This is a genomic window from Rhodococcus sp. MTM3W5.2, assembly GCF_001984015.1.
Lineage (GTDB): Bacteria > Actinomycetota > Actinomycetes > Mycobacteriales > Mycobacteriaceae > Rhodococcus_G > Rhodococcus_G oryzae.
Window position 1 is genome coordinate 4,373,449 of sequence record NZ_CP019572.1, and the last position, 115,058, is coordinate 4,488,506.

The 115,058-nt window shown below is 70.1% G+C and carries 97 protein-coding genes, 2 tRNA genes and 13 pseudogenes (1 of these 112 running past the window's edge); 57 read left to right on the plus strand and 55 right to left on the minus strand.

Annotated features, from left to right (window positions below; genetic code table 11):
- Nucleotides 1–36 precede the first annotated feature (36 nt).
- The gene (locus BTZ20_RS19770; protein WP_077042529.1) at nt 37–324 is read right to left on the minus strand and encodes a transcriptional regulator; all 288 of its coding nucleotides are present in this window, start codon (nt 322–324) and stop codon (nt 37–39) included.
- Nucleotides 324–881: a hypothetical protein gene (locus BTZ20_RS19775; protein WP_077042530.1), complete on the minus strand. Its 558-nt coding sequence runs from the start codon at nt 879–881 to the stop codon at nt 324–326. The genes BTZ20_RS19770 and BTZ20_RS19775 overlap by 1 nt, the downstream gene beginning before the upstream one ends.
- Before the next feature lie 137 nt (nt 882–1,018).
- Between BTZ20_RS19775 and BTZ20_RS19780 the strand changes: the two genes are divergently transcribed.
- From BTZ20_RS19780 to BTZ20_RS19795, 4 genes and pseudogenes are all read left to right on the plus strand, one after another.
- Nucleotides 1,019–3,409, plus strand: a complete 2,391-nt coding sequence (locus BTZ20_RS19780; protein WP_145982363.1) for a cellulase family glycosylhydrolase — start codon at nt 1,019–1,021, stop codon at nt 3,407–3,409.
- A gap of 60 nt (nt 3,410–3,469) precedes the next feature.
- A pseudogene (locus BTZ20_RS19785) lies at nt 3,470–4,912 on the plus strand (DNA-3-methyladenine glycosylase 2 family protein); the annotation flags it as partial.
- A 46-nt stretch (nt 4,913–4,958) separates the two neighbouring features.
- Entirely contained in the window at nt 4,959–5,459 is a 501-nt protein-coding gene (locus tag BTZ20_RS19790) for a methylated-DNA--[protein]-cysteine S-methyltransferase (RefSeq protein WP_077042531.1), read from the plus strand.
- A 106-nt stretch (nt 5,460–5,565) separates the two neighbouring features.
- Nucleotides 5,566–6,696, plus strand: coding sequence for an AI-2E family transporter (locus tag BTZ20_RS19795; protein ID WP_083742763.1), 1,131 nt, complete (start codon nt 5,566–5,568; stop codon nt 6,694–6,696).
- Nucleotides 6,697–6,704: 8 nt separating this feature from the next.
- Here BTZ20_RS19795 and BTZ20_RS19800 read toward each other — a convergent pair whose 3' ends face one another.
- The 3 genes from BTZ20_RS19800 to BTZ20_RS19810 form a co-directional block, all read right to left on the minus strand.
- Nucleotides 6,705–7,547, minus strand: coding sequence for an NmrA family NAD(P)-binding protein (locus BTZ20_RS19800; protein WP_077042533.1), 843 nt, complete (start codon nt 7,545–7,547; stop codon nt 6,705–6,707).
- A 144-nt stretch (nt 7,548–7,691) separates the two neighbouring features.
- On the minus strand, nt 7,692–10,673 hold the full coding sequence (locus BTZ20_RS19805) for an AAA family ATPase (RefSeq protein WP_077042534.1): 2,982 nt from the start codon (nt 10,671–10,673) through the stop codon (nt 7,692–7,694).
- Nucleotides 10,670–11,851, minus strand: a complete 1,182-nt coding sequence (locus tag BTZ20_RS19810) for an exonuclease SbcCD subunit D (RefSeq protein ID WP_077043848.1) — start codon at nt 11,849–11,851, stop codon at nt 10,670–10,672. The genes BTZ20_RS19805 and BTZ20_RS19810 overlap by 4 nt, the downstream gene beginning before the upstream one ends.
- A gap of 119 nt (nt 11,852–11,970) precedes the next feature.
- Between BTZ20_RS19810 and BTZ20_RS19815 the strand changes: the two genes are divergently transcribed.
- Nucleotides 11,971–13,140: a DNA recombination protein RmuC gene (locus tag BTZ20_RS19815; protein WP_077042535.1), complete on the plus strand. Its 1,170-nt coding sequence runs from the start codon at nt 11,971–11,973 to the stop codon at nt 13,138–13,140.
- A gap of 59 nt (nt 13,141–13,199) precedes the next feature.
- Nucleotides 13,200–13,520, plus strand: a pseudogene (locus BTZ20_RS29540) (DUF6542 domain-containing protein); the annotation flags it as partial.
- A gap of 532 nt (nt 13,521–14,052) precedes the next feature.
- Here the strand turns inward: BTZ20_RS29540 and BTZ20_RS19825 are convergent.
- The gene (locus BTZ20_RS19825; protein WP_077042536.1) at nt 14,053–15,066 is read right to left on the minus strand and encodes a 4-hydroxy-3-methylbut-2-enyl diphosphate reductase; all 1,014 of its coding nucleotides are present in this window, start codon (nt 15,064–15,066) and stop codon (nt 14,053–14,055) included.
- A 95-nt stretch (nt 15,067–15,161) separates the two neighbouring features.
- On the opposite strand from BTZ20_RS19825, the gene BTZ20_RS19830 reads away from it, so the two are divergent.
- From BTZ20_RS19830 to BTZ20_RS19840, 3 genes and pseudogenes are all read left to right on the plus strand, one after another.
- The gene (locus tag BTZ20_RS19830) at nt 15,162–15,788 is read left to right on the plus strand and encodes a lipid droplet-associated protein (protein ID WP_077042537.1); all 627 of its coding nucleotides are present in this window, start codon (nt 15,162–15,164) and stop codon (nt 15,786–15,788) included.
- On the plus strand, nt 15,785–17,059 hold the full coding sequence (xseA, locus tag BTZ20_RS19835) for an exodeoxyribonuclease VII large subunit (RefSeq protein ID WP_077042538.1): 1,275 nt from the start codon (nt 15,785–15,787) through the stop codon (nt 17,057–17,059). Before BTZ20_RS19830 ends, xseA begins: the two co-directional genes overlap by 4 nt.
- Nucleotides 17,056–17,276, plus strand: a pseudogene (locus tag BTZ20_RS19840) (exodeoxyribonuclease VII small subunit). Before xseA ends, BTZ20_RS19840 begins: the two are co-directional and overlap by 4 nt.
- Nucleotides 17,277–17,289: 13 nt before the next feature.
- Here the strand turns inward: BTZ20_RS19840 and BTZ20_RS19845 are convergent.
- Nucleotides 17,290–18,908 (minus strand): annotated as a pseudogene (locus BTZ20_RS19845) (amidohydrolase).
- 247 nt (nt 18,909–19,155) lie between these two features.
- On the opposite strand from BTZ20_RS19845, the gene BTZ20_RS19850 reads away from it, so the two are divergent.
- Nucleotides 19,156–19,503, plus strand: a complete 348-nt coding sequence (locus BTZ20_RS19850) for a hypothetical protein (RefSeq protein ID WP_077042539.1) — start codon at nt 19,156–19,158, stop codon at nt 19,501–19,503.
- Nucleotides 19,496–20,137: a Dabb family protein gene (locus tag BTZ20_RS19855; RefSeq protein WP_077042540.1), complete on the plus strand. Its 642-nt coding sequence runs from the start codon at nt 19,496–19,498 to the stop codon at nt 20,135–20,137. Before BTZ20_RS19850 ends, BTZ20_RS19855 begins: the two co-directional genes overlap by 8 nt.
- A gap of 22 nt (nt 20,138–20,159) precedes the next feature.
- Here BTZ20_RS19855 and BTZ20_RS19860 read toward each other — a convergent pair whose 3' ends face one another.
- Entirely contained in the window at nt 20,160–20,729 is a 570-nt protein-coding gene (locus tag BTZ20_RS19860) for a DUF4245 domain-containing protein (protein WP_077042541.1), read from the minus strand.
- A gap of 99 nt (nt 20,730–20,828) precedes the next feature.
- On the opposite strand from BTZ20_RS19860, the gene BTZ20_RS19865 reads away from it, so the two are divergent.
- The 3 genes from BTZ20_RS19865 to BTZ20_RS19875 all read left to right on the plus strand — a co-directional run bounded on the left by BTZ20_RS19865 (nt 20,829) and on the right by BTZ20_RS19875 (nt 24,757).
- Nucleotides 20,829–22,106, plus strand: a complete 1,278-nt coding sequence (locus BTZ20_RS19865; protein WP_077043849.1) for a hypothetical protein — start codon at nt 20,829–20,831, stop codon at nt 22,104–22,106.
- Nucleotides 22,107–22,222: 116 nt separating this feature from the next.
- The gene (gene glpX / locus BTZ20_RS19870) at nt 22,223–23,263 is read left to right on the plus strand and encodes a class II fructose-bisphosphatase (RefSeq protein ID WP_027501030.1); all 1,041 of its coding nucleotides are present in this window, start codon (nt 22,223–22,225) and stop codon (nt 23,261–23,263) included.
- A gap of 90 nt (nt 23,264–23,353) precedes the next feature.
- A complete protein-coding gene (locus BTZ20_RS19875; RefSeq protein WP_077042542.1) occupies nt 23,354–24,757 on the plus strand; it encodes a class II fumarate hydratase in 1,404 nt (467 codons plus the stop codon).
- A gap of 4 nt (nt 24,758–24,761) precedes the next feature.
- Here BTZ20_RS19875 and BTZ20_RS19880 read toward each other — a convergent pair whose 3' ends face one another.
- Together BTZ20_RS19880 and BTZ20_RS19885 are read right to left on the minus strand one after the other, a co-directional pair.
- Nucleotides 24,762–25,298, minus strand: a complete 537-nt coding sequence (locus BTZ20_RS19880) for an ester cyclase (protein WP_077042543.1) — start codon at nt 25,296–25,298, stop codon at nt 24,762–24,764.
- 30 nt (nt 25,299–25,328) lie between these two features.
- Entirely contained in the window at nt 25,329–25,982 is a 654-nt protein-coding gene (locus BTZ20_RS19885) for a L,D-transpeptidase (RefSeq protein WP_077042544.1), read from the minus strand.
- Between the two features lie 94 nt (nt 25,983–26,076).
- Here BTZ20_RS19885 and BTZ20_RS19890 point away from each other — a divergent pair.
- A pseudogene (locus BTZ20_RS19890) lies at nt 26,077–26,561 on the plus strand (limonene-1,2-epoxide hydrolase family protein).
- A 41-nt stretch (nt 26,562–26,602) separates the two neighbouring features.
- Here the strand turns inward: BTZ20_RS19890 and BTZ20_RS19895 are convergent.
- Together BTZ20_RS19895 and BTZ20_RS19900 are read right to left on the minus strand one after the other, a co-directional pair.
- Nucleotides 26,603–27,181: a hypothetical protein gene (locus BTZ20_RS19895; protein WP_077042545.1), complete on the minus strand. Its 579-nt coding sequence runs from the start codon at nt 27,179–27,181 to the stop codon at nt 26,603–26,605.
- A complete protein-coding gene (locus tag BTZ20_RS19900) occupies nt 27,178–29,079 on the minus strand; it encodes a DEAD/DEAH box helicase (RefSeq protein WP_223263427.1) in 1,902 nt (633 codons plus the stop codon). The genes BTZ20_RS19895 and BTZ20_RS19900 overlap by 4 nt, the downstream gene beginning before the upstream one ends.
- A gap of 164 nt (nt 29,080–29,243) precedes the next feature.
- On the opposite strand from BTZ20_RS19900, the gene BTZ20_RS29250 reads away from it, so the two are divergent.
- Nucleotides 29,244–29,369 carry a hypothetical protein gene (locus BTZ20_RS29250; protein WP_257017522.1) on the plus strand — a complete coding sequence of 42 codons (126 nt, stop codon included), beginning with the start codon at nt 29,244–29,246 and terminating at the stop codon, nt 29,367–29,369.
- 40 nt (nt 29,370–29,409) lie between these two features.
- On the opposite strand, the gene BTZ20_RS19905 is transcribed toward BTZ20_RS29250, so the two are convergent.
- The 3 genes from BTZ20_RS19905 to BTZ20_RS19915 all read right to left on the minus strand — a co-directional run bounded on the left by BTZ20_RS19905 (nt 29,410) and on the right by BTZ20_RS19915 (nt 33,607).
- On the minus strand, nt 29,410–30,789 hold the full coding sequence (locus tag BTZ20_RS19905; protein ID WP_077042546.1) for a PhoH family protein: 1,380 nt from the start codon (nt 30,787–30,789) through the stop codon (nt 29,410–29,412).
- 250 nt (nt 30,790–31,039) lie between these two features.
- Nucleotides 31,040–32,353 (minus strand): serine hydroxymethyltransferase, encoded by a 1,314-nt coding sequence (gene glyA / locus BTZ20_RS19910; RefSeq protein WP_077042547.1) that lies wholly within the window; start codon nt 32,351–32,353, stop codon nt 31,040–31,042.
- 57 nt (nt 32,354–32,410) lie between these two features.
- A complete protein-coding gene (locus BTZ20_RS19915; RefSeq protein WP_077042548.1) occupies nt 32,411–33,607 on the minus strand; it encodes a DUF885 domain-containing protein in 1,197 nt (398 codons plus the stop codon).
- Between the two features lie 102 nt (nt 33,608–33,709).
- Here BTZ20_RS19915 and coaA point away from each other — a divergent pair, with 102 nt between their 5' ends.
- The gene (gene coaA, locus BTZ20_RS19920; protein ID WP_072749537.1) at nt 33,710–34,642 is read left to right on the plus strand and encodes a type I pantothenate kinase; all 933 of its coding nucleotides are present in this window, start codon (nt 33,710–33,712) and stop codon (nt 34,640–34,642) included.
- A gap of 69 nt (nt 34,643–34,711) precedes the next feature.
- On the opposite strand, the gene BTZ20_RS19925 is transcribed toward coaA, so the two are convergent.
- The gene (locus BTZ20_RS19925; RefSeq protein WP_077042549.1) at nt 34,712–35,479 is read right to left on the minus strand and encodes an isoprenyl transferase; all 768 of its coding nucleotides are present in this window, start codon (nt 35,477–35,479) and stop codon (nt 34,712–34,714) included.
- Nucleotides 35,480–35,644: 165 nt separating this feature from the next.
- Here BTZ20_RS19925 and trhA point away from each other — a divergent pair, with 165 nt between their 5' ends.
- From trhA to BTZ20_RS19945, 5 genes are all read left to right on the plus strand, one after another.
- Nucleotides 35,645–36,310: a PAQR family membrane homeostasis protein TrhA gene (gene trhA / locus BTZ20_RS19930; protein WP_077042550.1), complete on the plus strand. Its 666-nt coding sequence runs from the start codon at nt 35,645–35,647 to the stop codon at nt 36,308–36,310.
- A 170-nt stretch (nt 36,311–36,480) separates the two neighbouring features.
- Complete coding sequence (locus BTZ20_RS19935; protein WP_189636516.1) at nt 36,481–37,956, plus strand: wax ester/triacylglycerol synthase domain-containing protein; 1,476 nt, start codon at nt 36,481–36,483, stop codon at nt 37,954–37,956.
- Nucleotides 37,957–38,144: 188 nt separating this feature from the next.
- On the plus strand, nt 38,145–38,270 hold the full coding sequence (locus tag BTZ20_RS29255) for a hypothetical protein (protein ID WP_257017520.1): 126 nt from the start codon (nt 38,145–38,147) through the stop codon (nt 38,268–38,270).
- Nucleotides 38,271–38,604: 334 nt separating this feature from the next.
- Nucleotides 38,605–39,651 (plus strand): alpha/beta hydrolase, encoded by a 1,047-nt coding sequence (locus BTZ20_RS19940; protein ID WP_223263428.1) that lies wholly within the window; start codon nt 38,605–38,607, stop codon nt 39,649–39,651.
- Between the two features lie 6 nt (nt 39,652–39,657).
- Nucleotides 39,658–40,656, plus strand: coding sequence for an alpha/beta hydrolase (locus BTZ20_RS19945; RefSeq protein WP_077042552.1), 999 nt, complete (start codon nt 39,658–39,660; stop codon nt 40,654–40,656).
- 16 nt (nt 40,657–40,672) lie between these two features.
- On the opposite strand, the gene BTZ20_RS19950 is transcribed toward BTZ20_RS19945, so the two are convergent.
- The 3 genes from BTZ20_RS19950 to mca are packed head-to-tail and all read right to left on the minus strand — an operon-like array spanning nt 40,673 to nt 43,894.
- Entirely contained in the window at nt 40,673–42,700 is a 2,028-nt protein-coding gene (locus tag BTZ20_RS19950; RefSeq protein ID WP_077042553.1) for a thioredoxin domain-containing protein, read from the minus strand.
- Nucleotides 42,701–42,710: 10 nt separating this feature from the next.
- Nucleotides 42,711–43,001, minus strand: a complete 291-nt coding sequence (locus BTZ20_RS19955; RefSeq protein ID WP_077042554.1) for a hypothetical protein — start codon at nt 42,999–43,001, stop codon at nt 42,711–42,713.
- Entirely contained in the window at nt 42,998–43,894 is an 897-nt protein-coding gene (mca, locus tag BTZ20_RS19960; RefSeq protein ID WP_077042555.1) for a mycothiol conjugate amidase Mca, read from the minus strand. Before mca ends, BTZ20_RS19955 begins: the two co-directional genes overlap by 4 nt.
- 196 nt (nt 43,895–44,090) lie before the next feature.
- Here mca and BTZ20_RS19965 point away from each other — a divergent pair, with 196 nt between their 5' ends.
- Both BTZ20_RS19965 and greA read left to right on the plus strand, forming a co-directional pair.
- Entirely contained in the window at nt 44,091–44,516 is a 426-nt protein-coding gene (locus BTZ20_RS19965) for a DUF4307 domain-containing protein (RefSeq protein ID WP_077042556.1), read from the plus strand.
- Between the two features lie 276 nt (nt 44,517–44,792).
- On the plus strand, nt 44,793–45,287 hold the full coding sequence (gene greA, locus BTZ20_RS19970; RefSeq protein ID WP_077042557.1) for a transcription elongation factor GreA: 495 nt from the start codon (nt 44,793–44,795) through the stop codon (nt 45,285–45,287).
- Between the two features lie 76 nt (nt 45,288–45,363).
- Here the strand turns inward: greA and BTZ20_RS19975 are convergent, their stop codons facing one another.
- On the minus strand, nt 45,364–46,686 hold the full coding sequence (locus tag BTZ20_RS19975) for a bifunctional lytic transglycosylase/C40 family peptidase (protein WP_077042558.1): 1,323 nt from the start codon (nt 46,684–46,686) through the stop codon (nt 45,364–45,366).
- A 306-nt stretch (nt 46,687–46,992) separates the two neighbouring features.
- Between BTZ20_RS19975 and BTZ20_RS19980 the strand changes: the two genes are divergently transcribed.
- Nucleotides 46,993–47,235: a hypothetical protein gene (locus BTZ20_RS19980; protein WP_077042559.1), complete on the plus strand. Its 243-nt coding sequence runs from the start codon at nt 46,993–46,995 to the stop codon at nt 47,233–47,235.
- Complete coding sequence (locus tag BTZ20_RS19985) at nt 47,232–48,020, plus strand: FAD:protein FMN transferase (protein ID WP_223263429.1); 789 nt, start codon at nt 47,232–47,234, stop codon at nt 48,018–48,020. Before BTZ20_RS19980 ends, BTZ20_RS19985 begins: the two co-directional genes overlap by 4 nt.
- 218 nt (nt 48,021–48,238) lie before the next feature.
- On the opposite strand, the pseudogene ilvA reads toward BTZ20_RS19985, so the two are convergent.
- The 4 genes and pseudogenes from ilvA to BTZ20_RS20005 form a co-directional block, all read right to left on the minus strand.
- Nucleotides 48,239–49,401: pseudogene (ilvA, locus tag BTZ20_RS19990) on the minus strand (threonine ammonia-lyase).
- Between the two features lie 141 nt (nt 49,402–49,542).
- Nucleotides 49,543–50,700, minus strand: coding sequence for a cystathionine gamma-synthase (locus BTZ20_RS19995; protein WP_077042560.1), 1,158 nt, complete (start codon nt 50,698–50,700; stop codon nt 49,543–49,545).
- Between the two features lie 21 nt (nt 50,701–50,721).
- Entirely contained in the window at nt 50,722–51,264 is a 543-nt protein-coding gene (locus BTZ20_RS20000; protein ID WP_145982364.1) for a hypothetical protein, read from the minus strand.
- Between the two features lie 43 nt (nt 51,265–51,307).
- Complete coding sequence (locus tag BTZ20_RS20005; RefSeq protein ID WP_077042562.1) at nt 51,308–52,690, minus strand: cystathionine beta-synthase; 1,383 nt, start codon at nt 52,688–52,690, stop codon at nt 51,308–51,310.
- A 172-nt stretch (nt 52,691–52,862) separates the two neighbouring features.
- Here BTZ20_RS20005 and BTZ20_RS20010 point away from each other — a divergent pair, with 172 nt between their 5' ends.
- From BTZ20_RS20010 to BTZ20_RS20020, 3 genes are all read left to right on the plus strand, one after another.
- Nucleotides 52,863–53,921, plus strand: coding sequence for an SGNH/GDSL hydrolase family protein (locus BTZ20_RS20010; RefSeq protein ID WP_083742972.1), 1,059 nt, complete (start codon nt 52,863–52,865; stop codon nt 53,919–53,921).
- Nucleotides 53,922–53,985: 64 nt separating this feature from the next.
- Nucleotides 53,986–55,203: an acetyl-CoA C-acetyltransferase gene (locus BTZ20_RS20015; RefSeq protein WP_077042563.1), complete on the plus strand. Its 1,218-nt coding sequence runs from the start codon at nt 53,986–53,988 to the stop codon at nt 55,201–55,203.
- Between the two features lie 154 nt (nt 55,204–55,357).
- On the plus strand, nt 55,358–56,227 hold the full coding sequence (locus BTZ20_RS20020) for a hypothetical protein (RefSeq protein ID WP_077042564.1): 870 nt from the start codon (nt 55,358–55,360) through the stop codon (nt 56,225–56,227).
- Nucleotides 56,228–56,305: 78 nt separating this feature from the next.
- On the opposite strand, the gene BTZ20_RS20025 is transcribed toward BTZ20_RS20020, so the two are convergent.
- Nucleotides 56,306–57,157 carry a Bax inhibitor-1/YccA family protein gene (locus BTZ20_RS20025; protein ID WP_077042565.1) on the minus strand — a complete coding sequence of 284 codons (852 nt, stop codon included), beginning with the start codon at nt 57,155–57,157 and terminating at the stop codon, nt 56,306–56,308.
- Nucleotides 57,158–57,404: 247 nt separating this feature from the next.
- On the opposite strand from BTZ20_RS20025, the gene BTZ20_RS20030 reads away from it, so the two are divergent.
- Complete coding sequence (locus tag BTZ20_RS20030; protein WP_077042566.1) at nt 57,405–57,746, plus strand: hypothetical protein; 342 nt, start codon at nt 57,405–57,407, stop codon at nt 57,744–57,746.
- A gap of 12 nt (nt 57,747–57,758) precedes the next feature.
- Here BTZ20_RS20030 and BTZ20_RS20035 read toward each other — a convergent pair.
- Nucleotides 57,759–58,894 (minus strand): annotated as a pseudogene (locus tag BTZ20_RS20035) (class I SAM-dependent methyltransferase).
- A 171-nt stretch (nt 58,895–59,065) separates the two neighbouring features.
- Between BTZ20_RS20035 and BTZ20_RS20040 the strand changes: the two are divergent.
- A pseudogene (locus BTZ20_RS20040) lies at nt 59,066–60,477 on the plus strand (WS/DGAT/MGAT family O-acyltransferase).
- 87 nt (nt 60,478–60,564) lie between these two features.
- Here the strand turns inward: BTZ20_RS20040 and BTZ20_RS20045 are convergent.
- A complete protein-coding gene (locus tag BTZ20_RS20045; RefSeq protein WP_077042567.1) occupies nt 60,565–61,278 on the minus strand; it encodes a M23 family metallopeptidase in 714 nt (237 codons plus the stop codon).
- Between the two features lie 529 nt (nt 61,279–61,807).
- Between BTZ20_RS20045 and BTZ20_RS20050 the strand changes: the two genes are divergently transcribed.
- On the plus strand, nt 61,808–63,193 hold the full coding sequence (locus tag BTZ20_RS20050) for a wax ester/triacylglycerol synthase domain-containing protein (RefSeq protein WP_077042568.1): 1,386 nt from the start codon (nt 61,808–61,810) through the stop codon (nt 63,191–63,193).
- Here BTZ20_RS20050 and BTZ20_RS20055 read toward each other — a convergent pair.
- The gene (locus BTZ20_RS20055; RefSeq protein ID WP_189636517.1) at nt 63,184–64,710 is read right to left on the minus strand and encodes a glycoside hydrolase family 30 protein; all 1,527 of its coding nucleotides are present in this window, start codon (nt 64,708–64,710) and stop codon (nt 63,184–63,186) included. The genes BTZ20_RS20050 and BTZ20_RS20055 overlap by 10 nt on opposite strands.
- Before the next feature lie 201 nt (nt 64,711–64,911).
- Here BTZ20_RS20055 and BTZ20_RS20060 point away from each other — a divergent pair, with 201 nt between their 5' ends.
- Together BTZ20_RS20060 and BTZ20_RS20065 are read left to right on the plus strand one after the other, a co-directional pair.
- Nucleotides 64,912–65,178 carry a hypothetical protein gene (locus tag BTZ20_RS20060; protein ID WP_145982365.1) on the plus strand — a complete coding sequence of 89 codons (267 nt, stop codon included), beginning with the start codon at nt 64,912–64,914 and terminating at the stop codon, nt 65,176–65,178.
- 348 nt (nt 65,179–65,526) lie between these two features.
- Entirely contained in the window at nt 65,527–65,898 is a 372-nt protein-coding gene (locus tag BTZ20_RS20065) for a hypothetical protein (RefSeq protein ID WP_145982366.1), read from the plus strand.
- Between the two features lie 10 nt (nt 65,899–65,908).
- Here BTZ20_RS20065 and BTZ20_RS29930 read toward each other — a convergent pair whose 3' ends face one another.
- Complete coding sequence (locus tag BTZ20_RS29930) at nt 65,909–66,418, minus strand: DUF1214 domain-containing protein (protein ID WP_411269160.1); 510 nt, start codon at nt 66,416–66,418, stop codon at nt 65,909–65,911.
- Nucleotides 66,419–66,476: 58 nt separating this feature from the next.
- Complete coding sequence (locus tag BTZ20_RS29545) at nt 66,477–67,508, minus strand: DUF1254 domain-containing protein (RefSeq protein WP_411269087.1); 1,032 nt, start codon at nt 67,506–67,508, stop codon at nt 66,477–66,479.
- 6 nt (nt 67,509–67,514) lie between these two features.
- Between BTZ20_RS29545 and BTZ20_RS26905 the strand changes: the two genes are divergently transcribed.
- Nucleotides 67,515–67,814, plus strand: a complete 300-nt coding sequence (locus tag BTZ20_RS26905) for a hypothetical protein (RefSeq protein WP_145982367.1) — start codon at nt 67,515–67,517, stop codon at nt 67,812–67,814.
- A 65-nt stretch (nt 67,815–67,879) separates the two neighbouring features.
- Here the strand turns inward: BTZ20_RS26905 and BTZ20_RS26910 are convergent, their stop codons facing one another.
- Nucleotides 67,880–68,077, minus strand: a complete 198-nt coding sequence (locus tag BTZ20_RS26910; RefSeq protein WP_145982368.1) for a hypothetical protein — start codon at nt 68,075–68,077, stop codon at nt 67,880–67,882.
- A 400-nt stretch (nt 68,078–68,477) separates the two neighbouring features.
- Between BTZ20_RS26910 and BTZ20_RS20085 the strand changes: the two genes are divergently transcribed.
- A complete protein-coding gene (locus BTZ20_RS20085; protein WP_411269088.1) occupies nt 68,478–68,846 on the plus strand; it encodes a hypothetical protein in 369 nt (122 codons plus the stop codon).
- A 588-nt stretch (nt 68,847–69,434) separates the two neighbouring features.
- Here BTZ20_RS20085 and BTZ20_RS20095 read toward each other — a convergent pair.
- The 8 genes and pseudogenes from BTZ20_RS20095 to BTZ20_RS20130 form a co-directional block, all read right to left on the minus strand.
- Nucleotides 69,435–69,508 (minus strand) — tRNA-Leu (locus tag BTZ20_RS20095).
- 147 nt (nt 69,509–69,655) lie between these two features.
- Nucleotides 69,656–70,449: pseudogene (locus tag BTZ20_RS20100) on the minus strand (M23 family metallopeptidase).
- A gap of 382 nt (nt 70,450–70,831) precedes the next feature.
- The gene (locus BTZ20_RS20105; RefSeq protein ID WP_077042574.1) at nt 70,832–71,776 is read right to left on the minus strand and encodes a Ppx/GppA phosphatase family protein; all 945 of its coding nucleotides are present in this window, start codon (nt 71,774–71,776) and stop codon (nt 70,832–70,834) included.
- On the minus strand, nt 71,773–72,330 hold the full coding sequence (locus tag BTZ20_RS20110; protein ID WP_077042575.1) for a DUF501 domain-containing protein: 558 nt from the start codon (nt 72,328–72,330) through the stop codon (nt 71,773–71,775). The genes BTZ20_RS20105 and BTZ20_RS20110 overlap by 4 nt, the downstream gene beginning before the upstream one ends.
- On the minus strand, nt 72,327–73,064 hold the full coding sequence (locus tag BTZ20_RS20115; protein WP_077042576.1) for a septum formation initiator family protein: 738 nt from the start codon (nt 73,062–73,064) through the stop codon (nt 72,327–72,329). The genes BTZ20_RS20110 and BTZ20_RS20115 overlap by 4 nt, the downstream gene beginning before the upstream one ends.
- Before the next feature lie 22 nt (nt 73,065–73,086).
- Nucleotides 73,087–74,382, minus strand: coding sequence for a phosphopyruvate hydratase (eno, locus tag BTZ20_RS20120; protein ID WP_077042577.1), 1,296 nt, complete (start codon nt 74,380–74,382; stop codon nt 73,087–73,089).
- Between the two features lie 102 nt (nt 74,383–74,484).
- Nucleotides 74,485–75,160: pseudogene (locus BTZ20_RS20125) on the minus strand (lytic transglycosylase domain-containing protein).
- A gap of 116 nt (nt 75,161–75,276) precedes the next feature.
- Nucleotides 75,277–76,194, minus strand: coding sequence for an acyl-CoA dehydrogenase family protein (locus tag BTZ20_RS20130; RefSeq protein WP_223263430.1), 918 nt, complete (start codon nt 76,192–76,194; stop codon nt 75,277–75,279).
- Nucleotides 76,195–76,436: 242 nt separating this feature from the next.
- Here BTZ20_RS20130 and efeU point away from each other — a divergent pair.
- The 3 genes and pseudogenes from efeU to efeB all read left to right on the plus strand — a co-directional run bounded on the left by efeU (nt 76,437) and on the right by efeB (nt 79,771).
- A pseudogene (gene efeU, locus BTZ20_RS20135) lies at nt 76,437–77,338 on the plus strand (iron uptake transporter permease EfeU).
- 11 nt (nt 77,339–77,349) lie between these two features.
- Nucleotides 77,350–78,483, plus strand: a complete 1,134-nt coding sequence (gene efeO / locus BTZ20_RS20140) for an iron uptake system protein EfeO (protein WP_189636518.1) — start codon at nt 77,350–77,352, stop codon at nt 78,481–78,483.
- Nucleotides 78,464–79,771, plus strand: a complete 1,308-nt coding sequence (efeB, locus tag BTZ20_RS20145; RefSeq protein ID WP_077042579.1) for an iron uptake transporter deferrochelatase/peroxidase subunit — start codon at nt 78,464–78,466, stop codon at nt 79,769–79,771. Before efeO ends, efeB begins: the two co-directional genes overlap by 20 nt.
- Before the next feature lie 19 nt (nt 79,772–79,790).
- Here efeB and BTZ20_RS20150 read toward each other — a convergent pair whose 3' ends face one another.
- The 3 genes from BTZ20_RS20150 to BTZ20_RS20160 form a co-directional block, all read right to left on the minus strand.
- A complete protein-coding gene (locus BTZ20_RS20150) occupies nt 79,791–80,561 on the minus strand; it encodes a MazG nucleotide pyrophosphohydrolase domain-containing protein (protein ID WP_411269089.1) in 771 nt (256 codons plus the stop codon).
- Between the two features lie 4 nt (nt 80,562–80,565).
- Nucleotides 80,566–84,231: a transcription-repair coupling factor gene (gene mfd / locus BTZ20_RS20155; RefSeq protein WP_077042580.1), complete on the minus strand. Its 3,666-nt coding sequence runs from the start codon at nt 84,229–84,231 to the stop codon at nt 80,566–80,568.
- Nucleotides 84,232–84,377: 146 nt separating this feature from the next.
- Nucleotides 84,378–85,019, minus strand: a complete 642-nt coding sequence (locus BTZ20_RS20160; protein WP_077042581.1) for a TetR/AcrR family transcriptional regulator — start codon at nt 85,017–85,019, stop codon at nt 84,378–84,380.
- Nucleotides 85,020–85,158: 139 nt separating this feature from the next.
- Between BTZ20_RS20160 and BTZ20_RS20165 the strand changes: the two genes are divergently transcribed.
- The 8 genes from BTZ20_RS20165 to BTZ20_RS20200 all read left to right on the plus strand — a co-directional run bounded on the left by BTZ20_RS20165 (nt 85,159) and on the right by BTZ20_RS20200 (nt 92,912).
- A tRNA-Gln gene (locus tag BTZ20_RS20165) sits at nt 85,159–85,229 on the plus strand.
- Nucleotides 85,230–85,287: 58 nt separating this feature from the next.
- Complete coding sequence (gene glmU, locus BTZ20_RS20170; protein WP_077042582.1) at nt 85,288–86,763, plus strand: bifunctional UDP-N-acetylglucosamine diphosphorylase/glucosamine-1-phosphate N-acetyltransferase GlmU; 1,476 nt, start codon at nt 85,288–85,290, stop codon at nt 86,761–86,763.
- Complete coding sequence (locus BTZ20_RS20175) at nt 86,760–87,743, plus strand: ribose-phosphate diphosphokinase (RefSeq protein ID WP_077042583.1); 984 nt, start codon at nt 86,760–86,762, stop codon at nt 87,741–87,743. The genes glmU and BTZ20_RS20175 overlap by 4 nt, the downstream gene beginning before the upstream one ends.
- A gap of 71 nt (nt 87,744–87,814) precedes the next feature.
- Nucleotides 87,815–88,456 (plus strand): DUF2461 domain-containing protein, encoded by a 642-nt coding sequence (locus tag BTZ20_RS20180; RefSeq protein ID WP_077042584.1) that lies wholly within the window; start codon nt 87,815–87,817, stop codon nt 88,454–88,456.
- A gap of 40 nt (nt 88,457–88,496) precedes the next feature.
- The gene (locus BTZ20_RS20185) at nt 88,497–89,726 is read left to right on the plus strand and encodes a serine hydrolase domain-containing protein (protein ID WP_077042585.1); all 1,230 of its coding nucleotides are present in this window, start codon (nt 88,497–88,499) and stop codon (nt 89,724–89,726) included.
- Nucleotides 89,727–89,920: 194 nt separating this feature from the next.
- A complete protein-coding gene (locus BTZ20_RS20190) occupies nt 89,921–90,571 on the plus strand; it encodes a hypothetical protein (RefSeq protein ID WP_077042586.1) in 651 nt (216 codons plus the stop codon).
- Nucleotides 90,572–90,626: 55 nt separating this feature from the next.
- Entirely contained in the window at nt 90,627–91,115 is a 489-nt protein-coding gene (locus BTZ20_RS20195; protein ID WP_077043856.1) for a GNAT family N-acetyltransferase, read from the plus strand.
- Between the two features lie 123 nt (nt 91,116–91,238).
- Complete coding sequence (locus BTZ20_RS20200) at nt 91,239–92,912, plus strand: cutinase family protein (protein WP_077042587.1); 1,674 nt, start codon at nt 91,239–91,241, stop codon at nt 92,910–92,912.
- Between the two features lie 50 nt (nt 92,913–92,962).
- Here BTZ20_RS20200 and egtD read toward each other — a convergent pair whose 3' ends face one another.
- The 4 genes from egtD to egtA are packed head-to-tail and all read right to left on the minus strand — an operon-like array spanning nt 92,963 to nt 97,277.
- A complete protein-coding gene (gene egtD / locus BTZ20_RS20205; protein WP_077042588.1) occupies nt 92,963–93,934 on the minus strand; it encodes an L-histidine N(alpha)-methyltransferase in 972 nt (323 codons plus the stop codon).
- Nucleotides 93,931–94,689, minus strand: a complete 759-nt coding sequence (gene egtC / locus BTZ20_RS20210; RefSeq protein ID WP_077042589.1) for an ergothioneine biosynthesis protein EgtC — start codon at nt 94,687–94,689, stop codon at nt 93,931–93,933. Before egtC ends, egtD begins: the two co-directional genes overlap by 4 nt.
- Nucleotides 94,690–96,045, minus strand: a complete 1,356-nt coding sequence (egtB, locus tag BTZ20_RS20215) for an ergothioneine biosynthesis protein EgtB (protein WP_077042590.1) — start codon at nt 96,043–96,045, stop codon at nt 94,690–94,692.
- Nucleotides 96,042–97,277, minus strand: coding sequence for an ergothioneine biosynthesis glutamate--cysteine ligase EgtA (gene egtA, locus BTZ20_RS20220; protein ID WP_077043857.1), 1,236 nt, complete (start codon nt 97,275–97,277; stop codon nt 96,042–96,044). Before egtA ends, egtB begins: the two co-directional genes overlap by 4 nt.
- 167 nt (nt 97,278–97,444) lie before the next feature.
- On the opposite strand from egtA, the pseudogene BTZ20_RS20225 reads away from it, so the two are divergent.
- Nucleotides 97,445–98,613 (plus strand): annotated as a pseudogene (locus tag BTZ20_RS20225) (aminotransferase class V-fold PLP-dependent enzyme).
- Here the strand turns inward: BTZ20_RS20225 and BTZ20_RS20230 are convergent.
- Nucleotides 98,610–99,098: an FABP family protein gene (locus BTZ20_RS20230; RefSeq protein ID WP_077042591.1), complete on the minus strand. Its 489-nt coding sequence runs from the start codon at nt 99,096–99,098 to the stop codon at nt 98,610–98,612. The pseudogene BTZ20_RS20225 and the gene BTZ20_RS20230 overlap by 4 nt on opposite strands.
- Nucleotides 99,099–99,404: 306 nt before the next feature.
- Here BTZ20_RS20230 and BTZ20_RS20235 point away from each other — a divergent pair, with 306 nt between their 5' ends.
- From BTZ20_RS20235 to BTZ20_RS20245, 3 genes are all read left to right on the plus strand, one after another.
- The gene (locus BTZ20_RS20235; protein WP_077042592.1) at nt 99,405–100,046 is read left to right on the plus strand and encodes a 50S ribosomal protein L25/general stress protein Ctc; all 642 of its coding nucleotides are present in this window, start codon (nt 99,405–99,407) and stop codon (nt 100,044–100,046) included.
- A 114-nt stretch (nt 100,047–100,160) separates the two neighbouring features.
- The gene (gene pth, locus BTZ20_RS20240) at nt 100,161–100,742 is read left to right on the plus strand and encodes an aminoacyl-tRNA hydrolase (RefSeq protein WP_077042593.1); all 582 of its coding nucleotides are present in this window, start codon (nt 100,161–100,163) and stop codon (nt 100,740–100,742) included.
- An 80-nt stretch (nt 100,743–100,822) separates the two neighbouring features.
- Nucleotides 100,823–101,335 carry a hypothetical protein gene (locus BTZ20_RS20245; protein ID WP_077042594.1) on the plus strand — a complete coding sequence of 171 codons (513 nt, stop codon included), beginning with the start codon at nt 100,823–100,825 and terminating at the stop codon, nt 101,333–101,335.
- A 25-nt stretch (nt 101,336–101,360) separates the two neighbouring features.
- Here the strand turns inward: BTZ20_RS20245 and BTZ20_RS20250 are convergent.
- Nucleotides 101,361–102,997, minus strand: a pseudogene (locus BTZ20_RS20250) (fatty acyl-AMP ligase).
- A gap of 319 nt (nt 102,998–103,316) precedes the next feature.
- On the opposite strand from BTZ20_RS20250, the gene BTZ20_RS20255 reads away from it, so the two are divergent.
- The 5 genes from BTZ20_RS20255 to BTZ20_RS20275 all read left to right on the plus strand — a co-directional run bounded on the left by BTZ20_RS20255 (nt 103,317) and on the right by BTZ20_RS20275 (nt 108,225).
- Nucleotides 103,317–104,924, plus strand: a complete 1,608-nt coding sequence (locus tag BTZ20_RS20255; RefSeq protein WP_077043858.1) for a peptide chain release factor 3 — start codon at nt 103,317–103,319, stop codon at nt 104,922–104,924.
- A gap of 4 nt (nt 104,925–104,928) precedes the next feature.
- On the plus strand, nt 104,929–105,582 hold the full coding sequence (gene pnuC, locus BTZ20_RS20260) for a nicotinamide riboside transporter PnuC (RefSeq protein WP_077042595.1): 654 nt from the start codon (nt 104,929–104,931) through the stop codon (nt 105,580–105,582).
- Between the two features lie 102 nt (nt 105,583–105,684).
- Entirely contained in the window at nt 105,685–106,140 is a 456-nt protein-coding gene (locus BTZ20_RS20265) for a hypothetical protein (RefSeq protein ID WP_077042596.1), read from the plus strand.
- A gap of 43 nt (nt 106,141–106,183) precedes the next feature.
- Nucleotides 106,184–106,885, plus strand: coding sequence for a response regulator transcription factor (locus BTZ20_RS20270; RefSeq protein WP_077042597.1), 702 nt, complete (start codon nt 106,184–106,186; stop codon nt 106,883–106,885).
- The gene (locus BTZ20_RS20275; protein WP_077042598.1) at nt 106,882–108,225 is read left to right on the plus strand and encodes a sensor histidine kinase; all 1,344 of its coding nucleotides are present in this window, start codon (nt 106,882–106,884) and stop codon (nt 108,223–108,225) included. The genes BTZ20_RS20270 and BTZ20_RS20275 overlap by 4 nt, the downstream gene beginning before the upstream one ends.
- A gap of 22 nt (nt 108,226–108,247) precedes the next feature.
- Here the strand turns inward: BTZ20_RS20275 and BTZ20_RS20280 are convergent, their stop codons facing one another.
- From BTZ20_RS20280 to BTZ20_RS20305, 6 genes are all read right to left on the minus strand, one after another.
- Nucleotides 108,248–109,105, minus strand: coding sequence for an SDR family oxidoreductase (locus BTZ20_RS20280; protein ID WP_411269161.1), 858 nt, complete (start codon nt 109,103–109,105; stop codon nt 108,248–108,250).
- A gap of 130 nt (nt 109,106–109,235) precedes the next feature.
- Nucleotides 109,236–110,240 carry an enoyl-CoA hydratase/isomerase family protein gene (locus BTZ20_RS20285; protein ID WP_145982369.1) on the minus strand — a complete coding sequence of 335 codons (1,005 nt, stop codon included), beginning with the start codon at nt 110,238–110,240 and terminating at the stop codon, nt 109,236–109,238.
- A gap of 19 nt (nt 110,241–110,259) precedes the next feature.
- A complete protein-coding gene (locus BTZ20_RS20290; protein WP_077042600.1) occupies nt 110,260–110,961 on the minus strand; it encodes a pyridoxal 5'-phosphate synthase in 702 nt (233 codons plus the stop codon).
- Between the two features lie 100 nt (nt 110,962–111,061).
- The gene (locus tag BTZ20_RS20295) at nt 111,062–111,550 is read right to left on the minus strand and encodes a nuclear transport factor 2 family protein (protein WP_077042601.1); all 489 of its coding nucleotides are present in this window, start codon (nt 111,548–111,550) and stop codon (nt 111,062–111,064) included.
- Nucleotides 111,551–111,650: 100 nt separating this feature from the next.
- Nucleotides 111,651–113,432, minus strand: coding sequence for an ABC-F family ATP-binding cassette domain-containing protein (locus tag BTZ20_RS20300; RefSeq protein ID WP_077042602.1), 1,782 nt, complete (start codon nt 113,430–113,432; stop codon nt 111,651–111,653).
- Complete coding sequence (locus tag BTZ20_RS20305) at nt 113,432–114,361, minus strand: 4-(cytidine 5'-diphospho)-2-C-methyl-D-erythritol kinase (RefSeq protein ID WP_077042603.1); 930 nt, start codon at nt 114,359–114,361, stop codon at nt 113,432–113,434. Before BTZ20_RS20305 ends, BTZ20_RS20300 begins: the two co-directional genes overlap by 1 nt.
- Nucleotides 114,362–114,454: 93 nt before the next feature.
- Between BTZ20_RS20305 and BTZ20_RS20310 the strand changes: the two genes are divergently transcribed.
- On the plus strand, nt 114,455–114,880 hold the full coding sequence (locus tag BTZ20_RS20310; RefSeq protein WP_077042604.1) for a VOC family protein: 426 nt from the start codon (nt 114,455–114,457) through the stop codon (nt 114,878–114,880).
- Nucleotides 114,881–114,980: 100 nt separating this feature from the next.
- Here the strand turns inward: BTZ20_RS20310 and BTZ20_RS26920 are convergent, their stop codons facing one another.
- Nucleotides 114,981–115,058, minus strand: partial view of a hypothetical protein gene (locus BTZ20_RS26920; RefSeq protein WP_145982370.1) — the final stretch only. The gene runs 123 nt beyond the window's last position; 78 of the gene's 201 nt are visible here — the last part of the coding sequence; its start codon lies off the right edge, out of view — the gene reads right to left on this strand; it ends in the stop codon at nt 114,981–114,983.

A 115,058-nucleotide genomic window follows, 5' to 3' on the forward strand; every position in this document is an offset into this window, starting at 1 on the left:
TCTGGGCGTTTTCGGCGGACCGACCCCTCGGCAGCCCTACTCCACGCCTGCGATGATCTCGCGCAGCGCAGCGACGTGTGCCTGCAGCGACTTACGACCCGTCGCGGACAACGAGAGCCAGGTGGTCCGGCGGCCCAGGTGCACGCCCTTGCGGCTGCGGACATACCCGGCGGCGGCGAGCGCCGACACATGCTTGGAGAGCACCGAGTCACTGACCTCGAGCCGATCCCGCACCGTCGCGAACTCCGCCTCCGTGACCGCGGTCAGCATCGACATCAGCCGTAGCCGGGCCGGCTGCTGGAGGTGCGCGTCGAGCTCCGGCATCAGTGGCCGATCACCAACAGCACCAGACCGCCAAGGGCGAGGACCCCGAGCACGACCAGCCACGCGACGCTCTCGGCGGTGGCCAGGCGCGCAGGCTCTCGCCGGTATGAGGCGACCCAGTGCCGGCCGCTCACGGCGTAGGCGACTCCCCCGGCGGCCGCCGCCGGTGCGGCCAGCCACCACCAGCCGTGCGTCATCGCGGCGTACGCCGCCACCAGTCCGGCCAGGTAACCGACAGTGGCCATCGCCGCGGCGCCGAACACGACGCGACTGGCGAAGCCCTCGAGCCGGACGCCGTTGGCGCGGCGGAACCGGCGCAGCTGCCACCACGCCACGACGCCGAAGACCACGACGCCGACCGCGATCCACCAGGGCGCCGACCCCTGCCCCCACGTGAGGCCGACAGCTGCTGTCGCGATCTGCACCGCGACCGCCGCACCCAGCCACGCATGCGTCCACGGCGGAATGACCACGCCCCTGGCAAGCCTGGATCGCGACGCCTCGGCGGCCTCGAGGGCGTCGGCGGCCTCGCTCGGCCCTACTCCCGGAGTTTCCATAATGGAAAGCGTGCCCCATACTTTCCAGATTGGCAAGCTAGATGGTCCCGCGATTCGGACAATCGTCCAGTTCCGGGCGCGAGCGGGAGCGGCTGCATTTAGGATCCGAGAACTCCTTAGTGAACGGAATGTGTCGGATGTCTTCGAATCGCCTTGCCTGGATCGCGACCCTCGCCTTGGGTCTGCTGGTGATCGTCCAGGCCGCCGCGGATCCGAGCGGCCTGCTGAGCCTGCTCGGCTGGACGGGCGCGGACCTGTGGCCGATCCGGGCGCCCTGGCAGATCGCGCCGTTCGTCGTCTACCTGCCGGTGCTGCTCGGCGTCACGTGGTGGGCCGTGCGGTCGATCGCCGGGTCCCGCTGGCTGTTCGCGGCCACCACCGGAAGCGTCGTGCTCGCGGTGCTGCTTGCGAAGTTCGCGATGTCGTTGGTGGCGGCAGGCGACCTCGGGACCGCGGCGTGGGGCAGCGGATTCGCCCTCGCCAAGGCTATTCCGGCCGGACTGATCGTCGCGGGCGTCGTCGCGATCGCGGGCCGCAGCCGCAGCGTGGCCGACGCACCGGACGACGCGCCGTCGGTGTGGGCCGGGGCGCTGCTCTTCGGCGCCATCGCCCCGCTCCTGGCGGGACAGTGGTGGGCAGGCGCCCCCTACGACCGGTGGATGCCCGCACCGAATGTCCTCAACGGCGTGCTCGCGACAGTCGGCGGGATCGTCGTGCTCGCCCTCGGCGCCATCGGCTGCCAGCGGGTGCTCGGCCGCCGGGTGGCGGGCGGGACCGCGGCGACCTTCCTCGCCGGATGGTTCGCGGCCATGGGCGCCGGCGCGCTGCTCGCCCTCGCCGCATCGATCGTCGGAATGGTCTCCGACGACGGTTTCGCGGGCGACCTCTGGCCGCTGATGGGCGGGTACATCCGGCTCGCGGACGGCGTCGCCTACGGCGCATGCACGGGATGGATCGTCGGACTCGCGGCCGTCTGGTCGCGGCGGCAGTCGACTCAGCCGTCGCCGATCCCCCGCCCGGCCCTGCGGGCAGGAGCGGTGACCTTGGCCGCCGTCGCGGTGGCCGTCCCGTTCCTGGCCCGCCCCGACGCGCAGCCGGCGTCGCCTGCTCCCATCGACTCCGTCGAGGCGGGAACCCTTCTGCCCCTGCGCGTCTCGGGCGAGGTCATCGCCGACGCGGCCGGCCGCGAGGTCCTGCTGCGCGGCGTCAACGTCAACCAGCTCGTCGACTTCTATGCGCCGCGGCCCGAGGTCCCCTCGACCCTGCCGCTGACCGACGCGGACTTCGCAGGCATCGCCGATCACGGATTCAACGTGGTCCGGCTCGCGTTGTCCTGGTCGGCCCTCGAGCCCGAACGCGGGCGCTACGACGAGGCCTATGTCGACCAGATCCGGGTCGCCGTCGCGCAGGCCAAGGCGCACGGCCTCTACACCGTGCTCGACATGCATCAGGACGGCTGGTCGAACGCCCCGTCACCCGACGACGTCAGCTGCAGGCCGGGCACCTCGCCCATGTGGGGCTACGACGGCGCACCCGAGTGGGCCACGATCACCGACGGCGCACCGCGCTGCCAGTTCACCGGGCGCGACATCTCGCCCGCGGGCGGCCGCGCCTTCAACAACTTCTACTACGACACCGACGGCGTGCAGGAGCAGCTGGTCCAGGCCTGGGCGATGCTCGCGGGCGAGTTCAAGGACGAGGATGCGGTCGCCGGGTACGACCTGCTGAACGAGCCGAACTTCGGCGAGTCCGCGCCGCTCACCTCGTCGCTGCTGCTCGGCCGCTTCTACGACCGGACCATCGACGCCATCCGCGAGGCGGGCGCCGAGCAGATCGTCTACTTCGAGCCGAGCATCCTGTGGTCCGGGCTCGGGTTCGACAGTGGCCCCCCGGCCGGCTTCACGGACGACACCAACATCGTCTTCTCCCCGCACCTCTATGCCGAGTCCATCACGATGGACGCCTCACTGGGCCTACCCACGATCGTCAGCATCGAACGGGGCTTCACCCTCGCCGACCGGGTGGCGCACAAGTACGGCGACATCCCGGTCTGGACCGGTGAGTACGGCTACTGGGGCGATGGGCTCGTCGACAAGGCCGCCCGCTTCGCACAGGAGCAGGACGCGCACATCCAGGGCGGCACCTACTGGGTGTGGAAGCAGGCCTGCGGGGACCCGCAGAACGGCATCCAGGAACTGGGCAACGGACTGATGCCGGTGCTGTGCAGCACCGGGGAGGACGCCCCGAGGAACACCGCGCTGCTCGACGTACTCACCCGCGCCTACCCGCGATACGCGCCAGGACGGATCACTCATCTCGCGGCCGAGGGTGACCGGCTGGAGCTGACCGGCACCGCGGGCGAGGGCAGCTGCCGGCTCGAAGTCTGGTTCCCCAGTCCGATCGGCACGGATCCCTCGGCCGTCGACACGGTCGGGGTCGAGGACGTCGCGTTCACCCCGCTCGGCGAGGGCTCGCTGATGACCGGGTGCGCCACCGGCGACTACGAGGTCCGTACCGGCGGCGCCTGATCCGTCGAGACGGTGATGTCCGATTCCCGCTAGCGTGGCCGCGGGCGCGCTGCCACAGTGGTGACTGTGACCGCACCGCATCTCGACTTCGACCGCTGCTACCGCGCCGTGTCCTCCCGCGATGCCCGCTTCGACGGGCAGTTCATCACCGCGGTGCGGACCACGGGCATCTACTGCAGGCCCTCGTGCCCGGCGATCACGCCGAAGCCGGGCAACGTCAGCTTTCTGCCGACCGCGGCCGCCGCCCAGCAGGCCGGGTACCGCGCCTGCCGCCGGTGCCTGCCCGACGCCGCGCCCGGCTCGCCGCTGTGGAACGTGCGCTCGGATCTCGCCGCCCGCGCCATGCGGCTGATCTCCGACGGCGCCGTCGAGCGCGGCGGGGTGGAATCGCTGTCCGCCTCGCTCGGATACTCGTCGCGGCACCTCACCAGGGCGTTGACCGCGGAACTCGGCGCAGGACCGCTCGCCCTCGCCCGGGCACATCGCGCGCACACCGCCCGGCTGCTGATCCAGACCACGGCGATGTCGATGTCGGACATCGCGTTCGCCGCGGGATTCTCGAGCATCCGGCAGTTCAACGACACGGTCCGCGAGGTGTTCGCGGTGGCCCCCTCGACGATGCGCGCCGAGGCCGCCAAGCGCGCCGACGTGCCGCCCGCCAAGGGCACGGTGTCGTTGCGACTGCCGTACCGCAAACCCCTCGACGCCGGCTGGCTGGCCTGGTTCCTGTCCGGGCACGCCGTCGCGGGCATGGAGCGCTGGTCCGACGGCGAGTACCGCCGAACGCTCCGACTCCCCCGCGGCTGCGGGGTGGTCGCGCTGCGCGTCCTGCCCGAGTACGTGCGGGCCGAACTCACCCTGCGGGACATGCGCGACCTCGCGCCCGCCGTCGCCCGGCTGCGACATCTCCTGGACCTGGACGCGGACCCCGAGGCGGTCGACGGTGCCCTCGCCGCTGATCCCGCGCTGGCGACGAGCGTCCGCGCGGCCCCCGGCATCCGGGTACCGGGCAGCCTCGACGCGGACGAACTCCTGCTGCGCACGATGATCGGGCAACAGATCTCGCTGGCCGCGGCGTCCACCCAGACCGCCCGCCTGGTGGCCGCGCTCGGCGCCCCGGTCGACGACCCGCAGCTGACCCACAGCTTCCCCGGCGCCGATGTCATCGCGGCGCGCGGGCGCGAGGTGCTCGCCGGTCCTGCCCGCCGGATCGACGCCGTCATCGGGGTCGCGGAGGCGCTCGCCTCTGGCACCCTGACCCTGCACGCCGGCCGCACCGCCGAGGATCTTCGCGCGGATCTGTTGTCGTACAAGGGCATCGGACCATGGACGGCCGACTATGTGGTGATGCGCACCCTCGCGGACCCCGACGTGCTGCTCGACACGGACCTCGTCGTCCGCCAGGGCGCGCAAGCGGTGGGCGCCGATCTGACCGACTCCGCGCGCTGGACACCCTGGCGCTCGTACGCATCAATGCACTTGTGGCGCAGCGCACTTGCCGCGCGCGGTGCGCTCGATCCCACCCCGACCCCGATACGGAGGACCAGAAATGATCGCCCAGTACGCCACCACCACGACCCCGATCGGCCCGTTCACCGCCCTCGTCGACGGCGACGGCGCGGTCCTGGCGTCGGGATGGACGGACGACGCCGAGGGACTGCGGGCGCTGATCCACCCGAGCCTGCGCCCCAACGAACTCACCCGGCTCTGCGATCTCGGGGCCGTCACCCGCGCCATCGCCGATTACCATCGCGGCGATCTGACCAGCATCGATTCGATCGCCGTCCGGCAGCAGTCGGGCGAATTCCTGGTGCACGCCTGGGATGTGCTGCGCACTGTGCCAGCCGGGGACCCGATCACCTACACCGAGTTCGCCGGCCGCTCGGGACGTCCCGCCGCGGTGCGCGGAGCAGCGTCGGCCTGCGCCCGCAACGCCGCCGCGCTGTTCGTGCCCTGCCACCGGGTGCTGCGCACCGACGGCACGCTCGGTGGGTTCCGCTGGGGCCTGCCTGCCAAGCGCTGGCTGATCTCGCACGAGCACGCACGGTAGATTCGGTCCATCACCGCCAGGAAGGACCGACCGTGAGCGATCAGCCCACCGCGCCGCCGACCGAGCCGCGTCAGCACCACCCCGCGACCGCGGCGAGATACTCGGCATGGGCGGCATGTGGCTCGCCAAGTGGTCGCTGTGCCTGGTGCTCATCGCCGCCGGCGGCTGGGTGGTGTGGACCCTGCTCGGCGTCCTGTGGGTCGCGGTCCTGCCGGTCCTGCTCGCGATCGTGGTCTCGACGGTGTTGTGGCCGCCCACCCGCGCGATGACCTCTCGCGGCGTTCCCCCTGGGGCGGCGGCCGGCATCACCCTGATCGCGTTCCTCGGCTTCTTCGGCGGGATCATCGCGCTGATCGTGCCCTCGGTGGTCGACCAGGCGCCCGAGCTCGCAAACAAGGCCAGCCAGGGCATCACGCAGGTGCAGGAGTGGATCAAGGGCCCGCCGATCAACCTGCAGGACGATCAGATCGACTCCGCGGTCCAGGCGATCATCCACAAATTGCAGACCAGTGCTCAGGCCATCGCCACCGGCGTGTTCAGCGGCGTCAGCGCGGCCGGCTCCATGCTCGTGACGCTCACGCTGGTGCTGGTGCTCGCGTTCTTCTTCATCAAGGACGGGCCGCGCTTCCTGCCGTGGCTGCACAGCGTCACCGGCGGTCGCGCCGGACGGCACTTCGAGGCGGTGTCCGTCCGGATCTGGGACACCCTCGGCGGCTTCATCCGCACCCAGGCGCTTGTCAGCTTCGTCGACGCCTTCTTCATCGGCCTCGGCCTGATCATCCTGGGTGTGCCGCTGGCCCCGATGCTCGCCCTGCTCACCTTCATCGCCGGCTTCATCCCGATCGTCGGCGCCTTCGTCGCGGGCGCCCTCGCCGTCCTGGTCGCGCTCGTCGCGAAGGGCTGGACGACCGCGCTGATCGTCCTGGTCATCGTGATCGCGGTCCAGCAGCTCGAGGGCAACGTGCTCCAGCCGGTGCTGCAGAGCCGCACCATGAAGCTGCACGCGGTGATCGTGCTGCTCGCGGTGACCGCGGGCGGCTCCATGTTCGGGATCGTCGGAGCGTTCCTCGCCGTCCCGGTCGCGGCCGTGGTGGCCGTGGTGATCCGCTACATCGGCGAACAGGTGGACCTGAAACTCGACGAGGGTGCCAGCGCCGAGCCCGGGCCCGCCGTCGCGGACGACGAACCCGGGTCGACCGGACTGGTGACGGTTGAGGCGGAGGCCGGCTCCGTCTGATCGCCGGACTAGGTGGCCCTTGCGCGGTCGGGCACCGAGTGCCCGACGAAGCGGTCCGCATGGTCGGCCATCCACTGGGCGAAAGTCCGTGCGGGACGGCCGGTCACCCGCTCGACGGTGTCCACGACGGTCGTGGAGTCGTCGGTGGGGGTGGAATACCAACCGATGACATACTCGGCGTCCGCCCGCGGGACTCCGGTGGCAATCAGCCGGTCGACGGCCTGTTCGTGAGTGATCGGGACGAACGCGATGTCGCGACCGATAGCCCGCGACAGGATCGCGATCCGCTCCCGCGGTGTCAGCGTCTCCGGCCCAGTGAGGTTGTAGGCAAGTCCCACGTGGCCGTCGTCGAGCAGTGCGGCCGCTGCGACGGCCCCGATGTCGGCCTCGTGCACCAGCGCGCTGGGGAAATCGTACGGTTCGCGCACGACACCCTCGGCCCGGATCGACTCGGCCCAGGTCAGTGTGTTGGACATGAACTCCTGCGGCTCCAGCCGTGTCCACTCCACGCCCGAATCCGCCACGGCCTGCTCCACCGGCCCGACTCCCCCGCCCCACAGCACGGTGATGCGCCGCACCCCCGCGCCGACCGCGCGCCGCACCAGCTCGGGACCGACGTCGGCGAGCCCCGCCGTCACGGTGATGTGCAGTCGACTGACGCCGTCGAGGGCGATGCCCAGCGTCTCCGGCGCGGTGTGTGTGCCGGCCACCAACTCCACCCCCGCCGGCAGCACCCTCGCTGCCGCACCGGGATTGCGAGTCAGCGCCCGGACATGCTCGCCGCGGCGCACCAGCTCTGCCACCACATGGCGGCCGGTGTTTCCGGTGGCGCCTGTAACCAGTGTTGTCATCATCGAACTCCTCTCGTCCTCGACGACGCTAAAATCTCAACCACACTTGAGGTCAAGGGCGCCACCGGAGTCCGGCGGATCTCGTGATCAACGGCCCGACCCGCGCCGGCCAAGGCGGCTGCGCGGGTCGCGGCGGCGGCCCGATCAGCCCGCGACGACCTCCACGCTCGACCCGGCACGCCCGCGGATCACGTGCAGCCGGCTCGGGATCCGCTGCCGCATCTCGTCGACATGGCTGACGATGCCGACCACCCGTCCGCCCGCACGCAGCTCGTCGAGAACTCCCATCACCGACTCCAGCGCGTCCGAGTCGAGGGTGCCGAATCCCTCGTCGATGAACATGGTGTCGAGCACCAGCCCGCCCGACTCCGCGGCGACGACGTCGGCCAGACCCAGCGCCAGCGACAGCGACGCGAGGAACGATTCGCCGCCAGAGAGGGTCTTCGCCGAGCGCACCACCCCGGTGTAGTCGTCGCGGATGTCCAGGCCGAGTCCGCCCCGCTTGCCGCGCGGCCCTGCCCCGTCCGCGTGCACGAATTCGTAACGGCCACCTGACATCCGGCGCAGCCTGGTCGAGGCGGCAATCGCGACCTCCTCGAGCCTGGCGGCGAGGACATAGGACCGCAGCGACATCTTACGGGCATTCTGTCCCCGCCCGGCGATCACCTCGGCCAGGCCCGCCAGTTCCGCGTGCCGCTCCTGCATCGGGGCCAGCGCGCCGACCTCCTTCGCCAGCTGCGCGACCAGCCTCTCGAGGTCCGCCAGCCTGCGGTCGGCCTCTGACGCGACGGCGATCGCCGAGTTCGCCACCGCGTTCGCGCCCTCGACCTCGGACTCGGCGACCGACGGGTCGACGGGGTCCATCCCGGCGACGGCGGCCACCTCCGCCTCCGCAAGGACTGATTCGGCCCGCACCCGCTGATCCCGCGCCTGCTCGAGCGCGGCCTCGATGGCCGCCACCCGACGCTCGTCCCTGGTGGCAGCGACCGCCTCGTCCACCGACTCGAACCCGGCCTCGGCCGCCGCCAGGGCGACCTTCACGGACAACGCCTCCGCGCTCTCCTGCGCGGCGGTGACCTGCGCGCGCAGATCTCGCAGTCGCGACACCGCCGCCGCGAGCGCGTCGAGCCGGTCGCGGCGCGCCTGCGGGCTCTCGTCGACGCCCGAGGCCTCCGCGATCCGCTTCCTGATGGTCTCCAGCTGATGCACCGACCCCGCGATCCGCTCATCGAGGGTCGCGAGCTCGGCAGTGGCGACGCGTGAACGTTCCTGCAGGCCTTCCTGTTCGGCGCGCAGTCCGGACAGGCGATCGGCGAGCGCCTGCTCTCGCGCTGCCGACGTCTGCGCGGCCGCGTGCGCCTCGGTGGCCGCCGACAGTTCTGCCGCGAGCTGATCTCGGTCGCGGTCGCCGCCCCGCTCGAGCAGGACCTCGATGGCCTGATCGATCTTCGCGAGGCGATCGGTCGCGACATCGACCTCCTGGGCGAATCGCTGCTCCGCCACCCGGGCGGCGTCCTCGTCGGACCTGGTCACCATCGTCTCCGACGCCTCGGCCGGGTTCGGGTGTTCCGCCGAACCGCACACCACGCATGGTTCGCCGTCGGCGAGTCCGGCCGCGAGCTCGGCCGCCATGCCCGCGAGGCGGCGTTCGCGAAGGTCGAGCAGCTCGCCCCGCGCGTCCTGATGTCGGCCCCGCGCCGCCGACAGCTGGTCCGCGGCGTCCGCCCGGAGCTGTCGCTGCTGCGCGAGGGCGACGGCGGCGCCCTGCACGTCGGCCGCCCTGCCCCGCGCCTCGTCGAGGGCGGGCAGCGCCGCGACCGCCTGCCGCGCGGCGGCGAGATCGTCCTCGGCGGCGCGCAGCTGCTCGGGCAGCGCGGTTCGACGGAGCTCGAGTTCCGCTGCGGCGGAGGCGAGCTCGCGGCGCCGCTCGCCGTGCCGGTCCACGGTCTCCTGCAGGGCGTCGGCGACCAACGATTCGGCGATGAGGTCGTCGAGCCGCGCGACCTCATCGGTCCAGCCGCGGATCGTCGCGGCGATGACGTCGCGGTCCTCGGCGGCCTCGGGCCAGGACAGCCGCTCCAGCAGCGCCCTGCCCTCGTCGACCGCGCCGATGCCTCCGGCCAGGGTGTCCATCAACTTCAGTTCCCGCGCAGCGGTTTCCGCCGCCGCGGCTGCCTCGACACGGATCTCGGCGATCGGCGCGGCCCGCACCGCCCTTGCGAGTTCCTCGGTCTGCGCTGCCCGCGCGTCCGCGCCCCCGGCGTGGGCGCGCAGCTCCGCCTCTGCCTTGGCTGCGCGCTGCTGGAGGCCCCGGATCCGGGTCACCTCGGCGAGCGTCGCGGTGGCCCGCGCGGCGGCCGCCTTTGCCGCGACGAGTTCCGCGGTTGCGGTGTCCCTGGCCTCCTCCGCGTCGGCCCGCAACTTGTGTGCCCAAGTCAGTGGATCGGCGTCGGCGCCCGCCTCGATGCCCGCCGCCGTGGAGACACGTGCGAGCATCAGGTCCACGGACTTGCGTCCGGATTCCAGCGTCGCCGCGCTCTCGCGCCTGCGTTCTGCGAACCAGTCCTCGACCGTGCCGAACCGGGTGGTGTCGAACAGCCGCTCCAGCAGGTCGCCCCGCTCGTCGGTGTCCGCACGCAGGAATCGCGCGAACTCCCCCTGCGGGAGCAGTACCACCTGGAAGAACTGGTCCGCGCTCATGCCGAGCAGCCGGCCGATCTCCTCGCCGATCTCGTCGAGGCGGGTCAGGTTCTGACCGTGACCGTCCAGCCAGGTGAGCGTCGCCTTTGCGTTCTCCTTGGTGGTGCCGGTGCCGCGGAGTTTTGCCCGTTCGTATTCGGGGCTACGGGTCAGGCGGAGCCTGCGGCCGCCGATTGTCGCCTCCAGCACCACCTTCGGCACCGAACCCACGGCGGCGTGATCCGAGAGCAGTCGCTTGCCCTGCTGCCTGGCACCAGGGACCGTGCCGTACAGCGCGAAGGCCACCGCGTCGAGGATCGTGGTCTTCCCCGCCCCGGTCTGTCCGTGCAGCAGGAACAAGCCGTCCGCGCCGAGGGCGTCGAAGTCCACCGCCGCGGTGTCGCCGAACGGACCGAACGCCGAGACCTCCAGACTGTGCAGCCTCACGCGATCTCTTCCAGGGCCGCCGGTTCGCCGAGCTCGTTCTCGTGGACCGCGGCGCTCAGCGCGCGCTCGACCAGGCGCAGTTCGCTCGCCGTCGGTTCGCCGCGCATGTCGGTGAGGAAGCTGGTGGCGATCTGCAGGTCGCTGCGCCCGCGAACGCGCTCCCCGTAGTGCAGGTCCGCGCTGCCCTCGGGTCGCTGCCATTCGAGGTGCACCATGTGCGGGAACCGGGTCTGCAGGGTGCGCATCGGATCCTGTGGCCGGACCGGATCGGTGAGGATCGCCGAGATGTAGTTGGCCTCGTCCGCGGTGAACCGTTCGTCGTCGAGCAGCTCGTCCACGGTGCCGGTCAGCTGGCTCAGCCCGCGCACAACCGGCAGGTCGACGCGGCGCACCTCCGCGAGGCCCGTGGCATCCAGATCGGCTATCCACACCGCCTTGCGGTGGGTCCGCTCGCCGAACGAATACGGCAGCGGCGAACCGGAATAGCGCACCCGATCGGTGAGGGTCTGCGGCGAGTGCAGGTGCCCGAGCGCCACATAGTCGACGCCGTCGAACGCGGAGGCCGAGACCGTCTCGACCCCGCCGACCGAGATGGATCGTTCCGAGCCGGTCGCCTCGGCCCCGACTACGAAGGCGTGCGCGAGCAGGACCGCGCGCGGCCGGGTGCCGTCGACGGCGCGGCCCCCGAGATCCACACGGACGCGCGCCATCGCCGCATCCAGGATCTCGGCGTGCGAGCGCGCGGTCGGCACGCCCAGCTCCGCCCTCGTGGTCTCGGGCTCGAGGTACGGCAGGCCGTAGAAGGCGACCTCGCCGTGCTCGTCCTCGAGCAGCACCGGGCGGTCCACCTCGGACACCCGTGTCATCAGGTGCAGTCCGCCCGCGGCCGAGAACGCCGAGCCCGCACCGAGCCGCGCAGGGGAGTCGTGATTGCCGGAGGTCGCGACGATCACCGCTCCCGCCGCACGGATCGACTCGAAACCCTTGTTGCACACCGTCACCGCGTCCGCGCTCGGGATCGCACGGTCGTACACGTCGCCGGGGACGACGACCACGTCCACCTCGTTCTCCGCGACAAGAGCCGCGATGGCCTCGAGCGCGCTCGCCTGATCGGCGAGCAGGTCCACGCCGTGGAAGGTGCGCCCGATGTGCCAATCGGAGGTGTGCAGGATTCGCATGCGCCGACCGTAGATCACGGCGCCGACACGATCGGTGACGCGCGCCGGGCACGGCGCGAGGGGCGCCCAAGGTCACTCCGTACCGGAGCGTGTCGGTGCCCTCGTGCACCATCTGCCCCATGGACCCCGTCACCGCACTCGGACTGCTCGTCGCGCTCGGCCTCGGCATCGCCGTCGGCTGGCTCTGGCACGCATCCCGGTCCGGCCAGCACGCGGCACGGGCCGAGGCCCAGCTCGCGGCACTGCGCGAGAACGAGAAGACGCTGCGACAGTCCCTCGCCGCGGTCAACGAGGACTCGGCCCGCCGCACGTCGGGCGCGGTCAGCGAACAGGTCTCCCACCTGGTCGGCCCGCTGCACGACGCTGTCGACGCGCTCGCAAACCAGGTCCACCAGGTCGAACGCAGCCGGGTGCACGCGTACGCCGGGCTGTCCGAACAGGTTGCCGGCATGCATCGCGCCTCCCAGTTGCTCACCACCCAGACCAGCCAGCTCGTCACCGCGCTGCGCGCCCCGCAGATCCGTGGCCGTTGGGGTGAGATCCAGCTCGAGCGGGTGGTCGAGCTTGCGGGCATGGTCAAGCACTGCGACTTCGACACCCAGGTCAGTGGCGAGGGCGTCCGGCCGGACCTGCTGGTCCGGCTGGCAGGCGGCAAGCAGATCGTGGTCGACGCCAAGGTTCCCCTCGCCGCATACCTGGACGCCGCGCAGGAAGAGGATCCCCGCGTCAGGGACGGTCACCTCACCCGGCACGCCCGACAGCTGCGTACCCACGTCGACCAGCTCTCCGCCAAGGCCTACTGGGCCTCGTTCGATCCGAGCCCGGAGTTCGTGGTGCTGTTCGTCCCCGGTGACCCGTTCCTGGACGCCGCGCTCACCGCCGACGCCGAGCTGCTCGAGCACGCGTTCGCGAAGAACGTGATCCTGGCCACCCCGACCACCCTCGTCGCACTGCTGCGCACCATCGCGCACACCTGGCGGCAGGAGACGCTCTCCCGTGAGGCCGCGACCATTCACCGCCTCGGCCGCGAGCTGTACACCCGGCTCGGGGTGGTCGGCAGCCACCTCGACCGGCTCGGATCCCAATTGGGCAAGGCCGTCGACTCGTTCAATCTGACGGCCGCCTCCATGGAGTCGCGGGTCATCGTGACCGCCCGCAAGCTCCACGAACTGGAGGTCGGGGACGGGGAGGTCGCCGAGATCGGGCGGATCGACTCGTGGCCGAGGGCGGTCGGCCTCGGCGAGAACTTGCCCACTAACGGTCGCGCCAACGAGGCGATCGGATCGTGAACGGCTAGTGTCTAAGGGTGTCTGCAACCCAACGTGCTCGCTCTGGGGTGCCGCTCGAGATGCGGTCTGTTCTCCCCACTGTGCCCGGCGTGCCCGCAGCGGCCGCCGTTCTCATCGCGGTGGCGACGACCTTCGTTGGATTCGCCATTGACGCGGTCCGTGGCAACGAACTGACGTCCGCGTTCTCCGTCTTCTACTTCCTCGGCTGTGTCGGCGCTGTCCTCGCGGTCCGCAGCCGCGGCCTGTTCGCCGCGATGGTCCAGCCGCCGCTGATCCTGTTCGCGGCCGTGCCGCTGGCCTACCAGTTCCTGACCACGGGATCCAAGGGCGGACTCAAGGATCTGATGTTCAACGTGGCGATCCCGCTGGTCAACCGCTTTCCGCTGATGTTGACCACCACCCTCGCCGTCCTCATCATCGGCGGGGTCCGGCTCTACCTCGGCCAGCAGGCGGTCCGCACCCCTGCCCGCGCGAAGAGCAGGTCCGCAGAGGCAGGCTCCGCCCGCCGCACCGATCGCCCCGCGACCCGGCCGCAACAGGCGGCACGACGGACCGACCAGCCGCGCACGGCGGCGCAGCGCACCGCACCGGCACCGCGCCCGCAGGGCGCTCCGCAGACCCAGCCCGGACGCGCGGTGTACCGGGACCCGGCGCCGACCCAGGTCCAGCGCCGTCCGGTCCCCCGCCGCCCGCGCCGGGGAATCTCGGCCGGAGGCCGGAACGCACGCCCAGCGCCGCGACCGCGCGGGTGCAGCCCCACGTGGCGCCGCCGACCCGTACACCCCCGTGCACCCGATCCCGCAGGTCCGATACCGGGACCGCGAGGACTCGGCTCACGATCAGCCGCGCGGCAGGTACTGACGCCCGCGGACCGGCTCCGTATGGGCCGGGACCGGGGCGTCACCGCCCGCGCTAGGAACCGGTGTTGCTCGGCTTGCGCAGCTCGCGCGGCAGCGAGAAGACGAGAGTCTCGTTCGCGGTGGTCACCGGCTGCACATCGTGGAATCCATGCTCGGCGAGAAGCTCGATCACGCCGCTGACCAGGATCTCCGGCACCGAGGCACCCGAGGTGAGACCGACGGTGGTGACGCCGTCGAGCCATGCGGTGTCGATCTCGCGCGCGTAGTCGACCAGGTAGCTCGCCCGCGCGCCCGCGCCGAGGGCCACCTCGACCAGTCGCACCGAGTTCGACGAGTTCCGCGACCCGACCACGATCACCAGGTCGCACTCAGGGGCCATCGCCTTCACCGCGACCTGCCGGTTCTGGGTGGCGTAGCAGATGTCGTCGCTGGGCGGGTCCTGCAGCAGCGGGAACTTCTCGCGGAGCCGGGCCACCGTCGCCATCGTCTCGTCGACGCTGAGCGTGGTCTGCGACAGCCAGATCACCTTCGTCTCGTCGCGCACGGTGACGGCGTCGACCGACTCGGGTCCGTCCACCAACTGGACGTGATCAGGGGCCTCGCCCGCGGTGCCCTCGACCTCCTCGTGGCCCTCGTGCCCGATCAGCAGGATGTCGAAGTCGTCCCGCGCGAAGCGCTTGGCCTCCTGGTGCACCTTCGTCACCAGCGGACAGGTCGCGTCGATGGTCTTGAGGTTGCGCTCGGCCGCCGACTCGTGCACGGCAGGCGACACCCCGTGGGCGGAGAACACCAGCAGCGAGCCCTCCGGCACCTCGTCGGTCTCGTCGACGAAGACGACACCGCGGTCCGACAGCGTCTCGACCACGTGCCGGTTGTGCACGATCTCCTTGCGCACGTAGATCGGCGCGCCGTGCTTCTCGAGGGCCCGCTCGACGGTCTCGACTGCACGGTCGACACCCGCGCAGTATCCACGTGGTTCGGCGAGCAGGACGCGCTTGCCGGAGCCGCCCGGAGCAGGGGCGCTGGAACGGGCGATGCCCAGGTTCAGGGGGACTGCGGAAGACATGACACCAGGGTACGGGCAGCCATGACGGGGCGCCCGATCAGGCACGCCGCGCGCCCAGCTACCAAAAGGGGCATTCGTCAGGCAGTCTTAGTGCCATGATTCGTCCCCCTTTCGCTGCGCGGGTCGCTGCCGGGATCGCCGTCACGGTTGTCGAAGAGGTGCAGAAGCTGCCGAACACCGCGGTCGCGCTCCCCATGACCACCATCAGCCACATGCTGCAGACGACGATGCGCGTCCAGCAGTCCATGACGGCGCTGGCGATCAAGGGCGATCAGGCGTTCTCGATGCTCTTCCATCAGGACGAGGAGCAGCCGGAGTGGGCGGTCTTCGACGAGGACGCCGCGCCCGCGCCGTCGGGCGGCGACGGGGCCGCGGCCAAGCCCGCGAACCAGGGCCGGTTCGCGCTGTACTCGATGCAGCCGGAGTCCGAGCCGGACGCGCCCGCCGCGACGCCTGCGACCGGCGCACCCGAGAAGGCGGCCGCGAACAAGTCCGCCAACGGCACCCCCGCGTCGACACAGACAAAGACGGCGGCGACACGGCCCGAGATCGCCGAGTACCTCGACTACGACAACCTGACGCTCGCCCAGCTCCGGGCGCGGCTGCGGACGCTGTCGGTCGAGGAGCTCGATGCCCTGCTGGCCTACGAGAACGCCGCCCGCGCCCGCGCTCCGTTCCAGACCATGCTCGGTAACCGGATCACCAGCGCCAAGGCCAAGTGAGCTCCGTCCAGCCGAGCCAGACGGGCGCGCCGACCTCGAACTCGCCCGAGCACCCGTGGCCGGTCCGATCCGTCGCGACCAAGGTCTCGCAGTGGATCGATCGCCTCGGCAGCATCTGGGTCGAAGGCCAGATCACCCAGATCAACGTCCGTCCCGGCACCCGCACCGCGTTCCTGGTGCTGCGCGACGCCTCCGTGGACATGTCGCTGTCGGTCACCTGCTCCCCCGCGCTGATCCGCGACTCCCCTGTTCCGCTGACCGAGGGCAGCCGGGTCGTGATGTTCGGCAAGCTGTCCTTCTACACGGGGCGCGGCACCGTGTCCCTGCGCGTCACCGAGATCCGGGCCGTCGGGATCGGCGAACTGCTCGCCCGGATCGAGCGGCTGCGCGCGCTGCTCGCGGCTGAGGGCCTGTTCGATCCGCGGCTCAAGCGGCCGCTGCCGTTCCTCCCGCACACCGTCGGCCTGATCACCGGGCGGGCAAGTGCCGCCGAGCGTGACGTGCTCAGCGTCGCCGGAAAGCGTTGGCCCGCTGTCCAGTTCGAGATCCGCAACACCGCGGTACAGGGCCCGACGGCGACCGCGCAGATCGTCGCGGCGCTGGCCGAACTGGATTCGAACCCGGCGGTGGAGGTGATCGTCCTGGCGCGCGGTGGCGGCAGCGTCGAGGACCTGCTGCCGTTCTCCGACGAGACCCTGTGCCGCGCGATCGCCGCGTGCACCACCCCGGTGGTCAGCGCGATCGGCCACGAACCGGACAACCCGCTGTGTGATCACGTCGCGGATGTGCGCGCCGCGACGCCGACCGACGCCGCCAAGCGGGTGGTGCCCGACGCGGTTGCCGAGCAGGCCCTGGTCGCCGAATTCCGGGCGCGCGGCGCGGCCGCACTGCGGAACTGGGTGGCACGCGAGGCGCGGTCGCTGGCCGACCTGCGCAGCAGGCCGGTGCTCGCCGACCCGCTTGCCGCCGTCGAGCGGCGGGCCGAGGAGATCGCGCGGCTGCGCGAGGCGGGCAGGCGCGACGTCAACCGGCTGGTCGCCGGTCAGGCCACCGTCGTCGAGCACCTTGCGGCCCGGCTGACCACCCTCGGACCGGCGGCGACGCTCGCCCGCGGGTACTCGGTCGTGCAGAAGGTGGTGCCCGGGTCGGATCCGGAGGTGCTGCGCTCGGTGGAAGACGCCCCGCCCGGCACCCAGTTGCGGGTGCGGGTCGCCGACGGCGCGGTCATCGCCGCCGTCATGGGCAAGGACAAGTCAGGAGAAGCACAGTGAGCCAACCGGTATCGGAGCTCGGCTACGAGGCCGCGCGCGACGAGCTGGCCGACGTGGTCAAGATGCTCGAGCAGGGCGGCCTCGACCTCGACCACTCCCTCGCGCTGTGGGAGCGCGGCGAGGCGCTGGCCAAGCGCTGCGAGGAGCACCTCGCGGGGCGCGGGCACGGGTCGAGAAGGCGCTCTCGCACGCCGAGGACGAGGGCGACCCGCGCTAGCGCGGAGCCGGCCTCAGCTGCTCGCCGAGTAGGTCGGGCGGCCGGACAGGTAGGTCGCCTCCACCGTGAGATCGGCTATCGCGGCGGGATCCACGGCGCGGGGGTCGGCGGACAGCACCACGAGGTCGGCGTACTTACCGGGGCCAGCGTCCCGATGATCTCGTCGGCGAAGAGCTGGTTCGCCGGCCAGATCGTCTGGGCGCGCAGTGCCTCCTCGACGGTGATGCGCTCCTCCGGCGCGAGGACCCGTCCGGTGCGGCTGGTCCTGGTCACCGCGACGGAGATGTTGCGCAGCGGCTCGACCGGTGTGACCGGCGAATCGTTGTGCAGGGAGATCCGGATGCCCGCGTCGAGGGCGGAGCGCGCGCGCATCCAGTGCGCGCCGATCTCCTCGCCGAACAGCCCGTCGACGAGCACATCGCCCCAGTAGTAGAGGTGGTCGATGAGCAGGCTGCAGGTCACGCCCAGCCGGGCGGCCCGCCGAAACTGGGCCGCGGTCATCGCCCCGCAGTGTTCCAAGCGCAACCGGTGATCGGCCCGGGGATGCTCGGTCAGCGCGGCCTCGTACACGTCGAGGATCGTGTCCACGCCGCGGTCGCCGAGGACGTGGCACGCCATCTGCCACCCCAGCGGGAAATACGCGCCGACGATCGCCGCGAGCTGTTCGCCCGTGTAGTTCGCCTGGCCACGGTGGTCGTGCCCGAGGCCGATCACGTTGAGCGTGGCGTCGGTGTTGAGGTACGGGAACGAGGTGTCGATGTTGCCCACCCATGGCGACCCGTCGACCCACAGCTTGATGCCGATCTGCCGGAACACGTCGTCACCGTCGTCCGGCGAAGACTCGGAACGCATTTCGGCGGTGGACATCTCGTACGTCCGCAGCCGGACGAGGGGGTGATCGCCCGCGTAGTGGGCGCGCATCAGCGACAGTTGGTGCGGCGAGAACGCGAGGTCCGCGATGGTGGTGATGCCACGCGCGGCCAGCCCCTGCAACTCGGCACGCCACAGGGCCGCCGGGTCGACGTCCCGGCTCTGCATGGGGCCCGCGAGAGCGAAGATCGCCGGGACCTCGTACGCCTTGCCTGTCAGTTTCCCGTCGGCGTCACGCTCGAAATGCGCGCCGGTCGGATCCGGTGCGTCCGCAGGCAGACCCGACAGCCTCAGCGCCGCCGTGTTCGCCCATGCGAGGTGACCCGAGTTGTGCATCACCAGAACCGGCCGCTCCCCGGCGAGTTCGTCGAGCCAGGGCCTTGTCGGTTCGGGGAACCCCGATTGGAGCAACGGATCGAGCCCGCTGAAGATGAGCGGCGTGGTCGCGGGCGCACTCGCCAGCGTGTCCCGCATGAGGGCGATCACCGCGTCCGCGTCCGGAACGATGACGGGACGGATGTCGACGACGGTGTCCGCGTAGCGGGTCATGTCCATGGTGGGGTGGCCGTGCGCCTCCACGAAGCCGGGCAGCACGGCCCGTCCGCCGAGATCGACGACCTCCGTGTCGACGGTCCGCAGCGCGAGGATCTCCTCGGCCGTCCCCACCGCCGCGATCCGCCCGTCGCGCACCGCGAGCGCTTCCGCAAGGGGCAGAACCTCATCCATCGTGACAACGATTCCGTTGGTGAAGATCAGGTCCATGTCGCCTCCGAGGAAATTGACACTTCCGGATTCCCCTCACAGTCTGCGGCGTCGATGCGCGAATCCTGTCGGATTGCGCGAAGTGTGTGGGCTCGAGCCGGTCTGGCGCGCTCGGACTCGTGCTGATCGCCGGGTGGTCCGGGTCGCCGGCCGATGAGGACGATGGCGCGTGTCGTCCGCTGAGCGCACTCCCGATGAGCGGGATCGCCCGCTGCCCCCGTCACCGGCGACTCCCTAGCCTCGGCGCATGGCAGGCGAAAAGGTGTACGTCATCGACCGGGTGGTCACCAGGCCAGGGCGCGCACGAGAATTCGTCGACGCGTACCTGGCCGAGTACGCCCCAGGAGCGCGCGGGCGGGGCATGGCCCTCGAACACGTGCTGGTGAGTCCGCCGATCTGGTTCGACGACGAGTCGAACACGATCACCGCCACCTGGACGCTCGATGGCGCGGAGGGCTGGTGGCAGATGACGTGGCAGGGACGCCCGGACCCCACTCTCGGGCAATGGTGGACGCGGATGGACGAGCTGGTGCTCGAGCGCACCCGCACGATGGCCTCCGCCGCGCAGGACGTGGACGGGTTGACCGATGTTTAAGATCACCAAGCTCTTTCACCACCGCCCCGGTGTCGATGACGGTGCCCGGGCCCGGCTGGCCGACGACCTGCGCCGCACCGCGGCCCTTGCGGGTGCGCACCGCGCGCTGATCCAGCCGACGCTGCCCGGTGTCCGCAACGGCGGCGACCTGCTCGCGCACCTCCAATTCGACGCCGAGGATCGGTGGCGCGCCGCCGAACCGGCCGTCGATGCGCTCCTCGATCCCTCGGTCGTCGACCACGTCGACGGCGCCGAATACCGCGGCGAGCCCCGCGGACAGCTCGGCGTCGGCGCCGAGGGCGGGGTCTACCGGGCGCTGCTGTTACGGGTGGATCCCAGCGCGGCGGACACCGTGGTGGAGCGATTCGAGGCCGAGCTGCTCCGGATGCCCCGCCACGTCCCCGCGATCCGAGCCTGGCAGCTCAGCCGGGTGTCACGGGCGGAGGGCGCCTCGCCGTGGACGCACGTGTGGGAACAGGAGTTCACGGACCTACAGGGACTGATGGGCCCCTATCTCGCACACCCGGTGCACTGGGCGTACATCGACCGGTGGTTCGACCCCGAGTGCCCGGACGTGATCGTCCGCGACCGGGTCTGCCACAGCTTCTGCGCGCTCGACGGTTCGGTCGTCTAGAGGACCGGGCGCAGGGCCCTGGTCAGGGCGTCAGCGGCTGGGCCGCGTCGACGGCCGTGGCGAGCTCGGTGAACTCCTCGGTCGTGCCGCTGCCCTTGATGAGGACCCGGACATCGCCGAGATCGGTCACCCAGATCGGCTCGCTGCCCTCCTCGGCGTACTCCACCCACCGATCACCCGCGACCGGGGCGACACCCGTGGGGCTACGCAGGTCGCCTGCGACCCAGGGCACCAGCGCCTCCTCGGTCGCCGCGCTCTGACTCAGCTGCAGGTAGCGACCCTTCGGGGTGATGTAGCCGACGGTGGTCACGTCGCCGCCACTGTCACCGCCCACCACTCCGCGGCTGCCGGAGTTCGGCTGCCAGTCCTCGGGCACGGCGGGGTCACGGACCGGGAACCCGAGCACCCCGGCGTCGTATTTGAGCGACGCGTCGACGTCGAACTGCGGCACCGGCCCGGAGGTGGGACCGCCAGGGCTGAACGAGCAGCGACTCGCGACCCCGGCGACGATCAGGCACAACAGGACCAGCGGGATGATCGACCACATCATGTCTTTGTTGTTCTGCAGAATCCGGGGTTTCTTCTCGGCCACGCAGCTAGTATCCCAGCCGCGCATCCGCCGAGGTCCGGCGGTTCCCACCGCGGGCGCAATCGCCGCCGGAAATCAAATATATGTTGTTAGATGTCCGGCATGCGTACGAGGATCTTCATCCGCCCGCCTGCCATTCGTACCGCCGCGATCCGCGGGGTGCTCCTCGTGCTCGGAATCGCCGCGGTAGCCACGGCCGCGCCTGCAGCGGCAGTCGCCCAGCCCGCCGGCTACGCCGCTCTGCTCGACATCGCGCCTGCCAACGCGAAGGCGGAGCGGGCGGGCGGGCTCGACCCCCGGCTGCCGACCGACCCCGCCGTCCTCGGCGACGCGCTCGGCGAGGCCAGGGCGGCCGGCCTGCCGACCGGCCGCTATTCCGCACTGCTGCACCAGTACTGGCTCGCCCGCGGCGCCCGGTCGGCCGGCATCGACCTGGCCACCTGGGACCCGAACACCGGCCTCGCCGCCAACGCCACACTGGTGGACCGGGTGTACGAGAACTACGGCCGGTACCAACGCGCCCGCGCCGAGCTGTACTGGGCCGGGATGGCGGGGATGGCAGGCGCGTCCTTCACCGGCGGCTTCTGGGACCTCGACATGGGCCGCGCGGCGCTCGGTGTCGACGCCGTCCGCGGCCTCGGCGGCGCGGTGGCCGCGGCCACCGGCGCGCTGCCCGAGGCGGCAACGGCGCTGCTGCCGCCGGACGCCCGGGTGCTCGCGACCGTCGGCCCGACCGTGACGGCGCAGGATCTGGACTGGTACCAGAAGCGCCTGCTGATCATGCAGAAGCACATCTTCTTCGACATGGTCCCGATGCACGAGGCGTACCTCGCGGGCGGGCGGGCCGCGGTCGACGAACTCGACGAGGCGGGCCTGCTCGACGACAACGCCAGGGCCGCGTGGGCGGGCATCTACTCCGGTACCCCCGCCGGCTACGCCGATGCGATGGTCCGGATGGCGGACCGGGAACAGAACCAGGTCGTCGCCGACCAGTGGGATGCCACGTCGGCGGCGCGCGGTGGCATCGGGCGGGCACTGACCTATGTGACGACCATCGCCGCGAAGCCCTCGGTCCCCGGCTCGATGGCCCCGGGGGTGTTCGCCCCGGTCTCGGTCACCGGCGAGGTCGCAGGCGCCACCTACCGGCTGCGGGCGCCGCTGCCCGACTTCAACTGGGCGGATCGCGGACCGCGCTGGACGTACATCGCCGGAGACATCGCTGTCGCCTATCGGCGCCTCGCCGAGGATCGACCGGGGGTGGCCGCCGCACTGCTCACCCAGCCGTTCCGTCAGTTCGCCGACCAGCAGCGAGCCGTGCACCGCGCCCCCGACCTGCTCCGCGACCTGAGCACGGGGTGGTCGCTCGAGAGGCAGCCGTAGCCCAGCCTCATCAGCCGGCCACCGGTGATGAGACAATCACGCTCGAGTCGAACCCTGACTTCCCCGACGGAATCTATGGCGGCGCCGCATGCGCCGACCACTAGGAGGCACCGCACATGACGGCCAGCACCCCATCGAGTCGCCGCGAGGCGCCGGACCGCAACCTGGCGATGGAGCTGGTCCGCGTCACCGAGGCGGGCGCGCTGGCCGCGGGCCGCTGGGTCGGCAAGGGCGACAAGGAGGGCGGTGACGGTGCCGCCGTCGACGCCATGCGTCAGCTCGTGAGCAGCGTGTCCATGCGCGGCGTCGTGGTCATCGGCGAGGGCGAGAAGGACGAGGCGCCCATGCTCTACAACGGCGAAGAGGTCGGCAACGGCGACGGCCCGGACTGTGACTTCGCGGTCGACCCCGTCGACGGCACCACGCTGATGTCCAAGGGCATGCCGAACGCGATCTCCGTCCTCGCGGTCGCCGAGCGGGGCGCCATGTTCGACCCGTCGGCCGTCTTCTACATGGAGAAGATCGCCGTCGGCCCCGACGCCGCCGACGTCATCGACATCACGGCCCCTGTCGCGGAGAACATCAAGCGCATCGCGAAGGTCCGCAAGTCCTCCGTCTCCGACGTCACCGTCTGCATCCTGGACAGGCCCCGGCACGCGCAGCTGATCTCCGACGTCCGCGCGACCGGCGCCAGGATCCGGCTGATCTCCGACGGCGACGTCGCAGGCGCCATCGCCGCGGCGCGCCCCGACTCCGGCACCGACATGCTGATCGGCATCGGCGGCACCCCCGAGGGCATCATCGCCGCCGCCGCCATGCGCTGCATGGGCGGCGCGCTGCAGGGCCGGCTCGCCCCGACCGACGACGCCGAGCGCCAGAAGGCCATCGACGCGGGCCACGACCTGGATCGGGTGCTGCTCACCGAGGACCTGGTCTCCGGCGAGAACGTCTTCTTCACCGCCACCGGCGTCACCGACGGTGACCTGCTGCGCGGCGTCCGCTACAGCGGCGGCGGCGCGCACACCCAGTCGATCGTGATGCGCAGCAAGTCCGGCACCGTCCGGATGATCGACGCGTACCACCGCCTGTCGAAGCTGCGCGAGTACTCCTCGGTCGACTTCGACGGCGACCCGGACGCCCAGTTCCCCATGCCGTAAGGCGCTCCGCGCCTGTGAGTCCTTTTGGTCCGTATAGGGGCCAAAAGGACTCACAGGCGGCGCAGCCGCTTCAGTGGCAAGCTGCTAGGTATGACTGAGAACGCCGAATCGCAGTTCCGCATCGAGCACGACACCATGGGCGAGGTCCGGGTCCCGATCGACGCGCTGTGGCGGGCCCAGACCCAGCGCGCGGTGGAGAATTTCCCGATCAGCGGCCGCGGCCTCGAACGCGCGCAGATCCGGGCGATGGGCCTGCTCAAGGCCGCCTGCGCGCAGGTCAACAAGGACCTCGGCCTGCTCGACGCCGTCAAGGCAGACGCGATCATCGCGGCCGCCGACGAGATCGCCGAGGGCAAGCACGACGACCAGTTCCCGATCGACGTGTTCCAGACGGGCTCGGGCACCAGCTCCAACATGAACGCCAACGAGGTCATCGCGTCGATCGCAAAGGCGAACGGCGTCGAGGTACACCCCAACGATCACGTCAACATGTCGCAATCGTCGAACGACACCTTCCCGACGGCAACCCACCTCGCGGCGACGGAATCCGCGGTGAAGGCGCTGATCCCCGCGCTCGACCATCTGCGGCTGGCGCTGTTCGACAAGGCCGCCGAATGGAAGTCCGTCGTCAAGTCCGGCCGGACCCATCTCATGGACGCCGTGCCGGTCACCCTCGGGCAGGAATTCGGCGGCTACGCCCGGCAGGTCGAGGCAGGCATCGAGCGGATCATGTCTGCCCTCCCCCGGCTCGGCGAGCTGCCTATCGGCGGCACCGCGGTCGGCACCGGACTCAACGCCCCCGACGGGTTCGGGCCGTTGGTGGTCGCCGAGCTCGTCCGGGCCACCGGGATCGACGCACTCTCCCCGGCGCGCAACAGCTTTGAGGCTCAGGCCGCCCGCGACGGATTGGTCGAGGCATCGGGCGCACTGCGGACGATCGCGGTCTCGCTCACCAAGATCGCGAACGACATCCGCTGGATGGGATCGGGACCGCTGACCGGACTCGGCGAGATCCGGCTCCCCGACCTGCAGCCCGGCTCGTCGATCATGCCCGGCAAGGTGAATCCCGTTCTGCCGGAAGCGGTCACGCAGGTGGCCGCGCAGGTCGTGGGCAACGATGCGGCCGTCGCATGGGGTGGCGCGGCCGGCGCCTTCGAGCTCAACGTGTACATCCCGATGATGGCCCGAAACCTGCTCGAGTCATTTCGCTTGCTCGCCAACGTCTCCCGGCTGTTCGCCGACAAATGCGTCTCGGGCCTTGTCGCCAACACCGATCACCTCAAGACGCTCGCGGAGTCGTCGCCGTCGATCGTGACGCCACTGAACTCCGCTATCGGTTACGAGGAGGCCGCCGCCGTCGCGAAGGAGGCGCTCAAGGAGCGCAAGACGATCCGCCAGACGGTGATCGACCGCGGGCTGGTTCCCGAGAAGCTGACCGAGGCCGAGCTCGACCGCCGTCTCGACGTCCTCGCGATGGCGAAGGTCCAGGAGTAGTGGTTCAGGCCGGCGGCGCCTTCCGCGCTCGACTCTTGGCCCACAGCATCCGCGCCAGGTAGGCCGGGCTCGGCTGCAACCAGCCGAGTTGCTCAGCCATGCCCAGATCGTCGCGGTTCGCCCAGTGCTCGATCACGAGTCCGTCCTCGATTCGAACCCAATGTGATTGGGTGACAGCGAAACTCCGGCCGGTCGGCGGGAAGGCCCCGGCGACGGCGCCGCTCTCGTCGAAGTTCACGAACAGCCCAACGTGGCGACCGCTCATGGTCACCTCGACCGCGACGAGATCACCGTCCGCCACCACGTTCCGGATCTCGAAATGCAGGTCCGCGAACGGCCGGCGCAGCCACAGTGCGGTCGCATGCCAGGATCCCGGTCCGCGGACCCGGGTGTGCGGCGGCTCGGTCTTGGTCTCGTGGTTGACGGCATCCGGATGGATGATGGCGTCGAAGTCCTCGCGGCTGCCCGCGGCCACGAACTCGATGCTGCGCACGGCGATCGACTTCGCGTCCGCCGAGGGGGTGGATCGATCGCTGTTCACTCCGGCCTCCCGGCAGTCGACGAGCCTTGCTCAGTCCGCGATGGCGATGACCGCACCCGGCTGCAGCCACCGGATCAGCCAGACCAGTGCGCCCTCGCTCACCGCGACGCAGCCCAACGTGGGCTCACCGTTCGAGACGTGCAGGAAGAAGGCGCCGCCACCGCCGGGCACCCGCTCCTTGTTGACGCCCATCACCACCGCGTAGCGGTAGGCGGGGATCTCCAGCTCCTCGCTGGCCGACTCGTCGAAGGCGCAGGACCCGGGGGCACAGACCTGATGCGTGTTGTATGTCGCGCTGTCCGGGTCGCCATCCCACCAGTCGTTCGGACCCACCTTCCGGTACGGCAGGCCGCCGCCGGGGTTCCCTGCGGTGCCGAACGCCGCGTCCAGGCTGAACACGCCCTCCGGGGTCGCGGGCACGCCGTCCGCGGCCGCATCCGTGAACCCGTCCGCCCCGACCTGCGCGGGCAGGCTCGGGGAGATCCGGTGCCAGCCGAGCGGGGAGCGCTGCCAGGCCTCCAGAGTGGCATTCGAGCCGCCCGCCCCGCGGACGGCGATGACTTGAGTGGCCCCTCCGACGGCCCCGTCGAACCAGGGCCCCTGAGCAAGGGCGTGCGGCGCACAGAGCAGCGCCAGCACCGTTGCGATGACGGTCGATAGGATCGCGCTCGCCAGTTTGCGCACACCACATGGTGTCCCGCGAGGCCCGCGCGGTCAAGCACCTGGCCGGTACGGTCGGGATACCGTCATCCCCGGCCACACGAGCGATCGGACCGACATGAGCCTTGCAACCATCGAACCGGGTTCCGTGGACACACCCGCCGACGTCCTGGTGGTGCGCGCGTTCCTGGCCGCCCTGGCCAGGGCCGATGTCGACACCGCGGCCGGGCACCTGCACCCCGAGATCGCCTGGCACAACGTCTCGCTGCCGATCCTGCGTGGATACCCCTGGTGACCCGGGTGCTGCGGCAGCTCGCCCGCCCCGGCCTGCGGTTCGACGTGATCGTGCATCACGCAGCGGGCGAGAACGGCGTGGTCCTCACCGAGCGCACCGACCTGCTCGGCGCGGGGCCGATCAACACCGAGTTCTGGGTGTGCGGCACGTTCGAGCTGCGCGACGGCAAGATCGCGGTGTGGCGGGACTACTTCAGCGTCCGTGACGTCGTCCGCGGCATCGTGGTCGGCGTTGCCAGGGCCGCGACCGGCAGGCGCGGCGGACGCGGTACGGGCTACCTCAGCGAGGCTGCTGCGCTGGACGCGTGAGAAGCGAACGCCTGGTGAGCGAACGGACGAGCACCGTCTCGTCAGCCGTAGAACGACGCCGGGTCCACCTCGGACAGGGTGATCCAGTCCGGCCGTTCCGGCGACCCTGGACCCGCTGAGACGACGGCGACCGAGTCGTCGGACCGCAGCCGGACGGCCAGCGCCGGTTCCTCGTCGATCAGCTGGACGAGGGCGTACACGGTCGCCAGGTGGTGCAGGCATGGCGTCCGGCGACTCGTGCAGGTACACGTCGCCCCGCACTCCGCCGGTGTTGCCGCCACCGCGATGCCCGCGCCCTGCAGCTCCGCCACCGGCGCATCCGGGAGATCACCGGATGCGCCTGCGTCGCCGAGCCCTGCCGAGCCGAGCACCTCGCGCACCCGTGCCAGCGCGGCATCGTCCCAGCGCGGCACCTCGATCGTGACCGCGTGGGCCTTCTGCTTCGCCGCTACCTCCGCGTCGACCCGGCCCACCGACACGCCCGTGAAAGTCACCGCGCCGCCCCTGGCGATTCTCCTGGCCTGTGGCAGCTGCGCATTCGGCGCCGAGGCGGCCGTCGACTCGATCGTGCGCAGCCACGCCCGCCCCCACGCCGTCGCTCCGAACTCTGCCGCCGTCATCGAACCTCCACCGTGTCGAGATCGAGCAGCGAGCGCAGCTCGCCGTCGGCCAGCTCGGCAAGCGCGGCCTCAGAGTTCCCCGAAATCGACTCCGCCAGAGCACGCTTCGATTCGTGCATCGAGGCGATGTGGTCCTCGATGGTGCCGCCGGTGACGAGGGTGTACACGTTCACCGTTCGGCGTTGGCCGATCCGGTGCGCCCGGTCCGTGGCCTGGTCCTCGACCGCGGGATTCCACCATCGGTCGTAGTGCACGACGTTGCTGGCCCGGGTCAGGTTCAGGCCGAATCCCGCCGCGCGGAGACTGAGAACGAGAACGGGGGCCGCGTCGGGGCCGTCCTGGAATTCCTCGACCATCCGGTCGCGCGATCGTGCGCTCAGGCCACCGTGCAGGAAGGGGATCTCGCCGACCCCGAGCTCGGTGGTCAGGTGCGTCGACAGCAGCTCCCCCATCGTGCGGTACTGCGTGAACACCAGGGCCCGGTCGCCGTCTTCGACTATCTCCGAGAGCATTTCGGTGGCCCGGTCGAACTTGCCCGACCTGCCGCGCAACGCGCCGCCGTCGCCCAGGAGCTGTTCGGGATGGTTGCAGACCTGCTTGAGGGTGGTCAGCAACGCGAGCACGTTGCCGCGCCTGGTGATTCCACTACCGAGCCCCGCGTCGAACGCGCGCTCCACCGCCTGGCGGTACAGCCTCGTCTGCTCCTCGGACAGCGTGCACGCGACGGTCGAGTACTGCTTGTCCGGCAGCTCGGTGGCCACCTCGGCCTTGGTACGCCGCAGCACGTGTGGCGCGATGAGGGCGCCGAGCCTGGCCGCGGCCGTCGCCGATCGTCGGGACTCGATCGGCACCACGAACCGCTGACGGAAGCGCGCCCTGGTGCCCAAAAGAGCCGGATTGGCCGCGCGGAAGATCGACCACAGCTCGTCGAGCCGGTTCTCGACCGGGGTGCCGGTCATGGCGACCCGAATCCGCGCGGTCAGCCGTGCCGCCGCCCTGGCCGCGAGGGAATCGGGGTTCTTGATCTGTTGCGCCTCATCGAATATGACTACGTCCCAGGACGCTTCGCACAATCGGTCGACGTCCGAGCGCAGCAGGCCGTAACTGGTCAGCACCACGGTCCCCGGGCTCATCGTCGCCGGCAGCGCCCTGCCCGCGCCGTGATGGACGATCACCGGGACGTCGGGGGCGAACCGTGCCAGCTCGCGACGCCAGTTCCCGACCACCGAGGTCGGGCACACCACGAGGTGGGGCCCCAACTCGTTTCGGGTGGCGAGCACGCAGATGGCCTGCAGCGTCTTGCCGAGCCCCATCTCGTCGGCGAGGATGCCGCCGCCAACCTCGTCGAGCGCCAGGAGCCAGGCGACACCCTGGACCTGGTACGGCCGCAGCGTGGCGCGGATGCGCGCCGTCGCCAGGTCGTCGGTGGTCCGCGCCGCCGAGATGAAGCTGCTCAGCAGGGCGGCGGCGGTCTGGATCGCCGATTCGTCCTCGTCGAGCACGGCGTGGGCGGCGGCGGGCATCCGCGCCGCGAGCTCCGCGCACAACTCCCCACTCGCCGCCCGGTTCCCACCCGCGAGATGCGCTGCCGCGCACCATGACCGGACGGATCTCCCCGCGCCCGGGCCCGGGTCCATCGCCCGCAGCGCGGGCAGCACATCCACCAGATCGATCAGTCGCGCATCGACCGTGCGAGGCGCGACGGCACCGCCGACCGGAACCGCGAACCGGCAGCTCGCCGCCCGCCCCTGAGGTAGGCCCACCCGAGCCAGCTCGGCGGCCACATCGTCTGTGCCCCACCACGCCATCGCCCCGAGAACCGGGATGAAGGTCGCCTGCAGCAGGCCAGGGCGAACCCAGCCCGAATCCGCGTCGATCACTTCGCTCTCACCGTGCACGTCCGCCGATGGTACGGAGGCCCCTGCGGTATGCGCCATCGACAAGGGCCTCGAAAAGCCCTGGTGAGGTGTGTTCATCCCGACATTGACGGGTGTCGATCCGGCGTGTCTGTCGCCCCATAGAATTCACCGGATCGACTTACGATCCGGTACCGAAGGGACCCATGATGGAAAAGCTCCGCAACTACGGCCTGCTCATCAAGTACGTCGCCACCACCCAGTGGCGCAAGCTCCGCGGCACGGACAAGACGGCCCAGACGCCGGCCCAGGACCAGGCTCCGCAGCAGTAGCAGATGGGGAGGCCCGAGACCGGGCCTCCCCACCCGCGCGTCAGGCGGTCGGGCCGAACTCCTCGAGCATCTCGGTCACCAGCGCCGCGATCGGCGACCGCTCGCTGCGGGTGAGCGTGATGTGGGCGAAGAGCGGGTGCCCCTTGAGCTTCTCGATCACCGCGGCGACGCCGTCGTGCCTGCCGACCCTGAGGTTGTCGCGCTGGGCGACGTCATGGGTGAGCACCACCCGCGACCCCGTGCCCAACCGGGACAACACCGTGAGCAGCACGTTGCGCTCGAGGGACTGCGCCTCGTCCACGATCACGAACGAGTCGTGCAGCGACCGGCCGCGAATGTGGGTGAGCGGCAACACTTCCAGCATCCCGCGGTTGATCACCTCGTCCATCACCTCGGGGCTCGCCAGGCCGTCGAGGGTGTCGAACACCGCCTGCGCCCACGGACCCATCTTCTCGCTCTCGCTGCCCGGGAGGTAGCCGAGCTCCTGTCCACCGACCGCGTACAGCGGCCGGAAGACGACCACCTTCCTGTGGGTGCGACGCTCGAGCACCGCCTCCAGCCCGGCGGTCAGGGCCAGCGCCGACTTGCCGGTACCGGCCTTGCCGCCGAGCGAGATGATGCCGATGCTCTCGTCGAGCAACAGATCGAGGGCGATCCGCTGCTCGGCCGAGCGGCCGTGCAGGCCGAAGGCCTCCCGTTCGCCGCGGACCAGCTGCACCCGCTTGTCCGGGGTCACCCGGCCCAGCGCGCTGGAGCTGCCACCCATCAGCCGGATTCCGGTGTGACAGGGCAGTTCTCGCGCCTCGTCGAGATCGATGACCCCCTCCGAGAACATCTCGTCGATCCGGGTCGACGCGACGTCGAGTTCGGTCATCCCCGTCCATCCCGACGGGACCACATCGTGCGCGTGGTACTCGTCGGCGGGCAGGCCCACAGCGCCGGCCTTGACCCGCAGGGGGATGTCCTTGCTGACCAGAACCACCTCTTTGCCCTCGGCGGCGAGGTTGAGGGCGCAGGCCAGGATCCTGGAATCGTTTGAGTCGGTGCGGAATCCGATCGGGAGGACCGAGGGGTCCGTGTGATTGAGCTCCACCTGGAGCGTGCCGTTCTCGGAGCCGATCGGAACCGGCTGATCCAGCCGTCCGTGCTCGATCCGCAGGTCGTCGAGCATCCGAAGTGCCTCGCGGGCAAACCATCCCAGCTCGTGGTGGTGGCGTTTGCCCTCCAACTCCCCGATGACCACCAGGGGCAGCACCACCTCGTGCTCCGCGAAACGCGTGACGGCCCACGGATCCGAGAGCAGAACCGAGGTGTCGAGTACGTAGGTGCGAACTGACCGTTCGGGAGACTTCGTGGATGCGGACCTCGGGGAATTCCCGGCATGTCCGGAATGGGCAGATACGGAGCGAGTTGCGGTCACGTGAGGCTCCTACGTCTGCGCGGCACCCGCGCAAACTTCAGTTCGCTGGGCCGGTCCGTCCCTGGTGCGTCAATCCGCACGAGGGCCGGGCGCCGGCCCCCTCGCACTGAATACTTCAGCCACGATCAGAACCTCCCGGACAGGCAACTCGTCCGCTGCCTGTTACCGGGGACGCTACTGCGATCGGCGCCCTGCTGCACTCGCAACACGCAGGGCGCCGATGAACGCGTCGTTAACTCCAGCTCAGGCGCTAGACGGTCTTGGAGAGCAGGCCCCAGTCCTCGAGGCCCTCGTACAGCGGCAGGTCGAGGGCAAGCTTCGAGACCCGGGCGCGCAGCGCGGCGAAATCGGTGTCCGAGCCCTGGGCCAGCGCGGTCGCGATGATGTCCGCGACCTCGGTGAACTCGGCGTCGCCGAACCCGCGGGTCGCCAGCGCGGCGGTGCCGATGCGCAGGCCGGAGGTGACCATCGGCGGACGCGGGTCGAAGGGCACCGCGTTGCGGTTGACGGTGATGCCGACCTCGTGCAGCAGATCCTCGCCCTGCTGGCCGTCCAGTGCCGAGTTGCGCAGGTCCACCAGGACCAGGTGCACGTCGGTGCCGCCCGTGAGCACGGAGATGCCCTTGTCCGCGACGTCGGCGCCGGTGAGGCGCTCGGCCAGGATCCGGGCGCCGGACAGGGTGCGGGCCTGACGGTCCTTGAACTCCTCGGTGCCCGCGATCTTGAGCGAGACGGCCTTCGCGGCGATGGCGTGCATGAGCGGCCCGCCCTGCTGGCCGGGGAACACCGCGGAGTTGATCTTCTTGGCCCACTCCTGCTTGGCCAGGATCAGGCCGGAGCGGGGGCCGCCGAGGGTCTTGTGCACGGTGGTGGACACGACGTCCGCGTAGGGCACCGGCGACGGGTGCAGTCCGGCCGCGACCAGCCCGGCGAAGTGCGCCATGTCGACCCACAGGTAGGCGCCGACCTCGTCCGCGATGGACCGGAACTCGGCGAAGTCCTCGTGCCGCGGGTACGCGGACCAGCCGGCGACGATCACCTTCGGCTTCTCGGCCACCGCGATCTTGCGGACCTCGTCCATGTCGATGCGGTGGTCTTCCTTGCTGACCCCGTAGGACGCCACGTCGTAGAGCTTGCCGGAGAAGTTGAGCTTCATCCCGTGCGTCAGGTGGCCGCCGTGCGCCAGGTCCAGGCCGAGCAGCTTCTCGCCCGGGTTCATCAGCGCCATCAGCACCGCGGCGTTCGCCTGCGCGCCGGAGTGCGGCTGGACGTTCGCGAACTCGGCGCCGAAGAGCTCCTTGGCACGGTTGCGCGCCAGGTCCTCGATGACGTCGACGTGCTCGCAGCCGCCGTAGTAGCGGCGGCCCGGGTAACCCTCGGCGTACTTGTTGGTCAGCACGCTGCCCTGGGCCTGCAGCACCGCGCGCGGCACGAAGTTCTCGGACGCGATCATCTCGAGGGTGTCGCGCTGACGGGCCAGCTCGCCGTTCATCGCGGCCGCGACCTCGGGATCGAGTTCGGCGAGCGAGGCATTGTTGACGTCGGTGCTGGGCACAGCGGTCATCGAGGAATCTCCAAGCGGGAGCTACGGCAGGGGCACGCTCAGTCTAGGCAATGGCTGTCAGCGCAGCGCAGACGGGATCAACGGCTCGTCCAGCAACCGCCGGAACAACTCGGACCGGCCTGCCGCGTCGGCCCCGCGGTCGAGCCAGCTCCCGAGCAGCCGGTACCCCTCGACGTAGGTGCTGATGTAGGCGCGCCACAGCGGGTCGGACAGGAATCGCAGCGTCTGCCTGGCCCGCTCCGGCGTGGACAGGGTCCACCGCTGCAGGAACGCGGCGACGTCGTCCTGGCTGCGGCCGCGGTCGTGCAGCAGCAGCGCCGCGTCCTGCCGGACCCCGAGCAGCGAGGCCGACGCGTTCGCCAGCCGCTCCGCGCGTTCGCCGTCGAAGCGCAGCCCCAGGTCCGCGTAGATCTCCTGGGCCCACGGCCCCCAGCCCGGCCCCACGATCGAGCCGAGCGCGTGGTCCGCCAGACCCTCCGCCATCAGGCACTGCGGCGTGTTGACCAGGAACAGGGTCTGCTCGGCCTGCCCCGCTCCGACCAGTCCCGCCTCCTTGCGGCAGTGCTCGGTGTGGTGGCCGGGATACGACTCGTGGGCGATCAGGTGCGGCAGGTTCGCCATGTGCTGCTTGAGGTCGGAGTTGATCGCCACCTTCGACCGGTAGTCACCGAGGTAGTAGTTGAACCCGGACCAGGGCTTGTCCCCGACCACCTCGTACTCGACCCGCTCCGTCTCGGGCAGCGCGTACTCCGCCCGCACCCGGTCGCGCAGCGCGCTGGAGAAGGCCTCGACGCATTCCGGGAGCCGCTCCGGCGGGATCTCGTCGGCGGCGCGGTGCGCCTGCAGCCGCTCGGCCAGCGGGCGCGCGGCGTCGCCCGCCAGCACCTCGTCCATCGCCAGGTGCGCCGCCCGGTACTCGTCCTCGGAGCCCGGCTCGATGCGCACGTCGAAGTAGGCCTGCACCTCGTCGACGAAGCCGATCTGCTCGCCGGCGAACTTCCGCGCGGAGCACTCCAGCGCGCGCAGGTGCACGTCGAGAAACGCCGCCCGTTCGGCCGGCAACCCGGAACCGGCCACCTCGTCACGCAATTCGGCGGCGCGGCGCGCGAGCAGGCGCGGATCGGGCGGCGGCGCGTTCTCCACCTGCCTGCGCAGCGCCTGGTCGCCGGTGAAGGCATCGACGAAGCCCTCCTCCAGCCGGTCGAAACCGAGTCCGAGCAGCAGGTATTCGCGGACAAGTGCGACGGGGTCCATGGTCGTCCACCCTAACCATCGGTGAGTTGTCCGACCCGCCGCCGCCGCGCACAGTGGTGTCGAGCACAATCCGACTATGCAGAGCGAGATCCAGGTGCGCGCATGGCACGAGTGAGCGAGAGCAGCCCCTACGTCGAGTTCGACCGCAAGCAATGGCGAACCCTGCGTAAGTCGACACCGCTCGTGCTCACCGAGGAAGAGCTCCTCGGCCTGCGCGGCCTCGGCGAACAGATCGACCTCGACGAGGTCGCCGAGGTCTACCTGCCGCTCTCCAGGCTCATCCACCTCCAGGTGGCCGCCCGGCAGCGCCTGTTCGCCGCCACCGCGACGTTCCTCGGCGAGAAGCACCCGGATCGGCAGGTGCCCTTCGTGATCGGTGTCGCAGGCAGTGTCGCGGTGGGCAAGTCCACCACCGCCCGCGTGCTGCAGGCCCTGCTCGCGCGCTGGGATCACCACCCGCGCGTCGACCTGGTCACCACCGACGGCTTCCTGTACTCGACGGCCGAGCTGACGCGCCGGGGCCTCATGCACCGCAAGGGTTTTCCCGAGAGCTACGACCGCCGCAAGCTGCTGCGCTTCGTCACCGAGGTCAAGTCCGGCGCGGAAGAGGTCGCGGCGCCGGTGTACTCACACGTCTCGTACGACGTGCTGCCCGGCCAGTACCACCTGGTGCGCCAGCCCGACATCCTGATCATCGAGGGCCTCAACGTCCTGCAGACCGGACCGCGGCTGATGGTCTCGGACCTGTTCGACTTCTCCATCTACGTCGACGCGCGGATCGAGGACATCGAGCGCTGGTACATCAAGCGATTCCTGGCGCTGCGCAAGACGTCGTTCGCGGACCCGACGTCGCACTTCCACCACTACTCCGGGCTGTCCGACGAGCACGCCACCCTGGCCGCGGACGACATCTGGAACTCGATCAACCGGCCGAACCTGGTCGAGAACATCCTGCCGACCCGCCCGCGCGCCACGCTGGTGTTGCGCAAGGACGCCGACCACTCCATCAACCGTCTCCGGCTGCGCAAGCTGTAGGGCGGCTACGCCGCCCGTGCGCGGTCGACGAGTCTCAGGACTCGTCAACCGCGCACGGGCGCGAAGCGCCTATGCGCCGAATCGGCGATGCCGGGCCGCGTAGTCACGCAGCGCGCGCAGGAAGTCGACGTGCCGGAACTCCGGCCAGTACGCCTCGGTGAACCAGATCTCGGAGTACGCGCTCTGCCACAGCAGGAAGCCGGACAGTCGCTGCTCCCCCGAGGTGCGGATCACCAGATCCGGGTCCGGCTGCCCCGAGGTGTAGAGGTGGCCGTCGATGCCCTTCACGGACATCGCCCGGACCAGTGCGTCCCCGGACAGCCCCTCGTCGAGCTTCTCGCGCAGCAGCGACTGCACGGCGTCGGCGATCTCCTGCCGGCCGCCGTAGCCGACGGCGACGTTGACGTGCGTGCCCGTGCGACCCGCGGTGCGCTCGGCGGCCTCCCGCAAACGCCGCGCCTGCTCCTCCGGGAGCAGGTCGAGGGTGCCGACTATCTTGACGCTCCAGTTCTGCCCGGGACCCGAGATCTCCTCCACCACATCGGTGATGATCTCGAGGAGGGTGTCGAGCTCCTCCGGTTCGCGCCGCAGGTTCTCGGTGGAGAGCAGGTAGATGGTGGCCATCTCGATGCCCGCCTGATCGCACCAGCCGAGCATCTCGGCGATCTTCAGCGCACCCATTCGGTGACCGTGGCTGACGTCGGTGAAACCGTTCTCCCTTGCCCACCGACGATTGCCATCACACATCACCGCGACGTGTCGCGGGTGCTGGAGCCCCTCGAGCTGACGGTGCAGGCGTCGCTCGTAGATGCTGTACAGCAGGTTCGGGACCTTCACCTGGACATCACCACGAGAGCCCACATTACGCGGCTCACGCGGGCCCCGACGGCCGCCGCTGTAATCGTCGTCTCACCCCGTTTCCGGCGGTTCCTGCGGCCGCTACAGTGGCGACCGACGCCCGAACCTACGCAACCGTAGGTTCACGACCGCCCGGGAGCAGCAATGTCCGAACTCGACCTCGCAGCGCCGCCGGCGAAGCCGCGGATGCGGGGCTGGATCCACCTGTGGGCATTCGTGGCCGCGGTGATCGCGTGCGCCGTGCTCGTCGCCGCCGCAGCGCAGGAATCCGGCCGGGCCGCAGTCGCGACCGCGATCTACTCCGTAACGGTCTGTGGGGTGTTCGGCGTGAGTGCCACGTACCACCGGGTGCACTGGGCGACCACGCGCGGCCGGATCTGGATGAAGCGCGCCGACCACTCGATGATCTTCCTGTTCATCGCGGGCAGCTATACCCCGTTCGCGCTGCTCGCGCTTCCGCCCGAGACCGGCCGGACGCTGCTGGCCGTTGTGTGGACCGGCGCACTGGCAGGGGTGGCCATGAAGATGCTGTGGCCCACCGCGCCACGCTGGGTCGGCGTCCCGCTCTACCTGATCCTCGGCTGGGCGATCGTGCCGGTCGCGGGACAACTCGTCGACGAGGTCGGCTGGCTACCGCTGATCCTGCTCGCGGTCGGCGGGGTGCTCTACAGCGTCGGCGCCATCCTCTACGCCACCAAGTGGCCGAACCCCTGGCCCGACACCTTCGGCCACCACGAGTTCTTCCACGCGGGCACGGTGATCGCGGCGCTGTGCCACTACATCGCGGTATGGCTCGTCGTCCTCGGCTGAGCACGCCCGACGACACCCCAGGCCCGGATCGGGCACCGGCGACCCGTCGAATCCAGTGATCCGGATTGCGGCAATGTGACCCCGGGACGGCGCGATGTGCTTAGCCTGGGACACGAACCGCGGCGGGCCCTGCGCCGGTCCGTCGCTCTGCACGCATGGGAGGGAGAGCGGTGAGGGCATCGGGGGCCGGGGTCACGCAGTTGGCGCCGCAGGATGCCGAGTTCGTGTACAGCGAGTCGTCACGTCACCGCTCGAACATCGTCGTGGTGTACCTGTTCGACACGTCCGCCGAGCCAGCGCCGCTGACCGAACCCGAGGCGATCGCCTGGATGCGGGAGCGCCTCGGCCACGCCGGGATGTTCACGCGCCGGCTACGACGGGTGCCGCTCGACCTCGACCTGCCGTACTGGGCGCCCGACCCCCGGATGAACCTGCGCGACCACGTCCACGTGTCGCCGGTCGAGGACCCGGGCTGGGATCCGTTGCGGCGAAAGATCTCCCGCATCGCAGACGCCCCGATCGACCTGACGCGTCCCCCGTGGGAGTTGCACTTCATCACCGGTGTCACCACGCGGGAGCGGAGCCTTCGCTGTGACCCGACGTCTGCCGGGGACCCTGACCGCATGACGGCGGCCGTGCTCAAGTTCCATCACAGCGCCGGTGACGGGATCGCCACGCGAGACCTCGGGCGGCGGCTGTTCGGGCCGGACACCGCGCACCCGCCCGTCCCCACCCGGCCGCGCGGCTGGTCGACCACCACCGCGGTGACGCGCGCGCTCGCCTCACTCCCGTTGCAGTGCCTGCGCTTTCGCCGCGGCCTCGCGGCAGCCGGCGCCGCCGATGAGCGCATCCGGGCCGAGGTGGCCGACGGGACCATCGTCGAACCGGCATTGTCGCGCCCGTCCTGCCGCTTCAACCGCCCGATCTCAGCCGAGCTGACCTTCGACCTGGTGATCCTTCCCGGCGACCAGATCAGGGCGGCACAGGCGGCGGCCGACGGCGCGACGGTCAACGACGTGATGCTGGCGACGATCTCGGGCGCACTCCGCACCTACCTGGCCGAGCAGGACGAGTCACCGGGCGGTTCGCTGGCCGCCATGGTCCCGATGTCCTTGCGCGGCACCGGAAAGGGCGTCGCAGACGGCCCCGAGGGCACCCGCGCGACCCACCTCGCGTTGATGGCGGTGGATCTGCACACCGACATCGGCGACCCGCTCGAGCGGCTGCGGGCGATCGGCGCCTCCGTGCGCATGGAGAAGCTGCGCAGCCGCAACGAGCACGTGCGACGCTCGGCGCGGCGGATCGAGTCCTCGCCTGCGCTCCTGCTGCGGCTCGCCGGCCGGGCCAAGGCCTTCAAGAACCATTCCGGCCCCACCGTCGAGCGGTACAACACCATGATCAGCAACGTCCCGTGGGCAGGGGATGACCTGCTGCTGCGCTCGGCCCCGCTGGTCCGGACGTTCGGCATCCTCGAGATCCTCGACGGCTCGGGCCTTCGGCACCTGATCGTGTCCTCCCGCGGCGACGGGGTCGCGCTGTCCTTCAGCACGGACGCCGCGATGATGCCCGACACGGACCGCTACCGGGACCTCCTGCGTGACTCGCTCCGCGACCTCGCGGAGCGGGCACGCGAAGTCGGCATCTGAGCCCCGCCGCGACCTATCCGTTACCCAAGGTCACGAAACTTTGCGAATTCACTACACAATCATTAGCTCGTTGTTACCGTTCTGACGTCACGAACCAACCGGTCGTGACGATCCGAACGGTGCATGAGCCCGCGGAATCACTGGCGAGATCACGCACCGCATCCGAGGTATGACTTGAGGAGGCACACGTGGGGTCTTTGGGAGACATCATCGGGGCGATCATCCCCGGGCTGGGGTCGATGATGGCCGCTGACGGGTTGTTCGAGGTCTTCATGGGATCGGTGGAGGGCAGCGTGGGGACGCCGCCCGCCTGATACACGGGGCGGTCTCCGCGACCGCGCGAATTCGTTGTAACACCAACTGCGACACCACTTTCGACCACGCGGGGTGGATGTGACGACCCTCGTCCTACCTTGAGGAGAGAAATGGGATCGATCGGTGAAGTGCTCGGACCCATCGTGACGAGCATGAACGACAACGGCCAAAAGGTGATCAACGCGCTGATCGCGCTCAGCGGCGGCACGCCGGGAGCCGGTAAGTAGCCTCGTTCGACATCGAGTGTGACCTCGGGCCCGCGCGGGTTCTCCCCACGCGGGCCCGAGCCGGGCAAGACCCCGCCGCCTTCCCTGCGTGATCAGGAGGAGCCAGATGGACAGCCACAGCGAGATGCCCGCGCGGCGCCGACGCGGTGTTTCCGCGACCCTGATCCTCGGGGTGTGCACGGCGATCGCCGTCGCCGGTGCGCCGACCGCAGCCGCCCAGCCAGCCGGGGCCGCGATCGTCAGCGAGCACCAGGGCCCCGACCGGCGCGTCGACATCGAGGTCTATTCGCCCTCGATGGACCGGAACATCCCGCTTCAGGTGCTGCGCCCGAAGGACATGGACCGCCCGGCGCCGACGCTGTACCTGCTCAACGGGGCTGGCGGCGGCGAGGACGGCGCGTCCTGGCAGGCGCAGACCGACGTCGCCCAGTTCTTCGCGGACAAGCACGTCACCGTGGTGACCCCGATGGAGGGCGCGTTCAGCTACTACACCGACTGGCGTAACCCGGATCCCGGTCTGGCGAAGACCAACGACAACAACGGCAGGAACATGTGGACCACGTTCCTGACGCGGGAGCTCCCGCCGGTGATCGACTCCGCTTTCGCCACCACCGGCGAGAACTCGCTGGCGGGCCTGTCCATGACGGGCACCGCCGTGCTCGACCTCGCCATCCAGGCTCCGACGCTCTATCGCAGCGTCGCCTCCTACAGTGGCTGCGCGATGACCAGCGAGATGCCGGGGCGCCAGTTCGTGACGATGGTGGTCGGGGCGGGCAGCGGGAAGGCGGAGAACATGTGGGGGCCGCCCGGCGATCCCGAGTGGACCGCCCGCGACCCCTACGTGAACGCGGCCAGGCTGCCGCGCATCCCCATCTACGTCTCCAACGGCAGCGGGTTGCCTGGCCCGCACGACACGTTGGGCAACCCGAGGCTGAAGGGCAACCCACTCACCCTTGGCAGTCAGATCGTGGTCGGCGGCGTGATCGAGTCCGCCACCAACTACTGCACCCACAGGCTCGCCGACCGCACCCGCGAACTCGGCATGGACAACGTGGTCTTCGACTTCCGGCCCGCCGGAACCCACTCGTGGGGCTACTGGCAGGACGACCTCCACGGGTCGTGGCCGATGATCGCCCGTTCGCTCGGGATCTGAGGCGGCATGCGAAAAACATCGACAGCGATCGCGGCGATCGCGGTTGCGGTCCTGGCCGCGCCTGCTGCCGCGACGCAGACCGCGGTCCCGGCTTACGTCCCGGTGGCTGCGGACGCCACACCCGCCGTCACCAGCGCCACCGAGCTGAGCGGTGGCGTGATGTTGCTACAGGTCGCCTCCCCCGCGATGCGACGCGAGGTGCCGGTGAAGGTGCTTCCCGCCGCCGACCGCAGCCGACCCCACGGCGTCTACTACCTGCTCGACGGCAATTCCGGACAGGTCGACGACAACAACTGGCTCGACCCCGCTCGGGGCGATGCGGCGGCGTTCTTCGCCGACAAGGACGTCAACGTCGTCTTCCCGATCGGCGGCACCGGCAGCATGTACACCGACTGGGTACAGGACCACCCGAAATTCGGTCGCACCCAATGGGAGTCGTTCTTGTCCCGGGAACTGCCGCCGCTGATCGACGCCCGGTTCGGCACCAACGGCCGCAACGCGATCGGCGGGATCTCGATGGGTGCCACCGCGGCGATGATGCTCGCCGAGCGGGCGCCCGAGGTCTACGACGGCGCCGTCGGATACAGCGGCTGCTATCTCACCGAGGGACCGGCGGGCAAGGCACTGACCGATCTCGTGGTCATCAACGGCAACGGGACCTCCGACCAGATGTGGGGGCCACCCGGCAGCGAGGCGTGGCGCTCGCACGACGTGTTTCTCGGAGCCCCACGGCTGGCGGGCAAGCCCGTGTACCTGTCCTCCGGTTCCGGGCTGCCCGGACCGCACGAGAACCCGAACGCCCCCGGCTTCGCACAGTCGCTCGTGGTCGGCGGCGTGATGGAATTCGCCGTCTCGCTGTGCACCGACCAGCTCGCCCAGACCCTGCGCGAGGCAGGCGCCCACGTCACCCGCGGCGCCTCCCCCGTGGGGCTGCACGCATGGCCCTACTGGCGGGACGAACTCGGCAGGTCGTGGCCCACGATTCGCGCGGCCACCGGCGGCTGAACCCTCCTAGCGGCCGCTACGGCGCGGGGAAGCCCAGCAGTCCACGCAACTCCTCGGCGTCGGACACCGGCCGGTCGCAGACGAACCCTCGACACACGTAGGCGGCCGGTTCGCCGTCGACCAGCGGGCGGTCGACGAGCAGCGGCGACGTGTCCGGTGCACCGCCGATCACCACCGCGCCACCCGGCGCCTCGCGACGGGCCGCGTCCAGCAGGTCGGCGCCGTCGCCGGTCATCGACACCGCCACCTGGATCGGTCCGCGCACCGAGGCCTCGGCCACGGCCAGCCAGTGCCCCGCAGACCTGGCCGCCCGCGCGAGCAACAGTGCCCCTCGGTCCAGGCTGTCCGCGGCCGCCGCGGCGTACCGGGCGGAACGCTCGGGACCGGCCAGCGCGGCGGCGGCCAGCAACGCCTCCGCCATCGTGGATGCCCCCGACGGCGTCGCCCCGTCGAAGGGGTCGCGCGGGCGGGTGATCAGGGCCTCGGCGTCGTCGGCAGTGTCGAACCAACTGCCCGGCTCGTCGGGATCGGCGAAGTGGTCGATCGCCAGGTCGATGAGTTCCTCTGCGCGGGTGAGCCATTCGAGGTCGCCGGTCGCCTGGTGCAGGGCGAGCAGCCCGACCGCCATGGCGCTGTGATCGTCGAGCACCGCGGCCGCGTCGCCGACCACCCCGCCGAGCGAGGCCCGGCGCAGCCGACCGTCGACCAGATGCTCGCCGAGGAGCGTCCTGGCGCAGTGCGCCGCGGCCTCGACCCACTCGGGGCGACCGAGCCCGGCGCCCGCCTCGGCCAGGGCCGTGACCACGAGACCGTTCCAGGCGGTGACGACCTTGTCGTCGCGCCCCGGCTGCGGGCGACCCGACCGCGCCTCGAACAGCCTCGACCGCACCGAATCCCAGCGCGCGGGGTCCTCGGGATCCGCCGGCAGCTGCAGCACTGAGGTGCCCGCCTCGAAGGTGCCCGCGGAGCTCACGGCCAGCAGCCCGGCGGCCCACACACCGTCCTCGAAGCCCAGGACCGAGAGCAGCTCGTCCGGGGTCCACGCGTAGGTCAGGCCCTCGATGCCGTCGGTGTCGGCGTCCAGCGCCGAGGCGAAACAGCCGGACTCGGTGCGCAGATCCCGCAGCAGGAACTCGACCGTCTCCTCGGCCACCCGGATCGCCAGCGCCGACCCAGTCCGCCGGCCCAGGTGGGCATACGCCCGCAACAGCTGGGCGTTGTCGTAGAGCATCTTCTCGAAGTGAGGGACCACCCAGTCGGCATCCACCGAGTAGCGCGCGAACCCACCGCCCAGCTGGTCGTAGATCCCGCCGCGCGCCATCGCCTCCGCGGTACGTTCCACCGCGGCAAGCACTCTCGCGTCCCCGCTGCGCTCGTAGCCGCGCAGCAGCCCCTCCATCAGCGCGGACGGCGGAAACTTGGGCGCCGCCCCGAATCCGCCCCTGTCCTGGTCCTCGTCGCGCAGTGCGGCGACGATCGCTGCGTCCAGCAGGTTCGCGTCGAGGACCACCTGCCCCCCTGGAACCCCGGCTGCGTTGGCGGTCAGCTGCGCCGTGATCGCGGCGGACGCCTCCTCCACCTCCCCGCGCCTGCCCCGCCAGGTGTCCGCGATGGCCTCGAGCAGCTGAGTGAACGACGGCATCCCACCGCGCGGCACCGTCGGGTAGTAGGTGCCGCAGTAGAACGGCTCCGCCGAGGGGGTCAGGAAGCAGGTCATCGGCCAGCCGCCCTGGCCGGTCATCGCGACCGTCGCGTTCATGTAGACCGCGTCGAGGTCCGGCCGCTCCTCGCGGTCCACCTTGATGCAGACGAAGTTCTCGTTCATCAGCGCCGCGGTCGCCTCGTCCTCGAAGGACTCGTGGGCCATCACGTGACACCAATGGCAGGCGGAGTAGCCGACAGAGAGCAGGATCGGCACGTCGCGCTCGCGCGCCCACTCCAGCGCCTCCTGGCCCCACTGCTGCCAGTGCACGGGATTGTCGGCGTGCTGACGCAGGTAGGGGCTCGTCGCCCCGCCGAGAGTGTTTCGGGCCAGGGCCGACATGGCGCGCTGCCTAGCTCGCCGAGCCGGTCGGCGGTTCGGCGTTCTTCCCGTCGGTGGGCGCCTCGCCCGCCGCGCCCCGATCGGTGCCCTCGTCCGCGGCCTGGTCGGCCTCGGGATGCTCCGGCTCGAAGGTGTCGGGCAGCTTGCGGAGCTGCTTGTTCATCGAGCGGACCAGCAGCACCGTGCCGACGAGCAGGGCGACGATGATGACGAAGCCGATCGGTGACGCCTTGCCGAACTCCGGCCCGACCGGGTTACTGGGGGTCTGTGCCAGCCAGCCGGCCGCACTTGCCAAGATCACTTCTTCTCCTCAGGGTGGCCGTAGCCGACGTGGTCGATGCCTGCGAACAGGTCCGACTCCGGGATCGCGGTGCGCACCCTCGTCTTCGCGAGCTCGAACTCCTCGGTCGGCCAGATCTTCTGCTGAATGTCCAGCGGCACCGCGAAGAACGACCCGTTGGGGTCGATCTGGGTGGCGTGCGCCCGCAGGGCGTCGTCACGCTGCGGAAAGTAGTCACCGCAGACGATCTGGGTGGTCACCCGCGCCATCAAGTCGCCCTGCTCGGTCCGCCACTTCTTGAGCCACTCCGCCATCGGGAACTCCTCGCCGCGGCGGTCGTACTCGTCCTGGAACAGCAGCAGGCGCTTACGGATGAATCCGTGCGAGTAGTAGAGCTTCAGCGGCTCCCACGGCTCCCCCGCCCCCGGAAAACGCTCGGGGTCGCCCGCGGCCTCGAACGCGGCCATCGACACCTCGTGACAGCGGATGTGATCGGGGTGCGGGTATCCGCCGTTCTCGTCGTAGGTGGTGATGACGTGCGGGCGGAACTCGCGGATCACCTTGACCAGCGCCTCGGTGGACTCCTCCAGCGGCACCAACGCGAAGCAGCCCTCGGGCAGCGGCGGCAGCGGGTCGCCCTCGGGCAGCCCGGAGTCGACGAAGCCGAGCCAGAGCTGCTGGACGCCGAGGATGCGAGCGGCCTCGGCCATCTCCTCCTTGCGCACCTCGCTGATCCGGTCGCGCACGCCTGGCACATCCATCGCGGGGTTGAGGATGTCGCCGCGCTCGCCACCGGTCAGCGTCACCACAAGAACCTCGTTGCCCTCGGCCGAGTACCGGGCCGTGGTGGCGGCGCCCTTGCTCGACTCGTCGTCGGGATGGGCGTGCACGGCCATGAGACGCAATCCGCTCACAGTGCTCCTTCACCTCAGCTTCGCCTGTAGCGACGTGGTGGTCCGACGCCGACGTCCGCCGACAACGCACCGTTGTCCTTCCCCTATAGTTCCACCCGGTACTTCTGCCGTCAGCCGTGGCCCCGCCCCAGCAGCGCGCGAGGTACACCGACCGGGCCGCCGCAGGCCCGGTGCCGCTGTACGAGAGCTGAGCGATATGACCGAGACGCCTCCCGCCGACCGTTACCCGACGCCAACGCGCGATCTGCGCGGATCCCGGGTGGTGGCGATCATCCTGAGCATCGGCGTCGTGCTCCTCGGGCTCGCTCTGGCCTTCTTTGCGTACAACAAGTTCGCAGGCGACGACGTCGAGGGCCAGTCGATCGCGTACAACCTGGTGGACGAGTCGACGATCAGCATCCGGTTCACCGTGACCCGCGAGGACCCGTCCGAGCCCGCCGTCTGCATCGTGCGGGCCAGGTCGAGGGACGGCTCCGAGACCGGTCGCCGCGAGGTGTACCTGGGACCGTCGGACAGCGGAACCGTCGACGTGACCACGCTGATCAGAACGTCTCAGCGCCCCGCCATCGCCGACATCTACGGCTGCGGGACGACCGTCCCGGAGTACCTGACCACCGGCTGATCCGGCGAGTCCGCCCCGGGCCGGCACCAGCGCGATTTTCATGGAGAAATCCCTGCTCGTGCTAGAATCCTCGGGTACACGGTTCCGGCTTTGGAACCGTGTATTGCTGCATTTGCGTACAGATGCATAGCGGCAGGGTGCACCGCTCACATGACTGAGCGAACCGGGGGGAGCCAACCACCGGGGGTAGGCGCGCTCTCGTCGCCGAAGGCCACTGGAGTTCAGTGGTCCGCCCAGGGGACCCGGATGGGTTCCGACTACGAGGAGTGATCGAGCATGACCGAGACCCAGGTGACCTGGCTTACCCAGGAGTCACACGACCGGCTCAAGAGCGAACTCGACCAGCTCATTGCCAACCGCCCGGTCATCGCGGCCGAGATCAACGAGCGACGCGAGGAAGGCGACCTCAAGGAGAACGGCGGCTACCACGCGGCACGCGAGGAGCAGGGCCAGCAGGAGGCCCGCATCCGCCAGCTCCAGGAGCTGCTCAACAGCGCGAAGGTCGGCGAGGCGCCGACCCAGTCCGGTGTGGCACTGCCCGGTTCCGTGGTCAAGGTCTACTACGACGGCGACAAGTCCGACACCGAGACGTTCCTGATCGCCACCCGCGAAGAGGGTGCCCGCGACAACAAGCTCGAGGTCTACTCCCCCAACTCCCCGCTGGGCAGCGCGCTGCTCGAGGCGAAGGTCGGCGAGACCCGCAAGTACACGCTCCCCAACGGCAACACCATGCAGGTGACGCTCGTCAGCGCGGAGCCGTACCACAGCTGATCCGCGGTCTCACCGCACAGATGAACCCCGGTCCGAGCAACTCGGACCGGGGTTCGTTCGTCTGTGGCGAGCTCCGTCACACCATCCGGCGGACCTTCATCCCGTCGAACACCGGCCCGACCCGGACCACATCACCGGTCTGCGGGGCGTGCACCATCTGCCCGTTGCCGATGTAGATCGCGACGTGCCCCGGCCCACCCGACTGCCAGTTGCCGAACAGCAGGTCACCCGGCCTGGCCTCGGCCAGCGGGATCTCCTCACCGACGTTCCACTGGGTTTCCGAGGTCCGCGGCAGCTTCAGCAGGTCACCGGTCGCGGCGTATACCGCGTAGGACGTCAGCCCGGAGCAGTCGAAGCCACCGCCGGAGGGTCCGTTGATGTTGCCGCCGCCCCAGACGTAGGGCAGGCCCAGGTAGCGGAGCGCGGCCTCGACGATCTTGCCGCCGATCCCGTCGCCGAAGTTGCCGCCGACGAACGGGGTGAGGATCCCCGCGAATCGAGCCTCGGTTGCCCGGATCTTCTTCACGTACGGCTTGGTCTGGTTCTCGTAGTCGGGCAGCCCGGACGGCATCCCGCCGGACCGCCGAACGGCCCCGACCCCCGCGTTGTACCCGGCGATGGCCAGATCGAGGGTGTCGCCCTTGACCAGGCCCTGCTTCTGCCAGCCCTCGATCTCGGTGTACATGTCGCAGAGTAGGTGCCCTGACGCCATCACCGAGTCCGCGACGCCGAGGATGTCCGCCTTACCGTCGCCGTCGGCGTCCTTGCCGTACTTGGCCCAGGTGCCCGGCATGAACTGACCCGGCCCGCGCGCTCCGTCCCTGGACACCGGCGCCGTCGGGCCGTACCGGAAACCGTTCTCCGCCGAATAGAGCGCGGCGAGGACCGGCGGCTTGATGCCCTCGCAGATCTCACCCGCCTTCTTCAGCCACGGCACGAAGACCGCGATCGCGCCGATCGGGGCCATCACCATCTCGGGGAGGTCGGTCAACGCGCCCGGCAGCATTCGGCTCGGGTCGCCGCCGATGGGGGTCGCCTGCAGCGCGGGCGGCGCCGTGTAGCGCGGCGCCTCCTGCACCGGTGGCGCGACCACCGCGGGCGGCGGAACTGCAGGCGCCCCCGGGGCGATCTGCGGGGCAGGCGGGAGGTACGGCTGGAGCGAATCCTCCACTGCGGCAGCCGCATCCGTGACGGCCTGTTGTGCCTGACCCTGCATCTGCTGGGGCAGCATCCCGATGATGTCGTTGATCTGCTGCGACGCCGCGGGAGCCGACGCCTCGAAAGACTGAATCGCTTGTGCTGCTTGATCCTTCACCGGTAAGGGGATGTCGGCTCCCTGAACGAAGCCGCCGAGGGCAGTGGCAACCGCCACGATCACCGCCGTTGGATCAACCGGCATTCGCAACTCCAAACTTCGAGCGGGTTATCAGGTGCAACGCTAGGTCCCCCGACCCGGCCGCGGGGCGATTTCGATCACATCGATCGAACCGTGTTTCCCGAACCCACACGCCGCCTGTATCGCGGCGTGCAGGTCCGGCGTTAGCGGCCGCCGACTGTGCATCTGCCGGCGAATCGGCCCACTTCGGGCGGGGAAAACTGCGCACTCACGGAGCGTATGCCCGCGCGCCGCGACATTTCAGGCCAAGAACCAGAATTTCAGCAGACCCTCAGGTCTCTCTCAGGCTCGCGGTGGATCCTGGTCGTCATGAGCGAGCGCCCCGCAGAGCAACCCCACCGAACGTCCCGATTCCGCCGCGCCGTCGCGGCGTCCGGCATCGTCGGTGCGCTCAGCGTCGGATCCCTCACCGGCACATCGTTCGCGCTCGGAGACGCCCCCTCCTCGGATTCGGGGACGGTCATCGCCGCCGATTCGAACCGCTCGAACGGCGCAGGCCCGATCGTCACCAGGGGAGCCGGGCAGTTCGACGTGATCTCGGGCGGGTCGTGACCCTCGCGGCGGACAAGGCCGCGAAGAGCTGGTCGATGTGGGGCGTGCGCGCGACGGTGGTCGTGGCCGACCCCGACATGCTGGAGTCCGCCTGGAACATGGTCCGCGGCCACCTGGCCGCCGCCGATGTCGCGACCAGTGCCACCCGAGAAGACTCCGAGATCGCGGCGCTCAACCGGTCCGCGGGCACCACGACCCGGGTGAGTGTCCTGCTCGCCGAGCAGGTCAGCAGGGCCCTCCTGGCCGCCGAGCTGACCGCGGGCGTCCTCGACCCCACCGTCGGCGGCACTCAACCGGACCAGTGGCGCTCCGTGACCGTCCGCGGACCCGACGTCACCCTCCCCGCAGGGCTGACCCTCGACGTGTCCGCGACCGCCCGCTCCGTCACGGCCGACCGGTGCGCCACCGCCGTCGCCGAGCTGCTCGGCTGCGGGGTGCTGGTCAGCCTCGGCGGCGACGTGGCGACCGCGGGTCCTGAGCCGCTCAGCGGCTGGCAGATCAAGGTCGAGGACCTGCCCGGCGACCCGTCGTGTCAGGTCTCGATCCCGTCCGGCTCCGGCCTCGCGACCGCCAGCACGGTCAGCCCGCTGCACCCCGATCCCGCCGGGGCGCCGCACTGGCGCACCGTGTCCGTGGTCGCCGGCTCCGCCCTGGCCGCCGCCGCGGCGAGCAGGGCGGCGGTCCTCGGGGGCGAGGAGACGCTCGCCTGGCTCGAGGAGCTCGGGATGCCCGCCCGGCTGGTGGACCAGGACTTCCGGGTCACCCGGCTCTGCGGCTGGCCGTGATCGACCGCGTCATCACGCAGGAGAACAACGCCACCGGGGCGAGCGCCCGGGCCTACGCTTGACGACATGGCGATTCGATCCGGGCCCGAGATCGGCGCCGCAGACTTCGTCGGAATCGACCACGACGCAACGGGTTCCGCCCGGCTACTGGCGGCTGCGCCGCCTGTGCGCGGTTGACGAGTGTGAAGACTCGTTGACCGCGCACGGGCGCGGAGCGCCTACTCCTGCACCCGCGCGGCGAAGCCGGCGGTGTCGAGGGCGCCCAGCACCTCGTCCCGGTGGTCGGGCCCCTGGTCTCCAGGGTCAGCAGCACCTCCACCTCGTCCAGGCCGAGGTCGCGGGCCGTCCGCGAGTGCACCACGTCCACCACGCTGGCGCCGCGCGCACTCACCACACCGAGCAACCGCACCAGCCCGCCGGGCCGATCCGGGATGGTGACGCGCACCACCAGGTAGCGTCCGGCGGCCCGCAGACCGTGGGTGATCACGTGGGTGAGCAGCAACGGGTCGATGTTGCCGCCGGACAGCACCGCGCACACGGGCCCCTCCAGCCGCAGTTGCTCCGCCGCGCAGGTCATCAGGGCGGCCACCGCCGCAGCCCCCGCCGGCTCGACGATCAGCTTGGCCCGCTCGCTGCACAGCAACAGGGCCCGGGACAGCGCGTCCTCGCTGACCGTGACCACCTCGTCCACCAGGGCGTTGACATGTGCGAACGGCACCGCACCCGGGAGCCCGATGGCGATCCCGTCGGCCATGGTGGACAGGGCCTCCGCCTCGACGGGGGCGCCCTCGGCGAGCGACCTCGGCCAGGCCGCCGCCTGCTCGGCCTGCACGCCGACGAGGCGCACGCGGCGGCCCGAGTCCCGGACCGCCGCCGCGATCCCGGCGAGCAGCCCGCCGCCACCGGTCGGCACAACGATGGTCCCGACCGCTGGCAGCTGCTCGAGGATTTCCAGCCCGACGGTGGCCTGGCCCGCGACCACGTCGACGTGATCGAACGGGTGGATGAGCACGGCGCCCGTCGCGGCGGCGAACTCCTTGGCGGACACGAGCGCCTCGTCGACGGTGTGCCCGCGCAGGTGGACCGTCGCGCCGTACGCCTTGGTCGCGACGAGCTTCGGCAGCGCCGCCCCGACCGGCATGAAGACCGTGGACTCGATGCCGAGCCGGCTGGCGGCCCAGGCGACGCCCTGGGCGTGGTTGCCCGCGCTGGCCGCGACCACGCCGCCCGCCCGCTGCTCGGGGGTCAGGTTCGCGATCCGGTTGTAGGCGCCGCGGGGTTTGAAAGAGCCTGTGCGCTGGAGATTTTCACACTTGAGCCACACGTCGTGGGCGCAGCGCTCCGAGAGCACCCTCGACGCGAGCATTGGTGTCCTGCGCATCACCGGGGCGAGCCGGTCGGCCGCCGCCGCGATCTGGTCCCTCGTCACGAGTTCCACAGCGCCAGCGTAAGGCGCCTGCGGCGCCCGTGCGCGGTCGACGAGTCCTGAGACTCGTCAACCGCGCACGGGCAGCGGAGCTGCCTACTTCAGTGCCTGCTCCACATCGGCGATGAGGTCGGCGGCGTCCTCGATGCCGACCGAGAGCCGGACCAGGTCGTCCGGCACCTCGAGCGCGGAGCCCGCGGTCGACGCGTGGGTCATCGCGCCGGGGTGCTCGATCAGCGACTCGACACCGCCGAGGGACTCGGCGAGGGTGAAGATCTCGGTCCGCGAGCAGAAGTCGAGCGCGGCCTGCTTGCCGCCCTTGAGGCGCACCGAGATCATGCCGCCGAATCGGCGCATCTGCTTGGCTGCGACCTGGTGGCCCGGGTGCGACTCGAGGCCGGGGTAGATCACCTGAGAGACCGCGGCGTGGCCGGTGAGCAGGTCGACGATCTGCTCGGCGTTCTCGCTGTGCCGCTCCATCCGCAGCGCGAGGGTCTTGATGCCGCGCATGGTCAGGTAGGCATCGAACGGGCCGGGCACCGCGCCCGCGCCGTTCTGCAGGAACGCGAAGGCGGTGTCGAGTTCCTCGTCGTCGGTGACGAGCGCGCCGCCCACGACGTCAGAGTGCCCACCGATGTACTTGGTGGTCGAGTGCAGCGCGATGTCGGCGCCGAGGCCGAGCGGCTGCTGCAGGTACGGCGACGCGAAGGTGTTGTCCACCACCAGCTTTGCCCCGGCCTCGTGCGCGACCCCTGCGAGTGCCTCGATGTCGCCGATGTTGAGCAGCGGGTTGGTCGGGGTCTCCACCCACACCAGCTTGGTGTTCGGGCGGATCGCGGCGCGGACCGCGTCGACATCGGACACCGCGGCGGGGGTGTGCTCGATGCCCCACTGGGTGAACACCTTGTCGATCAGCCGGAAGGTGCCGCCGTAGGCGTCGTTCGGGATCACCAGGTGATCACCGGGACGCAGGACCGAGCGCAGGAGGCAGTCCGTGGCCGCCATGCCGGACGCGAACGCGCGACCGTAGGTGCCCGACTCGAGGGCGGCGAGGTTGGCCTCGAGCGGACGCCGGGTCGGGTTCCCGGTGCGCGCGTACTCGAACCCGCTCCGCATGCCGCCGACGCCGTCCTGGGCGAAGGTCGAGCTGGCGTAGATCGGCACGTTCACCGCACCGGTCAGCGGATCCGGCTCGTACCCGGCGTGAACGGCCCTGGTGGAGAACCCCTGCTCTGCGTTGCTGTGCTCGCTCATGCCGGTAAGCCTAGCGAGCCGCTATTCGGTCAGTAATCGGGCAACCGCGAGCAGCCCGTCGATGTACTCCGATTCCGTGTACCCCTGGCTGCCGTGGCTGCCTGCGTCGACACTGCGGCCGGCCATCGTCAGCGTGTACACGGTGTCGTTGACCTTGATCACGAGCCCACCCAGCGCGTCGGCGCGCGGCTCGTCGACCACGCCGAGGCTCGCCTTCCCCCTGGAGGCCTCGAGCATCGCCTCGGTGAACCCGTTGGCCTTGACGCTGACGAAGAGATTGCGCTGGGTTCCTGTGAAATCCCCGTCCGACCACAGGCAGAGCGGGTCCGTGGAGCCCGGCAGGGTGGTCTGGTTCGCCAGGGACATTCCTGCCACCAGGCCACCCAACGCCCCGGCCATCGTGGCGCAGTCCGGCGCTTCGCCCGCGGACAGCGCCACCGCGGCACCGCCGTCCGAACCCTCCGACTCCGCGACCGGTGTCCCGCTGGTCACAGTCGAACATCCGGATACCAGCACCGCGGTCGCCGCGGCGACCATCCCCACCCGAGATCTCATCTCCCCCATGCGGGGATCCTAACGGCACCGGGCGGGGCGGGCTCAGGTCGAGCTATCCCCCGGCGCTGAGGAATCCGAGCAGGTCGTGCCGGGTGATGACGCCGACGGGCTTGCCGTCGTCGACCACCATCAGCGCGTCCGAGTCGCCGAGCGCCTTGGTCGCGGCGGTCACCGGCTCGCCCGAGCCGATCAGCGGGAACGGCGGGCTCATGTGCTTGGCGACCGGATCGGCCAGCTGCGCCCGGCCCTCGAACACCGCCGAGAGCAGGTCCCGCTCGCTGACGCTGCCTGCGACCTCGCCCGCCATCACCGGGGGCTCGGCGCCGACAACCGGCATCTGCGAGACGCCGTACTCGCGCAGGATCTCGATCGCGTCGCGCAGCGTCTCCGACGGATGCGTGTGCACCAGGTCGGGCAGCTCGCCCGACTTGCCCCGCAACACGTCGCCGACGGTCGGCTCGTGGACCTTGCCGTCCAGCGGGGTGCGCAGGAAGCCGTACGAGGCCATCCACTTGTCGTTGAAGATCTTCGACAGGTAACCGCGGCCGCCATCGGGCAGCAGCACCACGATCACCGCGTCGGGCTCGCGCTCGGCGACCCGCAGCGCGGCCACCACGGCCATGCCGCAGGAGCCGCCGACCAGCAGGCCCTCCTCGCGGGCAAGGCGCCGCGTCATGTCGAAGGAGTCGGCATCGGAGACCGCGATGATCTCGTCGGGGACCGAGGGGTCGTAGGCGGTGGGCCAGAAGTCCTCGCCGACGCCCTCGACCAGGTACGGCCGACCGGTGCCGCCCGAGTACACCGAGCCCTCCGGGTCCGCGCCGATGACCTTGACCTTGCCGCCGGAGACCTCCTTGAGGTAGCGACCGGTGCCGGTGATCGTGCCGCCGGTGCCGACGCCGGCCACGAAGTGCGTGATCTTGCCCTCGGTGTCCCGCCAGATCTCAGGGCCCGTGGTCTCGTAGTGGCTCGCCGGCCCGCCCGGGTTGGAGTACTGGTTGGGCTTCCAGCCGCCGGGCAGCTCCCGCGCCAGCCGGTCGGAGACGTTGTAGTAGCTGTCCGGGTGCTCCGGTGCCACCGCGGTCGGGCACACCACGACCTCGGCGCCGTAGGCCTTGAGGACGTTGCGCTTGTCCTCGCTGACCTTGTCCGGGCAGACGAAGACGCACTTGTAGCCGCGCTGCTGCGCGACAAGCGCCAGCCCGATGCCGGTGTTGCCCGACGTCGGCTCGACGATGGTCCCGCCGGGCTTCAGCTCGCCCGACGCCTCGGCGGCGTCGATCATCTTGACCGCGATCCGGTCCTTGGAGCTGCCGCCCGGGTTGAGGTACTCGATCTTGGCGGCCACCAGGCCCGAGCCGGGCTCGACCACCGAGTTCAGCTTGACCAGCGGAGTATTTCCGATGAGGTCGGTGACATGATCCGCGATGCGCATGCCTACATGGTCCCAGAGCGCGCGACGGGGGCAACACCAGGTCCCTCCTCGAGCGTCGCTCCGCCCGCTCCGATCTTGATGTCGGGTCCCCGAGCGCAGACCCCACGCCGCGCGAGCTTTCGCACTAGATTTGTGGCCGGGTAGCACTCGCGACGAGCGGAGGGTGGATCCGGTGCCCACCAGCGGATGGAAAACGGCCGCGAAAGCAAGCGCGGCAGCGGTCGTCGCGGGGTCCTCGGCAGGCACGGCGTCGTGGGCGCTCTACAACTACCTGATGGGCCAGGCCACCGCCGCGCGCGGCGTGATCGGCCGCAACGTCGCGAAACCACCCGAGGCCGACGGCATCTACACCGCCGGGTGCGACGCGCCCGAGCGCTGGCGCCTTGGCGCGGAATTCGACATCCACCTGATGATCTTCGGCGACTCGACCGCGGCAGGGGTCGGCTGCGCGATCCCCGACGAGGTGCCGGGCGTGCGGATCGCCCGCGGCCTCGCCGAGGAGACGGGCAAGCGGATCTGGTTGTCCACCAAGGCGATCGGCGGCGCCACTTCGAAGGGGCTCAAGGGGCAGGTCGATGCCATGTTCATCGCGGGCCCACCACCGGACGCAGCGGTGATCCTGGTGGGCGCCAACGACGTCACCGCCAAGAACTCGATCCACTCGTCCGCCCGCAGGCTCGGCGACGCGGTGGCGCGGCTCCGCCAGGCAGGCGCGGTGGTGGTCGTCGGTACCTGTCCGGACCTGGGGGTGGTCACGGCGATCCCGCAGCCGCTGCGATCGGTGGTGCGCGAGTGGGGCCACCGGCTGGCCCGCGCGCAGGCGGCGGCGGTGCTGCGAGCCGGCGGCCATCCCGTCGCCCTCGCCGACCTGCTCGCGCCGGAGTTCCTTGCCGCCCCGGACACCATGTTCTCCGCCGACCACTTCCATCCCTCGGCGGCCGGGTACGAGCTCGCGGCGCAGCAGTTGCTGCCCGTGCTCGCCACCGCGCTCGGGGAATGGGAGGGCGGTCCGCTGCCCGAGCTGCCCGAGGTCTCCGAGGCCGCGGAGTCGCGCCGGATCTCCGCCCGGATCACCGAGGCCGCGAACCGGTTCCTGTGGCGCCGGGACACCGAGCGCCGGGCCAGCAGGGGCGAGCCGGGGGCCGATCAGGTGGCCCCGGAACCGACCTCCGGAGTGCTCAAGATCGTCGATGACCGACGGCGTCGTCAGCGCGCCGCGAGCGCCACGTAACGTCTGGGTCAAATCCACAGTGTGTGGCACCCACCATGCACCCCGATTACTGCAAGGAGTTCTCATGCCTGAGGCCGTCATTGTCTCCGCTGTACGTTCGCCCATCGGCCGGGCCGGCAAGGGTTCGCTCAAGGACATCCGTCCCGACGACCTGGCCGCCCAGATGGTCGCCGCGGCCCTCGCGAAGATCCCGGAGCTCGACCCCGCCGACATCGACGACCTGATGATGGGCTGTGGCCAGCCCGGCGGCCAGTCGGGCTACAACATCGCCAAGGTCGTCGCGACCGCGATCGGCTACGACTTCCTGCCCGGCGTCACCGTCAACCGCTACTGCTCCTCCTCGCTGCAGACCACCCGGATGGCGATGCACGCGATCCGCGCGGGCGAGGGCGACGTGTTCATCTCGGCGGGCGTCGAGTCCGTCTCGTCCTTCACCACCGGCACCGCCGACGGCTGGCCGAACACCAAGAACGCCCTGTACGCCGACGCGCAGGCCCGCACCGAGCTGGCCGCGCAGGGTGGCGTCGCGTGGAAGGACCCCCGCGAGGACGGCCTGACCCCCGACATCTACATCTCCATGGGCCAGACCGCGGAGAACGTCGCCTCGCTGACCGGCATCAGCCGCGAGGACCAGGACCGCTGGGGCGTCCGCAGCCAGAACCGCGCGGAGGAGGCCATCAACCGCGGCTTCTTCGCCAACGAGATCACCCCGGTCACCCTCGCCGACGGCACCGTCGTGTCCACCGACGACGGCCCGCGCGCAGGCACCAGCTACGACAAGATCAGCCAGCTCAAGCCGGTCTTCCGTCCCGACGGCACCGTCACCGCCGGCAACGCCTGCCCGCTCAACGACGGCGCGGCCGCGCTCGTCATCATGAGCGACACCAAGGCGAAGGCCCTCGGCCTGACCCCGCTGGCACGCGTCGTCGCCACCGCAGCGAGCGGCCTGTCCCCCGAGATCATGGGCCTCGGCCCGATCGAGGCCGTCAAGAAGGCCCTCGGCTACGCGAAGATGACCACCTCGGACATCGACCTGTACGAGATCAACGAGGCGTTCGCGGTGCAGGTCCTCGGATCCGCCCGCGCGCTCAACCTCGACGAGGACAAGATCAACATCTCCGGTGGCGCGATCGCCCTCGGCCACCCGTTCGGTATGACCGGTGCCCGCATCACCAACACCCTGCTCAACAACCTGCGTGAGCAGGACAAGACCTTCGGCGTCGAGACCATGTGCGTCGGCGGCGGCCAGGGCATGGCGATGGTGCTCGAGCGCCTGAGCTAGTTCCTCTGCACCACCGCGAACGGGCGGTTACCGGGACAACGGCCGAGAGGCCTCCCCGGTAACCGCCCGTTCGCCATCTGTGGACAACGTCGCGAGTTGTGCACATGTCGCCTGGCACCCCTTTACGGTGGTGCGGGCCCGGCAGGGTTAGGCGATGGGGACCTTCGACGCGCCGTTCCGTGGTTCGATGGCCATCGCCAACGGCGGGCTGACTGAACACCAACTTCGCCGTGACTTCACCCGCCTCTACCGCGACGTCTACGTGGCCAAGCGTGTCGAGCTCACAGCCGCTGTACGCGCCCGCGCCGCGTGGGTCTTCGCAGCCCCGGATGCAGTCCTCACCGGGTTCTCGGCGGCGGCCCTGCACGGTTCCAAGTGGATCGACGCGTGCGCGCCCGCCGAGGTGATCAGGTCGGGGCATCACCGGCCGGCCCCGAATCTGCTCGTGCACGATTACCGCCTCGAACCCGGCGAGAGCACCTTCGGCGAGGGAATGCGGGTAGCGACGCCGGCACGGACGGCGTTCGACCTCGGGCGACGCCTCCCCCGGCGCGAGGCGATCGTGGCGCTCGACGCGCTCTGCCATGCCACCGGCCTGAAGCCCGAAGAAGTAGGCATCCTCGCGGACCGGCACCCGGGTGCTCGCGGAATCGCCGCGCTGCGGTCGATCCTCGCCGATGTCGACGGCGGTGCCGAGTCCCCGCCCGAGACCCACACCCGGCTGGAGATCATCGACGCCGGGCTGCCCCGACCGGACACCCAGATCGTGCTCGTCGCGGAGGACGGCTGGGAGTTCGCCCGCGCCGACATGGGCTGGCGGGTGTGGCGGGTGCTTGTGGAGTACGACGGCGAACACCACTGGAAGCAGCGCCGCCAGCGGGCATGGGACATCGAGCGCCTGGCGAGAATCGAGGCGCTCGGCTGGACGGTGGTGCGGGTCGGGGCAGAGTTGCTCTACGACCGACCGGCCGCGCTGGTCTGGCGGGTTCGCGAGAAACTCCTGGCCGCCGGGGCCCCGGTATGAAAACGAAAGGGCGGTTATCGAGGAGGCCTCTCGGCCGTTGCCCCGGTAACCGCCCGTTCGTGGTCAGGCGTGCGGTGACTAGTCGCTGTTGAAGTAGCTCAGCAGTCGCAGGATCTCGACGTACAGCCACACCAGGGTGACGGTGAGACCGAACGCGACGCCCCAGGCCGCCTTCTCCGGCGCCTGCGCGCGGATCAGCTGGTCGGCGGCGTCGAAGTCCAGCAGGAAGCTGAACGCGGCGATGCCGATGCAGACGAGGCTGAAGATGATCGCGAGTCCGCCGCCGTCGCGGAGGCCGAGGCCACCGGGCGTGAAGAAGCTGGCGATCAGGTTGCCGAGCGAGAGCACCACGACACCGATCAGTGCGCCGATGATCATCCGGGTCAGCCGCGGGGTGACGCGGATGGCGCCGGTCTTGTAGACCACGAGCATGCCGAAGAACACGCCGAAGGTGCCGAGCACTGCCTGGGCGATGAGGGTGGAGCCGCCGGTGCCGCCGAACGTGATGTCGGTGAACATGAACGACAGCGCGCCAAGGAAGACGCCCTCCGCCGCGGCGTAGGCCAGCACGATCGCCGGGTTGTCCATCTTGCGGCCGAAGGTCGCGACCAGGACCAGGACGAGCCCGATGAGTCCGCCGCCGATCACGAACGGCGTCGCGAGGTCGACGTTCGAGTTGACGAGCACGTAGGAGATGATCGCCGCGACCGTCAGCACGCCGAGCGTGATGCCCGTCTTGGTGACGACGTCGTCGATGGTCATGGCCCGCTGAGCAGGACCTGTCGTGTACGGCTCAGCCTGCGTGTACTGGGGCTGACCGAACTGCTGTGTCATCTGCCCCGCGCCTGCCGCGGCAGAACCGAACGAGGCGTATCCGCTGCCCTCCTGCTTGGGGAGGTTGCGGAACACCGGGTTGCTGGTGGTGCGCACCGTGCGTGTCCCTTCTATAGGTGGATCCCTGGGGATCCTGCCGTGCCGCTGTGGCCCGACCGCGACGGGAAATCCCGTTCTGTTGGTAAAACGTCTCACATGTGACCGTAAGTTCCCAGCGCTTCGAACTTAAACGAGTCGCCAACAGGAACAGTGGGGACTCTACCGGGCCGGGATCGCGCCCGCCTCGCACGAAAACGAGGTTCACCTGGCACGACATTGCACCCAACGGTGGCATTATTGACACATGAGCACCGAGGACGGCCCGGGCCAGACCCTCAACGCCAGCGAGTCGCTCGACTCGGACGAGGTTCGCAACGACGACGGCGACGATGTCGTCGACGCCCCCGATCACTGGAGCGAGGCCGATCGCTTCGGAACGACCGCGGCCGAGGCCGCCGCGGGCGAGACCCTCGACGAGCGGCTCGCCGAAGAAGAGCCCGACACCCCGCTCGACGACGACGGTCAGCAGCCGGGCGATCCCGAGTCCGTCGAGGCGGAGGTGGTCGACGGCGTCATCATCGAGGACCTCGGCATCAACCGCGACCAGTTCGACGGCGACCCGATCGGCGGCGGGCCGGTCAAGTAGCGGGCCGAACCGTCACGCCCCTTTGACCGACCGGGCGACCGTGAACTTCGGGTTCCTCCCGATCAGTTCGGTGGGGCCGACCGACTTCCTGAGCGCACCGCGGTATCCCAGGTGTGAGTTGTAGACGGTCCACAGCTCACCCCCTCGCGCAGCACCCGGCCCGCGCCGCGGAACATCGACAGCGCCGCCCCGGTGTGGACGGCCGCACCCACGTGAAACGGCGGATTGCAGACGATCAGGTCGGCCGTGGCATCGCCGAGGGTGGACATCGCATCGTCCCGCAGCGCGGTCACCCGGTCGCCGACACCGTTCGCATACGCGGTCGCCGCCGTCGACGCGACGGCCGCGGCGGACTGATCGGTCGCGATCACCCGCATGTCGTCACGGGAACGAGCCAGGGCCACTGCGAGAATCCCTGTGCCGCAACCGAGGTCGACCGCCGATCGCGCATCAGGGTTCATCCGGGGCAGGTAGTCGAGCAGGAACCGGGTTCCGATGTCGAGCTTGGTGCCCGCGAAGGCGGCCCCGTGCGCGACCACCTCCATGTCGAGCTCGCCCAGGTGCTCGCGCAGCGGGTAGGTCGGCTCGGCGGGCGGATCGAGCGGGCCGCGGGCGACGAGCACCCGGGACTTCTGCCTGCCACGGGTGGCATGCACGTCGCCGAAGCTGCGGGCGAGCACCTCGTTCATCGCGGGGGTGATGTGCTTGTCGCGGCCGCCCGCGTAGATCACCACCTCCGGATCGGCGTGCCGGGCGACGGCCTCGGCGATCTCGGCGAGGGCGGCCAGGCTGCGCGGCAACTGGACCAGCACCACCCGCGCTCCCGAGAGCAGGGACTCGTCCAGCCCGCAGGACCGGTAGGCCTCGCGCAGCCCGGCTCGCGCAGCGTTGTGCGACAGCGCGAGCTCGCCGGTGATCGGGTCCTGGTGAACCCGGACGTCGGTGACGCCGAAGCCCGCGATCGCCCCAAGGGCGAGGGCGCCGTAGTGGTCGCCGATCACCGCGACCGTCGCGTCCGCCGCGGCCTCCAGCGACGGGCCCGCCTCGTCGAGGATCAGCCGATCCGCGGCGTCGACAGCGAACAGGTTCGGCGCCTCCACGTCGGGGAACCGACGCAGTCGGGACAGGACTTCTTCGGGGACCGGCACCGCTCGATTGTTCCAGGTCCCGGCCGCGACATGGACGAGCGACCACCTCGGCCGTCCGTCCCATGACTGGACAAGTGACAAGTAGCGGGGCGATACACGAACGGGTACAACAAATTCGACAGAATCCACAATCCGACCGGGGCAGCGGTCGAGAACCCAGGAGGGCCGCCCATGCCGCTGTCTATGTCTCCCGCCGACTCGATGTGGCTGCTGGCAGAATCGCGCGAACACCCCATGCACGTCGGCGGGCTGCAGCTGTTCGAGCCGCCGGAGGGCACCACCGCCTCCGACGTCCGCGCGGCGTTCGATGCCGCTCTCGCGAATGATACTGCGGCACAAAGATTCCGCCAGCGGCCGACGCGCTCGTGGTCCACACTCGGACAGTGGGCATGGGAGGAGGACAACGGGTTCGACCTCGGGTATCACGTGCGCCACGACGCCCTGCCGCAGCCCGGCGGCATGCGTGAACTACTCGACCTGTGCTCCCAACTGCACTCGGCCCCCTCGACCGCCACCGTCCACTGTGGGAGATGCACCTGATCGAGGGCCTGAACGATGGCCGATTCGCGGTGTACACGAAGTTTCACCACGCATTCGCCGACGGGGTCTCGGCGATGCGACTGCTGGCGCAGTCACTGAGCGAGGACCCGACGGACCGGGCGATGCCCGCCGTCTGGGACATGAAGGACCCGGAGCCTGCGCGCCCCGCATCGGACGAACCGGCCGTCGAGACCGGTGACGGTGGCGGCGTCCTCGGACTGCCCGCCGCCGCGGTCCGCGGGGCCGCGTCGCTGCTGGGAGGGGCAGCCGGGCTCGGCTCGGCGCTCGCGGGCACCGTGGTCCGCGCGCTCCGCGAACAGGGCGGCTCCCTGTCATTTGCGGCCCCGAACACCATCCTCAACGTGCCCATCGCCGGGGCACGGCGCTACGCCGCGCGGTCCTGGCCGATCGAGCGACTCCGCCTGATCGCCAAGGCGTCCGACGCCACCGTCAACGACGTGGTGCTCGCGATGTGCTCGGGCGGCCTGCGCACGTATCTGCAGTCGCAGGAGGCCCTGCCCGAGGTCCCGCTGATCGCCGCCGTGCCGGTGTCGCTGCGCGGCGGCCCGGACGAAAGCCAGGCGGGCAACTCGTTCGGCGTGCTGATGTGCAACCTCGCGACCCACTCCGCCGACCCGGCGCAGCGGCTCGAGACCGTGCGAACGTCGATGCTCGAGGGCAAGGAGTCGATGATCGGCATGAGTTCGTCGCAGATCCTCGCGGTGAGCGCGGCCGGAATGGTGCCTGCGGCGCTGCACGTGGTCGCGGGCAGCAGCGGGGCGGTCCGCCCGCCGTTCAACGTCGTGATCTCCAACGTTCCCGGCCCCCGCACACCGCTGTACTGGAACGGGGCCCGGCTCGACGGGCTGTATCCGATCGCGTTCCCGCAGGAGGGCCAGGCCCTGAACATCACCTGCACCAGTTCCGACGACGCGATCGCGTTCGGGCTGACCGGCTGCAGGCGGGCATTGCCGGACGTCGAGGCGATCCTGGGCCACCTCGACGCCGAGCTGCACGCACTCGAGACGGCCGTCGGCATCTGAGACGCCGAGCGCGCGGGGCGTGAGCATCGCAGTCTTCCGACAGCGTGCCCACGCCCCGCGCGTGGTGGTCCTCAGCCTCGACGAGGGTTAGGCGCTGCCCCAGGTCACCGCGACACCGTTGGCCGCCAGCCACTCGCTCGGGTCCTGCTGCACACCGTTCGCGTCCCACACCTCGAAGTGCAGGTGCGGTCCGGTGGACTGGCCACGGTTGCCGACGGTGGCGATCTGCTGACCGGCCTCGACCCGCTGGCCGACGTTGACGGTGTACTCGTTGACGTGTCCGTAGACGGTGACGGTGCCGTCGTCGTGACGCACGCGGACCCACAGCCCGAAGCCGGAGGCCGGGCCCGCGGAGATGACCTCACCGTTGGCAGCGGACATGATCGGGGTGCCGAGGTTGGCGCCGATGTCGATACCGCCGTGATGCGAGCCCCAGCGAGCGCCGTAGCCGGAGGTCATGTGGCCGTTGACGGGCTGAACGGTGCGCGCCTTGAGCGGGGCGACCGACCCGCCGGGGTTGAGCGCGCGGAGCTGGTCGTTGACCCACTGCTGCGCGCCGGTGATCTCGGGCAGCGGAGCCGGTGCCGCGGGGGCTCCCTGAGGAAGCAGTTCCTGCGGAAGCTGGAAGGGCACGGCGGCGAAGGCCTGGTGATCGATCGGCGCGGCGGTCGCGGTGGCGGATCCGAGCTGCATGCCGCCGACCAGGATCGCGCCGGTCGCGACGGCGACGGTTGCGCCCTTCAGGCGACGCGCGGTGGTGATCGAGCTGGAACGATTGAACGTCCTGCGGAGAGTTCCCACAGTCTTTTACCTCATCTTCGTTGGCTTCTTGGTCGCACCTTTTGGGCCGTGCAACCTCGGACCCCCAAAACGAAGGTAACGAAACGATATCGATACGTCCACCGTGATCAGATCTTTATCTGAATACGATCTTGATCGCGCCAAACGCGATCGACGAGCCCCACGGTGCGTCCATCAACCCGACGCGACGTGCCATCCCACCTGCAGTAAGTCGCCGCTGCCGCCCGTCACGCAGATAGAAATAGGTGGTCAGCCGTTGAAACCCGCGCGAGACGGTTTGAGTAACGACGAGATAACAAACCGGCCGGTTTTGCGTCGACCGCGGGCCGAGCCACCCAGTTTCGAGCGCCGGACCACGGCAAAGAATCAGTGACCGACGTCACCCGACAGGCGGCGCCCGATTGACCGAGATCGGGCAATGAGGGTGCTATGAGTGCGCCGGCGGAAGTTCGGCGTGGGCGCCAGCCGAGGATCGAACTGGGCGGTACGTTTACCGGGCCGCCGACGCTCGGCCCGAGGGGGACTCACGATGCAGGTCGATCCGCGCGACGCTGTGTTCGCGTACGTCGAGACGCCGGCGGCGAATCAGACCTCCGTCTCGACCTACGCCTTCGACTCGGGTGGGCGCCCCCGGCCGAGCCGGGACGAGCTGCTGCGGTGGATCACGGAACGGGCCGGCCGGATCGGCATCCTGCGCCAGCGCATGATCCGTGTTCCCTTCGACCTCGATCACCCGTACTGGGCCGAGGATCCCGCGTTCGCAGCCGAGGACCACATCGTCTTCCACGACGGGCGAGGCTGGGAGGAACTGCGGACGCTGCTGGCGGACATCCAGCGGCGGCCCTTGAACCCGTCGCGGCCCCTGTGGGAGATCCACGTCGTCACCGGGGTCGCCGGCGTCGACGAGATCCCGGGCGACGCCACCGTGGTGGCCATCAAGATGCACCACTCGATGGCGGACGGCGGCCTCGGCGCCCGGATCTCCCGACAGCTGTTCACCGAGAACCTGCCAATCGATGAGCGCCCGGCCGCGGTGGCTGCGATTCCTTCCCGGTACTCGATGGCCGCCGCCGCGGTTTCCTCCCTACCCCGGAACCTCTGCCTGCTCGCCGGCGTCGTACCCCGGGCGCGACGGGTCCAGCGACTGATGCGGGCGGAGCGCGCGCAGGGGATGTACGAGGCTCCCGCCGCGCTGCGCCCGCGCACTGTGCTGAATCAACCCCTCGGCCCGGATCGCGTCTTCGACGCCGTGTTCTTCTCGGTCCCCGAGCTGCGGGCGATGCGGAGCGCGATCGGCGGCGTAACCGTCAACGACCTGATGCTCACGATCGTCGGCTCGACCCTGCACAGATATCTGTGCGAGGTCGGCCCCGCGCCGGACGGATCGTTGGCTGCCGGGGTCCCGCTCTCGACCCGCGATGTCACCGAGGCGACCTCCCGGAACCGGTTCGTCACCCTCGCCGTGGACCTGCACACCGACCTCCCCGACCTCATCGAGCGTGCCCGGGCGATCCATCGCTCGGTACTGATGGACACGGCGCGCAAGACCGGCCCCGGCGAGACGCAGTTCGACGCGCTCGCCAATTCGATCCCTGGGTTCGTGGTGCGGAACGGCCTCCGCGTCCTCGGCGCGCTCCCCACCCGGCGGTCGTCGACCATCCGGCTCGCCAACACCCTGGTCACCAACGTGCCCAAGGGCCCAGCCGACATGGTGCTGTGCGGGTCCACCGTCGCCGCGAACTTCGGGGTGGCCCCGCTCGTCGGCCTCGGCGGCGTGGTGCACTCGGTGAGTTCGGTGGGCGATTCCCTGGCGGTCAACATCACCGCGGACCCGCGGCAGCTGCGCGACGACCGTCGCTACGCCGAGTTGCTGCGCGAATCGTTCGAGAACCTGAAGGCCGCCGCCTACTCCTGAACCCGCTGCTCGCCGGTTCCGTTCCATACCAGAGTCGCGGTGGCGCCGTCCGGCAGCGAATAGGTGACCTGGCGGCCCGATTCGGTGACCGTGAAGGTGTGGTCCGCGCCGTCGTTGGCGGTGACGACGAGCACGCGGCTGCCGTCCGGGTTCTCGAAGGCGACGTCCTCTAGACCGCAGCGGTGGCCGGAGACCGGGGTGGTGAGGCACGCACTGGGTGTCGACGACGCGAGCCGACGCGAGCCGGGCCGGATGAACTGACTGAAGTGCGCGAGCGCCCAGTAGTCGGAGGTCAGGCTGTAGGTGCCCTTGTCAGTGTCGACGGCAACAGGCGCGATGCAGTCCTGGCCGGCGTACGGCGCGACGATTCCCCGGCAGCCGTTGCCCATTTTCGGGCCGCCGTCCTGATCGAGCACCGCGTTCCACAGCTGTACACCGCCCGCACCCGCGCGCAGCGATCGGATCATCATCTGTTGCGGGTCGACATTGCTCAGTTTGCTGGAGCACTCGGTGACCAGCTGTTCTTTGCCCGGATAGGCGCGGGTCTGTACCTCGATGCTCGACGGGTCGGTCAGGTAGCAGTGGTAGGCGAAACCGGCCACCTGCTCGCCCGCCACGCCCATGACACTAGGGATGTAGACCTCCGACCGCTGGAAGCCGTCGTCATAGGCCAGCACACCCGGCGACAGGCCGGCCTCGGCCAGCGCAGGGGCGAGGTGATCGCGGATGAGGATCCCCTGCTGAATCGGGTCCATGAAGCTCTCCGGAATGCCGATGACGAAGGCCAGCGGCGTCAACGGCTCGTTCTGGATGCCGAGGTAGTCGACGCCGATTCCCTGGTCCCGGTAGGCCTGCAGATACTTGACCAGGTAGTTTGCGTACGCGCCGTAGTACTCGGGCTTCAGGTGGCCCAACGGCCCGGTCTTCGTGACGAGCGCGTCATCGGACTTCATCCAGGCCGGAGGCGTCCACGGGTTGGCCATCACCTTCATGTCGGGATTCATCTCCAGCGCTTGCTGGATCGCGGGTATCAGGTATTTCCGGTCGCGATCGATGGAGAAGCCCGACAACGACGGGTCGCTCCCGCCGGGTGGCTGGTCGTCGAGGGTGGCGGGCTCGCCGACCACATAGTCGGTGGCGCCGATGGGAATCCGCAGAAACGACAGTCCGATCCCCTCGTCGGGCGAGAACAGCGAGCGCATCACCTCGTTGCGTGTCGCTGTGGGCAACTTGTCCTGCAGCAGGAAGGCCGAGGACTCGGTCATCGCCACACCGAAGCCGGCCGTGAGGGTCTGGCCCTTCGCTCCGGGATCGACTTCGATGCGCTCTCCGACCGGTGCAGCCGCTCGCCCGAAGGCCAGATCGGGCTGGCGCGCCAGCGTCGAGCTCAGGTCACGAGTGGTGAGGTAGACGGAAACCTCGTCGCCCGTCGATGCGATCGCCTGCGGTGCTTGCAGATTGGCGGCAATGAGAACTCCGACCGAGCCGATGAGGGCTCGTCGGCTCCATTCGGCCACCACTGGCGCGGCCGCTCGACGTACGTTCATGCACTTCCTCGAGTTCGTGAGATGGAGCGGCTACGAGCCGGATTCGGGACGGAGCCTACCGAGTACTCGGTCAGCTCGTTCGGGGATTCGACGATCCCGCGAAAGTCGGCCGAGCGTCGCTCTCTGGTGCGACACTTGCCAGCTTCTTCTCGCGTCGCCACAATGGCCGCGGTGCGCGCAAGAATCGCTGACCCCGCCTTTCAGTGGGCGGCCCTCGAGTCCTGGATCCTCGACTGGGAAGTATCGGCGGAACCCGACTCGGTCGTGCTCGGGAAGTGGGAGGTCGGCCTCGCCGAATCCGCGACCCGTATCGACAAAGGCGTGGTGTGGTGCCCGCGCAGGGGCGTCGTGATCACTCCCACCGGATACTCGGACAAACGGGTCACCGATCTGCTGCGCCAGTCCACCGCCGCCTTCGCCGGCATCGACCTGCCCTGAGCCGACACCCTTCGGACGGCGAGCCTTTTTGTGCCAACTCATGTAGCGCGAAAACGTGTTTCACCTCGGTGGAAACCAAGCGTTCCATTGGTGGCCAACACGTGTGACGTGGAATACCTTTGGCTCCGCCGCCTCAACCGGAGGCGCGCCAACGAGGGAGAACCGTCACCAATGGCATCGCACACAGCACCCCGGATCAGGTCGGCCGCTATTCGAGCCGTGGCAGCAGCCGCCCTCGCAACAGGCGTGGTCGCGGCCGCCCTCAAGAGGTACGGCCTCCCCGCCATGCGCTGATTTCCACAGCGGTTGTCCACAGCCTGCCCAGGGCGACGCCGATACGATCGAACCGTGCTCGGGATACCCATGGCGGTGGCCCGATTCAACTACCGGTTCGCGCGTCTTCCGTTTCAGCTGATCGAGGACATCGGCGCAACAAGGCTCGACGAAGGCGCGGCGCTGAGACTGGGATACGAGCGAATGCTCATCTATTGCGACCGTGCCGCCGCGCTTCTACTGCATGACGAGTCCGCCGCCATGCGGGCCCGCGATCTGCGCGAACAAACGAACCCGGCCCGGATCGCCCTGGTGCTCGAGCAACGTCAGGCCGAGCTGCGGGAGCATGTCAAGGACGCGGACGAGGTGCAGCTCCTCCGCGGGCACCGCGCCAAGTTCATGCACCGCCACCAGGCCTTCCGAGGCGAGACGCCGCCGCGCTCCTGACGGGCGATCCTCAGCTTGCTTCTTCGATCTCGCCGGGCTGCCAAGACTTGTCGAACCAGGGCTGGAGCGGGCCGTAGAGGCGGAGAATCGGGAACCAGCTCTTGTGGGCGACGGTCTGGATCCAGTTCGATTCCTTGCCTTGGGGCGCGGTCGGACCGAACCACAGCACGATCGATCCGTCCTGCTCCTCCAGGACGGTGCCGCTGAGGCTCATCAGGCTCGGGTACGGGTTGTCCGTCTGCAGCAGCGACCGCGTCTGGGTGTCGTAGACGTCGACCGACCAGAAGTTCTTCGCCGGGGGTTCGGCGGGAGCACCAGCCGGTAGGTCTTCGCGCCGTCCAGCAGGCGCCCCTGCGAGTCCTCGGCCGTGTAGGTGTAGGCGGAGCCAGCCCCCACCTGGGCGTGGGCCATCGCCGGCGTGATGACGGTGGCCGCGTAGTGGAACAGCGTCCTGGCGTCGAGCATCCGGGCCTGTCCCCGCAGGAACTCGTAGCTGCCCCCGACGAACGCCTCCTTCCAGGACCCGCCGTCGAAGGTGAAGTTCTCCGCGCCGCGCGGGAAGTACACCAGCGCGCGGCTCATACCCGCGGCCGTCCTCGCCGCCGAGTCGAGGATCGCGGTGAGGCGCTCGTCGGGCGCGAAGGGGCGCCCGTGCTCGATGCCGATGGCCGCGAGCTGGCCGGCCCGCTCGGGGTCGAGTGAACCGTCCGGCTCCTCCTGGACGAGTTCGTCGATCTCGTGAAAGAAGGAGATGTCGTTGGCGTGGACGGTGTTGAACACCTGCTCCGCGAGGTTGACGAAGGCCATCTCGGGGGCGCGCCCGCGTCGGAGAGCCGGTAGACGCGGGACCGCTTGACGGCCCCGATCCCGTCGAGGGCGCGGATGACCACCCAGTTGGTGAAAGTGGGTGTGCGACAGATGTAGTAGCCGTCGGGCTCGTCGCCGGTGTATCCGGGCGGGAGGAACAGGTACTTTCCGCCCTGCCCCTTGTCCGGCCCGGCGATACCCATGTCCGTCACGTATCGGAACCAGAAATCGTCGACGACGCACAGTGAGTTCGTCGGCGGCTCGATGACCACGGGCCCGTCGCGCAGGTCGATGAACATCGTCCCGTAGGCGGTCGCGGTGTTCGGGGTAAGGAACAGGCTTCCCGAGTTGGCCCTGGGATCGGTGACGCCGAGGACGCCCAGCCCGTCGACGCCGACACTGCGGAGGCCGCGCCTCATCGCCACAAGAGACGCTCCGGGCACGGCATTGAGGAAGGCGTCGATGCCCCGGACGAAATCCAAACCGTCGTACAGCTTGCGGGTCGACTCGGGTAGCGGCACGCCGTCGAAGAACTCGAATGCGCCTAGCGGTGTCTCCACGCGGTCCGGGACACCAATCGCGGTCAGCGCTGCAGTCAGATCAACGGATCCGGAACCATCCATGCCGTTTCTCTCCTCTATTCGAGCGATCGAGGAGTTCAGATTTTCTCGGATGTGCCACCGACACCTCATCCGGCATGGGTGAAACCCAAATGGGAGGCCATCGGCCAAATCTGGAGAACCGTCCAGTTTTGTACGCGCGAGTAACGACTTGCTCCATCTACGGTGAGTTCGCGCCACCATCCCTCGATGAGTGACGTAGGCCCCGTCGACAAAGCCCCCTGCGTCGGCGGGGCCGCCTATGTCATCCCGCCAGAACTCCCATCACTGACGGGCGCCCGCAGTCCCGAGGAGAAGGCGATGAAGATTCCGGTGTGGATCGGCACACCCCTGGTGCTCGCGTTGGCGACGACCGACGCGGTCTTGGACCTCCAGACTCGCGCCGTGGGCTCGTTGACGCGAGCCGTGATGCGCCGGATGTTCGTCGGCATCCCAATCGAGGCGCCCCACCCAACGCGCGAGAGGGACGACATCCCTAGGTCTGCGTAGCGCCGCACTGGGGCAGGCTCGATGAGTCCGCCCACCGCCCACCGGCATCACCGCGCCGTATCGAGTCATTCCTGTTTGAGCTCAGGGTGGCGCCGGAGCAATTCGCTCTCGACTCGGCGCAGCGAGGAGATCTCTGCGTTCACGTCGTCGAGCTGTCGCCTCGATCGGTCCAGGAGAGCTTCGAGTTCGCGGACTCTGAGCAGGAGCTCCTCCCGCTCAACCAGCAGGCGAGCAACTTGTTCCGCAGCAGGGTTACTGCTCATCTGCCCATGGTAGGGCGGGGCAAATTCATTGTGATCGAGTAACGGCGCGAGGCGGTGGGCGCCCGGATCCTGACGGCGGAACAGCACCGACCAGTGCCCCCCAGCCGGACTCGAACTAACGGCACTGACCCGCCACATGAAACGGGTCGCTGACCAGTGCGATCCGCGACCCGATGGCTGGCGCCGTTGTCAGCTGATACCCACTCCACCTCCGATACCGAAGTTGATGCTCAGCCAGTGCAGGAAGGCCTGCATCGCGACATTGAAGTCGACGCCGACGGAACCCATCATTCTCACCACCCTTTGGTTGACAGCCCCCTCCGCTGGGTATATCGCCGTGCCGGGTATCCCCGTTTCCAGGGACCTCGGCCGCCGCGGGGCGTCGGATACGATCGAAGCCGTGCTCGGCCTCACGCTGGCGATGGCCCGATTCAACTACCGGCTCGCACGCCTGCCGCTCCAACTGATCGAGGATGCCGCTGTGGCGCGGCTTCCCGAGGAGTCAGCGCTCCGTCTCGGATATGAACGAATCCTCATCGACTGCGATCACGCGGCCGCCGAGTTGCTGCATGACGAGTCGGCAGCGGCGCGCGCCTGCCGGCTCCATGAGCAGACTGCCCCGGCACGCGTCACCCGCGCACTCGAGCTGCGCAGAGTCGAGCAGCACGAAGAGTCCGTGAATGCGGCCGAGGCGGAGCTGCTCCACGGGCATCGCGAGAGATTTCTACGACGCCTGCGAGAACACATCTCTCAGAGTCCGCCGAGGTGACGGCAAACAATTCAACCGCGCGTCCAGGCTGCGTCCGCTCTGCGGGCAGGTTGAGGAAGTGCTGGCCCACTCTAGGCATTCGTAGGGAATCCGGCCTCCCCGCCAAGCAAACCTCGGCGGGGAGGTCAGACGCCGGATCAACCGTTATCCGCGCGGTCCCGAATCGACACGGACACCTAAGAGAGTCCTACTGCATCGATCTCCCGCTCAACGGAACAAACACTCAGGGTGAAGGCATCGGGCGACCTGTTGTGGCCTTCGCAGTCTGGCGGTCATTTGCGATCGCCGTGCGCGTGCGACCGAGGGCGTCGATTCGACTACGCCCGAGTTTCCACGGGTCACCGCGCGTGACCTTCGGCATACGGCCGCGTCGCTGGCGGTCTCATAGGGCGCCAACGTCAAGGCCGTCCAGCCGATGATCGGCCATTCGACAACAGCCATGACGCTGGACGCCTACGCAGATCTGTGCGAAGGCGACCTCGAGGACGGGGCGAAACGCCTCGATGAGTGTGTGGGCAAAGGCGCGAAAGCTTCTCAAGTCTCGCAGGAAAACGACTCTGCCCCGCGACTCTGACTAAAAACACGTAGTGCCCCCAGTCGGACTCGAACCGACACTCGGCGGATTTTAAGTCCGCTGCCTCTGCCAATTGGGCTATGGGGCCGCGGCGCCGACACCGCGACAGCCGCTACCGGTCCGACCGCGGGAAACGGTCGAACTGGACACGTGATGCTAGCGTGTCCGCCACACCGATCGGCGCAAACCGCGTACACCAGTCAGGCCGGCAGCTCAACCCTGGGAAAGATCGAGGCTAGTCGCCGTTCCAGGTCGGCGAAACGCCACGCTCCTGGAGCCACTGGGCCGGGTCGATCTTCTGCCCGTCGGGATTATGAACCTCGAAGTGCAGGTGTGGCCCTGTCGACTGACCACGATTTCCGACGGTTGCGATCTGCTCACCGGCCGCCACCTGCTGGCCGATGTCGACCAGGAACTCGTTGATGTGGCCATACACCGTGGTCGTTCCATCGTCATCTTGTACGCGAACCCACAGCCCGAAGCCTGACGCCGGACCCGCAGAAATGACAGTGCCGTCGGTGGCTGCCTGAATCGGGGTACCGATCGGCGCCGCGATGTCGATACCACCATGCTGCGTCCCCCAGCGCTGCCCGAAGGGGACGTCAGCGTGCCCGATACCGGCTGCACGGCTCGGGCCGCAATCGGATTGTTCGACGGGAGCGCGCCGAGCTGCTCTTCCGCCCATTGCGCGGCGCCTGCCGCGCCGGGCACCTCGACCGGGGCTACCTGCGGCACCACATGAACCGGCGGCACCCGGAAGGCCGGGGGTACCGGAAGAACCGCGGGCGCCTGGTTGACCGGGGGAAGCTGAACGCCCTCCGGCAACAGCGCATCCGGAATCTCGATCGACGGCAATCCGGGTATCTGAACCGGAACTGCCGACGCGGTCGCACCTAGCTGCGTGCCTCCGACCAGGATCGCGCCCGTCGCGGCGGCAACCGTGACGGCCTTGATCGGACCCGGACCGGCCGGCGCGCGGTGGCGACCGTGCGCAGCAGCCTTGGCTTGCGCGGCATTCTTGCCCCGCACGGCAACCCTGGCCTGTGTGGTGACTTCGACGAAACCCGCGACGGTCGGCAAGCAATGGCGGCCGTACGGCGCGCCCGCAACCGGACCGCTGTCGACCGGCAAGCGGTGCCGGCCATGGTCAACCGGCGAGCTGTGCCGGCCATGCCTGGGGAGTGGATCGATGATGAAGTTCGAATTGCCCGTCCCGTGGTGATTTCCCACAGCACTACCTTCTTTTCGTTGGCTGGGCCGCTCCTGATCGCGAACCCTCGAGCCCCCGTGACGAAGATAACAAAACCGCATCAATCTCGGTTACTGTTACGAAATCTTTATCAAGATCTTCTTCCCCTGGAACTCACACTGGGGTATCCGCTACCAGGGGGCGCCGACGAATCAAGGCGCACTACAGGATCGAGAGTGCGATCCCGTCGAGGATGTCGTGCTCGCTGACCACCAGTTCGGTGATCCCCGCCCGGCGCGCGAGCTCCTCGGCGAGGACGTCGGAGACGATCGCTCCCCCACCGATCACGTCGACCCGACCCGGGTGCATCGGCCCGAGGGCGGCGCGCTGGTCGTGGGTCATGTGCACGAGCGAATCGTTCACCTCGTGCAGTCGCGGCAGCGTCATCCGCGACAGGTGCACCTTCTCGGCGTCGTAGTGCGGCAGCTCCAGTGAGACCGCGGCGATGGTCGTCATCGTGCCCGCCACGCCGACCCAGGTGTGTGCCTGCTCCACCGGCACCACATCGAAGGCCTCGGTGAGCTTCGCCAGCGCGAACTCGCGCGCCTGCGCGATCTGCTCGGCCGTCGGCGGGTCGTCGTGCAGGCAGCGCTCGGTGATCCGCACGCAGCCGATGTCGGTCGAGTGCGCCGCGTGCACCCCGCCGCCGTCACCGAGGACCACCTCGGTGGATCCACCGCCGAGATCGACGACAACGAAAGGTCCTGCGGCAGGGTCGAGTTCGCCGACGGCGCCCGCGAAGGACAGCCGTGCCTCCTCGTCCCCGGAGATCACCTCCGCCTCTGCTCCCTCGATCACGGCGCCGAGGACCTCCCTGGTCATCGCGAAGAAGTCCTCGCGGTTGGAGGCGTCCCTGGTCGCCGACGTCGCGACCATCCGGACCGCGGTGGCACCGGTCTCGCGAATCATGTCCGCGTACTCCTGCAGCGCGACCCGGGTGCGTTCGATGGCCTCGGGCGCGAACGCGCCGGTGGCGTCGACGCCCTGCCCGAGGCGCACGACCCGCATCTCACGCCGAACGTCGTGCAGGCGTCCCGCCGCATCGGCGTCCGCGATCAGCAGGCGGATCGAGTTGGTACCACAGTCGACGGCGGCGACCCTGGTCATTCGTCGTCCCCGGTCTCACCGGGTCCCTGGTAGACGGGCCAGTCCGCCGGGATGGCGGTGCCGCGCAGCTTGCCCTGTGCGGCCAGCGCGACCGACTCGTCGCCGAGCGGGTTGAGCCCCGGCCCCTTCGCCAGCGAGTGCGCCATCAGCACGTGCAGGCACTTGACCCGGTCGGGCATGCCGCCGCCGGTGAAATCGGTTCCGAGCGAATCGATCTCGTTCCGCTCGGCGAGGTAGGACTCGTGCGCGCGGAGGTAGGCCTGCGCCAGCTCCGGATCGTGCTCGAGGCGCTCGGTCATCTCGCGCATGACCCCGGCCGACTCCTGCCGGCTCGCCTCGGCGGTGAGGCGCGGATCGGTCAGGTAGTACAGCGTGGGGAACGGCGTGCCGTCCGGCAGCCGGGGCGCGGTCTTGACCACGCCGGGCGTGCCGTCCGGCGCCCGGTAGGCGATGGCGAGCACGCCGCGCGGATCGCGGCCGAGCTGCGCGGCCACGGCGGCCAGGTCGTCCTGGGACACCGCGGGGCGGGAAGTGCTGTCAGCCGGATCGGTCACCCGACGGGCCCTCCTTGATCGTGAGGAATGGTCATCGAACCCGCGCCGGTCGAATCCGGTGCGGGCGGTGGCGGTCCCTGAACTGGCGGCGCTGGCGTCGCGCTCGGTTCCGGCTGCGGCTCCACGATGGGCCGCCACAGGTCGGTGTACCAGGGATCCCCGGTGCGCTTGCGCTCGCTGAGCTGCTCGGGCCTGGTCGCCACCTCGACCGGCAGCTGCACCTGGAACGGCGTCTCGCCGGGCTTGACGTACTGCAACCGCTCCCGGGCCTCGGCGGAGATGTACGCGGGGTCGTCGTTCTGCTGCTTCTGCCGGGTCAACTGCTTGAGGTCTTCCTCGAGTTCCTGCTGCTGCGCGGCAACCCGGTCCGCCTCGCTGCGCTGGGTGAGGTAGTTGCGCAGCGGGACGGCCAGGGTGAGCGCGAGGGCGCAGACCACCACCGCCAGCATCACCGCCTTGCCGGTGGACAGCCCGAGGATGGTGCGTTCGGGCTTGTCCTCGCCCGAGGAGCCGGCCCGCGAACCCCGTGCGCGGATGGGCTTCTCGCTGGAGGACTCGGGCTCGAACTCCGGTGCGGGCTTACCACCCGCGGCGGGGCCGGAGCCGGGAGCCGACGCGGTAGGTCCGGTCGTACGGCCGCGCGACGGACGCCGCGCAGCCGACTCGTCGCGGGTGCGACGGGAGTCCCGACCGGCCGGGCTGCCGCCCGGACGTGACCTACCGCGTTGGCTCATAGGCTCAGTACCGCTTCCGTTCTCAGCTCGCCGAGCCGTCGAAGGAGAAGCGCGGGAACGCGAGCTCGCCTGCGTAGCGGGCGGCGTCGCCGAGGGCCTCCTCGATGCGAAGGAGCTGGTTGTACTTCGCGACGCGCTCGCTGCGGGCGGGGGCGCCGGTCTTGATCTGGCCGCTGCCGACGGCGACGGCCAGGTCGGCGATGGTGGTGTCCTCGGTCTCGCCCGAGCGGTGGCTCATCATCGTCTTGTAGCCGTTGCGGTGCGCCAGGTCGACGGCGTCCAGGGTCTCGGTCAGCGTGCCGATCTGGTTCACCTTCACCAGCAGCGCGTTCGCGGCGCCCTTGACGATGCCCTCTTCGAGGCGATCCGGGTTGGTGACGAACAGGTCGTCGCCGACGAGCTGGACCTTGTCACCGATCTGCTCCGTGAGCGCGACCCAGCCCTCCCAGTCGTCCTCGTCCAGCGGGTCCTCGATGGAGACCAGCGGGTACGCGGCGATCAGCTCGGCGTAGAAGGCCGACATCTCGGCTGCGGTGCGGATCTTGCCCTCGAACTTGTAGCCGGTGCCCTTGGTGTAGAACTCCGTGGCCGCGACGTCGAGCGCCAGCGCGACGTCGGTGCCCAGGTTCAGGCCCGTCTTGGCGATGGCCTCGATGATCAGGTCGAGTGCTTCCTTGGTGCCCGCGACGTCTGGGGCGAAGCCGCCCTCGTCACCGAGGCCGGTGGACAGGCCCTTGGCCTTGAGCACCGACTTGAGCGAGTGGTACACCTCGGTGCCCCAGCGCAGCGACTCCTTGAAGGTGGCGGCGCCGATCGGCGCGACCATGAACTCCTGGACGTCGACGCCGGTGTCCGCGTGCGCGCCGCCGTTGAGGATGTTCATCATCGGGACGGGCAGGACGTGCGCGTTCGGGCCGCCGACGTAGCGGAAGAGCTCCAGGCCGGAGGACTCGGCGCCCGCGCGGGCGACGGCAAGCGACGCGCCGAGCAGGGCGTTGGCGCCGAGGCGGGACTTGTCCGGGGTGCCGTCGAGATCCAGCAGGGCCTGGTCGACCACGCGCTGCTCGGTGGCGTCGATGCCGATGATGGCAGGGGCGATCTCGCCGAGCACGGCCTCGACGGCCTTCTCGACGCCCTTGCCGCCGTAGCGGTCGCCGCCGTCACGCAGCTCCACGGCCTCGTGCTCGCCGGTGGAGGCACCCGAGGGCACCGCGGCGCGCGCGAAGCTGCCGTCGTCGAGCAGCACCTCGACCTCCACCGTGGGGTTTCCCCGGGAATCGAGGATCTCGCGAGCTCCGACCTGCTCAATGATGGCCACGGATGGTTCTCCTTTTGGCGGCGTTTCCAGTAGACGATTTCGCTACATAGTGCCAGTTCTGAGCCTAACGACAGCAACCGGCCGTGTCGTCGCGCCGCGCGGTCACGGCCGAATCCCCACCGAGTAGGCGGCCGCGCGGTCGCGAACGTCGTCCAGGTACTCGCCGGAGAGGTTGTAGGCCATCAGGGCCCGGCGCCAGCCCTCCTCGGAGGTCAGGTCCCGCCCTTGCGCAGAGATACCGCGCCGCCGTCAGCGCCGCGTCGTCGATGTTGTCCGGATTCGCCACCCCGTCACCGTTGGCGTCGACGCCCCACCGCTTCCATGTCTCGGGGATGAACTGCAGCGGGCCCATCGCACGGTCGTGCACGGGGTCGCCGTCCATCGCGCCGCCGTCGGTGTCCGGGATCTCGGCGACCCCCGGTCCCCCGTCGAGCGGTATCCCCCGGATCTGCGGGCTGACGTCGCCGGTCGGCGCGACGGAAGAACCGCGGTAGGTGCCGTGCCTGCTCTCGACGCTCGCGATACCTGCCAGCGTCGTCCATCCGATGCCACACTCAGGCCGGCTCTGCGCCATCACCGCGGCCGCGTAGCCGTAGGCCTCGAGCGCGGTGACCGGGATGCCGAGGGCATCGGTCTGGCCTGCGGCCCAGTCCCGCAACTGATCGGCGGTCCGTCCTGGCGCGTCGATGTCGATCGGGGGCACGGGCGCACCGGGGCCCGGCGGGATCCCTTCGGGGATCGGCACCCTCGACTGCTCGGCGCAACCCACCGCCAACATCCCGCAGGCCGTCACCGCCACGGCCCACCCAGGGATCACCCACCGCTTCTGTCCGTTCACCCCGTCCATCATCCAGATCCGCGACTCGGCCGGGACGACGCCGCGCCCACCTCGGACTACCGGACCGAGTCCGCCGTCCCGTCGAGCGCGGCCAGCGCCCGCTGCAGCCGTACCCGACGGGGGTGCTCGGCGATCCGGAGCACCCCGCGGTCACGCTCCCACAGCCGCGCCCAGTGCGCGGGACCGGCAGCGAAGGCCGCATCGAGGTCGCCGAGCAGCGCATCCTGCTCGGCGAACAGCCCCGCCAACAGCAGGTGCGTGGCCGGCCGTGCGGGATCGTGCCTGGCCAACTCGGCCGCGCCGGACAGCTGGCCGAGCAGGCGCAGCCTCAGCTCCTGCGGCCAGCCGCAGTCGCGGCCCACCCCGTACAGCCACGCTGTGAGCGCGGCGAGGACGTACAGGTCCTCGATCGTGCGGAAGGGCTTGACGTAGGAGTCCCAGCCGTCGCCCGGTAGGCGCTCGCACGGCACGTCCGTCAGTCTCAGCCGCGCGTGGCCGATGTCGGGCATCAACGCCAGCGCAGGCAGCGATTCGACCGTCACGCCGGGGGCGCCCGCGGCGACCGCCGTCAGCACCAGCCGCGGTGACGCACCCGCCTCGTCCTCCCTGGCCGCGACCAGCAGCCACGCGGCGCTGTCGCCCGCGGTGACGAAGTCCTTCTGCCCGTTGAGGGTCCGGCCGTCGAGCCGGGTGGCCAGATCGGCCGGTCGGGTGCTGCGGTTCTCGGTGACGCACAGCGCCCCCAATGTCGCGGGCGCGTCCGGCCAGAGCACGCGCAGACCACCCTGATACCCGGCCAGGAAGGCGAAACCCGGCGTGCTGGCGAACCCACCGCCGAGCACCGCGGACTCGAACGCGGACGCTCCCGCCCACCGTTGCCGAACCACGGCGTACCACCGATCGAGTTCGACCGGCTCGATCCGATCGCCACCGGCCAGCAATGCGTCCCACGGCATGTCCTGTACCCCATCCATCTCCGCCGGAATCGATTCCCCGAACGATAGGGGCCCGGCACCGCCCCGAGAGCGCGACCCCGCACCGCCACGACGACCGAGCGGGTTCAGGAACCGCCCCGCGGGCGGCAATCCGGGCAATTCGGACGGGCCGCCGCCGCGGCAGGGGCGGGCACCTGGTAAGTGCTACCTTAGTTCGGTTCAAGAGAAGGTTCGCCTTGCCTGTGCATGGGCTGCGGACATGCACAGATGAGGAGCCGCCGGTGCTCACACTCGCCGTGGGCGCGAGCGCGCCGAGCGTCGCGACGCAACTGGTCGGCAGCGGGCTCATCGGACTCCGCGAGGGGCTCGAGACCGGCATCGTCGTGATGATCCTGGTCGCGTTCCTGGTCAAGTCCGACCGGCGCGACGCCCTCAAATGGGTGTGGCTCGGCGTCGCCGCTGCCGTCGCCATGGTCGCGATCATCTTCGTCGCCATCCATTTCGGCACCTCGACGGTCACCGGACTCGCTGCCGAGCTCATCAGCGGGCTCGCGTCCCTGGTCGCCGTGGTCATCGTGACCGCGATGATCCTGTGGATGCGCAAGGCCGCGGCCTCGATCTCCGGGCACCTGCGCGCGGGCTGTCGAAGGCGCTCGCGGTCGGACCGTTCGCGGTCGCGTCGATGGCCTTCTTCGCCGTCGGCCGCGAGGGGGTGGAGACCGCGCTGCTGCTGGTCGGCTACGCGGAGAACACCGCGGGCAGCATCTGGCCGCTCGTCGGACTGCTCCTCGGGATCGCCGTCGCCGCTGCCCTGACCGTCGCCCTGTACTTCGGCGCGGTCCGGATCAACTTCGCGGCCTTCTTCCGCTACACAGGCGTGTTCCTGGTCGTCGTCGCGGCCGGGATCCTGGCGTACGGCGTCCGCGCCCTGCAGATCGCCGGCTGGCTCCCTGGCGGATCGAACCTGGCGTTCGATGTCTCGGCGCACTTCGACACCTCGACCTGGTACGGCACCGTGCTGCAGGGCATCTTCAACTTCCGGCCGGACCCGACGGTCCTCCAGGTGGTCGCCTGGGCGGTGTACCTGGTCGTCGTGCTCACCCTGTTCCTGCGCCCCCTGCCTGCCAAGCCCGGGCCCGAGCGGGCCCCGCTCCCCGAACCCTCCAACATCCCCGCATCCTGAAAGGCTCCATCGTGCGTCGCACCGTTCCCGCCATTGCACTGCTGGCCCTCGCGCCGGTGGCGCTGGCCGCCTGCACCTCCAAGTCCGAGAGCGCCGAGGGCGCGATCGCGGTCACCGCCACCGACACCAGCTGCGAGGTCGCGCGCGACACCGGGGAGACCGGCAACAACACCTTCGAGATCACCAACAACGGTTCGAAGGTCACCGAGTTCTACGTCTACGGCGAGGGCGACCGCGTCATGGGCGAGGTCGAGAACGTCGGTCCGGGCCTGACCCGAACCCTGATCGTGAACTTCGCCGAGGCAGGCACCTACCACACCGCATGCAAGCCGGGCATGGTCGGCGACGGCATCCGCTCCGAGTTCACGGTGACCGGCGACTCCTCCAAGGCCGCCGACGAGAGCGGCCGGCTGGCCGACGCCGCGGCCGAGTACAAGCGCTACGTCACAAGCCAGGTCACCGCCCTCCAGGAGACGGCGGCGGTGTTCGTCGCCGCGGTCAAGTCCGGCGACATCGAGGCCGCCAAGGCGAAGTTCCCGACCACCCGCACCTACTACGAGCGCATCGAGCCGATCGCCGAGTCCTTCCCCGACGACCTCGACCCGCGCCTGGACCTGCGCGAGGTCGACCTCGAGCCGGGCCAGAAGTGGACCGGCTTCCACCGGCTCGAGAAGGACCTGTGGGCGCAGGGCCTGCAGCCCGACACGAACGCCATCGCCGACCAGCTCCTCGCCGACCTCAAGGAACTGTCCGACGGCATCAACTCCCCCGACTTCACCGTCGACCCGATCCAGGTCGCAGGCGGCGCCCAGACGCTGCTCGACGAGGTCTCCCGCACCAAGATCACCGGCGAGGAGGACATCTTCAGCGGCACCGACCTGTGGGACTTCCAGGCCAACGTCGACGGCTCCCAGGCCGCGATCGCCACGCTCCGCCCGATCGTCGACGAGAAGGATCCCGCGCTGGGCACCCGGATCGATCAGCGATTCGCCGAGCTCGATGCGGAGCTGGCCCTGTACCGCAGCGGCGACGGCTTCGTGCTGTACAGCACGGTAACCGAGCCGCAGCGACAGGCGCTCTCACAGAAGATCGACGCGCTGTCCGCCGAGGTGAGCCAGGTGCAGGGTGTCGTCGCCGGGCAGTGACGGCGCCGGCCGTCCCGCACTCTCGCGGCGCCGCCTCTTCGGCGCCGTTGGCGCCGGGGCGCTCGCGGTGGGCGCGGGCGCCGCGGTCGGTCGCCTGACCGCACCCGAGCCCGCAACGGCGGACACCCAGGTTGTCGCCTTCCGCGGCGCCCACCAGGCCGGGATCGTCACCCCGGCGCAGGACCGCATGCACTTCGTCGCGTTCGATGTCACCACCGACTCCCGGGACGACCTGGTCGCCCTGCTGAGGAAGTGGACCGAGATGACGGAGCGGATGACGGCGGGCGAGGAGGCCGTGCCCGACGGCGCGATCGGCGCGGGCGACTACTCCCCGCCGACCGACACCGGCGAGGCACTCGACCTGCACGCGAGCCGACTGACGCTGACCATCGGGTTCGGGCCGTCGCTGTTCGAGCGGTTCGACCTGGCAGGCAAGCGGCCCGCGGCGCTGGCCGAGTTGCCCAAGTTCACCGGCGACTCACTCGACCCGGCCCGCAGCGGCGGGGACATCTGCATCCAGGCCTGCGCGGACGACCCCCAGGTGGCCGTGCACGCCATCCGCAACCTCGCCAGGGTCGGCTTCGGCACCGTCGCGGTGAAGTGGTCGCAGCTCGGGTTCGGCCGGACCTCCTCGACCTCGACGACCCAGTCGACGCCGCGGAACCTGTTCGGGTTCAAGGACGGAACGCGCAATATCAAAGCCGAGGACCAGGCCGCCGTGGACGAGCAGGTCTGGGTGGCCGGGGCCGACGACCAGGAGTGGATGGCGGGCGGCTCGTACCTGGTGGCCCGGCGCATCCGGATGCTGATCGAATCGTGGGACCGCACCGCGCTCCACGAACAGGAGCGGGTGATCGGGCGAAGCAAGGGCACCGGTGCACCGCTCGGCGAGAAGAACGAGTTCGATCCGCTGAACCTCGACGCGAAGGGCGCGGGCGGGCAGCCCGTCATCGACACCGACGCGCACGTCCGGCTCGCCTCCGACGAGGAGCTCGGCGGCATCAAGATCCTGCGTCGCGGCTACAACTTCACCGATGGGTCCGACGGCTTCGGGCACCTCGACGCCGGATTGTTCTTCATCGCCTACTGCCGCGATCCGCAGAAGCAGTTCGTGCCGATGCAGTTGTCGCTCTCGCGCAACGACGCGCTCAACGAGTACATCAAGCACGTCGGGTCCGCGGTGTTCGCCGTGCCGCCCGGCGTCCAGGACGACGGCGGGTACTGGGGTTCGACGCTGTTCGAGGGGCAGGCGTCCCCGGCGGAACCGGTGGCCGGGCCCGGGCACTGACCGCGGCGGAGCGGATCCGCTAGACCCAGTGCGCCTTCCAGACCTCCGGGGCGAGTGCGCCGGGCGCGATCCCTGCCGCCGCGGCGGCGCGCTCGGCGGCCCGGATCCGGTCCGCGAAGGCCAGCACGGCCCGCCGCAGGGTCACCTCCGCGTTGCCGTTCTCCCCGATCCGCACCGTCGTGAGGTCCTCGGGCACCAGCTCGGCGGGCAACCCGGCCTTGCGGGCCCTGCCGATCACCTTCTCCGCCAACGCCAGGGCGGGCAGGCTGGTGGCGATGCCATCGATGCACGAGGCGCGTGATTTCTCCGCGGTCTTGCGGCGCTCCCACGCCGCCTCCTGCTCGGCGATGTCGATCGGGCCGACGGCATCCTCGGCCAGGTGCGGGCTGCGGTGCGCCAGCTTGGCAACCAGCGTGGCCGCGACGTCGTCGACGTCGAAGTGCCCGGCCGCCTGCGCGATCCGGGACTGGAAGAGCACCTGCAGCAACAGATCCCCGAGTTCCTCACGGATCTCGGCCGGGTCGCCCGCGGCGATCGCGTCGAGCAGCTCGTAGGTCTCCTCGACGAGGTAGACCGTCAGTGAGTCATGGGTCTGGGTGACCTCCCAGCCGCCGTAGCCCCACAGCTTGTCCATCACGTCGATGGCCTCGACGACACTGTCGCCCGGCCGTGGCGGCTCCGTGACACTGTCGCCCGGCCGTGGCGGCTCCGTGACACTGTCGCCCGGCCGTGGCGGCTCCGTGACACTGTCGCCCGGCCGTGGCTCGGTACGTCCGGGCTCGCTCGTCACCGCCTCACACCCTCGCGGGCAAGCTGACGTCTACTGCGCCTGCGGCGCGGCCGTCGAGTGCGAGCAGGAAGTCCGCGATGTACTGCAGCAGCGCGACATCGCGCACCCGGTCCGCCCCGACCCCGCCGGAACCGGTGCGCGGCAACGGGAGCTGCACCATCCCTGTCGTCGCGCGGTACTGCGCGCTCGGATACAGGCGCTTGAGGCGCAGCTGCTTCGAGTCCGGGAGGTGCATCGGCGCGATCTTGAGCTGGGTGCCCGCCACCGAGACCTCCTCGAGGCCGAACTCGCGGCAGAGCAGGCGCAGCTTGGCGACCGACACCAGCCGACCCACCTCCTCCGGCACCGGGCCGTACCGGTCGACCAGTTCCTCGATCACCGCGGCGATGGCCTCCGGGTCGGTGGCGGCGGCCAGCTTCCGGTACGCCTCGAGCCGGAGCCGGTCGCTTGTCACGTAGTCGGGCGGGATGTGCGCGTCCACCGGCAGGTCGATGCGGACCTCCTTCGGCGCCTCATCGGTGGTGACCGGCCTGCCGTCGGCAACCGCGCGGAACGCCTCGACGGCCTCGCCGACCAGCCGCACGTAGAGGTCGAAACCGACGCCCGCGACGTGACCGGACTGTTCCGCCCCCAACACATTTCCCGCGCCGCGGATCTCGAGGTCCTTCATGGCGACGGCCATGCCGGCGCCGAGATCGGAGTTCTGCGAGATGGTGGCGAGGCGGTCGTACGCGGTCTCGGTGAGCGGCTTCTCCGGCGGGTACAGGAAGTACGCGTACCCGCGCTCACGGCTGCGCCCGACGCGCCCGCGGAGCTGGTGCAGCTGGGACAGGCCGAGCGAATCGGCCCGCTCCACGAGCAGGGTGTTGGCGTTGGAGATGTCCAGCCCGGTCTCGATGATCGTGGTGCACACCAGCACGTCGAACTCGCGCTCCCAGAAGCCCTGCACGGTCTTCTCGAGGGTCTCCTCGTTCATCTGGCCGTGCGCGACCACCACCCGGGCTTCGGGCACCAGGTCGCGAAGTCGCTTGGCGGCCTTGTCGATCGAGCTGACCCTGTTGTGCACGTAGAACACCTGGCCGTCGCGCAGCAGCTCGCGCCGGATTGCGGCGGCCACCTGCTTGTCGGCGTACGCGCCGACGTAGGTGAGCACCGGGTGCCGCTCCTCGGGCGGGGTGAGGATGGTCGACATCTCGCGGATGCCCGCCATGCTCATCTCGAGAGTTCGCGGAATCGGGGTGGCGGACATGGTCAGCACGTCGACGTGGGTGCGCAGCGCCTTGATGTGTTCCTTGTGCTCGACACCGAACCGCTGCTCCTCGTCGACGATCACCAGGCCGAGGTCCTTCCAGCGGACCGCGGTCTGCAGCAGCCGATGGGTGCCGACGACGACGTCGACCTCGCCGTCCGCCATGCCGGCGATGATCTCCTTCGACTCCCCCGCATCGGTGAACCGGGACAGGCCCCGGACCTTGACCGGGAAGGCGGCCATCCGCTCGGTGAATGTCTGCAGATGCTGTTGCGCGAGAAGGGTGGTCGGCACCAGCACCGCCACCTGCTTGCCGTCCTGGACGGCCTTGAAGGCGGCCCGGACCGCGACCTCGGTCTTGCCGTAGCCGACGTCGCCGATCACCACGCGGTCCATCGGGACCGGCTTCTCCATGTCGCCCTTGACCTCGTCGATGACCGTCAACTGGTCGTGGGTCTCGGTGAACGCGAACGCGTCCTCCATCTCCTTCTGCCACGGGGTGTCCGGGCCGAAGGCGTGGCCCGGCGCGGCCTGCCGGGCGGCGTACAGCTGCACCAGCTCGCCGGCGATCTCGCGAACCGCCTTGCGGGCCTTGCGCTTCGTGTTGGTCCAGTCGGAGCCGCCGAGCTTCGAGAGCGCGGGCAGCTCGCCGCCGACGTACCGGGAGAGCTGGTCCAGGGACTCCATCGGCACGAACAGCCGGTCGCCGGGGTGACCCCGCTTGCTGGCCGCGTACTCGATTACCAGGTACTCGCGGCGCGCGCCACCAACGGTCCGCTCGACCATCTCGACGAAGCGGCCGATGCCGTGCTGATCGTGCACCACCATGTCGCCCGCGGTCAGCGCCAGCGGATCGACCTGATTGCGCCGCTTGGCGGGTAGCCGCTTGCCGTCCCCGACCGCCGCGACGCGGTTGCCGGTGAGGTCGGACTCGGTGATCAGCACCAGGCCGGCATCGGTGTCGGCGGCCTCGCCGCCAGGGAACATCAGTCCGTCGTGCAGGCTGCCGCAGAGCACCCCGACCACGCCCGGCCCTGGCGCCGCGCCCGGCGCGAGCTGGGTCGCCGGGACCTCCGCCTCGGCGAGCCGTTCCAACACCCGGTGTGCGGTGCCGGAGCCGGCCACCACGATCGCGGCCCGACCGCCCGCGCTCACGTGCGCCCGCAGCGTCACGAACAGTTCGGCCAGTAGCTCGTCGGAACCGCGGACCTCCGGCACCGACCGCAGTTCGAGGGCCAGTTCCTCGCCGCTGCCCGAGGCCAGCGGACTGACAGTCCACCACGGCCGGCCGGACGCCTCGACGCTCTCGCGTACCTGCCGCAACGACCGGTAGGCGGAGGCCGCGAGGTCGAGGCCCTTGCCGCCCACGCTCGAGGTGTCGATCGCGGACGCGTCCAGCGGCGCCGCCCCGCCGAGCGAGGCCGCCGTCCAGGACGCCTCGAGGAACTCCTGGCCGGTGCGCACCAGGTCGGTCGCGCGGGTCCGGATCTTCTCCGGGTCGCAGAGCAGTACGTGCGTTTTCGCGGGCAGCGCGTCGGTGAGCAGCGCCAGCTCGCCGTTCTGCAGCACTGGCAGCAGCGCCTCCATGCCCTCGACCGGGATGCCTGCGGACAGCTTGTCGAGCATCTCCACCAGCGCCGCGTCGGCCTGGTTGTCGGCGGCCAGTGCGGCCGCGCGATCACGCACCGCCGCGGTGAGCAGCAGCTCGCGGCAGGGCGGCGCGATCAGGGTGGCGACCTCCAACTCGGGCAGCGACCGCTGATCGGCCACCGAGAACGCGCGCAGCTCGGTGACCTCGTCGCCCCAGAACTCCACCCGCACCGGGTGATCGGCGGTCGGCGAGAAGATGTCGAGGATGCCGCCTCGGACGGCGAATTCGCCGCGCTTGCCGACCATGTCGACGCGCTCGTAGGCCAGTTCGACGAGACGGTGTGTCAGCGCGTCGAAGTCGTGTTCGGAGCCGACCCGCAGCGTGATCGGTTCGATCTCGCCGAGCCCGGGGGCCATCGGCTGCACCAGCGAGCGGACGGTGGTGACGATGACCCGCAGCGGCGGGCCGTAGTCGGCGTCGTCCGGGTGGGCCAGCCTGCGCAGCACCTCGAGCCTGCGGCCGACCGTGTCCGCGCCGGGCGAGAGCCGCTCGTGCGGCAGCGTCTCCCAGGACGGGAACTGCGCGACCGCGTCGCCGAGCACCTCGCGGAGCTCACCGGTCAGGTCGTCGGCCTCGCGGCCGGTCGCGGTGACGAGCAGCAGCTGCGTCTCCTCCGCGATGGCCGAGGCGATGAAGGGCCGGGCCGGGGTGGGCGCGACGATGTCGAGCGAGGCCGAGCCGACGGCCTCGCGGATGCCGCCGAAGGCGGGGTCGGCGAGGGCCACCGAAAACACTCCGGCGAGGGGAAACGCAGCGGAGTCGACGGCCACCGGGTTCGAAGAACGGGAAGACAACGTCGATGCTCCTGGGCTCGCCGAACGGGTGAAGCCGCCACTGGGGACGACCACAGAAGAGTCTAGGCGCGGCCACCGACGTTTTCCGATGGGCCCGCCGCGGTGGCGCGGCCCGGCCGCAGCTACTGGCCGCCGAGTTTCGGATCGGCCTCCAGGTTGGTCAGGCCGTTCCAGCACAGGTTCACCACGTGCGCGGCCACCACCTCCTTGGGCGGGGTGCGCTCGTCCAGCCACCACTGCGCGGTCATCGACACCATCCCGACCAACGCCTGCGCGTAGAGCGGGGCGAGCTCGGGGTCGAAGCCGCGCTTGGAGAAGTCCGAGGCCAGGATGTGCCCGACCTGGCTGACCGCGTCGTTGAGCAGGGACGAATAGGTGCCGTCGGCGGCCGTCACCGAGGAGTCGCGCACCAGGATGCGGAAGCCGTCGGTGCGCTCCTCGACGTAGGTGAGCAGGGCCAAGGCCACCCGCTCGACCCGGACGCGGGACCTGTTCTGCGAGAGCGAGGCGGTGATCATGTTGAGCAGCGTCGACATCTCGCGGTCCACGACCACGGCGTAGAGGCCCTCCTTGCCGCCGAAGTGCTCGTAGACCACGGGCTTGGAGACGCTCGCGCGGGCGGAGATCTCCTCGATGGAGGTGGCCTCGTACCCGCGTTCCGCGAACAGGGTGCGGGCGATCTCGATCAACTGCTCGCGACGCTGCGTGCCGGTCATCCGCGTCCGCGGAGGTCGTTCGCCGGGGGCCTGCGGGGGTCGGGACATGCCGCCAGCCTATCCGGCACGCGAATCGATTCAGTCGAGGCGGTTCGACCAAATCCGCGCCAGCATGCGAGGATCGTGGGCGCACAGGCGGGGCCGGGTGGAGCCTCCGGTTTCTGACGCGTTTCCGCAGGTGCGGCAATCCGCCGTAGTGTAATGGCAGCACCTCTGATTTTGGTTCAGATAGTTCAGGTTCGAGTCCTGGCGGCGGAGCGCGAAGTGCTGGGTCAGCCAGCAGCTGTAGAGACCGGTTCGAGTTCGAGGGAGCGTCATGCCAGCCGAGACCGCCGTGGTCGTCCTCGCCGCAGGGGCAGGAACTCGGATGCGGTCCAAGACCCCCAAAGTGCTGCACGCGATCGCAGGTCGGACGATGCTCGCGCACTCCCTGCACGCGGCCTCCGAGCTCGATCCCGCGCACCTGGTCACCGTCGTCGGCCACGAGCGCGAGGCCGTCGGCGCCGCGACCGCACAGGTCGCCGGGGACCTGGGCCGCAAGATCCTCACCGCGGTGCAGGACGAGCAGAAGGGCACCGGGCACGCGGTGGCATGCGGGCTGAGCGCGCTGCCCGACGACTTCGACGGCACCGTCCTTGTCACCTCCGCCGATGTCCCGTTGCTCGACGGGGAGGCGCTGCGCGCGCTGCTCGCCACCCACACCGCAGCCCCCGCGGCCGCCGTGACCGTTCTCACCTCCACCGCCGCCGACCCCACCGGCTACGGACGCATCCTGCGCACCACGGACGGCGAGGTGAACGCGATCGTCGAGCAGGCCGACGCGACCGATTCGCAGCGCGCCATCACCGAGGTGAACTCCGGGGTCTACGCCTTCGACGTCGCCACCCTGCGATCCGCGCTCGCCTCACTCAGCGCGAACAACGCGCAGGGCGAGCTCTACCTGACGGACGTCATCGCCATCGCCCGCCGCGCGGGCAAGACGGTGCGCGCCAAGCACCTCGCCGATTCACTGCTCGTTGCAGGCGCCAACGACCGGGTCCAGCTCGCGACCCTCGCGCACGAGCTCAACCGTCGGATCCTGGTGCAGCACATGCGCGCCGGGGTCACCGTCATCGACCCCACGAGTACGTGGATCGACGTCGACGTGGAGCTCGGGCCCGACGTGACCATCGAGCCCGGCGTGCAGCTGCGCGGCCGCACCACCGTGGGCGAGGACGCCGTCATCGGCCCTGACTCGACCCTCAACGACGTCACCGTCGGCGAGGGCGCCACCGTGATCCGCACCCACGCCGACCGCTCGACGATCGGCGCGGGCGCCACCGTCGGGCCGTTCACCTACCTGCGCCCCGGCACCGTGCTCGGCGAGGCCGGCAAGCTGGGCGCCTTCGTCGAGGTGAAGAACTCCGACATCGGGGCGCACTCGAAGGTGCCGCACCTGACCTATGTCGGCGACGCCACCGTCGGTGAGCACAGCAACATCGGGGCGTCGAGCGTCTTCGTCAACTACGACGGCGTCAGCAAGAGCCGTACGGTGGTGGGGTCGCACGTCCGCACGGGCTCCGACACGATGTTCGTCGCCCCGGTGCAGGTGGGCGACGGCGCGTACACCGGTGCGGGTACGGTGCTGCGGTTCGACGTTCCGCCCGGCGCGCTCGCCGTGTCCGGGGGTAAGCAGCGCAACATCGAAGGTTGGGTCGAGCGGAACCGACCCGGCACCGCGGCGGCCGAAGCGGCGGCGCGGGCACAGCAGCAACAAGCCGAAAACACGAACAAGGATGGCGAAGATCAGTGACTAGCGCGAATTGGATCGACAACCAGAAGAACCTGATGCTCTTCTCTGGTCGCGCCCATCCCGAGTTGGCCGAGCAGGTCGCGAAAGAACTGGACATCCAGGTCACCCCGCAGACCGCCCGCGACTTCGCCAACGGCGAGATCTTCGTCCGGTTCGAGGAGTCGGTGCGTGGATCCGACGCATTCGTGCTGCAGAGCCACCCGGCCCCGCTGAACCAGTGGGTCATGGAGCAGCTGATCATGATCGACGCGCTCAAGCGTGGGTCCGCCAAGCGCATCACCGCGGTGCTGCCGTTCTACCCGTACGCCCGCCAGGACAAGAAGCACCGCGGCCGCGAGCCCATCTCGGCCCGCCTGATCGCGGACCTGCTCAAGACCGCGGGCGCCGACCGGATCATCACGGTCGACCTGCACACCGATCAGATCCAGGGCTTCTTCGACGGCCCCGTCGACCACATGCACGCGCAGGGCCAGCTCGCCGAGTACGTGCGGGAGAACTACGGCACCGACAACATCTGCGTCGTCTCCCCGGACGCCGGACGCGTCAAGGTCGCCGAGAAGTGGGCGGATGCCCTCGACGGCGCGCCGCTGGCGTTCGTGCACAAGACGCGCGACCCGCTGGTCCCGAACCAGGTCAAGTCCAACCGCGTCGTCGGTGACGTCAACGGCCGCACCTGCGTCCTGATCGACGACATGATCGACACCGGCGGCACCATCGCGGGCGCCGTCAAGGTGCTCAAGGACGCCGGTGCAGGCGACGTCATCATCGCCACCACGCACGGGATCTTCTCGCACCCGGCCGCCGAGCGACTCGCGGCCTGCGGCGCCAAGGAGGTCATCGCGACCAACACGCTGCCGATCCCCGAGGAGAAGCGTTTCCCGACGCTGACCGTGCTCTCGATCGCGCCGCTGCTCGCGCGCACCATCAAGGAGGTCTTCGAGAACGGCTCGGTGACCTCGCTGTTCAACGGCAGCGCCTAGGCGCTTCGCGCCTGTGCGCGGTTGACGAGTCCCTGGACCCGTCAACCGCGCACAGGCGCTAGCCTTTTCACATGACCGCGTTCTCCGGGTTCCCCGTCGCCGCCCTGGACTTCTACGAGGACCTCGAGGCGGACAACAGCAAGAGTTGGTGGACGGCGCACAAGGCCGTCTACGACGAGAGCGTGCACGCGCCGATGGCCGCGTTGCTCGCCGAGCTCGAGCCCGATTTCGGGCAGGCCAAGCTGTTCCGCCCGTACCGCGATGTCCGGTTCGCCAAGGACAAGTCGCCGTACAAGACGCATCAGGGCGGCTTCTGCGCGGTGGGGCCCGCCCTCGGCTACTACGTGCAGCTCGACGCCCGCGGGCTCTTCGTGGCCGGCGGCTTCTACCAGGCCGACCCGGATCGGGTCGGGCGGTTCCGTGCCGCGGTCGACAGCGACCTCCGCGGCGGACAGCTCGAGACGATCACCAGGGACCTCGAGGCGGCGAAGTTCGAGATCGGCGGCGACCGGCTCAAGACGACGCCGCGCGGCTACAGCGTCGAGCATCCGCGGATCGAGCTACTTCGTCACAAGTCGCTGACGGCCAGTCGCCTGTACGCCTCACCGAAGTGGCTCGACACCAGGCGCACCGCGACCGAGGTCCGCAAGGCCTGGGAATCGTTGCGGCCCCTGGTCGAATGGGCCACCGATGTGGTCGGGGCCCCTGCCTAGAAAGCACCAGGTCGGCCCACCCGATCTGCGATGATCAACTATGGCGATGATTCGGCGCGTTCTCGTGCTCGTAAGCCTGGTCGGCCTCGTGGCCGCATGCACCTCGACGGACACCTCGTCGCCACCCCCGTCACCCGCCGATCCGGCGCAGACCGAGGCCGTCAAGACGATCGTGCGCGAGGCCATGGCCGAGAGCCACCTGAAGTCGGTGATCGTGCGCGCCACCGTCGACGGCAGGGAGGTCCTCACCGAGGCCGTCGGGGAGTCGATGACGGGCGTGCCTGCCACCACCGACATGCACTTCCGCAACGGCGCCGTGGCCATCTCCTACGTCTCCACCCTGCTGCTCCAGCTCGTCGACGAGGGGAAGGTGAGCCTCGACGACAAGGTCTCGACCTGGCTGCCCTACATCCCCCACAGCGACCTCGTGACCCTCGGCCAGCTGGCCCAGATGACCTCGGGCTACCCCGACTACGTCCTTGGCGCCACCGAGTTCGACGCGGCCATCTACGCCGACCCCTTCCGCAGGTGGACCCCCGAGGAACTCATCGCCTCCGCGACCGCCAAGCCGCTGCTCTACGAGCCCGGGACGAACTGGAACTACGCGCACACCAACTACGTCATCCTCGGGCTGGCGCTGGAGAAGATCACCGGCAAGCGGATGACGGACCTCATGCAGGAGAGGGTGCTCGGCCCGCTCGGGCTGACCAACACCACCGACCCCGGCACCGCCGCCATCACCGAACCCGCCCTGCACGCCTTCAGCTCCGAGCGTCGCGAGGCCCTCAAGATCCCGGCAGGCGCCCCGTTCTACGAGGAATCCACCTACTGGAACCCGTCCTGGACCATCACCCGCGGGGCCGTCCAGACCACCGACATCTCCGACATGCACGACACCGCGGTCGCGATCGGCACCGGCAAGCTCCTGTCCGCGGAGTCGTACAAGAAGATGGTGTCGACTGACCTGCGCGGCAAGACGACGACCCTGCCCGGGTGCCCCACCTGCACCACGATGTCGGAGGGCTACACCTACGGGCTCGGGATCATCATCACCGGCGACTGGCTGATGCAGAACCCGTTGTTCTCCGGGTACGCGGCCGCGGAGGCCTACCTGCCGTCGAAGAAGGTCGCGATCGCCGTCGCCGTCACCTACGACCAGGAGGCCTTCGACGACGCCGGCCTGTACAAGAACGCGGCCGAATCGATCTTCAGGAAGATAGGCGCCCAGCTCGCCCCGGGCGACGCGCCTCCGCCCCCGCCGCAGCGGTGACCGGCGGCCCGTCGCCCGGCTCCGTTCGACGTCCCGACGGGTGCCGGAACCTCTTGCGCGGCAAGCGTTTGACCGGGTCGCGCCGCGCCGCGCCGGGACATGAACATGAGATTGATCACGCCGGAATGCAGAACCGCAGGTTGGTTGCCAGCCGGTGTCGAGGGCCACTTCGCTCTGCCCTATTGTCATGCGTCGTGATTGACGCGCAGACACTCGATGGCCAGTCCGGAACAACGACGATGCGGACGGCCAGGCGATGGGTCCCCGGCGCCTGCGTCTGGTGCGGAGACGCGGAGTCGGTTGACATGTACCGCAACGAGCCGCGCTGCGGAACCTGCCGCGAGAACGAGGAGATCATCGAGGGCGCCCGGCGCTTCCTCGGGATGTACGGTCTGCGCCCGCTCGGCGGCACGCTGCAGTCCGACGACGAGGAAGAGCGGGAGTGGCGCGTCACCGCCCGCGACGCCCGCGCCGTGCTGAACCAGATCAAGCTCGAGACCCCGCCGGACCCGGCCCTGGTCCGCAAGGCCCTGCGGCCGCGCGCCGCCGCAGTCGTCGCGGAGACCGCGCCCGCACCCCGCCGCACGGCCGCACCGAAGGCCGCCTCCTCCGCCTCGACCCCGGCCGCGTCGGCACCGACGACCACCGTCGACATGGCGACCCTCGAGGCACGCGTCACCGGCCTGCTCGACCAGCTTGCGTCGGTCGACGAGCAGATCACCGTCGCGGAGGCCGGCCAGGGCCTGGCCGCCCGAGCCCGCCTCACCGATCTCGGCAACCAGAAGGCCTCGATCCTGCGCATGCTGGCCGCGCTGGAGAAGACCCGCCGCGGCATCGACGGCTGACCCGACGGTCCCGGTGCGGCGGACCGTCCCGGTGCGGCACGATGAGGCGGTGAGCCTGTTGATCCGCGACGCCGACCACCACGATCTGCCCGGCATCCTCGAGATCCACAACGAGGCGGTGCTCAACACCACCGCCATCTGGGACGAGGAGACGGTGGACGTCGAGGACCGCCGCGAGTGGCTCGAGGCCCGCCACCGGGCCGGGTATCCGGTGCTCGTCGCGGAATCCGACGGCCGGGTGGCGGGTTACGCGTCCTACGGCGTGTGGCGGGCCAAGAGCGGCTACCGGTACACGGTGGAGAACTCGGTGTACGTGCACGTCGACCACCACCGCAAGGGGATCGCGTCCCAGCTGATGGCGGCACTGATCGAGCGGGCCCGGGCGGGCAGTGTGCACGTGATGGTGGCGAGCATCGAGTCCGGCAACACCACCTCGATCGCGCTGCACGAGCGGTTCGGCTTCCGGACGGTCGCAGTGATGCCCGAGGTCGGGATGAAGTTCGGGCGCTGGCTGGACATGACATTCATGCAGCTGACGCTGTAGTCGAATCAATCATCGAGATCGCATGTAGCACTTCCGTCTCGTGTCACGATGTATCTGGTGATGTGACGCACCGCTCGGGGGTAGTACCGACGCGTGCCTCGGTAGTCGGAATGGGGAGACGACATGACAGTTCGCGGGTTCATCGCACGCCATCGGATAGCCTCGGCAGCCTTCGTGCCGGCCGTCGTGGGGGTGACGGCGATACTCGGGCTGACGTGGGCCCTGTCGCCGGCGCCGCGCACAGCGGACACCGAGCTCACGTCGTCGGTGACCGAGTGCCACGACATGGTGACCGTCTCGATCGCCGGCCGCAATGACACCCCGGTGGCGGGCACCACGAAGATGCTGGTCGGACCCAACGGCGAGGCGCTGCCCGCCGCGTTGTCGAGCGACTACAGCAGCCACTGGGTCGATCCGGTGATCAACGCACCGAACGGTGTCGTCGACCCGAACGCGTATGCCGCCGTCTACATCGCGTACCCCGCGAACATGGACAGCTACGAAGAGGCCGTCGCCAAGGGCGTGGCCAACACCGAATCGGTGATGCGCGAGATCCGGGTGGCCTGCCCCGACACGAAGTTCGCCGTCGTCGGCTACAGCGAGGGCGCGGACGTCGCCCGGCGGGTCGCGATGGACGTCGGCCATCAGGATGCGGACACCAACGGCGAATACGGGATCGTCAACCCGGGCAATGTCGTCGGCGTGGTCATCCTGGCCGACGCGGGCCGGGCAAACGGTCAGGGCCCCTTCCCCGGGGCGAAGAACCCGTTTGCCAATCCGGATGGATTCGACCGGCAGTACCAGAACGGAACCAACCCGACCGCAGGAGCGGGCGCCCTCCCGGACACCGGCGGCGACGATTTCGGTGCGCTGGGTGGCAAGGTCGCCTCGTTCTGCTCCGACAAGGACTTCACCTGCGCAGTGCCGGAGAACATCTCGCTTCTGCAGCTCGCCATCAACGTGGGCAGGCAACTGAACGTCGACGCACTCCAGCGCGACGGCCTCACACCGGCGACGGGTCAGGATGTCGCGGTCGCCCTCAGCCAGATCGCGTTCAATGCGTTCGCGGAGATTCGGTCCGAGCCGGACTGGATGAAGGGTGACCAGACCTTCCTCGACGTGCTGCTGACGGTGTCGTCCCCATCGTACAAGCCGGGTGAGACCGCGAAGGCGCCGGCGAAGGCCGCGTCCATCGCGGCCGACCAGATGTCCCCGCTTGCCTACCTGCCGCAGAAGGTGTTCAAGGAGATCATCGGACTGATCACGACGAACCAGAACACCATCCCGGTGGTCCTGAGCGATCCCTACCAGCTGACGCTCGCTCCGGACGTCGGCCACCACTTCGACTACTGGCGCGACAAGGATGCCGCCAACGGCAAGCCGCTGACCTCCGCCGAGTACGCGGCGGCATGGCTGACCCACCTCGCTCAGCAGGCGCAGAACGGACAGCCCATCGACCCGTCGGCGAAGCCGGACGCCGGAAGCCTGGCCGCCGCACTCTCGTCGGCCACAGCCACGGCCACGTCCGCGCCGACGGCCCCGACCACCGCTCCCGTCGCGGGCACCGTGTCGGCGACGGAGTCCACCGCACCGACCACGACCGGCGCGACGCCCACCGAGACACCGGCGGCCTCGGCGGCCGGATCGGCATCGACGCCGAGCGCGACCCCCTCAACGGAGGCCGCCGTCCCGGCAGACTCACAGCCGGAAATCGCGACGCCCCCGACCACGGCGGTCGCGGCAACCACCACAGTCGTCCCGACCACCACCACTCCGGCTCCGAGCGCGGCCGGGTAGCCGTCCCCGCGCCGGGCACCACGCAAACACCGTGCGGGCCCGGCGCGGGCCTACTTCTTGTCCGCCAGGATCAGCGCGAACCGCTCGTCCGGATCGGTCCACACCCGGTCGCTGCCGAACCCCGCGGCGTCGAGCTCCTTGCCGATGCCCTCCACCCGGAACTTCGCCGAGATCTCGGTACGCATCTGCTCCCCCGCGTCGAACCGCACGTCCAGGCCGATTCCCGGCAGGCACACGCTCATCGCCTCGGCGGCCTCCAGCCGCATCTCGATCCACTCGTTGGTCTCGTCCCAGAGCGCCACGTGCCGGAACCGATCCACATCGAAGTCGGCGCCGAGTTGCTCGTTGAGCACGGACAGGACGTTCCGGTTGAACTGTGCGGTCACCCCCGCCGCGTCGTCGTAGGCCGGCACCAGCACCGCGGGGTCGGTGACCAGCCCGACGCCCAGTAGCAGTTGCTCCCCCTCGTCGAGCACCTCGGCGATCGACGCCAGGAACTCGGCCCGCTCGTCGGGCACCAGGTTGCCGAGGGTGCCGCCGAGAAAAGCGATCATCCTCGTGCCGCCCCGCGGCAGGTTGTGCAGGGTGTCGGTGAAGTCGCTGACGATTCCGTGCACGGCCAACGACGGGAACTCGTCGGCGAGCTGCCCGACGGCGGACGCCAGCGCTGCCTCCGACACATCCTGCGGCACATAGCGCTCCAGCGTTCCGTGCTCGGTCAGCGCGCCGAGGAGCAATCGGGTCTTCTCCGAGGAACCCGAGCCCAGCTCGACGAGGATCTGCGCGGAGGTGGCCTCCGCGATGTCCGCGGCGCTCGCCCGCAGCAGCTCCCGCTCGGTTCGGGTCGGGAAGTACTCGGGCAGCCTGGTGATCTCCTCGAACAGCTCGCTGCCCCTCGCGTCATAGAACCATTTGGGCGGCAGCGACTTCGGTGTCGACTTGAGCCCGATCAGGGCGTCCTCGCGTAGGTTGCCGAGCAGCTGCTCCGGCGCCAAGTGGATCTCCAGGGTCGGTTCGCTCATAGATGATCTCCCAACTCGGTGATGTTCAGGTGTCCCGGTCGTGCCTCGACGAGGTGCCCATCCGGTACGGGCTGCCAGCCCGGGTCGTCGTCGATCGGCTCCGACGAGATCATCGCGCTGAGCTCGTCCACCTTCACCGACAGCGAGTGGTAGACGGTCGTCGCCCACAGCGTCGTCCCGTTGCCTAACAACAGGTTCAGCCGCGATTCGGGCGCGGCCTCGAGAACGTCAGCGGTGACCGATGCCAGAGCGGCGGCCGGTGTACCCGCATCAAGGCGGCGCCGCACCAGCGTCCACAGCAGGGCCGAGTCCGTCAACGCAGGCATCCGCAGCAGCTCAACGGCAGGCAACCACTCGGCGAGCCCGGCCATCGAATCCGGCCAGCCCACGATCCGGCCGTTGTGGCTCAGTGCCCACCCGTCGCCGGTGAACGGGGCGCACGCGGCGCGCTCGAGCGGCATGCCGACGGTCGCCGAGCGAACCGCCGCGAGCACGGCACCCGACCGGACCTGACCGAGCACCCCGTCGACCGCAGGGTCCGCCCACATGGGCACCGGATTCCGGTATGCCTGCACGCCGTCCGGCGAACCCGGATCGCCCTTCCACCACGCCGCGCCGAATCCGTCCGCGTTGATCGTGCCGCCCCTGCGCATGTCCCGCGGGGCCCAGGACTGGTCACGCAGACTGTGCGATCCGGCGGTGATCAGTTCGCCCACCGCGCGCGGTGGGCCCAGGTAGCCCAGATGCCTGCACATCTATGCGCTCTCCTGCACGTCGCGCGCGCAGCGGAATCCGGCGAAGATCTGCCGCCGCACGGGATGGTCCCAGTTCCGGAAGGTGCCGCGGCAGGCCACCGGGTCGGTGCCGAACGAGCCGCCGCGCAGCACCTTGTAGTCGCCGCCGTGGAAGACCTCCGAGTACTCCCGGTAGGGGAACGCCGCGAAACCCGGATAGGGCAGGAAGTCCGACGAGGTCCATTCCCAGACGTCGCCGATCAACTGGTCCACGCCGTGCGGGGATCGGCCGCGCGGGTATGCGCCGACACCGGCGGGCTCGAGGTGCCGCTGCCCGAGGTTCGCGTGCAAGGAGCCGGGTTCCTCGTCGCCCCAGGGGTATCGGCGAGATCGGCGGGTCGCCGGGTCCCACCGGGCGGCCTTCTCCCACTCGCTCTCGGTGGGCAGCCGCTTGCCCGCCCACCGGGCGTACGCCTGCGCCTCGAAGTAGCAGACGTGCACCACCGGCTGGTTCGGGTTCAGGGGCGCGAGTGTCCCAAACGATCGCCGCCACCAGTCCCCCGCGCCGTCGCGCTCCCAGAACTGCGGCGCGGTCAGGCCGGCCGACCGCCGGTGCGCCCACCCGCGTTCGCTCCACAACTCGGCGCGCTCGTACCCGCCGTCCGCGATGAACTCCCGGTACTGCCCGTTGGTGACCGGGGCGACGTCGAGCGCGAATGTCGCGACGTTCACCGTGTGCGCGGGCCGCTCGTTGTCCAGCGCCCATGGATCCGTGGAGGTGCCCATGGTGAACTCCCCGCCGGGGATCACCACCTCCTCCGGTGTCACCGCACGCACCGCCGCAGGCGGCGCCGGGACGGCGCGCAAGACCGCTGGGCCGCTACGCAACTGGTGGGTGGCGAGCATCGTCTCGTCGTGCTGCTGCTCGTGCTGGGCGATCATCGCGAACGCGAAACCGTCCCGCTCGACCGGTCGGCCCGCCAACGGCGAACGATCGAGGATGTCCCACACCTTGTCCCTGACCTCGGCGACGTAACCGCGCGCCTCCTCCGGGTTCAGCAACGGCAATGCGGGCCGGTCCGCGCGAGCATGTTTGAAGGCGTCGTAGATCTCGTCGATGTCGCGGCGCACCGGTTCGCGGCCACCCACGTCGCGAACCAGCCACAGCTCCTCCTGGTTGCCGATGTGCGCGAGATCCCACACCAGCGGGCTCATCAACGGCGAGTGCTGCGCGATCAGTTCCGACTCGTCGACGCAGTCGGTGAGGGCCACGCTGCGGGCGCGGGCGCGGGCCAGCACCGTCGCGAGTTGGGCCCGCAGGGCCTCGGGCGTCGGGGTCTCGGGTGCCGTCGGGCGGGTCGAGGGGCCGGCGGTCATCGGTCGTACTCCTCTGCTGGGGTCACTCCGCGGCAACATCGTTCGGCCGCGGACGCGAGCTCCTCCTCGAACCGGGGTGACCGCGCCGCGGCCAGGAACAGCAGTTCGCTTGCGGCGCGCCGCAGTTCGCCGTCACGCAGCCCGAACTCGGCGCCGTCGCGCCACCGCCCCGCTGTCGACGCCGCGATGGCGGTGGCCTCCGCGACGGTGTCCCGGTTGCCGAGCAGCGCGGCCAGCGCCGCGATGGGCACCCGCCACAGGTCACCGGGCTGTGCGTCCAGGTACCGCACCTCCAGGTGGCCCGCGGCGCGGACAGGAGGGAACAGCGTGGTCAGGTGGTAGTCGAGGTCGGCAGGGTCCGGGCGCCTGTCGATCTCGGCGTCCAGCGCCCCTGCGATCCAGTCCGCGAAGGTGGCACCTGGCGGCGCCGACCAGTCGCCGTCGGAATCCGCGCCCCGCCCGCCGGTCACGCAGAGCAGCGGCACGTCGAGCGCCCAGCGGCCGTAGTCGGCGATCGGATCGGCGGTGTGCAGCGGCCGGGTCCGGTCCGGATCGAGCTCGAGCCAGGTCCGCATCCGCTGCGAGGCCCACCCGCCGTCCGGTGTGCCGCGCAGCCGAGGCGAACAGGCGAAGGCCGCGAGCAACGCGGGCCCGGCGTCGTGCAGCAACCGCCAGCGGGCGGCCACCTCGGCCGGATCCGCGCCTGCGTCGACGCTCACCTGGGTGGCCGCGGTGTTGCACATCATCAGCCTGCCGAACGGCCCGATCCCGTCGAACCGCTCCTCCATGGCCCGGTAGCGAGGCAGTCGCAGCAGCCGCTCGGCATGACGGGACCGGTCGGCGGCATGGGAACGGACGGTGATGCCCGCCGCGGTCAGCAGGCGACGAAGGACGGCTTCGTCGGCGGCGAGCGCGACACACAGGTCCTCGGCCGAGGACAGGGGCGCGCTGGAGAGTTCTATCTGGCCGCCGGGTTCGATGGTGACGGCGCTTCCGCTCGGCAGACTCAGAGCGGGTGAAGAAGGGGCAATCGATGTCGGTGCGTGCGGCCCCAGCGCAGCGGCGACGTCGCCGAGGTCCGGCCTGCCCCGCGCGGGGTCGTCACGCGCGGTCAGCCATTCCAGTTCGGCACCGATGAGCCGGGGTGGGCCGAGCTTGAAACACACACCACCGACGTACGCCTCCGCGGCGGCTCGGGTGGTGAGCCGGCGCGAATCCACTGCCATCGCCATCAGCTGCTCCGATCGTCGGCGGCGCGTGTTCGGCAAGTACGAATTCGACAATAGAGACCGTCACCGACACTAAACCGCGATCGCCGATCGCGCACCCGTCGCGCCGACCGCGGCGACGGTACTGTCCGACAGACAACGCCAGCTCAGTCAGTCCGGAGGGCCTGAAGATGCTCGATCAGCAACGCCTGCGCCGCGATACGCCCGGCTGCCTCGACAAGGTCTTCCTCGACAGTGCCGGGTCGTCGCTGCCCCTGAGCCGGTGCTCGAGGCGGTCATCGCCCACCTGAGACGGGAGGCCGAGATCGGCGGCTACCTCGCCGCCGGGGAGCGCGCCGACGACCTGGCCGACGTGAAGACCGCGCTAGGCGAGCTGCTCGGCGCCCGGGCAGACGACTTCGCGCTGGTGGAGAGCGCGACCAGGGCGTGGACGGACTTCTTCTACGCGGTGCCGCTCGCCGCGGGTGATCGAGTCCTGATCACCGAGGTCGAGTACGCCAGCAACGCCATCGCGGCCCTGCAGCGCGCCAGGGCGACCGGCGCTGTCGTCGAGGTGGTCCCGTCCACGCCGACCGGGGAGGTCGACCTCGACGCCCTGTCCCGGATGCTCGACGAGCGGGTGCGGCTGGTGTCGCTGGTACACGCGCCGACCAACGGCGGGCTGATCAATCCCGTCCGCGAGGTGGTTGACCTGGCGCACGGCGTCGGCGCGCTGGTGCTGCTCGACGCCTGTCAGTCGGTCGGCCAGATCCCCGTGGACGTCGCCACGCTCGGCGTCGATGCGCTCTCGGCGACGGGCCGCAAGTGGCTGCGGGCCCCGCGCGGCACCGGATTCCTCTACGTGCGCCCCGAGCTGGCCCGCGCCCTCGAACCCGCAGCGCTTGACCTGCACGGCGCGCAGTGGACGGCGACCGACGGCTACCGGATGGCAGGCGACGCGTCGCGGTTCGAGTTCTGGGAGTGCAGCGTCGCGGGCCGGCTTGGCCTGGGCGCGGCGGTCCGCTACCTGCTCGAACTGGGGATCGACGAGGTGAGCGCCGCGGTGTCCGAGCGTGCCGAGGCCGCGCGCGCCGGGCTGGCCACGGTCCCCGGCGCGACGGTGCGCGACCTCGGCCACACCCGCAGCGGCATCGTCTCCTTCACCGTCGACGGGGTTGCCCCGGCGGCCGTGCGGGAAGCGTTGGCAGCCAAGGACATCACGGTGACCGTCAGCGGCCGCGGCTCGACGCTGGTGGACATGAGCAACCGGGACCTGGAGGCGGTGGTGCGGGCGTCGCCGCACTGCTTCAACTCGTTCGAGGACCTCGAGCGGCTCGTCGAGGCGGTCGCGGCGCTCTAGCCGGTCTGGTCCTGTCTGCGCAGCTCGGCGTGCAGGTGGTGGGTGAGCGGCGTCGCGTCGTGCGCCATCCACATGTCGTAGGTGAGCAGATCTCCCGCGACCACCCAGCGTCGGCGGATCTCGTGCACGGGCTTGGCGTTCGGGGACCGGCTGAGCGTCAGCGCCGTCATCTCGAGCACGCCGTCGCGGACCTCACCCTGATGGATCTCGACGAATCCCGTTGGCTGGCTGACCAGCAGCTCGACGCTGTCCCCTCCGGTGAGCCGCAGGTAACCGTTCTCGGTGTGCATCGGCGGCCCGCCGCCCGGCTTGCGGGTCCGGGACAGGTAGGTCAGGAAGGGCTTCCCGATCGGCGTCAGGTTCACCTGCTCGTCGTACGCGAAATCCTCGATCGTCGGGTAGTGCCCCTCGCCGGAGCCCGCCCAGTGGCCGGCGAACGGGGCGAGCACGCCCAGTGGCGCCAGCGCGGCGGTTACGTCAGTCATCGGTGCTCCCGGGAGTTGTCGTGTTCTTCGATCTCCGTCCAAACCTATCGGCCACCCCCGACCCCCGCTCGATTGCGCGCGGCAGGCGTGTCGAGGCCGATTGGCGGGGGGTCGGGCATCTCCGGTATGCTGGCCTGCGTTGTCTCGGCGAGGGTGAACCACTTCGTTGGCTCACCGTGATCGACGCGGCTACGGCTACCTTTCGAGCAGTTTGCGCTCCGGGCCGTGCGCGTTCGTCCGCCCCCGTCGAGATCACCGCAATGCCACCGAATCAAATCTGATGTGAGCCGTAGGAGCTGTTTCCCCATGTCGACCGATGCCAATCGCCTCGAAGCCGCCGTCCGCACCGAGTTCGGCAAGGGTGCCGCACGCCGCGCCCGCCGCGACGGCCAGGTCCCCGCGGTCCTCTACGGCCACCAGGAAGAGCCGCGCCACCTCGCGCTGAACGCCCGCGAGTTCGCCAAGGTCCTGCGCGCGCACGGCACCAACGCCGTCCTCACCCTCGACATCGAGGGCACGGAGCAGATCGCGCTCACCAAGTCGGTCGTCGTCCACCCGATCCGCAACTACATCGAGCACGCGGACCTGCTGGTCATCAAGAAGGGCGAGAAGGTCACCGTCGAGGTGCCCGTCGTAGTCACCGGCGAGGCCGCGGCAGGCAGCCTGGTCGCCCAGGACGCCGCCACCGTCTCCGTCGAGGCCGACGCCATGAACCTGCCCGAGTCCATCGAGGTCTCGGTCGAGGGCCTCGAGGTCGGCAGCCAGATCCACGCCTCCGCCCTGACCCTGCCCGCGGGCTCCACCCTGCAGGGTGACCCGGAGCTGCTGATCGTCAACATCGTCGCCGCCCCGTCCGCCGAGGCCATGGAGGCCGAGGGTGCGGGCGCCGAGGGCGCCGAGGCCCCCGCCGAGGAGACCGCCGCCGAGGCCGAGTCCGCCGAGGGCTGAGTCGCTCCACCGCACACATCAGTGCAGCGCTAACGTCAACGGCGCGCCATCCCGCGAGGGACGGCGCGCCGTTGCCGTTCGCGGCCCCACCCCTACGACCGAGAGCCGACCGCGTTGACCCAGCCATCCGAATCAACTGCCCTCGTCGTCGGGCTGGGAAATCCAGGACCGCAGTACGAACGCACCAGGCACAACGTCGGGTTCATGGTGGTCGACGCCCTGGCCGCCCGCGAGCGGGCCCGGTTCAGCGCGCACAAGAAGAGCGGCTCGGACGCGGTCACGCTCCGCATCGCGGGCCGTCAGGTGATCGTGGCGAAGCCGCGCTCGTACATGAACCTGTCCGGCAAGCCGGTGGCCGCGCTCGCCCGGTTCTTCTCGGTCGAACCCGCAAATCTTGTGGTCGTGCACGATGAGCTGGACCTGGACTTCGGCACGCTCCGGCTCAAGCTCGGCGGCGGCGAGGGCGGGCACAACGGCCTCCGCTCGATCTCCAGCGCGATCGGCACCAAGGACTACCTGCGCGCCCGCGTCGGCATCGGCAGGCCGCCCGGCCGGATGGATCCCGCGGACTACGTGCTCAAGCCGTTCTCGTCGGTCGAGCGCAAGGAACTGGACCTGGTCTGCGAGGAGGCCGCGGACGCCGTCGAGCTGCTGCTCCGCGTCGGGCTCGAGGCCGCGCAGAACCAACTGCACTGATCGAACCGGGCTGGCTACTATCTGGGCTATGCGGCGGACGTCGCGATGGTGTGGAAATCGAAAATAACGCAGGGGGCGTAGTGGTTCGGTGGGGCGGCGCGGCGGGTGCCGGGCTCGTGCTCGTGGCCGGGATCCTGGTGGGCGGCTGCGCGAATTCGGGTACCCCCGGGGTCGCCACCGCGGCCGAGGCGGTCCAGGTCGATCCAGCCGAGTACGCGATCGGCGACGGCAAGCACGTGTTCCACCTCGTGTCCGGGGCCGCGGGCTGCTGGTTCAACCCCAACCAGGCCGACAACCAGGCGCCGCACATGCTGTGTGACCTCCCGCTGCCGAAGTCGGATCCGCCGATCGTCGACCCCCAGACCGGCGTGCGGGCGCCCGCCGACGCGATCGTCATCGAGCCCGACGGGGTCCACAAGGTCGTCAACGTCGCCGGGGCCTTCATCACGGGCCAGTTGCTGCCGCCCGGCTCGACGCTCACGGTCGGGGAGCTGTCCTGCACCGCTCTCGACGGCAAGTCCATGTCCTGCAGGGGACCGGCCGGATCGTTCAGTTTCGACGGATCGACCGCCGAGGTCAGCATCCGCGAATAGCCGGCCCTTTCGACGCTCCGCCCGATCACGCCCCGCTCACCAGCGAGGCCGACCGCCCGCGCCGCAGCTTGCCGGAGGACGTCTTCGGGATGCTGCCAGGACCGAGCACGGCAACCGTCCTCGGCCGCACGCCGACCTCCGAGACCACCGCGTGCACCACCTCGTGCTCGATCCGCTTGACCTCCTCGGGGTCCTCGTGGTCGTTGGTCTCCACCGCGACCGCGAAGGACTCCCGCTTCTGCCCTGCATCGAGCCGCACCGCGACGGCGTTGCCCGGACGCACTCCCCTGACGGTGCACGCGGCCCGCTCGATGTCGGTCGGGTAGACGTTGCGCCCACCCATGATGATCACGTCCTTGACGCGCCCGCACACCACCATCAGACCCTCTTCGGTGAAGTATCCGACGTCGCCGGTGTTGAACCACCCGTCCGCATCCTGCGCTGGCCTGTGCCCGTCCACCGTGAGGTAGCCGGGGGTGACGGACCCGCCCCTGAGCTCGATGATGCCGACCCCTCGGCGTGGGAGCACCCGTCCGTCCTCACCGACGATGCGCCCCTCCAGGCCCGACACCAGCGGGCCGAGCGTCGGGAGCCTGCGGGCATTGGCGCGGTCGGTCGGTACCGCCAGGCCCCCGCCTCGAACAGGTCCGGATCCACCAGGTCCAGCACCAATCCCTGCCCCGGCTGGGGCAGGGAGACCGCGAGGGTCACCTCGGCCATCCCGTACGTCGGCGCCAGCGCCGACGGGTCAAGCCCGAATCGTGCCCCCGCCTCCGCGAGCGCGAGCATCGTGTCGGCGTCCACCGGCTCCGCCCCGTTGAGCAGGCAGCGCACCGTCGACAGGTCCACGACGCCGTCCTCGGCCTGTGCGAGCCGCCTGGCGAGCAGGGAGTACGCAAAGTTCGGCGCGGCGGTGACCGAGCCCCGGTACTTGCCCATCAGTTCCGCCCACAACAGCGGCGAGGTGAGGAAGTCCATCGGCGTGATGCTGACGATCTCGGCGCCGATCTGCATCGGCAGGGTGAGGAAACCGACCATGCCCATGTCGTGGAACAGGGGCAGCCAGCTCACCATCACGTCGTCGTCGACCGAGAACTTGATCCGGGAGAGCATCGCGCAGGAGTTCGTGTAGAAGTTCCCGTGCGTGATCTGCACGGCCTTCGGTGAGCCCGTCGATCCCGACGTGAGCTGCTGCAAAGCGATGTCGGATTCGGCGGTCCGCACGGGATCGATCTCGGGTCCCGCGCGCAGGTCGCCGATCGTGACGACCCTGATGCCGCGCTCCTCGAGCAGCGGCGCCGCCGCGTCGAAGGGTGCGCCGAGGATGACCGCCTTGGCCGAGATCATGTCGATGACCGTCTCGGTGTCCTCCGCCCAGACGATCAGGTCGGTGCGCGGAGTCGGCTGGTGCAGCATGGTCACGGATGCCCCACGCATCCAGATGGCCTGCACGGACGGGGCGATGTCCACCGGCTGACCGGCGAGGATCCCGATCGCATCGCCGTGGCCGATGCCCGCGGCCGCGAGCGCGCCTGCCATCGCGCGGGCGACCGCATGGATCTCGCTCCAGACCTGGCGGTGCGGACTGTCCGGTTCCCCTGTGACGAGCCCATGGAGACTGTCCGCAGCGTTGGCATACATCTCATCGGTGAACCGGCTCATGACGCCCTCCTCCGCACGATGGAGGGACGAGGCGGTCGGGCGCGGTGAACGCCGCACCGAGGGCCCCAGAGCCCTCACTGGTACTTCCGGAAACGCAGTTCGGCCGTTACTCCCGCGGGGCCACGGCCTGGTTCGGGGTGCACTCGAGCATAGGCGCCACCCGCACGGGTAGCCTGGCATATTGGCGTTTCGCCATCTTGTCCGTCTCATATCAGTTAGGAATCCCGGTGACCACCGAGCCCGCGCCGGCGTCTGCCTCCACCTCCCCGACGCCCCCGCGGAGGTCGCCTCGGCCGGGACCCCCGCAACGCCGAAGGGCCTGGCCGCCGAGGCCGCCCGGCGACGGACCTTCGCGGTCATCTCGCACCCGGACGCCGGTAAGTCCACGCTCACCGAAGCGCTCGCGCTGCACGCGAAGATGATCTCGGAGGCGGGCGCCGTGCACGGCAAGGCCGGTCGCCGGTCCACCGTCTCCGACTGGATGGAGATGGAGAAGGCCCGCGGCATCTCGGTCAGCTCGACCGCACTGCAGTTCAACTACAAGTCCGGCGAGTCCGAGCCGAACGATCCGATCAGCGTCATCAACCTCGTCGACACCCCGGGTCACTCCGACTTCTCGGAGGACACCTACCGGGTGCTCACCGCCGTCGACGCCGCGGTCATGCTGATCGACGCCGCCAAGGGCCTCGAGCCGCAGACCCTCAAGCTGTTCCAGGTGTGTCGCCACCGCGGCATCCCGGTCATCACCGTGATCAACAAGTGGGACCGCCCGGGACAGACCCCGCTGGAGCTGCTCGACGAGATCCACGAGCGGATCGGCCTGACCCCGACTCCCCTGTACTGGCCGGTGGGCATCGCGGGCGACTTCCGCGGCCTGCTGCGGCGCGGCGAGGACGGCGCCCCGCAGGAGTACATCCGGTTCACCCGCACCGCGGGCGGCGCCACGATCGCACCCGAGGAGATCCTCGACGCCGACGCCGCCGCGGCGCGTGACGGCTCCGACTGGGACACCGCGGTCGAGGAGAGCGAGCTGCTCTCCGCCAGCGGGCAGGACCACGACCAGGAGATGTTCCTGGCCGGGCAGACCTCCCCGGTCATCTTCGCCTCCGCGATGCTGAACTTCGGTGTCCGGCAGATCCTCGACACCCTGGTGGCGCTCGCGCCGGCCCCCGGCCCGCGCGACGACATCAAGGGCGCCCTGCGCGAGGTCACGGATCCGTTCAGCGCGGTGGTGTTCAAGGTGCAGGCGGGCATGGACACGAGCCACCGAGATCGCTTGGCGTTCATGCGGATCGTCTCCGGCGTCTTCGAGCGCGGGATGGTGGTGACGCATGCCCAGACCGGCAAGCCCTTCACCACCAAGTACGCGCAGACCGTGTTCGGCCGCGAGCGCTCCACTGTCGAGTCGGCGTACCCGGGCGACGTGGTCGGCCTGGTGAACGCGACCGCCCTTGCCCCCGGCCACACCCTGTTCACGGACAAGAAGGTGGAGTTCCCGCCGATCCCCTCGTTCGCGCCCGAGCACTTCTCGGTGCTGCGCGCGGAGAGCGCGAGCAAGTACAAGCAGTTCCGCCGTGCGGTGGAGCAGCTCGACTCCGAGGGCGTGGTCCAGGTGCTGCGCAACGACATTCGCGGCGACGCGGCGCCGGTGATGGCGGCCGTCGGCCCGATGCAGTTCGAGGTGGTTGCCGCGCGGATGAAGGCGGAATTCTCGGTGGAGGCCCGGATGGAGGGCCTGCCCTACGCGCTGGCCCGCCGCACGGACGCCGAGTCGGCCACCGAGCTGGGCCGCCAGCGCGGGGTCGAGGTCTTCACCAGGTCCGACGGTGTGATGCTCGCCCTGATCAGCGACAAGTGGCGGCTGCAGTACCTGCAGAAGGAGCTTCCTGAGCTGACCCTCGAGCCGCTCGTCGCGACCGCCGACTAGCTCCGTGAACCCGCTGCTCACCCTGTTCGATGCGGAACTGCACATCGGCGGGGCCACGATCCTGTGGCGCGAGATCGTCGGCAACACATTCGGTATCGCGTCCGCGATCGGCGGGATGAAGCGCGTGGTGTGGGCGTGGCCGGTCGGCATCGCCGGAAACGCGTTGCTGTTCACCGTGTTCATGGGCGCGCTGTTCCACACCCCACAGGAGCTGAACCTGTACGGCCAGGCCGGCCGCCAGCTGATGTTCATCAGCGTGAGCGTGTACGGCTGGACGCAGTGGGTGCGTTCGCGGCACGAGTCCGGCCAGGCGGTGCAGCCGCGGTGGGCGCCGCCGCGGGACCGGCTCCTGCTGGTCCTCGCGATGGCCGCGGGCACCGTGGCGTTCGCGCAGATCTTCGCCCGGCTCGGGTCATACGGGCCGTGGGCGGAGGCGTGGATCTTCATGGGCTCGATGCTCGCCACCTACGGGATGGCCCGCGGCTGGACCGAGTTCTGGTTGATCTGGATCGCCGTCGACGTCGTCGGCGTCCCGCTGCTGCTCAAGGCCGGCTACTACCCGTCGGCGATCCTGTACCTGGTCTACGCGGGCTTCGTGGTGTGGGGGTTCGCGGTGTGGCTGCGGATCCAGCGTCGGACGACACCCGTGCGGGTCTAACCAACCCCTAATGATTCGCTAACGGGCGCCGAGTTTTTCGTCCCTACCTTGGGTCGTGTCGAGGCCACCTCCGGCTCCGACACACGACCGAAGGAGACCCCAATGCGTAAGTCCCTCAACACCGGCATCGTCCGCAAGCGCGCCGGGATCGCGGCCGCCGGGCTGGCTGCCGCCGCCGCGATCGCGGTGCCCGGCGTGGCGTGGGCGAACGACGCCATCCCGCAGGGCGCGGCGGTCGCCGTCGGCGAGTCGGCCCCCGCGGTGGCCGGCGTGCCCCTGGACGCGGAGACCTGCGCGGCGATGGCCATCGAACTCAGCCCGGAGACACTGCAGAAGATGATCGAGAACGGGACCGCGGCGCCCGCCGTCGCGACTGTCCCTGCCACCCCCGCAGGCGAGCCGGGACTTGCCGTCACGAAGATGCTGACCGAGGAGGAAGCGCAGCGGATGATCGCCGACGGAATGATCGTGCGCGACGCCGCCCCTGCCGTTCTCCCGAGGGCGAGGTGCAGACGCTGGACATCCAGATGGACGAGAGCGCCCCGGCAGGTGCCGTGACCGTGGCCCGCGCCTGCTAGGACACCCTCGCGGCCCTGGCACCATGGATGCGGTGACCGATACCGCCCGCATCCTCGTCGTCGACGACGACCCCAAGGTCCTGGCCTCGCTGGAGCGGGGGCTCCGTCTGTCCGGGTTTCACACCGACACCGCGACGGACGGGGCCTCCGCCCTGCGGGCCGTGTCCGACGAATGCCCCGCCGCGATCGTCCTCGACGTGAACATGCCGGGCCTCGACGGCGTTGGCGTGGTCACCGCGCTGCGGGCGATGGGCAACGAGGTGCCGATCTGCGTGCTCAGCGCGCGCAGCTCGGTCGGGGACCGGATCGCGGGCCTCGAGGCGGGCGCGGACGACTACCTGACCAAGCCGTTCGAGCTCGGCGAGCTGGTCGCCCGGCTGCGGGCACTGCTGCGGCGGGCACCCAGGGCCGTCGCACCGGCCGGGACCGTGACGGTCGGGGCCCTTGAGGTGGACCTGCCCGGGCGGCGCGCCCATGTCGCCGGCCGCAGGCTCGACCTGACCAAGCGCGAATTCGACCTGCTCGGCGCGCTGGCGGAGAACGCGGGCGTCGTTCTCAGCCGGCCCCAGCTGCTGCGCCTGGTCTGGGGCTATGACTTCGACGCCGACACCAACGTGGTCGACGTCTTCGTCACCTATCTACGCAAGAAACTGGAGGCGAACTCGATGCCACGAGTTCTGCACACCGTCCGCGGCGTCGGATTCGTCCTGCGGGCGCAACCGTGAGGCGGTCGCTGTCGCTGCGGGCGCGGGTCGCCATCGTGTCGGCGCTGTCCGCGGCCGTGGTCATCGTCGCGATCGGCGCCGCCATCGCCATATTCCTGCGGGTGAACGGCTCCGAGCAGATCGACCGGACGCTCGACTCGGTGACGTTGGCGGTCCCGACCGACGCGGCCGACACGGCAGTCATGGCGCCGGCCCTCCCGCTGCCCGCCGTCGTGGCCACAGGGTCCGCGGAGGCCGCCGTGGCCGAGGATGCGACCAGAACCGAGCTGATGGCAGGCACCGCGGTCCGCGTCCGCGACGTCGCGGTCCCCGGAGAACCGGGCGCCTTCCTCGCGCTGACCGTCCCGGAGGACCCGCTGACCCAGGCCATCCGGCAGCAGCAGGTGGCGGTCGCGATCGCCGCCGTGGTGGCGATCGCGGCGGCGGGCGGGCTGGGCTGGCTGCTGGCCGGGCGGGCGGTGCGCCCGCTGCGGCTACTGGCCGATGCCACCCACGACATCGGCGACGACCCAAGGGCGGCGCGTCCGAGCGTGCGCGGGGCGCGGGAGGCCGAGGACCTGTCGGAGGCGATGGGGCACATGCTCGACCGGATCGCCGCTGCCCAGAAGCGGACCGAGGAAGCTCTTGGTTCGGCACGCGACTTCGCCGCGGTGTCCGCGCACGAGTTGCGCACCCCGCTGACCTCGATGCGGACCGACCTCGAGGTGCTCTCGACGATGCGGCTCACCGGCGAGGAGCGCGAGGAGATCCTCCGCGACCTGCTCGGCACGCAGCGTCAGGTCGAGACGACCCTGACCGACCTCGAACGGCTCGCGGTCGGCGAGCTGTCCGACGTCGCGGACCACGAGCAGCTGGACCTGGCCGAGCTCGTCGACCGCTGCGTGCAGGCGGCCGAGCGCATCCACCCCGACCTGGACATCACCGTCTCCGCACCCGAACCCGTTGTCGTGCGCGGCATTCCGACCGGGCTACGAGTTGTGCTCGACAACGCCATCACCAACTCGGTCCGGCACGGCGGGGCCGGGCGGGTGCTCGTCACCGTCCGCGCTGACGCCGACGGCGCCGCCGTCATCACCGTCGACGACGACGGAAGCGGCGTGCCGGAGGCCGAGCGGGCATCGGTGTTCGAGCGCTTCGTCCGCGGCACCGGCTCCGGCTCCGACTCCGAGGGGTCCGGGCTGGGGCTCGCGCTGGTCGCCCAGCAGGCCGAGCTGCACGGCGGCACCGTGGAGTTGGTGGACAGCCCGCTCGGCGGCGTCCGGCTTGCCCTTCGGCTCCCCCGCTCCGGCCCCGCCGAGTGTGCACCCACCGTCGCCGCCACCCGGGCGATGCCCCGATAGCCGCACACTCGACCGGCAGCGGTCAGATCCCGGCGCGCCGCACGAGGGCGTCGGTGACCGTCGGGGCGAAGTTGTCCAGGAACCGCAGCAGCTCCGCGTAGGTCGGGAGCAGCTCGACCGGCCGGGTTCGGATCGCGGTGACCAGCCAGGACGCCGCGTCCTCTGGGGTCAGCGCTGGCATCGCGTCGTAGTCCTTGGTCGGCGCGATCATCGGGGTGCGGATCAGCGGGAAGTGCACGGTCGTCACGGATACCCCGCGGCCGTCGAGTTCGGCGCCGAGGTCGCGCCCGAACGCGCTGACCGCGGACTTCGACGCGTGGTACGCCGCGAACTTGGGCATGACGCCGCCCGGCACGCCCCAGGTGGCCACGTTGACCACGTGTCCCTGCCGTCGCTCGAGCATCTCCGGCAACAGCGCGAGGGTGAGCCGCACCGGGCCGAAGTAGTTCAGGGCCATCGTGCGTTCGAAGTCGTGGAACCGATCGAGAGATTCCTCGACCGGGCGGCGGATCGACCGGCCCGCATTGTTGACGAGCACGTCGACGGGACCGAGCTCGTCACGGACGAGGGTCCGCAACCGGTCCACGTCGTCGGGGTCGGTGAGGTCGCAGGGCACGGCGTGCGCGGTCCCGCCCTCGCCCACGATCTCGTCGCGCACGGCCTCGAGCGCCTCGGCGCCCCGTGCGACGAGGATCAGCTCGGCGCCCTCGGCGGCGAGTCGCCGTGCGGCAGCCTCCCCCACCCCGGACGAGGCCCCGGTCAGCAGGATCCGCTTGCCCTCGATCCGGTGCTCGCGGATCGGCAGGAACTTCGCGGCGATCGCCCGGGCGGACGGGATCGGGCTCAGCGCCGCACGGGCGAGGATCTCGGTGATCACGATTGCTGGCTCCTCCAGTAGGGATGGCGGATTCGATGCTATCCGCGCGCCCCCGAACCCGGCCGAGTGTGCAGTTGCCGGGGCATCGCCAGGGAAGGGCGACCGCAGCTGCACACTCGGCGGGGCGGGCGGGCTAGGCGAACAGCGCGGCGATCGCGTCGCGGTCCACCTCGGCGAGGCTCGACGGCGACCAGGATGGGTTGCGGTCCTTGTCGACCAGCACCGCGCGCACGCCCTCGGCGAAGTCGGGCCCGGTGGTCACAGGGGCGGTCAGCGCCAGCTCACGATCGAGGCACCGCGACAGCTCGTCGTCCGCGCCGCGCCGGATCAGCTCCGCGGTGACGAAGGCGGCGGTCGGCGACACCGCGGTCAGCGCGGTCCGCGCCTGCGTCGTCCACTCGTCGTCCCCGGTCAGCCCCGCCAGCATGTCCGCGGGGGTGCCCTGCGCGAACACCTCGTCGATCTCCGCCTGCCGCGCGGCCAGCGGCGCCTCGGGGGCCTGCTCGCCGAACTTCTCGAGCGCCTCGGTGGCCGAGCCACCGCGGATCGCGTCGGCCAGCTCCGCCAACCGCTCGCTCGGCACGAAATGCGTCGCCAGTCCGAACGCGACCGCGTCGCCCGCCGAGGCCCTGGCGCCGGTGAGCCCGAGATACATCCCGGCCGCGCCGGTCAGCCGCGGCAGGAAGTGGCTCGCGCCCACGTCCGGGAAGAACCCGATCGCGGTCTCCGGCATGGCCAGCACCGCCCGCTCGGTCACCACCCGGACCGAGCCGTGCACCGAGATGCCGAGCCCGCCGCCCATCGCGGCGCCGTCGATCAGCGAGATGTACGGCTTCGGGTACTCGCCGATCAGCAGGTTGAGGCGGTACTCGTCGGCGAAGAACCCGTGCACGAACTCCCGGTCGCCGCGCAGCACAGCCTCGCGCACGGCCTTGATGTCGCCGCCCGCGCAGAACGCCCGCTCGGAACCGCTGGTCACAAGGACCGTCTCGACCGCCGGGTCGTCACGCCAGCGCAGCAGCGGCTCGTACAGGTCACGGATCATGCTCGGGTCGAGGGCGTTGAGCGCCTTCGGCCGATCCAGCACGATCTCGCCGACGCCGCCCGCGACGTTGGTCCGGATGAAGCTCATGCACACTCCCGTTCACATGTTCTGGTCACGGCCACAGGACGTCCGTGATCCACCCAGCGGTCGACCGCCCCGCGGGCGGCCCGGGCCGCCGGTACCGCAACCGTTGGTGTCTGCGCCCCGGATCGGCGAGCCAGAACTCGACGCTGTCCGGGACCAGGCACCAAGCCTGCCAGGCGGGCGCGACGAGGCCCGGGTCGGCCTCGATCCGGACGACCGTCTCGGCGACCGCGTGGTCGTACTCGACCGCATCGACCAGGACCTCGCTCTGTCGGCTGGCAGCGGCCACCGCGCGGGCGGTCACCGAGCGTTCGAGGTAGTCCCGCGCGCTCACCTGCGCCTCCCCCGGCTCGGCGTGGCCGCGGACCCGGACCTGCCTGCCCACCCCCGCCCAGTAGAAGGTCAGCGCCGCCGAGGGGTTCGCCGCCAGCTGACGACCCTTCGGGGAGACCACCGAGCCCGAGAACCACCAGCCCCGCTCGTCGAGGTCCTTGAGGATGAGCACCCGGGCGTCGACCCGGCCGTCGTCCCCCGTCGTCGACAGCACGGCGGCCTGGGGTTCCGGCACCCCGGCCGCGACCGCGTCCTCCAGCCAGCGCAGGAACAGCGGCGACGGGGTGGGCGTCGGGTCCAGGACATCGGCAGGCGCCGCGTTGGCCGTCAGGGCGGGCAGGGCGCGCAGCCACGCGCGGGTGTCGGCAAACGAGGACCGGGGCGCGATGTCAGGCACGATCGAACCCTAGGCCCCGACCGCGGTTGCGCGCACCTCGACGCCGAACCGCCGACCGAGAGTGCCTCGGGCCGAACACGTTTCGACCCGCCGGTCTCCGTCAGGCGGAGGCCTGGGTGGCGGCCGGGGTCACCGAGAGCGCCCACCGGCTCGAGGTGACCTGGAAGCTCGGGATGTCGGCGAGGGAGATGACCACCTCGTAGGTGCGCTCGTAGCCCGTGTGCGAGATGCGCCATTGACCGTCCGCGCCCCTGGCGTACCGATCGTGATAGTAGGCCGCACCGCGCAGCATCATCCCGTCCTCCGGAATGATCACCGTGTCCGAGAGCACCCAGACCCCGGACGCGCTGTCACCGTTCACGTCGATCTCGGGCTGTCCGGTCAGGTGCTCGGTCAGCACGTGCGGGGCGAGCGTGATCTCCATGAAGGAGACCAGCGCATCACGATCCTCGAACCGGAGATGCTCGCCGTAGGTCGCCGTCGCGTCGGGCAACAGGGTGTCGCGGAACGTGGCCCAATCCTTGGTATCCAGCGCGCGGGTGTACCGGTATTTGAGTCTGCAGATCTCGGCGACGGCCTCCAGATCCATGATGCACGCCTTCCATGACGGGACTCATGCACAGATACTGACCTGCTCGCAGACTAGTCTTCTTCGCCTGCGAAGGAGACCGGAATGGGTGAGCGCCGGTTCACTCCAGCTCGGCGGCCAGCTCCATCCAGCGCTCCTCGGCGCCGTCCTTGTCCATCACGACCTGCTTGAGCTCCGCGTCCAGCGACTGCAGCTTCGCCGGATCGGTCGCGGCCTCCGCCAACGCCGCGTGCAGCTTGGTCTCGCGCTCGTCGAGCTTGACGATCTGGCGCTCGAGCTTGCTCAGCTCCTTGCGGGCCGCCCGGTCCGCGGCGCCGTCCCTCACCTGTGCGGGTGCGGACGAACCCGACAGCGCCTGGCTGGTGGTACCGGCGGCCTCGACCGCGGCCCGACGCCTGCGCAGGTAGTCGACGATGCCCCCGGGCAGGTTGGTGAGCTTGCCGTCACCGAACAGCGCCCAGGTGGAGTCACAGATCCGCTCGATCAGGTAGCGATCGTGACTGATCACCACCATCGTGCCCGCCCAGCCGTCGAGGATGTCCTCGAGCTGCTGCAACGTGTCGATGTCCAGATCGTTGGTCGGCTCGTCGAGCAGCAGCACGTTCGGCTCGGACATCAGGACCCGGGTCAGCTGCAGCCGTCGGCGCTCGCCGCCGGACAGATCGCCCACCCGGGTGCGCTGACGGGCCGGTGTGAAGCCCAGCCGCTCGGCCAGCTGACCAGCGGATATTTCCTTGTCGCCCAACACGATCCGCTCGGCGACGTCCTTGACCGCCTCGAGCACGCGCAGGTCGGTCGGCAGGTCGTCGAGTTCCTGGCGGAGCCAACCGATCTTGACGGTCTGACCCTGCTTCCGTCGGCCCGTCGCGGGCTCGAGTTCACCCGCGAGGGTGCGCAGCAGCGTGGTCTTGCCGGAGCCGTTGACGCCGACCAGGCCGATGCGCTCGCCGGGCGCCAAGCGCCAGGTCAGATCGTTCACCAGTTCCCGGCCGTCCGGCGCGGCGATCGTGGCGTCCTCGAGTTCGATGACCACCTTGCCGAGTCGGCTGTTCGCGAACGACGCCAGCGCGACCTTGTCCCGCGGCGGGGGCACGTCGGCGATCAGCGCCTCGGCTGCCTCGATCCGGTACTTGGGCTTGGAGGTACGCGCGGGCGCACCGCGACGCAGCCAGGCGAGTTCCTTGCGGGCCAGGTTCCGGCGACGCTCCTCGGAGGCGTCGGCCTGCCGGGAACGCTCGGCGCGGGCGAAGATCCAGTCGTTGTAGCCGCCCTCGTAGGCCTCGACCTTTCCGCCGACGACCTCCCACGTGCGGTTGGCGACGGTGTCGAGGAACCACCGGTCGTGGGTCACCACGACGAGGGCACTGCGCCGGTCGACGAGATGCTCGGCCAGCCACTGCACGCCCTCGACGTCGAGGTGGTTGGTCGGCTCGTCGAGCACCAGCAGGTCCAGGTCTTGCACCAGCGCCGCGGCCAGCGCCACCCGGCGCCGCTCGCCACCGGACAGCCCCTCGACCATGCGATCGAGGCCGACGGCGTCGATGCCGATGCCTGTCAGGATCGACCGGATCCGGGCGTTGCCCGCCCATTCGTGTTCGTCGACCCCGAGCGGGGCGAGGACCACGTCGGCGACGCTCGAGCCCGCGGGCAGCACGCCGCGCTGGGTCACCACCGCCATCCGCAGTCCGCCGACCCGGCTCACCCGGCCGGAGTCCGGCGGCTCGATGCCTGCGAGCACCTCGAGCATGGTCGTCTTGCCGCCGCCGTTGAGGCCCACGACACCGATCCGCTCGCCCTCCTGGACGCCGAGCGACACCGAGTCGAGCAGCGGTTTGATCCCGAATGACTTCGAGACCTGCTCCAGATTGATCAGATTCGCCATCAGTGCTCCGTCTTGTCGTCGATCACGCGGGCACCGGGCACCGGGCCGTGGGCTGTTCGCACGGTCCGGCAGACGCCCGCGCCCGCCAGTTCCGCGCTGACCGCCACGGCCGCGTCGGCGTCCGCGCAGAGAAAGGCACAGGTGGGCCCAGAGCCCGAGACGATCCCGGCCAGGGCACCCGCGGCGGTACCCGCCCGCAGGGTGCGGCGCAGCTCCGGCTTGAGGGACAGCGCCGCGGGCTGCAGGTCGTTACCGAGCAGGGGGGCCAGCTGATGGGGATCGCCGATGGCCAGTGCGTGCATCAGCTCGTCGGGGTCACCGAGCCGGGGCGGGTCGCCCTCGGCCCGCAACCGGTCCAGCTCGCGGAACACGTCCGGGGTCCGCAGCCCACCCTTGGCGAGCGCGAGGACCCAGTGAAAGGTGTTGCGGGACAGCACCGGCAGCAGCTTCTCCCCGCGACCGGTACCGATCGCGGTGCCGCCGCGCAGCGAGAACGGCACGTCGCTGCCGAGCCGGGCCGCGTACTCGTCCAGATCGGCGCGCTCGAGGCCGAGCTCCCAGAGCTCGTCGAGGGCGACCAGCGTCGCCGCGGCGTCGGCGCTACCGCCGGCCATGCCACCCGCGACCGGGATGCCCTTGGCGATCGCGATCGCGACCGCGGGTTCCCGGCCCGCCCGCTCGGCGAGCAACTCGGCCGCCTGCCAGACCAGGTTGCGGTGGTCCGTCGGCACCACCCGCGCGCTCTCGCCCTGCACCACGACCGAGAGCTCGTCCGCATGGCGGACCTCGACGTCGTCGTGCAGCGAGAGCGCCTGGAAGACCGAGGTGAGCTCGTGATAGCCGTCTTCGCGCAGGTCACCGACGCCGAGGTGCAGATTGACCTTCGACGGTGCCCGGACGATCACCGGGCGAGGAACAGCGGACAGCACAAGGCACCAGCGTAGTGGAACAAATGCGGTCCGATGACCGCGCCGAGGGGACGACGATGGAGGTGGACGCCGCCGACCCACCAAGGAGCCGTCATGACCGACCCCCGCGACCCCGACCAGGAGCGGACCGTGGTGCCCCGGCCCGCCGCCCTGCCCTACCTGTCCGTGCCCGACGCCCGCCGCGCGATCGAGTGGTACGCCGAGGCCTTCGGCGCCCACGTCGACGGCGAGCCGATGATGATGCCCGACGGCCGGGTCGGTCACTGCGAGCTGGCGATCGGCGACGGCACGCTGTACCTGGCCGACGAGTTCCCCGAGATCGGCTTCACCGCGCCTGCCCCCGGCCGTTCCGGGGTGAGCCTGATGCTGCCGGTCGCCGACACCGACGCCACCCTGGAGCGGGCTCGCGCGACGGGCGCGGCCGTCGAACGCGAACCTGCGAACGAGAACGGCCATCGCGGCGCCACCCTGGTGGACCCGTTCGGTCACCGGTGGATGCTGGCCGGGCCGATCGGGTGAGCAGGAGGTCCACCGTGAGCAGGCGGAATCTCCGCACATTCGGTGGCGCCGATGCGCGGAATCAGGCGATCCGCGCGCAGCGTGTGAGCTCAGTCCGGCGTCAGATCATCACGGCGGCCAGGCCGACGCAGATGACGGTGAATGCGGCGATCAGAACTCCCGCGAGCGCGGACCCGGT

Bases quoted from the DNA above. Each gene is read 5' to 3' on its own strand.
- BTZ20_RS19770 (WP_077042529.1), bottom strand. From the start codon at position 324: ATGCCGGAGCTCGACGCGCACCTCCAGCAGCCGGCCCGGCTACGGCTG.
- BTZ20_RS19775 (WP_077042530.1), bottom strand. From the start codon at position 881: ATGGAAACTCCGGGAGTAGGGCCGAGCGAGGCCGCCGACGCCCTCGAG.
- BTZ20_RS19780 (WP_145982363.1), top strand. From the start codon at position 1,019: ATGTCTTCGAATCGCCTTGCCTGGATCGCGACCCTCGCCTTGGGTCTG.
- BTZ20_RS19790 (WP_077042531.1), top strand. From the start codon at position 4,959: ATGATCGCCCAGTACGCCACCACCACGACCCCGATCGGCCCGTTCACC.
- BTZ20_RS19795 (WP_083742763.1), top strand. From the start codon at position 5,566: ATGGGCGGCATGTGGCTCGCCAAGTGGTCGCTGTGCCTGGTGCTCATC.
- BTZ20_RS19800 (WP_077042533.1), bottom strand. From the start codon at position 7,547: ATGACAACACTGGTTACAGGCGCCACCGGAAACACCGGCCGCCATGTG.
- BTZ20_RS19810 (WP_077043848.1), bottom strand. From the start codon at position 11,851: ATGCGAATCCTGCACACCTCCGATTGGCACATCGGGCGCACCTTCCAC.
- BTZ20_RS19815 (WP_077042535.1), top strand. From the start codon at position 11,971: ATGGACCCCGTCACCGCACTCGGACTGCTCGTCGCGCTCGGCCTCGGC.
- BTZ20_RS19825 (WP_077042536.1), bottom strand. From the start codon at position 15,066: ATGTCTTCCGCAGTCCCCCTGAACCTGGGCATCGCCCGTTCCAGCGCC.
- BTZ20_RS19830 (WP_077042537.1), top strand. From the start codon at position 15,162: ATGATTCGTCCCCCTTTCGCTGCGCGGGTCGCTGCCGGGATCGCCGTC.
- BTZ20_RS19850 (WP_077042539.1), top strand. From the start codon at position 19,156: ATGGCAGGCGAAAAGGTGTACGTCATCGACCGGGTGGTCACCAGGCCA.
- BTZ20_RS19855 (WP_077042540.1), top strand. From the start codon at position 19,496: ATGTTTAAGATCACCAAGCTCTTTCACCACCGCCCCGGTGTCGATGAC.
- BTZ20_RS19865 (WP_077043849.1), top strand. From the start codon at position 20,829: ATGCGTACGAGGATCTTCATCCGCCCGCCTGCCATTCGTACCGCCGCG.
- glpX (WP_027501030.1), top strand. From the start codon at position 22,223: ATGACGGCCAGCACCCCATCGAGTCGCCGCGAGGCGCCGGACCGCAAC.
- BTZ20_RS19875 (WP_077042542.1), top strand. From the start codon at position 23,354: ATGACTGAGAACGCCGAATCGCAGTTCCGCATCGAGCACGACACCATG.
- BTZ20_RS19895 (WP_077042545.1), bottom strand. From the start codon at position 27,181: ATGACGGCGGCAGAGTTCGGAGCGACGGCGTGGGGGCGGGCGTGGCTG.
- BTZ20_RS29250 (WP_257017522.1), top strand. From the start codon at position 29,244: ATGATGGAAAAGCTCCGCAACTACGGCCTGCTCATCAAGTACGTCGCC.
- glyA (WP_077042547.1), bottom strand. From the start codon at position 32,353: ATGACCGCTGTGCCCAGCACCGACGTCAACAATGCCTCGCTCGCCGAA.
- BTZ20_RS19915 (WP_077042548.1), bottom strand. From the start codon at position 33,607: ATGGACCCCGTCGCACTTGTCCGCGAATACCTGCTGCTCGGACTCGGT.
- coaA (WP_072749537.1), top strand. From the start codon at position 33,710: ATGGCACGAGTGAGCGAGAGCAGCCCCTACGTCGAGTTCGACCGCAAG.
- trhA (WP_077042550.1), top strand. From the start codon at position 35,645: ATGTCCGAACTCGACCTCGCAGCGCCGCCGGCGAAGCCGCGGATGCGG.
- BTZ20_RS19940 (WP_223263428.1), top strand. From the start codon at position 38,605: ATGGACAGCCACAGCGAGATGCCCGCGCGGCGCCGACGCGGTGTTTCC.
- BTZ20_RS19945 (WP_077042552.1), top strand. From the start codon at position 39,658: ATGCGAAAAACATCGACAGCGATCGCGGCGATCGCGGTTGCGGTCCTG.
- BTZ20_RS19950 (WP_077042553.1), bottom strand. From the start codon at position 42,700: ATGTCGGCCCTGGCCCGAAACACTCTCGGCGGGGCGACGAGCCCCTAC.
- BTZ20_RS19965 (WP_077042556.1), top strand. From the start codon at position 44,091: ATGACCGAGACGCCTCCCGCCGACCGTTACCCGACGCCAACGCGCGAT.
- greA (WP_077042557.1), top strand. From the start codon at position 44,793: ATGACCGAGACCCAGGTGACCTGGCTTACCCAGGAGTCACACGACCGG.
- BTZ20_RS19975 (WP_077042558.1), bottom strand. From the start codon at position 46,686: ATGCCGGTTGATCCAACGGCGGTGATCGTGGCGGTTGCCACTGCCCTC.
- BTZ20_RS19980 (WP_077042559.1), top strand. From the start codon at position 46,993: ATGAGCGAGCGCCCCGCAGAGCAACCCCACCGAACGTCCCGATTCCGC.
- BTZ20_RS19995 (WP_077042560.1), bottom strand. From the start codon at position 50,700: ATGAGCGAGCACAGCAACGCAGAGCAGGGGTTCTCCACCAGGGCCGTT.
- BTZ20_RS20000 (WP_145982364.1), bottom strand. From the start codon at position 51,264: ATGGGGGAGATGAGATCTCGGGTGGGGATGGTCGCCGCGGCGACCGCG.
- BTZ20_RS20005 (WP_077042562.1), bottom strand. From the start codon at position 52,690: ATGCGCATCGCGGATCATGTCACCGACCTCATCGGAAATACTCCGCTG.
- BTZ20_RS20015 (WP_077042563.1), top strand. From the start codon at position 53,986: ATGCCTGAGGCCGTCATTGTCTCCGCTGTACGTTCGCCCATCGGCCGG.
- BTZ20_RS20020 (WP_077042564.1), top strand. From the start codon at position 55,358: ATGGGGACCTTCGACGCGCCGTTCCGTGGTTCGATGGCCATCGCCAAC.
- BTZ20_RS20030 (WP_077042566.1), top strand. From the start codon at position 57,405: ATGAGCACCGAGGACGGCCCGGGCCAGACCCTCAACGCCAGCGAGTCG.
- BTZ20_RS20050 (WP_077042568.1), top strand. From the start codon at position 61,808: ATGCAGGTCGATCCGCGCGACGCTGTGTTCGCGTACGTCGAGACGCCG.
- BTZ20_RS29545 (WP_411269087.1), bottom strand. From the start codon at position 67,508: ATGGTGGCGCGAACTCACCGTAGATGGAGCAAGTCGTTACTCGCGCGT.
- BTZ20_RS26905 (WP_145982367.1), top strand. From the start codon at position 67,515: ATGAGTGACGTAGGCCCCGTCGACAAAGCCCCCTGCGTCGGCGGGGCC.
- BTZ20_RS26910 (WP_145982368.1), bottom strand. From the start codon at position 68,077: ATGAGCAGTAACCCTGCTGCGGAACAAGTTGCTCGCCTGCTGGTTGAG.
- BTZ20_RS20105 (WP_077042574.1), bottom strand. From the start codon at position 71,776: ATGACCAGGGTCGCCGCCGTCGACTGTGGTACCAACTCGATCCGCCTG.
- BTZ20_RS20115 (WP_077042576.1), bottom strand. From the start codon at position 73,064: ATGAGCCAACGCGGTAGGTCACGTCCGGGCGGCAGCCCGGCCGGTCGG.
- BTZ20_RS20130 (WP_223263430.1), bottom strand. From the start codon at position 76,194: ATGGATGGGGTACAGGACATGCCGTGGGACGCATTGCTGGCCGGTGGC.
- BTZ20_RS20160 (WP_077042581.1), bottom strand. From the start codon at position 85,019: ATGTCCCGACCCCCGCAGGCCCCCGGCGAACGACCTCCGCGGACGCGG.
- glmU (WP_077042582.1), top strand. From the start codon at position 85,288: ATGCCAGCCGAGACCGCCGTGGTCGTCCTCGCCGCAGGGGCAGGAACT.
- BTZ20_RS20180 (WP_077042584.1), top strand. From the start codon at position 87,815: ATGACCGCGTTCTCCGGGTTCCCCGTCGCCGCCCTGGACTTCTACGAG.
- BTZ20_RS20185 (WP_077042585.1), top strand. From the start codon at position 88,497: ATGGCGATGATTCGGCGCGTTCTCGTGCTCGTAAGCCTGGTCGGCCTC.
- BTZ20_RS20200 (WP_077042587.1), top strand. From the start codon at position 91,239: ATGACAGTTCGCGGGTTCATCGCACGCCATCGGATAGCCTCGGCAGCC.
- egtD (WP_077042588.1), bottom strand. From the start codon at position 93,934: ATGAGCGAACCGACCCTGGAGATCCACTTGGCGCCGGAGCAGCTGCTC.
- egtC (WP_077042589.1), bottom strand. From the start codon at position 94,689: ATGTGCAGGCATCTGGGCTACCTGGGCCCACCGCGCGCGGTGGGCGAA.
- egtB (WP_077042590.1), bottom strand. From the start codon at position 96,045: ATGACCGCCGGCCCCTCGACCCGCCCGACGGCACCCGAGACCCCGACG.
- egtA (WP_077043857.1), bottom strand. From the start codon at position 97,277: ATGGCGATGGCAGTGGATTCGCGCCGGCTCACCACCCGAGCCGCCGCG.
- BTZ20_RS20230 (WP_077042591.1), bottom strand. From the start codon at position 99,098: ATGACTGACGTAACCGCCGCGCTGGCGCCACTGGGCGTGCTCGCCCCG.
- BTZ20_RS20235 (WP_077042592.1), top strand. From the start codon at position 99,405: ATGTCGACCGATGCCAATCGCCTCGAAGCCGCCGTCCGCACCGAGTTC.
- BTZ20_RS20265 (WP_077042596.1), top strand. From the start codon at position 105,685: ATGCGTAAGTCCCTCAACACCGGCATCGTCCGCAAGCGCGCCGGGATC.
- BTZ20_RS20270 (WP_077042597.1), top strand. From the start codon at position 106,184: ATGGATGCGGTGACCGATACCGCCCGCATCCTCGTCGTCGACGACGAC.
- BTZ20_RS20295 (WP_077042601.1), bottom strand. From the start codon at position 111,550: ATGGATCTGGAGGCCGTCGCCGAGATCTGCAGACTCAAATACCGGTAC.
- BTZ20_RS20300 (WP_077042602.1), bottom strand. From the start codon at position 113,432: ATGGCGAATCTGATCAATCTGGAGCAGGTCTCGAAGTCATTCGGGATC.
- BTZ20_RS20310 (WP_077042604.1), top strand. From the start codon at position 114,455: ATGACCGACCCCCGCGACCCCGACCAGGAGCGGACCGTGGTGCCCCGG.